Annotated in this window: 107 protein-coding genes, 1 tRNA gene and 2 pseudogenes (2 of these 110 only partly in view); 67 read left to right on the top strand and 43 right to left on the bottom strand. The window is 53.1% G+C overall.

The window, feature by feature from the left end; translation table 11 throughout:
• Positions 1-641, top strand: partial view of a regulatory signaling modulator protein AmpE gene (ampE, locus tag Q8W24_RS01595; protein ID WP_303432356.1) — the 3' portion only. 319 nt of this gene lie to the left of the window's left edge; 641 of the gene's 960 nt are visible here — the last part of the coding sequence; its start codon lies beyond the left edge, outside the window; its stop codon occupies positions 639-641.
• Between the two features lie 78 nt (positions 642-719).
• Here the strand turns inward: ampE and Q8W24_RS16870 are convergent, their stop codons facing one another.
• From Q8W24_RS16870 to Q8W24_RS01580, 4 genes are all read right to left on the bottom strand, one after another.
• On the bottom strand, positions 720-1,079 hold the full coding sequence (locus tag Q8W24_RS16870; RefSeq protein ID WP_303432355.1) for a PilZ domain-containing protein: 360 nt from the start codon (positions 1,077-1,079) through the stop codon (positions 720-722).
• 378 nt (positions 1,080-1,457) lie between these two features.
• Entirely contained in the window at positions 1,458-1,850 is a 393-nt protein-coding gene (locus Q8W24_RS01590; protein ID WP_305414929.1) for a globin, read from the bottom strand.
• 523 nt (positions 1,851-2,373) lie between these two features.
• Positions 2,374-2,847, bottom strand: coding sequence for a Dps family protein (locus Q8W24_RS01585; RefSeq protein WP_303434834.1), 474 nt, complete (start codon positions 2,845-2,847; stop codon positions 2,374-2,376).
• Positions 2,848-3,158: 311 nt separating this feature from the next.
• The gene (locus Q8W24_RS01580) at positions 3,159-4,088 is read right to left on the bottom strand and encodes a tRNA dihydrouridine synthase (protein ID WP_370693295.1); all 930 of its coding nucleotides are present in this window, start codon (positions 4,086-4,088) and stop codon (positions 3,159-3,161) included.
• Between the two features lie 414 nt (positions 4,089-4,502).
• Between Q8W24_RS01580 and Q8W24_RS01575 the strand changes: the two genes are divergently transcribed.
• The 3 genes from Q8W24_RS01575 to Q8W24_RS01565 are packed head-to-tail and all read left to right on the top strand — an operon-like array spanning position 4,503 to position 7,764.
• Positions 4,503-4,751, top strand: a complete 249-nt coding sequence (locus Q8W24_RS01575; protein WP_305414932.1) for an OadG family protein — start codon at positions 4,503-4,505, stop codon at positions 4,749-4,751.
• A gap of 59 nt (positions 4,752-4,810) precedes the next feature.
• Positions 4,811-6,577: a sodium-extruding oxaloacetate decarboxylase subunit alpha gene (gene oadA / locus Q8W24_RS01570; RefSeq protein ID WP_303434831.1), complete on the top strand. Its 1,767-nt coding sequence runs from the start codon at positions 4,811-4,813 to the stop codon at positions 6,575-6,577.
• A gap of 11 nt (positions 6,578-6,588) precedes the next feature.
• Positions 6,589-7,764 (top strand): sodium ion-translocating decarboxylase subunit beta, encoded by a 1,176-nt coding sequence (locus Q8W24_RS01565; RefSeq protein ID WP_303434830.1) that lies wholly within the window; start codon positions 6,589-6,591, stop codon positions 7,762-7,764.
• 74 nt (positions 7,765-7,838) lie between these two features.
• Here Q8W24_RS01565 and Q8W24_RS01560 read toward each other — a convergent pair whose 3' ends face one another.
• The 8 genes and pseudogenes from Q8W24_RS01560 to mqo all read right to left on the bottom strand — a co-directional run bounded on the left by Q8W24_RS01560 (position 7,839) and on the right by mqo (position 15,900).
• Positions 7,839-8,255 (bottom strand): type IV pilin protein, encoded by a 417-nt coding sequence (locus Q8W24_RS01560; RefSeq protein WP_305414934.1) that lies wholly within the window; start codon positions 8,253-8,255, stop codon positions 7,839-7,841.
• Positions 8,248-11,025, bottom strand: a complete 2,778-nt coding sequence (locus Q8W24_RS01555; protein WP_305474157.1) for a hypothetical protein — start codon at positions 11,023-11,025, stop codon at positions 8,248-8,250. The genes Q8W24_RS01560 and Q8W24_RS01555 overlap by 8 nt, the downstream gene beginning before the upstream one ends.
• Before the next feature lie 11 nt (positions 11,026-11,036).
• Complete coding sequence (locus tag Q8W24_RS01550; RefSeq protein ID WP_305414937.1) at positions 11,037-11,702, bottom strand: PilX N-terminal domain-containing pilus assembly protein; 666 nt, start codon at positions 11,700-11,702, stop codon at positions 11,037-11,039.
• 37 nt (positions 11,703-11,739) lie between these two features.
• Entirely contained in the window at positions 11,740-12,645 is a 906-nt protein-coding gene (locus Q8W24_RS01545; protein WP_303434826.1) for a PilW family protein, read from the bottom strand.
• Between the two features lie 54 nt (positions 12,646-12,699).
• Positions 12,700-12,792, bottom strand: a pseudogene (locus tag Q8W24_RS16865) (prepilin-type N-terminal cleavage/methylation domain-containing protein); the annotation flags it as partial.
• A complete protein-coding gene (pilV, locus tag Q8W24_RS01540; protein WP_303434824.1) occupies positions 12,789-13,283 on the bottom strand; it encodes a type IV pilus modification protein PilV in 495 nt (164 codons plus the stop codon). The pseudogene Q8W24_RS16865 and the gene pilV, both read right to left, overlap by 4 nt.
• Before the next feature lie 11 nt (positions 13,284-13,294).
• Entirely contained in the window at positions 13,295-13,864 is a 570-nt protein-coding gene (locus tag Q8W24_RS01535; RefSeq protein ID WP_305474154.1) for a GspH/FimT family pseudopilin, read from the bottom strand.
• A gap of 551 nt (positions 13,865-14,415) precedes the next feature.
• The gene (gene mqo, locus Q8W24_RS01530) at positions 14,416-15,900 is read right to left on the bottom strand and encodes a malate dehydrogenase (quinone) (protein WP_305414941.1); all 1,485 of its coding nucleotides are present in this window, start codon (positions 15,898-15,900) and stop codon (positions 14,416-14,418) included.
• 586 nt (positions 15,901-16,486) lie between these two features.
• On the opposite strand from mqo, the gene Q8W24_RS01525 reads away from it, so the two are divergent.
• From Q8W24_RS01525 to Q8W24_RS01500, 6 genes are all read left to right on the top strand, one after another.
• Positions 16,487-16,843 (top strand): hypothetical protein, encoded by a 357-nt coding sequence (locus Q8W24_RS01525; RefSeq protein WP_305414942.1) that lies wholly within the window; start codon positions 16,487-16,489, stop codon positions 16,841-16,843.
• Positions 16,844-17,193: 350 nt separating this feature from the next.
• Positions 17,194-19,440 (top strand): UDP-forming cellulose synthase catalytic subunit, encoded by a 2,247-nt coding sequence (gene bcsA, locus Q8W24_RS01520; RefSeq protein ID WP_305474152.1) that lies wholly within the window; start codon positions 17,194-17,196, stop codon positions 19,438-19,440.
• 101 nt (positions 19,441-19,541) lie between these two features.
• The gene (locus tag Q8W24_RS01515; RefSeq protein ID WP_305474150.1) at positions 19,542-21,803 is read left to right on the top strand and encodes a cellulose biosynthesis cyclic di-GMP-binding regulatory protein BcsB; all 2,262 of its coding nucleotides are present in this window, start codon (positions 19,542-19,544) and stop codon (positions 21,801-21,803) included.
• Positions 21,803-22,864, top strand: a complete 1,062-nt coding sequence (locus tag Q8W24_RS01510) for a glycosyl hydrolase family 8 (protein ID WP_303434770.1) — start codon at positions 21,803-21,805, stop codon at positions 22,862-22,864. The genes Q8W24_RS01515 and Q8W24_RS01510 overlap by 1 nt, the downstream gene beginning before the upstream one ends.
• Positions 22,861-25,416 (top strand): cellulose synthase subunit BcsC-related outer membrane protein, encoded by a 2,556-nt coding sequence (locus Q8W24_RS01505; protein WP_305414946.1) that lies wholly within the window; start codon positions 22,861-22,863, stop codon positions 25,414-25,416. Before Q8W24_RS01510 ends, Q8W24_RS01505 begins: the two co-directional genes overlap by 4 nt.
• Before the next feature lie 374 nt (positions 25,417-25,790).
• Positions 25,791-27,245: a sigma-54 dependent transcriptional regulator gene (locus tag Q8W24_RS01500; RefSeq protein ID WP_305474148.1), complete on the top strand. Its 1,455-nt coding sequence runs from the start codon at positions 25,791-25,793 to the stop codon at positions 27,243-27,245.
• A gap of 57 nt (positions 27,246-27,302) precedes the next feature.
• Here Q8W24_RS01500 and Q8W24_RS01495 read toward each other — a convergent pair whose 3' ends face one another.
• The 3 genes from Q8W24_RS01495 to Q8W24_RS01485 all read right to left on the bottom strand — a co-directional run bounded on the left by Q8W24_RS01495 (position 27,303) and on the right by Q8W24_RS01485 (position 29,354).
• Complete coding sequence (locus tag Q8W24_RS01495) at positions 27,303-28,115, bottom strand: hypothetical protein (RefSeq protein ID WP_305474147.1); 813 nt, start codon at positions 28,113-28,115, stop codon at positions 27,303-27,305.
• Positions 28,116-28,366: 251 nt separating this feature from the next.
• The gene (locus Q8W24_RS01490; RefSeq protein WP_305474146.1) at positions 28,367-28,936 is read right to left on the bottom strand and encodes an NUDIX hydrolase; all 570 of its coding nucleotides are present in this window, start codon (positions 28,934-28,936) and stop codon (positions 28,367-28,369) included.
• Between the two features lie 82 nt (positions 28,937-29,018).
• Positions 29,019-29,354, bottom strand: a complete 336-nt coding sequence (locus tag Q8W24_RS01485; protein ID WP_303434763.1) for an MGMT family protein — start codon at positions 29,352-29,354, stop codon at positions 29,019-29,021.
• 339 nt (positions 29,355-29,693) lie between these two features.
• Here Q8W24_RS01485 and Q8W24_RS01480 point away from each other — a divergent pair, with 339 nt between their 5' ends.
• From Q8W24_RS01480 to Q8W24_RS01455, 6 genes are all read left to right on the top strand, one after another.
• A complete protein-coding gene (locus tag Q8W24_RS01480; RefSeq protein ID WP_305474144.1) occupies positions 29,694-30,173 on the top strand; it encodes an FxsA family protein in 480 nt (159 codons plus the stop codon).
• Positions 30,174-30,338: 165 nt separating this feature from the next.
• Positions 30,339-30,632 (top strand): co-chaperone GroES, encoded by a 294-nt coding sequence (locus tag Q8W24_RS01475; RefSeq protein ID WP_303434760.1) that lies wholly within the window; start codon positions 30,339-30,341, stop codon positions 30,630-30,632.
• Positions 30,633-30,689: 57 nt separating this feature from the next.
• Entirely contained in the window at positions 30,690-32,330 is a 1,641-nt protein-coding gene (groL, locus tag Q8W24_RS01470) for a chaperonin GroEL (protein WP_303434759.1), read from the top strand.
• 443 nt (positions 32,331-32,773) lie between these two features.
• Positions 32,774-33,142, top strand: a complete 369-nt coding sequence (locus Q8W24_RS01465; protein WP_303434758.1) for a NirD/YgiW/YdeI family stress tolerance protein — start codon at positions 32,774-32,776, stop codon at positions 33,140-33,142.
• Positions 33,143-33,362: 220 nt separating this feature from the next.
• Complete coding sequence (locus tag Q8W24_RS01460) at positions 33,363-33,752, top strand: GFA family protein (RefSeq protein ID WP_305474143.1); 390 nt, start codon at positions 33,363-33,365, stop codon at positions 33,750-33,752.
• Between the two features lie 41 nt (positions 33,753-33,793).
• Positions 33,794-34,582, top strand: a complete 789-nt coding sequence (locus tag Q8W24_RS01455) for a hypothetical protein (RefSeq protein ID WP_305474142.1) — start codon at positions 33,794-33,796, stop codon at positions 34,580-34,582.
• A 52-nt stretch (positions 34,583-34,634) separates the two neighbouring features.
• Here Q8W24_RS01455 and Q8W24_RS01450 read toward each other — a convergent pair whose 3' ends face one another.
• Positions 34,635-35,273, bottom strand: coding sequence for an NAD(P)H-dependent oxidoreductase (locus Q8W24_RS01450; RefSeq protein ID WP_303434869.1), 639 nt, complete (start codon positions 35,271-35,273; stop codon positions 34,635-34,637).
• Positions 35,274-35,436: 163 nt separating this feature from the next.
• The gene (locus Q8W24_RS01445) at positions 35,437-37,158 is read right to left on the bottom strand and encodes a sensor domain-containing diguanylate cyclase (protein WP_305474141.1); all 1,722 of its coding nucleotides are present in this window, start codon (positions 37,156-37,158) and stop codon (positions 35,437-35,439) included.
• Between the two features lie 346 nt (positions 37,159-37,504).
• Here Q8W24_RS01445 and Q8W24_RS01440 point away from each other — a divergent pair, with 346 nt between their 5' ends.
• Together Q8W24_RS01440 and Q8W24_RS01435 are read left to right on the top strand one after the other, a co-directional pair.
• Positions 37,505-38,422 carry a glutaminase gene (locus Q8W24_RS01440; protein WP_305414953.1) on the top strand — a complete coding sequence of 306 codons (918 nt, stop codon included), beginning with the start codon at positions 37,505-37,507 and terminating at the stop codon, positions 38,420-38,422.
• Positions 38,423-38,518: 96 nt separating this feature from the next.
• Positions 38,519-38,908 (top strand): hypothetical protein, encoded by a 390-nt coding sequence (locus Q8W24_RS01435; protein WP_303434866.1) that lies wholly within the window; start codon positions 38,519-38,521, stop codon positions 38,906-38,908.
• A 55-nt stretch (positions 38,909-38,963) separates the two neighbouring features.
• Here Q8W24_RS01435 and Q8W24_RS01430 read toward each other — a convergent pair whose 3' ends face one another.
• Positions 38,964-39,404 carry a group II truncated hemoglobin gene (locus Q8W24_RS01430; protein ID WP_305414954.1) on the bottom strand — a complete coding sequence of 147 codons (441 nt, stop codon included), beginning with the start codon at positions 39,402-39,404 and terminating at the stop codon, positions 38,964-38,966.
• A gap of 206 nt (positions 39,405-39,610) precedes the next feature.
• Here Q8W24_RS01430 and Q8W24_RS01425 point away from each other — a divergent pair, with 206 nt between their 5' ends.
• From Q8W24_RS01425 to Q8W24_RS01360, 14 genes and pseudogenes are all read left to right on the top strand, one after another.
• A complete protein-coding gene (locus Q8W24_RS01425; RefSeq protein WP_305474139.1) occupies positions 39,611-43,213 on the top strand; it encodes an ATP-binding protein in 3,603 nt (1,200 codons plus the stop codon).
• Positions 43,210-44,145 (top strand): response regulator transcription factor, encoded by a 936-nt coding sequence (locus tag Q8W24_RS01420; protein WP_303434863.1) that lies wholly within the window; start codon positions 43,210-43,212, stop codon positions 44,143-44,145. The genes Q8W24_RS01425 and Q8W24_RS01420 overlap by 4 nt, the downstream gene beginning before the upstream one ends.
• Positions 44,146-44,742: 597 nt before the next feature.
• Entirely contained in the window at positions 44,743-46,029 is a 1,287-nt protein-coding gene (gene urtA, locus Q8W24_RS01415) for an urea ABC transporter substrate-binding protein (RefSeq protein ID WP_305414956.1), read from the top strand.
• Positions 46,030-46,164: 135 nt separating this feature from the next.
• Positions 46,165-47,892, top strand: coding sequence for an urea ABC transporter permease subunit UrtB (gene urtB / locus Q8W24_RS01410; protein WP_305414957.1), 1,728 nt, complete (start codon positions 46,165-46,167; stop codon positions 47,890-47,892).
• Positions 47,889-49,115 carry an urea ABC transporter permease subunit UrtC gene (gene urtC / locus Q8W24_RS01405; RefSeq protein ID WP_305414959.1) on the top strand — a complete coding sequence of 409 codons (1,227 nt, stop codon included), beginning with the start codon at positions 47,889-47,891 and terminating at the stop codon, positions 49,113-49,115. The genes urtB and urtC overlap by 4 nt, the downstream gene beginning before the upstream one ends.
• Positions 49,112-49,957: an urea ABC transporter ATP-binding protein UrtD gene (urtD, locus tag Q8W24_RS01400; protein ID WP_305414960.1), complete on the top strand. Its 846-nt coding sequence runs from the start codon at positions 49,112-49,114 to the stop codon at positions 49,955-49,957. Before urtC ends, urtD begins: the two co-directional genes overlap by 4 nt.
• On the top strand, positions 49,954-50,676 hold the full coding sequence (urtE, locus tag Q8W24_RS01395) for an urea ABC transporter ATP-binding subunit UrtE (RefSeq protein WP_303433080.1): 723 nt from the start codon (positions 49,954-49,956) through the stop codon (positions 50,674-50,676). Before urtD ends, urtE begins: the two co-directional genes overlap by 4 nt.
• 49 nt (positions 50,677-50,725) lie before the next feature.
• Positions 50,726-51,652, top strand: coding sequence for an urease accessory protein UreD (locus tag Q8W24_RS01390; RefSeq protein WP_305474137.1), 927 nt, complete (start codon positions 50,726-50,728; stop codon positions 51,650-51,652).
• A 48-nt stretch (positions 51,653-51,700) separates the two neighbouring features.
• Entirely contained in the window at positions 51,701-52,003 is a 303-nt protein-coding gene (locus tag Q8W24_RS01385) for an urease subunit gamma (RefSeq protein WP_303433078.1), read from the top strand.
• A 109-nt stretch (positions 52,004-52,112) separates the two neighbouring features.
• Positions 52,113-54,173, top strand: coding sequence for an urease subunit alpha (gene ureC / locus Q8W24_RS01380; RefSeq protein ID WP_305414963.1), 2,061 nt, complete (start codon positions 52,113-52,115; stop codon positions 54,171-54,173).
• Positions 54,174-54,191: 18 nt separating this feature from the next.
• Positions 54,192-54,641 (top strand): annotated as a pseudogene (ureE, locus tag Q8W24_RS01375) (urease accessory protein UreE); the annotation flags it as partial.
• A 10-nt stretch (positions 54,642-54,651) separates the two neighbouring features.
• Positions 54,652-55,425 carry an urease accessory protein UreF gene (locus tag Q8W24_RS01370; RefSeq protein ID WP_370693292.1) on the top strand — a complete coding sequence of 258 codons (774 nt, stop codon included), beginning with the start codon at positions 54,652-54,654 and terminating at the stop codon, positions 55,423-55,425.
• 37 nt (positions 55,426-55,462) lie between these two features.
• Entirely contained in the window at positions 55,463-56,110 is a 648-nt protein-coding gene (gene ureG / locus Q8W24_RS01365; protein ID WP_303433076.1) for an urease accessory protein UreG, read from the top strand.
• A 105-nt stretch (positions 56,111-56,215) separates the two neighbouring features.
• A complete protein-coding gene (locus Q8W24_RS01360) occupies positions 56,216-56,803 on the top strand; it encodes a HupE/UreJ family protein (protein WP_305474135.1) in 588 nt (195 codons plus the stop codon).
• A gap of 93 nt (positions 56,804-56,896) precedes the next feature.
• Here the strand turns inward: Q8W24_RS01360 and Q8W24_RS01355 are convergent, their stop codons facing one another.
• Complete coding sequence (locus Q8W24_RS01355; RefSeq protein ID WP_305474133.1) at positions 56,897-58,450, bottom strand: tetratricopeptide repeat-containing sulfotransferase family protein; 1,554 nt, start codon at positions 58,448-58,450, stop codon at positions 56,897-56,899.
• A 133-nt stretch (positions 58,451-58,583) separates the two neighbouring features.
• On the opposite strand from Q8W24_RS01355, the gene nudC reads away from it, so the two are divergent.
• From nudC to Q8W24_RS16860, 4 genes are all read left to right on the top strand, one after another.
• Positions 58,584-59,435, top strand: a complete 852-nt coding sequence (nudC, locus tag Q8W24_RS01350; protein ID WP_305474130.1) for an NAD(+) diphosphatase — start codon at positions 58,584-58,586, stop codon at positions 59,433-59,435.
• Positions 59,432-59,977 (top strand): sugar O-acetyltransferase, encoded by a 546-nt coding sequence (locus Q8W24_RS01345; RefSeq protein WP_305474129.1) that lies wholly within the window; start codon positions 59,432-59,434, stop codon positions 59,975-59,977. The genes nudC and Q8W24_RS01345 overlap by 4 nt, the downstream gene beginning before the upstream one ends.
• Before the next feature lie 80 nt (positions 59,978-60,057).
• Positions 60,058-60,408, top strand: a complete 351-nt coding sequence (locus Q8W24_RS01340; protein WP_305474128.1) for a VOC family protein — start codon at positions 60,058-60,060, stop codon at positions 60,406-60,408.
• 21 nt (positions 60,409-60,429) lie between these two features.
• The gene (locus Q8W24_RS16860; protein WP_370693291.1) at positions 60,430-60,714 is read left to right on the top strand and encodes a cysteine-rich CWC family protein; all 285 of its coding nucleotides are present in this window, start codon (positions 60,430-60,432) and stop codon (positions 60,712-60,714) included.
• Positions 60,715-60,770: 56 nt separating this feature from the next.
• On the opposite strand, the gene arsB is transcribed toward Q8W24_RS16860, so the two are convergent.
• Genes arsB through Q8W24_RS16855 form a run of 4 tightly spaced genes read right to left on the bottom strand, consistent with a single transcriptional unit; the run spans position 60,771 to position 63,734 of the window.
• Positions 60,771-61,787 (bottom strand): ACR3 family arsenite efflux transporter, encoded by a 1,017-nt coding sequence (gene arsB, locus Q8W24_RS01335; protein ID WP_305414969.1) that lies wholly within the window; start codon positions 61,785-61,787, stop codon positions 60,771-60,773.
• Positions 61,788-61,799: 12 nt separating this feature from the next.
• On the bottom strand, positions 61,800-62,519 hold the full coding sequence (arsH, locus tag Q8W24_RS01330; RefSeq protein WP_303433067.1) for an arsenical resistance protein ArsH: 720 nt from the start codon (positions 62,517-62,519) through the stop codon (positions 61,800-61,802).
• On the bottom strand, positions 62,519-62,983 hold the full coding sequence (locus tag Q8W24_RS01325) for an arsenate reductase ArsC (RefSeq protein ID WP_303433066.1): 465 nt from the start codon (positions 62,981-62,983) through the stop codon (positions 62,519-62,521). Before Q8W24_RS01325 ends, arsH begins: the two co-directional genes overlap by 1 nt.
• A gap of 1 nt (position 62,984) precedes the next feature.
• Positions 62,985-63,734 carry a metalloregulator ArsR/SmtB family transcription factor gene (locus Q8W24_RS16855; RefSeq protein ID WP_370693290.1) on the bottom strand — a complete coding sequence of 250 codons (750 nt, stop codon included), beginning with the start codon at positions 63,732-63,734 and terminating at the stop codon, positions 62,985-62,987.
• A 338-nt stretch (positions 63,735-64,072) separates the two neighbouring features.
• On the opposite strand from Q8W24_RS16855, the gene Q8W24_RS01310 reads away from it, so the two are divergent.
• Positions 64,073-65,779, top strand: a complete 1,707-nt coding sequence (locus Q8W24_RS01310) for an ATP-binding protein (protein ID WP_305414972.1) — start codon at positions 64,073-64,075, stop codon at positions 65,777-65,779.
• On the opposite strand, the gene Q8W24_RS01305 is transcribed toward Q8W24_RS01310, so the two are convergent.
• Positions 65,764-65,931, bottom strand: coding sequence for a hypothetical protein (locus tag Q8W24_RS01305; RefSeq protein ID WP_305414973.1), 168 nt, complete (start codon positions 65,929-65,931; stop codon positions 65,764-65,766). The genes Q8W24_RS01310 and Q8W24_RS01305 overlap by 16 nt on opposite strands.
• Positions 65,932-66,228: 297 nt before the next feature.
• Between Q8W24_RS01305 and Q8W24_RS01300 the strand changes: the two genes are divergently transcribed.
• The 3 genes from Q8W24_RS01300 to Q8W24_RS01290 are packed head-to-tail and all read left to right on the top strand — an operon-like array spanning position 66,229 to position 68,632.
• Positions 66,229-66,534 carry an STAS domain-containing protein gene (locus tag Q8W24_RS01300; protein ID WP_303433064.1) on the top strand — a complete coding sequence of 102 codons (306 nt, stop codon included), beginning with the start codon at positions 66,229-66,231 and terminating at the stop codon, positions 66,532-66,534.
• Between the two features lie 10 nt (positions 66,535-66,544).
• Positions 66,545-68,269 carry a SpoIIE family protein phosphatase gene (locus tag Q8W24_RS01295; RefSeq protein ID WP_303433063.1) on the top strand — a complete coding sequence of 575 codons (1,725 nt, stop codon included), beginning with the start codon at positions 66,545-66,547 and terminating at the stop codon, positions 68,267-68,269.
• 3 nt (positions 68,270-68,272) lie between these two features.
• A complete protein-coding gene (locus tag Q8W24_RS01290) occupies positions 68,273-68,632 on the top strand; it encodes an Hpt domain-containing protein (RefSeq protein ID WP_303433062.1) in 360 nt (119 codons plus the stop codon).
• 141 nt (positions 68,633-68,773) lie between these two features.
• Here Q8W24_RS01290 and Q8W24_RS01285 read toward each other — a convergent pair whose 3' ends face one another.
• The 3 genes from Q8W24_RS01285 to Q8W24_RS01275 form a co-directional block, all read right to left on the bottom strand.
• On the bottom strand, positions 68,774-69,562 hold the full coding sequence (locus tag Q8W24_RS01285; RefSeq protein ID WP_303433060.1) for a transglutaminase family protein: 789 nt from the start codon (positions 69,560-69,562) through the stop codon (positions 68,774-68,776).
• Positions 69,563-69,672: 110 nt separating this feature from the next.
• Entirely contained in the window at positions 69,673-70,662 is a 990-nt protein-coding gene (locus Q8W24_RS01280; RefSeq protein WP_305474127.1) for a cyclic nucleotide-binding domain-containing protein, read from the bottom strand.
• 151 nt (positions 70,663-70,813) lie between these two features.
• Entirely contained in the window at positions 70,814-71,455 is a 642-nt protein-coding gene (locus Q8W24_RS01275) for a DUF502 domain-containing protein (protein ID WP_303433057.1), read from the bottom strand.
• Positions 71,456-72,284: 829 nt separating this feature from the next.
• On the opposite strand from Q8W24_RS01275, the gene mraZ reads away from it, so the two are divergent.
• The 20 genes from mraZ to mutT all read left to right on the top strand — a co-directional run bounded on the left by mraZ (position 72,285) and on the right by mutT (position 95,518).
• A complete protein-coding gene (mraZ, locus tag Q8W24_RS01270) occupies positions 72,285-72,728 on the top strand; it encodes a division/cell wall cluster transcriptional repressor MraZ (RefSeq protein ID WP_303433055.1) in 444 nt (147 codons plus the stop codon).
• Positions 72,725-73,660, top strand: a complete 936-nt coding sequence (gene rsmH / locus Q8W24_RS01265; protein ID WP_303433053.1) for a 16S rRNA (cytosine(1402)-N(4))-methyltransferase RsmH — start codon at positions 72,725-72,727, stop codon at positions 73,658-73,660. Before mraZ ends, rsmH begins: the two co-directional genes overlap by 4 nt.
• Positions 73,657-73,911: a cell division protein FtsL gene (ftsL, locus tag Q8W24_RS01260; protein ID WP_305474126.1), complete on the top strand. Its 255-nt coding sequence runs from the start codon at positions 73,657-73,659 to the stop codon at positions 73,909-73,911. Before rsmH ends, ftsL begins: the two co-directional genes overlap by 4 nt.
• Positions 73,908-75,629 carry a penicillin-binding protein 2 gene (locus Q8W24_RS01255; RefSeq protein ID WP_303433051.1) on the top strand — a complete coding sequence of 574 codons (1,722 nt, stop codon included), beginning with the start codon at positions 73,908-73,910 and terminating at the stop codon, positions 75,627-75,629. The genes ftsL and Q8W24_RS01255 overlap by 4 nt, the downstream gene beginning before the upstream one ends.
• Positions 75,626-77,170, top strand: coding sequence for a UDP-N-acetylmuramoyl-L-alanyl-D-glutamate--2,6-diaminopimelate ligase (locus Q8W24_RS01250; RefSeq protein WP_305474124.1), 1,545 nt, complete (start codon positions 75,626-75,628; stop codon positions 77,168-77,170). Before Q8W24_RS01255 ends, Q8W24_RS01250 begins: the two co-directional genes overlap by 4 nt.
• Positions 77,160-78,524, top strand: a complete 1,365-nt coding sequence (gene murF / locus Q8W24_RS01245) for a UDP-N-acetylmuramoyl-tripeptide--D-alanyl-D-alanine ligase (RefSeq protein WP_305474122.1) — start codon at positions 77,160-77,162, stop codon at positions 78,522-78,524. The genes Q8W24_RS01250 and murF overlap by 11 nt, the downstream gene beginning before the upstream one ends.
• A 5-nt stretch (positions 78,525-78,529) precedes the next feature.
• Positions 78,530-79,612 carry a phospho-N-acetylmuramoyl-pentapeptide-transferase gene (gene mraY / locus Q8W24_RS01240; protein WP_303433047.1) on the top strand — a complete coding sequence of 361 codons (1,083 nt, stop codon included), beginning with the start codon at positions 78,530-78,532 and terminating at the stop codon, positions 79,610-79,612.
• Between the two features lie 12 nt (positions 79,613-79,624).
• On the top strand, positions 79,625-80,986 hold the full coding sequence (gene murD / locus Q8W24_RS01235) for a UDP-N-acetylmuramoyl-L-alanine--D-glutamate ligase (protein WP_305474121.1): 1,362 nt from the start codon (positions 79,625-79,627) through the stop codon (positions 80,984-80,986).
• A complete protein-coding gene (gene ftsW / locus Q8W24_RS01230; RefSeq protein WP_303433045.1) occupies positions 80,979-82,136 on the top strand; it encodes a putative lipid II flippase FtsW in 1,158 nt (385 codons plus the stop codon). Before murD ends, ftsW begins: the two co-directional genes overlap by 8 nt.
• Positions 82,133-83,215, top strand: a complete 1,083-nt coding sequence (gene murG / locus Q8W24_RS01225; RefSeq protein WP_303433044.1) for an undecaprenyldiphospho-muramoylpentapeptide beta-N-acetylglucosaminyltransferase — start codon at positions 82,133-82,135, stop codon at positions 83,213-83,215. Before ftsW ends, murG begins: the two co-directional genes overlap by 4 nt.
• Before the next feature lie 43 nt (positions 83,216-83,258).
• Entirely contained in the window at positions 83,259-84,704 is a 1,446-nt protein-coding gene (gene murC, locus Q8W24_RS01220) for a UDP-N-acetylmuramate--L-alanine ligase (RefSeq protein ID WP_305474168.1), read from the top strand.
• The gene (locus Q8W24_RS01215; protein ID WP_305474120.1) at positions 84,701-85,621 is read left to right on the top strand and encodes a D-alanine--D-alanine ligase; all 921 of its coding nucleotides are present in this window, start codon (positions 84,701-84,703) and stop codon (positions 85,619-85,621) included. Before murC ends, Q8W24_RS01215 begins: the two co-directional genes overlap by 4 nt.
• Before the next feature lies 1 nt (position 85,622).
• Positions 85,623-86,384, top strand: coding sequence for a cell division protein FtsQ/DivIB (locus tag Q8W24_RS01210; protein ID WP_303433040.1), 762 nt, complete (start codon positions 85,623-85,625; stop codon positions 86,382-86,384).
• The gene (gene ftsA, locus Q8W24_RS01205; RefSeq protein ID WP_303433037.1) at positions 86,384-87,619 is read left to right on the top strand and encodes a cell division protein FtsA; all 1,236 of its coding nucleotides are present in this window, start codon (positions 86,384-86,386) and stop codon (positions 87,617-87,619) included. The genes Q8W24_RS01210 and ftsA overlap by 1 nt, the downstream gene beginning before the upstream one ends.
• Positions 87,620-87,684: 65 nt before the next feature.
• A complete protein-coding gene (gene ftsZ / locus Q8W24_RS01200; RefSeq protein ID WP_303433086.1) occupies positions 87,685-88,872 on the top strand; it encodes a cell division protein FtsZ in 1,188 nt (395 codons plus the stop codon).
• 100 nt (positions 88,873-88,972) lie between these two features.
• Complete coding sequence (gene lpxC, locus Q8W24_RS01195) at positions 88,973-89,881, top strand: UDP-3-O-acyl-N-acetylglucosamine deacetylase (RefSeq protein ID WP_303433035.1); 909 nt, start codon at positions 88,973-88,975, stop codon at positions 89,879-89,881.
• Positions 89,882-90,051: 170 nt separating this feature from the next.
• Positions 90,052-90,981: a M23 family metallopeptidase gene (locus tag Q8W24_RS01190; protein WP_303433033.1), complete on the top strand. Its 930-nt coding sequence runs from the start codon at positions 90,052-90,054 to the stop codon at positions 90,979-90,981.
• A gap of 114 nt (positions 90,982-91,095) precedes the next feature.
• On the top strand, positions 91,096-93,831 hold the full coding sequence (secA, locus tag Q8W24_RS01185; RefSeq protein WP_303433032.1) for a preprotein translocase subunit SecA: 2,736 nt from the start codon (positions 91,096-91,098) through the stop codon (positions 93,829-93,831).
• A gap of 17 nt (positions 93,832-93,848) precedes the next feature.
• Positions 93,849-95,066 (top strand): bifunctional glutamate N-acetyltransferase/amino-acid acetyltransferase ArgJ, encoded by a 1,218-nt coding sequence (argJ, locus tag Q8W24_RS01180; protein ID WP_305414986.1) that lies wholly within the window; start codon positions 93,849-93,851, stop codon positions 95,064-95,066.
• Positions 95,066-95,518, top strand: coding sequence for an 8-oxo-dGTP diphosphatase MutT (gene mutT, locus Q8W24_RS01175; protein ID WP_303433030.1), 453 nt, complete (start codon positions 95,066-95,068; stop codon positions 95,516-95,518). Before argJ ends, mutT begins: the two co-directional genes overlap by 1 nt.
• 11 nt (positions 95,519-95,529) lie before the next feature.
• Here mutT and Q8W24_RS01170 read toward each other — a convergent pair whose 3' ends face one another.
• Genes Q8W24_RS01170 through miaB form a run of 6 tightly spaced genes read right to left on the bottom strand, consistent with a single transcriptional unit; the run spans position 95,530 to position 101,224 of the window.
• Positions 95,530-95,883 carry a DUF6164 family protein gene (locus Q8W24_RS01170; protein ID WP_305474118.1) on the bottom strand — a complete coding sequence of 118 codons (354 nt, stop codon included), beginning with the start codon at positions 95,881-95,883 and terminating at the stop codon, positions 95,530-95,532.
• Entirely contained in the window at positions 95,883-97,406 is a 1,524-nt protein-coding gene (gene lnt / locus Q8W24_RS01165; protein ID WP_305474116.1) for an apolipoprotein N-acyltransferase, read from the bottom strand. Before lnt ends, Q8W24_RS01170 begins: the two co-directional genes overlap by 1 nt.
• A 26-nt stretch (positions 97,407-97,432) precedes the next feature.
• Positions 97,433-98,254 (bottom strand): HlyC/CorC family transporter, encoded by an 822-nt coding sequence (locus tag Q8W24_RS01160; protein WP_303433027.1) that lies wholly within the window; start codon positions 98,252-98,254, stop codon positions 97,433-97,435.
• Positions 98,251-98,733: an rRNA maturation RNase YbeY gene (ybeY, locus tag Q8W24_RS01155; RefSeq protein ID WP_303433025.1), complete on the bottom strand. Its 483-nt coding sequence runs from the start codon at positions 98,731-98,733 to the stop codon at positions 98,251-98,253. Before ybeY ends, Q8W24_RS01160 begins: the two co-directional genes overlap by 4 nt.
• On the bottom strand, positions 98,730-99,827 hold the full coding sequence (locus tag Q8W24_RS01150; protein ID WP_305414993.1) for a PhoH family protein: 1,098 nt from the start codon (positions 99,825-99,827) through the stop codon (positions 98,730-98,732). The genes ybeY and Q8W24_RS01150 overlap by 4 nt, the downstream gene beginning before the upstream one ends.
• Positions 99,828-99,862: 35 nt before the next feature.
• Positions 99,863-101,224, bottom strand: coding sequence for a tRNA (N6-isopentenyl adenosine(37)-C2)-methylthiotransferase MiaB (miaB, locus tag Q8W24_RS01145; RefSeq protein WP_303433023.1), 1,362 nt, complete (start codon positions 101,222-101,224; stop codon positions 99,863-99,865).
• Positions 101,225-101,354: 130 nt separating this feature from the next.
• Here miaB and Q8W24_RS01140 point away from each other — a divergent pair, with 130 nt between their 5' ends.
• Both Q8W24_RS01140 and Q8W24_RS01135 read left to right on the top strand, forming a co-directional pair.
• On the top strand, positions 101,355-101,699 hold the full coding sequence (locus Q8W24_RS01140; RefSeq protein ID WP_303433022.1) for a DUF1820 family protein: 345 nt from the start codon (positions 101,355-101,357) through the stop codon (positions 101,697-101,699).
• A 107-nt stretch (positions 101,700-101,806) separates the two neighbouring features.
• Positions 101,807-102,406: a hypothetical protein gene (locus Q8W24_RS01135; protein WP_303433021.1), complete on the top strand. Its 600-nt coding sequence runs from the start codon at positions 101,807-101,809 to the stop codon at positions 102,404-102,406.
• Between the two features lie 40 nt (positions 102,407-102,446).
• Here Q8W24_RS01135 and Q8W24_RS01130 read toward each other — a convergent pair whose 3' ends face one another.
• The 10 genes from Q8W24_RS01130 to Q8W24_RS01085 all read right to left on the bottom strand — a co-directional run bounded on the left by Q8W24_RS01130 (position 102,447) and on the right by Q8W24_RS01085 (position 110,454).
• Entirely contained in the window at positions 102,447-102,593 is a 147-nt protein-coding gene (locus tag Q8W24_RS01130) for a hypothetical protein (RefSeq protein ID WP_305414995.1), read from the bottom strand.
• 53 nt (positions 102,594-102,646) lie between these two features.
• Complete coding sequence (locus tag Q8W24_RS01125) at positions 102,647-103,216, bottom strand: TetR/AcrR family transcriptional regulator (protein ID WP_303433019.1); 570 nt, start codon at positions 103,214-103,216, stop codon at positions 102,647-102,649.
• Between the two features lie 264 nt (positions 103,217-103,480).
• Entirely contained in the window at positions 103,481-104,572 is a 1,092-nt protein-coding gene (gene ychF / locus Q8W24_RS01120) for a redox-regulated ATPase YchF (RefSeq protein ID WP_303433018.1), read from the bottom strand.
• Between the two features lie 39 nt (positions 104,573-104,611).
• Entirely contained in the window at positions 104,612-105,199 is a 588-nt protein-coding gene (pth, locus tag Q8W24_RS01115; RefSeq protein WP_303433017.1) for an aminoacyl-tRNA hydrolase, read from the bottom strand.
• Positions 105,200-105,325: 126 nt separating this feature from the next.
• Positions 105,326-105,949, bottom strand: a complete 624-nt coding sequence (locus Q8W24_RS01110) for a 50S ribosomal protein L25/general stress protein Ctc (protein ID WP_303433016.1) — start codon at positions 105,947-105,949, stop codon at positions 105,326-105,328.
• A gap of 112 nt (positions 105,950-106,061) precedes the next feature.
• Positions 106,062-107,003 carry a ribose-phosphate pyrophosphokinase gene (locus Q8W24_RS01105; RefSeq protein WP_303433015.1) on the bottom strand — a complete coding sequence of 314 codons (942 nt, stop codon included), beginning with the start codon at positions 107,001-107,003 and terminating at the stop codon, positions 106,062-106,064.
• Positions 107,004-107,051: 48 nt separating this feature from the next.
• A tRNA-Gln gene (locus Q8W24_RS01100) sits at positions 107,052-107,126 on the bottom strand.
• A 2-nt stretch (positions 107,127-107,128) separates the two neighbouring features.
• The gene (gene ispE / locus Q8W24_RS01095) at positions 107,129-108,004 is read right to left on the bottom strand and encodes a 4-(cytidine 5'-diphospho)-2-C-methyl-D-erythritol kinase (RefSeq protein ID WP_305452638.1); all 876 of its coding nucleotides are present in this window, start codon (positions 108,002-108,004) and stop codon (positions 107,129-107,131) included.
• Complete coding sequence (gene lolB / locus Q8W24_RS01090) at positions 107,997-108,623, bottom strand: lipoprotein insertase outer membrane protein LolB (protein WP_303433013.1); 627 nt, start codon at positions 108,621-108,623, stop codon at positions 107,997-107,999. The genes ispE and lolB overlap by 8 nt, the downstream gene beginning before the upstream one ends.
• On the bottom strand, positions 108,613-110,454 hold the full coding sequence (locus Q8W24_RS01085; protein WP_305453313.1) for a tetratricopeptide repeat protein: 1,842 nt from the start codon (positions 110,452-110,454) through the stop codon (positions 108,613-108,615). The genes lolB and Q8W24_RS01085 overlap by 11 nt, the downstream gene beginning before the upstream one ends.
• Before the next feature lie 169 nt (positions 110,455-110,623).
• Between Q8W24_RS01085 and hemA the strand changes: the two genes are divergently transcribed.
• The 5 genes from hemA to Q8W24_RS01060 form a co-directional block, all read left to right on the top strand.
• On the top strand, positions 110,624-111,913 hold the full coding sequence (hemA, locus tag Q8W24_RS01080) for a glutamyl-tRNA reductase (RefSeq protein WP_303433011.1): 1,290 nt from the start codon (positions 110,624-110,626) through the stop codon (positions 111,911-111,913).
• Positions 111,910-112,995, top strand: a complete 1,086-nt coding sequence (gene prfA / locus Q8W24_RS01075) for a peptide chain release factor 1 (RefSeq protein ID WP_303433010.1) — start codon at positions 111,910-111,912, stop codon at positions 112,993-112,995. Before hemA ends, prfA begins: the two co-directional genes overlap by 4 nt.
• A complete protein-coding gene (gene prmC / locus Q8W24_RS01070) occupies positions 112,992-113,861 on the top strand; it encodes a peptide chain release factor N(5)-glutamine methyltransferase (RefSeq protein WP_305474113.1) in 870 nt (289 codons plus the stop codon). Before prfA ends, prmC begins: the two co-directional genes overlap by 4 nt.
• A gap of 51 nt (positions 113,862-113,912) precedes the next feature.
• Positions 113,913-114,671 (top strand): molybdopterin-synthase adenylyltransferase MoeB, encoded by a 759-nt coding sequence (locus Q8W24_RS01065; protein ID WP_305474111.1) that lies wholly within the window; start codon positions 113,913-113,915, stop codon positions 114,669-114,671.
• 99 nt (positions 114,672-114,770) lie between these two features.
• Positions 114,771-115,343: the 5' portion of a DUF2971 domain-containing protein gene (locus tag Q8W24_RS01060; protein WP_305474109.1), read on the top strand. The gene runs 213 nt beyond the window's last position; only the first 573 of its 786 coding nucleotides appear in the window; it begins with the start codon at positions 114,771-114,773; the stop codon falls past the right edge of the window.

Raw genomic sequence — 115,343 nt, 5'->3', positions numbered from 1 at the left:
ATGGTGATGTGCAGGGTGCGTTTCTCTGTGCGGAAGAAACGGTTTCCGTGCCTGGGGTCGGTTTATCAGCGGATGCAGAAAGTCTGAATGCCCAGGTGTTGCATACTGTGCAATACCGTTGGTTCGAGTATTTTTTTCTGATGGTTTTCTGGTACATGTTCGCCGATGTAGGAGGCGTGGTGCTGGCCTGGCTGACACTGCATTTTGTTCGTGCCCAGGAAGCCGCCGCACTCATGGCGGAGGATGACGTACCTCAAACGACGGCAGCGGATTGTCAGCAAGGTGAGGAATCAGAGGGGCAGACTGCTTGTATTGCGCGCTGGTGCTTGCATTGGCTGGAGTGGGCGCCTGCCCGGTTGCTGGGACTAACGTATTGTCTGGCCGGTAATATGACCGTGGCATTACCGGTATGGCGACAACTGTTGTGGAAAACGGCTATCGACAGTCAGCAAGTGCTGGCGGATGTGGCGAGCGCAGCGTTGTCTTTCAGTCATGATGGGAAGCGTTGCTGGCACAGCGCCGCAGCGGATTGTGCTGCGGCAGCTGCAGAAGTGGACGAATGGCAACGGCTGCATTTTCGTAGCATGTCTGTCTGGATGGTGGGGATTGCCGTGGCAACGATCGGAGGCTGGTTACTTTGACGATGTCATCGTATCGTCAGAACAAGTGCCTAAGCTTATTGTCGGTGGCTTGGCAAGTTGCCCTGACGAGTGACGGGTTTATGATCCCATTGGTTTGGAAGTAGTGGTTTGATAGCTTCTGATCATATTGTCCAGGGTGGTACAAGGGGCTTTTATCCGACATCCGGCGCGGTACAGACTGGGTGTGAGAGGCCTGCTCCAGACAACTTCAGCCTGGCAAAAGCCGGTGCGGTGTAGATCGAGGTCTGGCCGGATATCGACAAGCTCCAAGCTCAGTTCGGTACCGGGGGGAATGGGTTCGTAGGTTGAGATCATCAACCCGTTATCAGAGCAGTTCAGCAGTAAGCCAAGATAAGACAGGTCGTTTTGTTGAAAAACGCTGACGCTGGATGATACGTCGACTCTTGGGGTATGACGTTGTTCGGCTGGTCCGTTCATGCAAAACCTCCTTCACAGAGTGATATAACAGCCTAAAGGGGACATCTATTTAATCCTGCACGGCTCTGCGCGAGTGTTGCCGTTGTTCAGAGCAAGGCGACGAATGCAGCGAAATGACGAGTCCTTTTCAAATTCGTCAACACCGCACTGGATGGCGGCAACCCGCGCCCTTCGGGGGCTGCCGGATGATCTCGACTCGGTGTCGCCGACTTTTGACTTGACCCGTCAGGCCTGCAAGTCGGCTTCGTGATTCGAAACCATCCGGTAGCCCAGAGTGAGCACCGGATTAAATAGATGTCCCCTAAAGACTGCTTTTAAACCTGTGAGGAGGTCAAGACTAACAGTTGGATCAATAAGATATATCAGACACGTTTTTGATTAGTACATGCTCTTGATCATATCAATACTGGGTTTGAGAGTACGACGCCAGGTTGCTTCCAGCTCTGGTGAAAACTGAGGGTCATGACGAGCCAGGGTTTCCATCAAGGCATCCAGCCAGAGGCTGTAATACATCGGGTTGATATTCATTTCGGCACGGCTGTGGCTCTTTCCCAGCGCCCGGATTTTGGTGTCTGACATGCCACGGGAATGCATCACCAGCCACAAGATGCCACTACGCAGCAAGGCGCGTTGGGCTTCCATGTTGGTGTTTTTGAAGATCTCCCGAATGTCGTGTGACTTGCCAATGAATATGTCATAAAAGTCTTCAAAGAAGATAATGTTGTTGCAGCTACGGCCGTAGCTTTGAAACACGATGTCCGCATCGCTCATATATAAAACTCCTAGGTGTCTGCGCTACCTGGCTGCCCGCACTCGGATTCGAGTGCAGGTTTTCTGTTGAGATGCTTCTCTATGTGGAAGCTTTTGGGGTCTGTATAGGAACGGCGACACTCGAAACGACTACTTAACGCTTTCTCCTGATAGCATTCCTTTGATCTTATTATCAGTATTGAGGCCACCAGACTCCGCTGGCGCTTGTCAGGCAGTGGCCCGCGCTGCTGACAAATCAATAGTTGCGTCGATAAATCGTCTTACAGACCGCAAGACTAAATCCGAAGCCGGGATCATAAAAGAACTTTTAGAATGGATAAAGTAACAAATAATTTCCACAAACAACTTGTTTTTCAAGTTGAAATAAGCAGGGGGTGTTGTTTGGTAGGTATTACGTGACAATTGTGACTCTGGATTAAAAATGACAATGTTTTGATTGGTATACCGATGTGTTTGTTGTCTGGAAAGTGGCCTGCCGGTACACACCAGCAGGCCGTATCGTTTGAAACACCTGATCAGAGCATCAGTCTTCCAGCAGTGAACGTAACATCCAGGCAGTTTGTTCATGCACGGTCAGACGTTGGGTTAACAGATCAGCTGTTGGCTCATCGTTGGCGGCACCAACCAGTTCATACAGGCTTCTGGCGGTACGGGCAGCAGATTCATGACCCTGAGCCAGAATGGCTACCATCTCCATCGCTTTGGGTGGAACAGCCGGAGCGTCCGGCAGTGAGGCCAGTTCGGCAAACTGGGCATAAGACCCCGGAGCCGCATGCCCGAGAGAGCGGATACGCTCCGCGATAGGATCAACGGCATTCCAGAGTTCGGTGTATTGCGTCATGAACATCACATGCAGGCTGTTGAACATTGGCCCGGTGACATTCCAGTGAAAGTTGTGAGTGGTCAAGTACAGAGTGTACGTGTCAGCCAGTAATCGTCCCAAACCTTCTGAAATGGCCTGACGATCGCTGTCACTGATGCCAATATTGATGCTCATAATGTTCTCCCTGGTGCAAACGGTAAAATAAGTGGGTACAACAAGTTCAGTTACAGTCATTGTTGCCTGACTGACAGCTCAATAATCATGAGTATGACAGAGTGACCCGTTCAAAATATTGATCAAGCTACCAAATTGGTTCAACTATTGAGTACATGACCTGCTTCAGGTGAAAGCTTATCTGGTCTGCAGCAGCTTTTGCCATCAATACCTGAGTGTCTGATCATTTCTGTACCACCATCATAACCATTCTGCCGCCTGGCTGAGCATTTGATTGTTTGTATCGGAGCAATACCTGGGCACTATCAGAATCAGGCCGGCTGCCAGGATGCCATCGCGGCAAAAAAATCACGGCGGCTACGATGACGTCTGACGGCTTGAAAAACAGCGCTCATTTCGGCTGATTGCAGTGAATAATAATGTAGCCACTGTTTCATTCGGTCGGTGAGTTGCTTGTCTTCCAGATGTTCAAGTCGTGCTGCCAGCTGATAGCACAGCGTCAGATAGTCTTGCCACTTCATTGCCTGATAGGGAATTCCCTGTTGTTGTGCCCTGATTTGCAGGCCCAGATCCGGCTTTGCGACCAGACCTCGACCAATCATTAATAGCCGTGACTGGCTCTGTTGTTGGCAGGCTTGTGCCTGGTCGGGTGTCCAGATCTCGCCATTGGCTAATACTGGAATGTCGAGGGCTTGCTTGATCTCCGCAATCCATTGCCACCACGCAGGTGGCTTGTAGCCTTCGGTTTTGGTGCGGGCATGAACGGTGAGCCATTGGATACCGGCTGAGGCCAATGCCTGGGCATTGTCAACGGCCAGGGTCTTGTCGGTATAACCCAGGCGCATCTTGGCACTGACGGGGATATGATCCGGTACTGCGTCGCGTACGGCCCGGGTGATGGCATACAGGCGTTCAGTATACTGCAGCAACACGGCACCTCCCTGACTGCGGTTGACAGTTTTGGCTGGACAGCCAAAGTTAAGGTCAATAGCGGGTGCTCCAAGTGCAGCGACCCGTGCCGCATTGGCGGCCATCAACTCAGGGTCACTACCCAATAGTTGAATATGTACCGGTGTACCTGCCAGTGTTTTTCCACCCTGGGCCAGTTCCGGACAATATTTCAAAAAGACTCGATTGGGTAATACCGTTTGGCTAACGCGAATAAATTCCGTTACGCAGTGATCAATGCCTCCTACGGCCGTTAATATTTCCCGTAAATGGAAATCCATTAATCCCTCCATGGGTGCTAACGCAATATAAAGGGAACTGTCGGGGTCAAATGGCAACATGGCGGAACTCGCTGGAGAGGAAGGGCATTGGCTAGAAATTGGACGCGAATTGATCATTGTCTGGTGTTAGCGTCAAGTTTTTTGCCCTCTACTTTGGCCGTATATCACGGTGGAATGTGTCAATTTGACTATTTGTACAGGCTATAGTCGATATAGATTTCAGAAATACTACTGATATCAGTAGCTTGGAGCCTTAATTTGGAGGTTGTCTGCCGTTTTGCGCAATCTGGCGCAGTTGAAAGCGTTAGTCCTTTTAAAGTAGTCTTATTCGGTTATTCCCACTATAAACACGGGTTATTCTGGTGAGAATTTATGGGAAAACACGTCGCTGTCCGTAAAAATTATTACTAAATAGGAGCCGCTTGCATGTCTGAGCCAGGACTCGTCACGCAAGGTTTGGAATTGATGTTTTTTGGTATGGGTACGGTATTTGTCTTTTTGACAATGCTGGTATTTGTTACCGGATTCATGTCCAAGCTGGTAAATAAATATGCTCCCGAGGAAGTGGTTGTGCCGACACCGGCAAAAAAACGACCCCAGTCTCAGGGAGTGGATCCGCAATTGCTGAAAGTACTGTCAGCAGCGGTCAAGGAACATCGTGCACGCCAAAAGTAGTGCACGAATCATAATAACCAAAACGTTAACAACGTTATCGGAAGAAAAGGCCATCATCCATGACCGATTCTAAAAAACTCGGAATCACCGACGTCGTGTTACGCGACGCGCACCAATCCATTCTGGCGACTCGCATGCGTATCGACGATATGCTGCCGATTGCTGAAAAACTCGATCAGGTCGGTTACTGGTCGCTGGAATCCTGGGGGGGTGCAACATTTGACTCTTGTATTCGTTTTCTGGGAGAAGACCCCTGGGATCGCATTCGCGAATTCAAGAAAGCCATGCCCAAAACGCCGCATCAAATGCTGCTACGGGGGCAAAACCTGCTGGGCTATCGCCACTACGCTGATGATGTGGTCGAAAAATTTGTTGAGCGGGCAGCGACCAACGGAGTGGATGTGTTCCGCGTCTTTGACGCGATGAACGATCCACGTAACCTGGAAACCGCTCTCAAGGCAGTCAAAAAGCAAGGCAAACATGCGCAGGGGACCTTGTCCTATACAACCAGCCCCGTCCACACCATGGAATCATGGGTCAGTCTTGCCAAGCAAATCGAAGACATGGGTGCCGATTCCATTGCGATCAAGGATATGGCCGGGGTACTGACGCCCTATACTGCCTTTGAATTGGTGAGCAAGCTGAAAGCCCAGACGGATCTGGAAGTTCAGCTGCATGCCCATGCAACCTCCGGTTTGTCGGATATGACGATTCTGAAAGCCGTGGAAGCCGGTATTGACCGCGTGGATACCGCCATCTCTTCCATGTCCATGACCTATGGTCATACGGCGACAGAATCCGTTGTAGCGGCATTGGCTGGCACTGAGCGTGATACCGGTATCGACCTGTTGTTGCTGGAAGAAATTGCCGCGTACTTTCGTGCTGTGCGTAAAAAATACGCCAGGTTCGAAGGCGCTCTCAAAGGCACCGACAGCCGGATTCTGGTTGCTCAGGTGCCCGGTGGCATGCTGACCAATATGGAAAACCAGTTGCGCGAACAGGGTGCTGCGGACAAGTTTGACGAGGTATTGGCCGAAATTCCACGAGTGCGTGAGGATTTGGGCTTTATTCCTCTGGTAACACCGACATCCCAGATTGTCGGGACGCAGGCGGTTTTGAATGTACTGACGGGTGAGCGGTACAAGTCCATTTCAAAAGAAACCCAAGGTATTCTGAAAGGGGAATATGGTGCAGCTCCGGCACCGATGAATGCCGAGTTGCAGGCCAAGGTACTGGATGGCAAGGAAGTGATTACCTGTCGCCCTGCAGACCTGATTGAAAACGAGATGGACAAGGTGATCGCCAACGTCGACAAGCTGGCCGCTGACAAGGGTATTACCTTGGCAGCTGACAAGATTGATGACGCGCTGACTTATGCCATGTTCCCTCAGATTGCGCCGAAATTCCTCGAAAATCGTGGCAATCCGGATGCATTTGAACCGGTTCCAAAAGGTGATGCAGAAGATACCTTCACCATTTCCGTTGATGGTAACGATTATGTGGTGAAAGTGGATGATGGTGGCGATGTTACGCATCTGGCCGCTGTTAATGGAGCGCCGCTGAGTATGGGTGGTGCTGCATCAACAGCGGGTGAGGTTGCGGCATCCGGTGACGGTGATCCTGTCTGTGCGCCTTTGTCTGGCAATGTCTGGAAGGTGTTGGTTGATACTGGCGATCAGGTGGAAGAAGGCGATGTTGTCGTGATTCTGGAAGCCATGAAGATGGAAACCGAAGTGCGTGCTCCTCGAGCAGGTACGGTGACCGGTGTTTCAGCCAAAGAAGGTGTGTCAGTGAAAGTGGGCGACACTCTGTACAACCTCGCGTAAGGAGTGCCTGAATGGAAAGCTTGATTAACCTGTGGCATGACAGCGGCTTGTATCAGATGGAGCTTGGCCAGGGTGCCATGATCCTGATTGGTTGCTTGCTGCTGTTTTTGGCCATACATCCAAAGTTTCAGTTTGAGCCATTACTACTGCTACCAATCGCGGTGGGGACCATTTTTGTCAATATTCCCGGGGCTGGTTTTTATGCGCCGCCGGTATTTGATGCGCATGGTCACCTGGATGCTCCGGCAGGTCTGTTGTACTACATCTACCATGCCGGTATTGAAACCGGGCTGTTTCCGCTACTGATCTTTATGGGTGTCGGGGCAATGACGGATTTTGGTCCGTTGCTGGCTAACCCGAAAACCCTGTTGCTTGGTGCTGCGGCCCAGTTTGGTATTTTTGGTACCCTGTTTGGGGCTGCCTTCTTTACGGATATCGGGGTGATGGACTTCACCATGCAGCAGGCCTCTGCGATCGGTATTATTGGTGGTGCGGATGGGCCAACCTCGATCTTTATTGCATCGAAGCTGGCGCCTGAGTTGTTGGGTGCGATTGCCGTGGCAGCGTATTCTTATATGGCTCTGGTTCCGATGATCCAGCCACCGATCATGAAGGCACTGACCTCAGTGGAAGAGCGTAAAATCCAGATGGTGCAATTACGCACGGTCAGCAAGGCCGAGAAGATTATCTTCCCGATTACCTTGTTGGTTCTGGTTGCCTTGTTGCTTCCTTCTGCTGCTCCCTTACTGGGTATGTTCTGCTTCGGTAATCTGATGAAGGAGTCTGGTGTGGTGGATCGTCTCAGTGATACTGCCCAGAATGCCTTGATCAACGTGGTGACTATCTTTTTGGGGTTGGGTGTCGGCTCAAAGATGAGTGCAGACAAGTTCCTGAATCTGGATACCCTGAGCATTCTGGTATTGGGCATGCTGGCATTCTGTGTTGGTACCGCTACCGGTGTTGTGATGGCCAAAATCATGAACAAGGTATCCAAGGATCCAATCAATCCACTGATTGGTTCTGCAGGGGTATCAGCAGTACCGATGGCGGCGCGAGTCTCCAACAAGGTAGGACTGGAAGCTAATCCCCAGAACTTTCTGTTGATGCATGCCATGGGTCCGAACGTTGCTGGTGTGATCGGCTCGGCGGTGGCTGCTGGTGTGATGATCAGCTACTTTGGTGCATAACCGGTCAGTATGATGTTGCTCGGTTGAGTACCCACAAAAAACGGCGCTTCGGCGCCGTTTTTTGTGCATCGCAATTACCAGCAGAGGTCAGTCGTACCGGTTACTCCGTTATGGGCTTCCAGGCCTTTGTTGCCTGCCTGGTTGTAGGTCAGGATGCCACAGGCCCAGTCTTCCTGATTGGCGGTTGGTGTTGCCTTGAGCGTGAAAGCATGGGTTTCAAGACTAGAGCTGATGGTGTAACTGTCGCTGACACCACTGATACAGCTGTTGCTTGGTGTATCACCCGTATAGGCCGTTGCTGCGGCATAACGTTTTTCCAGCGACTGGGATACTTCCAGTAAGCAGGAAGCCGCCGCGTTACGGTTGGTTTTGACGACATAGTTGTTGTAGCTGGGAATACCAACAACAAACAAAATACCAATAATCGTTATGGTGACCATTAGTTCGATCAGAGTAACGCCGCGGCTAGCGGCGTATTGGGCGTTATTCATCAAGCAGCTCCCTCCAGCCAGACCAGCCTTGGTTACCAGTGGTGAATGTAAATGCATTGTCTATCCCCAGATCGGTAGTGGTGTTTTCGCTACTGTGCCCCTGTAATGTGATGGTATCGCCAATCACCACAACAGTCGGTGTGTATGCCTTCCCTGTTCCTATATTGACATTGCTACCATCCACGGTGGCATCGTTATGCAATACATTGCTCGGAAACAGGCCAGTGTCGAGATCATACAAGTAGTAATAAGCATCACAGCTCTCTTCGGTATCCCGTTGCAGAGGGAGGAAAATCACACTGGCTGCAATTTCAACCTGGTCGGTAATGGTAACGTCGTCTTCCAGTAGCTGGATATGCTCATAGTTGTTGCTGTGATCGGTTTCCTTGGTGTAGCTGGCACCGCTGTCATTCCAGTAGCCAGACTCACCTACCATGCTGATCCAGTCGGATTGCCAGCTGTTTTCTGCGGCGGGCAAGCGGAAGACTTTCATACGTTCTGTGGTTTGGGCCACCAGATAATCATCTCCGGCTAACGTGGCAGATTGTAACCAGAGCACACTTTTTGCCACCGTGGATGAGGTGCCCACGTTACCTACCTTGGACCAGGATGGGCTGTTTTTCAGTGAGCCATTATTAACGACCAAAGCGCTGTAGACATTACCTTCGTTATCACCAAACGAGACTTCAATATTTTGTTTGTTGCTGCTGCCATCACTGCTGTAGTACTGGTAAGCCAGAGGCATAGAGGTGATCTGGCTGGTTTTGGATGATACGTCATACACTTTTTGAGAGGCGCCTGAAGTCAGCTCTTGCACGACTATGTCGGTACTGTTGGTGACATAGAGGGCATATTGTTTATCATTATTGGTAAATGTGATGGGGCGGTGAGGGTTGTCGCCGCCGCTTTCTTCAACCCAGAGTACGCTGCTGAGCCCGCCACTGGAGCTCAGCTTGAGGGCATAGTGAAGGGCTCCACCTTTGGCTGACCCAACCACGATATCATCACCAATCGTGGCAATTTGACCTTCCATATAGTGCTGGGTGTAAAAACTGCTGTAATCATCCAGGTAGGAAACCAGAGGTCGAGGCATAAAGCCCCACTGGAGTTCGCCGCTACTACTGTCAATGGCGTAGACAAAACCATCATCGGTATGAAAAATAACCAGATCACCGAGTATCACAGGCTGAGTAGTATAGGGGGCTCCGATCCATGAACTTGAATCCCGGTCGCCCAGATAATCGCCATCTGCATAATTGGGGGTGATGGTGTAATTTATGATTGTTTCTGTGGCCAAATCCGACAGAGTCCCAAAGGCAGCATCGTCCAGGTTGGCAAATTTCACCAGGTTGCCAGAAGCATCCGTTGACCAGAGACGTTCTTCACGCAGGTCGGTGGTCATTTGGTCGTTGGCATCCCAGCTTGCGGTGCTGCTGGTGCCACTGGAAGTAAGTGGAAAGGCCATCAGGTGGCCGGTAATACCGGTACCGTAATAGTCTGATGTTGTGTCCATTGTCAGGCTGTCTGTCGAGGAGACATCGGTTGTATCATCGGTCTGATAAGGAATATACGACAGATCACCAATATTGGAGGACGGGTTGACTGCAGGAGATGCGAGACTGTAGATGCCGTCATTTGGTGTTACCGATTCAGCTGCCGAATCAATATACAGTTCCGTAAACATACCGGTATTTTGGTAGGCATATTCCACGCCCGAATTGTTTCCTACCTGGATATCGGATGCCAAGGCTTCTCCGACAAAATAGGTTCCAGAGTTGGCTTTTATTTCAAGAGTGCCGTCATCAACATAGATACCCGCAGCAACCTGAGCCTGGTCATTAATTGTAAAATCACCGGTGTATACGGATATATATAGGCGCTCTGGGTATTGTATATCATCACGCTCATCTGGATTACCAGGTTCACAACCGGCGACATTGATACAAGCGCCGTTACCTATGATGGATGTGCCATCATACAAGTACAGTTTTACAACGCCGCTGCCATCACCTGCTGCACTGCCATCCTCTTCTGTCATGGCGACCTCGATGGTTACTCGGTCGGCCAAGTACATTTTGTTAATATAGTAGCTACCAGGTTCAAAATAGATAACATCAGTGTTGGATATATTCAGGTAGTTGATACGGTAAGGAGTCTCGGGTGTTGTGACGGCATAGTTAAAATAAATTTCTCCCTGGCTACCAGTACCTCCTTCTATTTCCTGCCATTCACTACCCTGTCGGTTATCAAATACAGCGGTATAGGTACTGCCGCTGTTTTGAATGCTAAGGAGATAACTGGCTACCTCATCGTCTGGGGTGTTATAACCAATATCTGTGGTGCAAGGCGAAGTACCATTGACGCAAAACTGGGTTTTGCTGTTATCAAGACGATACCAGTTGCTCGGGTATTGAAAGGTATCACCACTATTTTTGTATCTGAAAATAGAAGAACTACTGGTGGTTAAAAAAGTGGGCAGGGTCAGATGATCCAGTGTTGTATCGCTGGCAGTCAGGCCACAATCCGTTTTACTCGGATCTGCCTGGTAAAGATCGTCGCTGACAACGTTAACATTGGAACTGCCTGAAAAGGTGACCTGACAGGTTTTAGAATCTCCCTCTGAGCCAATGCTGATGGTGCCATCTTCCAGCACAGAAAAGGCAGCGCCTCCGACGGAGGTTGAGGTCGTCGGATAGCAGGCTCCGGCCAGTGACTGATGAGTAAAAGAAGCAAGTACACACAAATGAGCAAGATATTGGAGTGATTTCATCGGTAAGGCTCCTAGTGCAGGATGCTGTAAACGGCTTGTAACCGCACACGAGTGGATGGTTGAGAACCGTAGCCTGCAACAGTGATGGTAAAACGGTCAGCCTGATAAGCAGCCCCAGTACTGCCTATGCTGTTGGAGTAACCCTCGGCATCGGTGCTGGAGTAGCAAGGGCTGGATGTATCGGTATCGTTGTCGAAGCCGATCATAAAACGTGGTGATTGGGATAAATTCAGGGCAGACAGTGCTGTTTTTGTGCTGCTGTCATATTCATACAGGCTGACCGAATCATCGTCATCCCACTGGGCACTTTGAGTCAGCCAAGGGGTGGAGGTATCACAATCGGCGCTGCCTGCACCGTCATCGGAAATGGTGAGGGTTTGATACAGGCCGTTTTTTACACCAAACGTTGTGTCGATTTCTCCGTTCTCAACCAGTGTGGTGACGTATTGCTTGGCCTGGGTCAGGGTATATTCTGCTGCCTGGAATGCCCGATTGCGGTCTTCGTTATTGGATGCCATACGGATTTCCAATGTGGTGGATTGCACCGCTGAAATACCCGTAATGGTCAGTATTAACAGGAGAACAATACTGATAATAAGCGCGGACCCGGATTGGTGGGGTCGGGGGGATATCGCTGCTGTTTGCTGCCGAAGGGCCACTGCCTTGTGGAATAACATCTTGCTATACCTTTATTGCTCTGTCAGATGAATGACTTTATGTATTACTGACGCGACTGCGAATCGCGACAACAAAATTACTGCTACGGCGAATTTTTCGATCTGTTGGCGTTATGTCTTCCAGGAGATCATCTTTATCGCGCTGGTAAAACTGATACGGTGTTGGCGTTTCGGTGACGTTATCTTCCAGACTTTCTGCTAACAGGCTGACCCGTACACTGATAACCTGATCCCATTGGCTGGTTGAGATATCGGCGGCGGTTTTATAATCGTCCGGATATCCGTCACTATTGGTGTCTACGGCATATTCCAGTTGCATATCAGCAATCCCTTCGACGATTTCATAGGTTTCCGCGCTGCCTTCATCTGTATTGCGTACAAACAGGGCGCTGTTACCGTCTTCGTTGGTGCCGACGTAATAACTGGTGGTACGGACCTTGATGACCGATGAGCCGACCGGATAAGCATAAGGGAAGCTACTGGTTGCATTGCCTGGTGTTGTACTGCCACCGGCATCATGTACGGTTTCGCCGGTACTGTCGGTATAACTGGTGACCTGGAAAATCGATGCGGTTCGGCAGTCGGTAATAACGACAATATCCCCGGTACCAAAAGGAGTTGGGTCCATGACAGTGGTGCTGAGGACTGCAGTGCTACTGTCCATGGCACTTTCCAGTTTGGCACCTGTACCGTAGGAGCCTCGTACTACCAGTACGTCGGTTCCATCTTTGACCTTGCTCGAAAATTCGCTTGGGAGGTTGTCTTCGGTGTTGTCATAACCCCGGACAATAGTGTCGAACTGTTGGTCAAAATCAGTGGCATTGTTCAATACGTTGTTGACCGCATCGATACTGCTGAGACAGGAATAACCTGAACCCGCCATGCGGATTTCCCTGGACAAGTAGTCGTAGGAAATGCGGACATTCTCTTGTAAGCGCGACATGGCATCGTTGGTCCGGTAGACCGCCTGATTACTCTGGAATACTGAAAAAACCCCAGCGATTATGACTGCGTCCAATACCAGGACAATCATCAGCTCAACAAGAGAAAAGCCGTGTGTTTTTCCGACTGTTACCGTTTCAAATCTCATAATACTGCGACCATATTGATGGTGAGTGTGCGGCCATCGTCTTTGTCGTCATCGTCACCGCTGTTATCGCTGATGACCGAAACGTCATCCCAGCTGATACTGACGTTGCAGGTCGTGGTCGCTACCGTGCTGTCAGTGGTGCAAGAAACAACCCCGGCTCCATTGGGCAAGGTACGGCTGATTTCACTTTTCCAGTCCAGCAGGTCTGTAGCCGCCAGGGTGTCATCGGTCGTGCTGGTTGTTGCGGTGTTGTAGTTGTCACTGGCCGCTCCCTGGCTGTTTGAACGCAGGCGCTCGAACATGTCGTAGACCAGAATGCCGGCTTGGGAACGCAGATAGGCAGCGTTGTTTTCTTGTAAGGCCCGGGTTTGTAGTCCGGCCAGTCCGAGCAGGCCAATGGACACAATCACGATAGATACCAGTACTTCAATCAGTCCAAAGCCGGACTGTCGGTAAGGTACGGGTTCGACGGAATGCAGTGTTGAAAACATACCTGTCTCCATCAGCAGTTGGTTTTTTTGGTGGCAGTAATACTGGGGCGGCCACCGGAGGATATTTCGATTTCGCGGGCATTGACTTCGGCAGGTGCTTGCTCGGAACAAATAACAATCTCGCCGGGGGTATTGTTGATATTCCCATCAGCCTTGTAGCGAATGACCTTGCTGAAGCTTGTATCCGGATAAATCTTGACGTTGGAAGCCGCGTCGGCGTATTTGATGATTTCTTCGCTATTGTCTGACGCCAGCGTACCGTCGCCATTGGTATCCTGGAAGGTGATCCAGCCATCGCTCCAGGAGGTGGAGTTACAACTGGTCTGGTCGTTACTGGGGCATAGTGCGACATGGGTATTACGTTTGACCGCTTCAGTGCGGGCAAGAACCAGAGCTCCCATAAACCGATTGGTCTCGGCTGTCAGTTCTGAGCGGCTCATAAAGCTGGTGAGGGATGGCACCGCGGCGAACATAACGATGGCAAATACAGCAAGGGTGATCATCAACTCAATCAGGGTGAAGCCTGATGAATGGTGGCCAGACGTGTATGTAGCCGGGAGGGCATGTGAAGACATAATCATGGTTCATACTCCTTTTCAAACCATTCACTCCAGCCGTAGGTGGCTGATGGCGGCGAATATGCCATGTCTCTGTATGGCTGGCAAACTCACTCCCAAATATAAAGATAGGTATTGTTCGTGGGCTTGATGACACAAGTTGACCCTATATCCAGGGCAGGCATGACGAGCGGTGATTATTCTGGTGACAGTAATTCAAGGATTTGTTTTATCTGGTCCTAAAATGTTGGGTTGGGTGTAGGTTTTGTTAGAACTGTCACTTTGTTTATTTATCTTATGTCGATCCTGGCTGAGGCTTGTTTTTAGGGATAACGTGGAAAATGCTTAAAAAGAAGACAAGCGGCTGTAAATAAAAGATAAGTGGTTGTGAATAAAAGGGCGGTTTACTGGAGTTTTTAGCCTGGTGGTTTGATGCGGTGGTTGTGCAGATTCCATTGCCTGTTATTGCAATATGGTCCATCGGGTATGAAGAGGGAGTAGAAAAGGGGAGAGTCACAAAAAAAGCCCCTTCAGGCGAGGGGCTTTTTTGTGACGTGATGATGCTGATGCTGTATTTATGGCTTCAGTTCAAGCGTACTTAATGTGCGTTGGCGTACACGCTCCAGCAGTTCGCTGTCTTCGATCAGAGACTGGCCATAGGATGGAATCATGGTTTTTAACCTGTCCTGCCAGGCGCCGGTCATTTTGTCGGCAAAACATTTTTCCAGAACTTCCAGCATGGCATAAGCTGCAACCGATGCACCTGGAGATGCTCCCAGCAGGGCCGCCAGAGAGCCATCCGCAGCAGATACCAGCTCGGTACCAAACTCCAGTTTTCCTTTGCCATTGGCGTCTTTCTTGATGACTTGCACACGTTGTCCGGCGTGGGCGAGTGTCCAGTCGCTGGATTGGCACTCAGGGAAGTAGCCGCGTAATGTTTCTACCCGGTTATCGTGGGATTGCATCACTTCACTGATCAGGTACTTGGTCAGATCCATGTTATGGATACCAACCGACATCATTGGAAACAGATTGTTGGTACTAACGGATTTGATCAGGTCGAGCTTGGAGCCAGCTTTCAGGAATTTGGTAGTGAACCCGGCATAAGGACCGAACAACAAGGCGGGTTCACCGTTGATAATTCGGGTATCCAGGTGGGGAACCGACATCGGAGGAGCACCGATGGCTGCTTTGCCATACACTTTGGCATGATGCTGCGAGACAATTTTCTTGTCTTTGCAGACCAGCCATTGACCACTGACCGGGAAGCCGCCATAACCTTCTGCTTCTTCGATACCTGAAGCCTGCAGCAGTGGCAGGGAACCACCACCGGCACCAAGAAAAACAAAACCGGTATTGACGGTTTTGGTTTTGCCAGACTGACGGTCTCGCAGTGCCACCGTCCAGCGTTTTTCTTGCTGGTGACGTTCGAAATCAACCACTTCATGGTTCACTAGCAGATTGAAGTTGTCCTGTTGCTCCAGCTGCTGAACCAGGTTGCGAGTCAGGGAGCCGAAATCAACGTCAGAACCGTAGGCAATACGGGTCGCCGCAACTTTCTCATTGGCATCGCGGCCGTTCATCACCAGTGGTATCCACTGCTTCAGTACTTCTGGGTCTTCGCTGTATTCCATGTCTTTGAACAAGTGGTGAGCGGACAGTTTTTCTGCACGCTGACGCAGGAATGCAACGTTTTTTTCACCCCATACAAAGCTGATGTGGGGCGTGGTGTTGATGAATTGCGTGGGTTGTGGGAGACCTCCCGTTTCGACCAGGTAGCTCCAGAGCTGGAGCGACAGTTCGAAATTGGCATTGATGGTTAATGCCCGATCGATGCTCACATTACCGTTGGCATCTTCTGCGGTGTAGTTGAGTTCACAGTAACCAGCGTGACCGGTACCTGCGTTGTTCCATCCATCGGTACTCTCATGAGCGACATGATCCAAACGTTCTACCATCATGAGTTTGAGCGTTGGATCGAGCTTGCTTAGCAGCGTACCCAGGGTCGCACTCATCACTCCTCCGCCAACCAGGAGTACATCGACCTGTTGTGTAGTCATTACGATTTCGCCTTTTGATCAGAAAGTCGTTTTATCAGGAATCCGGGAATGCCGGTATTCCTGTTGCGATCAACTCCCAGGCTTTTGGCCTGCCGCCCCAAAACCATATAGATATTACAGTTAGACAGGTGGTCGGGTAAGTTGATGCAGAGCCGGGGCTTTATACACAGACTGCGGAATCCGTACAACTGTCCTCTCAAGGACTGCTACTAATGTATATTGTTACCACTCGCTCAAGCCAGTGGGTATAAACACCAGTTGCACCCAGCTATCAAACGTTGTATTAGAGCTGACAGCATGGTGCACGGTTCGTTCTGGGAAACTCCGGCATTGGATGTTAATTGCTGAAATTATACATCTAAACGAGACAAATGTTTCTGTCGTGTTGGCTGTGCACTTGAAATTTTCGTTTGAAGTTGACAGTTGTCAAAGACTGCGCACTGGGAAACCAGGGTTTTCAAACCCGGTAGCGAGCCATGAGGTTGTGATGGCTGCAGGATTATCCGGGCTGGAGGTTGGTCGGAAGTAGCATTTACAGAGGTTGAATAACGTCATCAGGCATCTGCCAATCGTGGCAGCATCAGGTATGATGGGCGTTTTTCAGCAGAGTGGTATCAGCGTGTTGGGCAGCATGATTAACAAGGGACTAACGGCCCTGATCGAGAAAAAACTGGTCGGTGCCGGAGCGGTAGAGCATATCGAACTGGACAAACAGCAGCGCAATATCCAGGTGACGCTGTTACTGGAAGGCGAAACAGAATCCGTACGGATCTGCCTGGAAGGGTATCGACTGGAGACAAAAGATGGCCGTACCCGCATTGCATTTGAACGGATCATCACATCACGTCGCTGGCTCTCAATGCTGTTGCATGAATATGGACAAGGCATGAGCTTTCCTGTGCCGTCCAAATACGCCAGCATGGTGAGTCTGATTTTACCGTAACAGGGCAGCGCTGGTTGTTGTTCCGGGCGGTATTCTGTCAGGCAAAGCGGTGGTTCAGGCACGGTTTGCCTGGTGGGCTGTGATAAAACACAGGGTTACGAATGCAGATAGCCAGGGTGGCGTCATGAATATTTGTGATTACATGCCAATCTGATAAATTGTACTTCGTCAATGCATATATAAAAAAACAGGGGATGTGGCCATTTCGTCTATTGTTGCTTTGCAATTGTCATGTCTCTGATCTATTTTAACTCATATGTGTACAAAAAAATGACAGTGCATGGTCATGATGTAAATATTGTCTCGTTGGCCTGGCAGCAGCTGCCTGTCAACGATTATTCGGGGATTTCATGAAGATTGATTTGTCGGATCGTGCACGAGGCTGGTTGATGGGCGGAGGAGGGGTGCTCGTTATCCTCCTCAGCCTGTACATCTCCCAGCTGCGCGTGGATGTTGCGTCTCAAGCGGTCCTGGCCTACAGCATGGTGGGCGTCGTTATTCTCTTGCGCTTTTTTGAAAGCCGGGTCATAAGAAACAATGGCTCGATTGAAGTGCAACGATTGCTCCGGATTCTTATTCTTATTACTGCTTTTTTTGTTTCCATGCGCTATTTTGCCTGGCGCCAGCAAGAAACAATCACCTATTACGATTTGCTCAGCTTTATTTGTATGCTTATTCTGTTTATGGCTGAGATATACGGCATTATTATTTCCTTCCTGGGAAGTTTTGTAAATATACAAGGCAGGAAACGCGAGCATATTCCTCTGCCGGACGACCCGGATAAAATACCATCCGTCGATATTTTTATTCCCAGCTATAACGAACCCCAGGAAATGCTGGAAATTACCCTGCTGGCTGCCTTGCAAGTCAGATATCCCGCAGACAAGTTGAACGTTTGCTTGCTGGATGATGGTGGTACCGTCGGCCGCCGGAATTCTGAAGACCCTGAGCGTGCTAGCAGCTCCCAGGAACGTTACGACACTCTGAAGGCCATGTGCGAGCGTATCGGCGCGACCTACCTGACCCGGGAAAAGAACAACCATGCCAAGGCCGGTAATATTAACGCGGCCCTGGAAAAAACCAACGGCGAACACATTCTGATTCTGGATGCCGACCACGTACCGACCCGAGATATTCTTGAGCGCATGGTCGGTATTATGATCAATGATCCCAAGATGTTTTTGGTGCAAAGCCCCCACTTTTTTATCAACCCTGACCCGGTGGAAAAAAACCTCCAGACCTACGGTAAAATGCCGGGGGAAAACGAGATGTTTTACGGGGTTATCCAGGAAGGTCTGGATTTTTGGGACTCCTCTTTCTTCTGCGGCTCTGCCGCACTTATTCGTCGAAAATACCTGCTGGAAGTGGGTGGTATTTCCGGGGATTCCATTACCGAGGATGCAGAAACCGCGTTTTTGCTGCATGCCAAAGGTTACCGTAGTGCTTATGTCAACCGCCCTATGATTGCTGGCTTGCAGCCTGAAACCTATTCCGGGTTTGTGGTGCAGCGGATGCGTTGGGCGCAAGGCATGGTGCAGATCTTCATGCTGAAAAACCCTTTGTTTTTTAAAGGATTAAAACCCTGGCAAAGGCTGTGTTACACCAGTAGCTCCGGGTTCTGGTTCTTCCCGTTTGCGCGGGCTACCTTTTTGGTTGCCCCATCGGCGTACCTGTTTTTTGGCCTGAAAATCTACGACGCCAACATGACCGAGTTCTTTTCCTATGCCTTGCCGCACTTGATGGGTGCCCTGATCGTGACCGACTTCCTGTTTGGTCGATACCGTTGGGCCCTGGTGTCGGAATTGTATGAGTTGATGCAGTCCCTGTATTCCCTGCCCGCGATTCTTGAAGTAATCAAAAGCCCTCGTTCACCGGAGTTTGCGGTAACGCCAAAAGGGGAGTTCATGGATGAGAACTTTATTACCTCGCTTGCCGGGCCGTTTTACTGGTTGCTGGCCTTTAACCTGGCCTCGTTAACGGCTGGATTTATCCGTTTGCAGGTGATTCCACAAGACAGCGATGTGATTCTGATCACCATGTTCTGGGAGGCTTTTAACCTGTCACTGATGGTGTGTGCAATCGGAGCCCTGTATGAATTGAAGCAGCGGCGTCAGGAACCCAGGGTTAATGCCGATATTGCTGCTCGCGTGATTGTGAATGGCAAGTCAGTCCCTGCTACTATTGTTGATATGTCTTCCGGTGGCCTGGGTGTTCGCATCAAGGGCAGTGTATTCCAGAAACTGAATATGAATTTGACCGGGCAAGAGCTGGTGGTGCGTGCTTACAGTGCCGCCATGGAAGCGGAAGTGAATTTGCCAGGCTCAGTTATCGCTACGGTCCATAAACCTGATGACAGTGTTGTTATTGGTATCAAGGTGGATCTGCATGAGTTGGATCACAAGCGTCAGTTGGTGGCGCTTGTTTACGGTGACAGTGAATTATGGGTCAAGGAACGGGCAGCGCGGATGCCAACATGTACCGTCAGAGAAACTCTCTGGTTTCTGTTCAGTTCCGGGGCACGCAGTTCCGCGGCACATTTTCGGCAACTATGGATTGATACCATGGCGGCCATGCGGCGCAAGTTGCGTGGCGCTTGATATCTGGCCAGTGCATGGCTAACAGAAAAATCGAACGGAACCACAGGCAGCGCTGTGAATGCTGTGTTTCGTACCATTTAAGTAACGGGAAAAGTGACAACATGATTCAGTCTTTATTTCGCGCTTGGTTAATGACGCTTCTAGGGGCTGGTTTACTGAGCTGGACAACCCTGGCTCTGGGGGCCAGCAATGCGGCATTGCCGCCGAATACCATGACACTGGCCAAGCTGGTTGGGCAAACCAACCCTATTGACTTGCGTGGTACCCAAACAATTTTCCCGGTCTACATTCCTTTGTCTGAACGGATGGTGCCAGACAAGGTGGTACTGCATCTGGAATACGTCAACTCGATCGCCCTGATTGGTGAGCGCTCACAACTGGTTGTCAAACTGAATGAAAGTGTGGTTGCCCAAATACCGCTGAACCCGGCTCGCCCGGAAGGGATCGCTGATATTCGTCTGCCCAGCAAGCGTTTCAAATCGGGGTATAACCTGATCTCTTTTAATATCGTTCAGCATTACGAATCCAACTGTGAAGACCCGGACGCTCCAGAGCTGTGGTCACAGCTGGATACCCAGAATTCTTATGTAAAGTTTGAAGGTGAGCTGGCCAAGGTAAACCCGAAACTGTCAGAGATTGACTCGCTGTTTGATCAACGCTGGCTGGGTGATTACCAACTGACCGTGGCTACACCGGTATTCCCGACGTCTGACTACGCAACCTGGGGGGCCATGGTATCTCAGGCTGCGGCGGTGCATCTGGAATACAAAACGCCACAAATCTTCCATGAAGTATTACAGTATAAAAATACCTCCGACCAAAAGCGTCTGAAAAATTACCAGTTCCCATACCTTGATCAGAAACCGTTACGTGGACGTGATGCCATCATCATCGGAACCCAGGCCGATTTGCAGCAAATATTGGGTAGCCGCTGGTCGAGCACAGTTTCTGGCCCTTACCTCGGCGTGTTCCCCATGGATGAAGACCCCCAGCACTTTATTATGGTGGTTTCCGGCATCCAGGCAGAAGACGTGGCGATTGCCGAACGTATTCTTGGTTATATGAATTTTCCTCTGCCCGACCAGGCAGTAGCCAATTTCAATGGTTTGAAAATGGATCACCTGCCACGTTTTGCGGCCTCCAATATGGTGTCCCAGAATACGACCTACCGGCTCTATGATTTTGGTTACGAAACCACCACCATGAGTGGTGCTGGAGGCGGTAGTGTTGATGTAGGGATCATGCTGCCACCAGACACCTATGTGGCAGAGACCAGCAGTGTGGATCTGAACCTGCATTTTGCTTATGGCGCTGGCATGCGGGGTGATTCGGTATTCAATATCTTTATTAACGGTCGTTTTGAAAACGTGGTTCGCCTCAGCGAAATTGAAGGCGAAGCGGTTCGTCGTCACACGATTACGATTCCGACCCGGTCGCTCAAGCCAGGTATGAATACCCTGACGTTTGCGGCTCGGATGATGACCGACAGCTCGGCCGAGTGCCAACTGCGTAACGATGCCAACTTGCTCTTTACCCTGTACGACGACACCACCATTGAATTCAGTGGGCTGGACAGCTATGTCGAAATGCCGAACATGAAATTGCTGGCCACCACTGGTTACCCTTACAGCTATAACGATGATGGTGAAACGACCGTAGTGGGTTTGAGCAGTAATGATTCTGATGTTTTGGCCGCTTCCTGGACCTTGATGGGCAAGCTGGCAGAAGTCATGCGGCATGTATCGACCGACTTGCAATACCGCCTTGGTGACCTCAGTGGCCTGGATAGCGACAATCTGATTGTTGTGGGTACGGTACAAGGTCTGGATGCCAATCTGTTGAAACTGGCACCCATCAAGCTGGGTGAAGAAAGCCTGCTGCAATACGCCCGTGCCGCCGAAGCCGGTCAGCAGCCGCGTTACGAAGGCTCGCGTTTGTGGATAAACGCGGATGAGTACGGTGCTCGCGAATTTAACTACGTCAATCCATCCCTGCAGGGGAATGGCTTGGGTGATTTCGGTTTACTGATGCAATTCCAGGGGGGCGACTACGCCAATACCGTTACCTTGTTCACCGCTGGCTCCGGCAAGAATTTGTTGGCAACTTCGCGAGAGCTGATTACCCCGGAAATCTGGAGTAACGTGCAAGGGGATGTAACGGCCTGGAAGGCAGGAGAAGAAGAGGTTTACGCCCGCTCTCTGGGAGAGAGCTATCATATCGGTCAACCAAGATTTTCAAACTGGCTGATCTATCACTTGTCCGCTGACCCATGGATGTTTATCGGCGTATTGCTGCTGTTCTTGCTGCTGCTTGCCCTGTTTATCCGTTGGTTGCTGACACGCTTCAGGGAAACCCATCACTAATGCATCGACTGGTACATGCGTTTTGCTACCTGAGCGTAGCAATCGCTGCAGTGTGTGGTGCCAGTCAATCGGTCGCCATGATGGATAATGGCTGGGAACAGTACAAACAGGCGTTTGTACAAACCAGTGGAGCGGTAATGGATAGCGGTAACAAAGGCATCAGTCACTCGGAAGGGCAGGGCTATGCGATGTTGCTGGCTGCTGCCTATGGTGATCGGTCCGGCTTTCGCAAACTGTGGAGCTGGACCCGCACACACTTGCAAGTACGGGACGACCGGCTATTTGCCTGGAACTGGTCTGCTACCCATGGAGTACAAGACAAAAACAATGCCACCGATGGTGATCTACTGATTGCCTGGGCTTTGCTGCGTGGAGCGGAGCGCTGGAATAATCCCGACTATCATGAAGCGGCGCGACGGATTACGGTAGATATTCTCGATAAGCTGATCCTGAAGCTGGGGGCTTACACAATATTGATGCCCGCCGAATACGGTTTTCAGCATGGTAATCGCTGGCAGATTAACCTGTCGTACTGGGTGTACCCGGCCTTACAGGATCTGGCACAACTGGTGCCAGACCGCCGCTGGCAAGCTCTGATTGATGATGGCAAGAAATTAACCGAGATAGCGTCACGAGGCCGCTGGCAACTGCCGCCAGACTGGATTGAAATGACTGCTATTACGCCACCGGTTCCTGCCATGAAACGCCCACCACGTTTTGGTTATGAGGCAATACGCCTGCCGTTGTATCTGGTGTGGTCAGGGGAAAAAGACGCGGACGTGTTACACAACAGCCGTACCTTTTGGCAGCAAACCAGTCAACGCAAATATATGCCGGCCTGGGTTGATATCCTGTCTGGAGAAGAAGCGGAATATCCCGCCCCGGATGGCTTTCGGGCAATCTGGCAGCTGACCGACAGGGCAATTGATAACGGCCAGAGTAAAGGTCAGATTGCTGCTCCGAATACAGCAATTACCAAAGATATTTACGGTCAGGATTATTATTCCGCCAGCCTGCTGTTACTCAGCCGGGTGGCCTATAAGGAGCAATTTCTTAAATGATATTATCGACACCTCGTTTCTGGCTACTGGGTGGCCTGATAGTTTCATCAACTCAGCTAGTGCAGGGGGCAGAAATAGGAGCAGATCCGTTTACTGCCGCCCATGGAGCGCCTCTGTTTCTGGCGATTGGTACTTCCGGACAAGCCAATATCCTGGAAGACGATCTGCCAACACTTGAAGCGGCCAAGCCCCAGGTTGCCCCCCAGGCACCTCGACGCACGACGCCGGTTCAGGCCGCACCCGACCCTGTACTTGAAGCGCAACGGCGGGAAGAAATGCGTTTGTGGCAATGGCTGCAAATGGAAGAATATCAGCGCATGGATAGCAAGATTACCGAGCTGAAAAGAATATCGCCAGAATGGAACCCGCCAGACAAAATGATGGAATTGCTGGAAGCGGGCAAAAATAAAAAAGAACTGGATCAGGCCATGGCGAACGGAGACTGGCGTAGTATTGTCTACCTGTCCCAGCGTGACCCCGGCTTGTTTACCTGCGAGCAATACTACAATCTTTGGACGCTGGCCGACGCCTACTACGAGCTGGATGATCCGGACAGTACCCGCCAGATTTACCTTTCAATGATGAAAGACTGCCGCGAAGATGAAACCCGTGTTAATACATTCCGCCGGGCGCAACAGCAGCTGACAGCGGCAGAAATTGATGCCATGTACGAACAGGAAGACACCCGAACGAGTAATCGCATCAGCCAGAGCAACCTGACCCTGATGAAGCGGGAACTGATGCGTACGCGGGTTCTGAATGCGGCTCGGGATGGCGATGACGGTGTTGTCATTGATGCTATTCCAGACTTTGAAGAAGAAGTCATGTCGCAGCGCGACAGTGGCTTTGCACTGATGTTTGGCTGGGCACTGTACCGGGATGAGCAACTGATTCAGGCAGAAGAATGGTTCCAGCGAGCACACGACTGGACACCTTCCGAACAGACCACCCGTGCCATGGCAACGATCCAGGGGCGTCTCGGGAATCTGGATGAAGCCGAATTACTGGCGCGTAACAACATCAGCGACCCATTGATGAGCGAAATGCTGGGCAGTATCCTGTCACAGCGGGCGAGTGCGGCCTTTAATGAAGAGGATTATGAAAGCACCATTGCCTACCTGAAAGAAGCCGAGCAATACGCCCCTCGCAGTCTGGATGATGAGGCCATGTATGGCTGGGCATCCTACCATATGGGTGACAAGGACAGCGCCGCCCTGGCGTTCGAAAAAGCCTATCGTGAGAACCCGACTGAAGACGTTGCCCAGGGGCTGTATTACAGCCTGTATGATACCGATCGGGTACAACTGGAAAAAACCGCGGAAGACCAGTCCGGCCCTTTGCAGGAGTTGCTGACGGTCAAAAACAGTGAAGAAGCCTATAACACCGGACGCTACCTGACCGCCTATGATGAAGCGCCGGACAAATACCCCGAACTGAAAGGCGTCAGCTCGCCAGGCTTGATGGGGGGCATGCTGTTTTATTTCCGCTCCGGCGATAGTGGGACCAGTCAATTGGATACCCAGCGTTTGCCGTTGCTTAGCGGAGAGTTCAGCTATCGCCGCCATATGTTTGATTTGCAGCTTTCCGGGGTTAATTTGAGCAGTGGTTCTCTGGAAGACTATTCTCTGGTGGGTAACTACCCTGGCCAGGAAGAAGACTACGGCTACACCCCCACAACAGAAATCAGCAATGCGGTTGATGTGAAATTCGATTACCGCTATGAAGGGAAAGTCTCGCCCTATTTCTCCATTGGACTGACGCCGAGCAATGCGCCTATCTCCGCCCGTACAGAAGGTGCATTAGGGGTGGATTTCCAGATGCAGCGCGGCAATATCAATCTCGAACTGTTTTCTCGCTCGGTGAAAGAATCAATTCTTTCCTATGTCGGAATGTATGACCCCTACGATGGCGAGGCCTGGGGAGCGGTCAGCAGCAAGGGCGTCCGGGCAGGGGTTTTTCTGGATCTGAGCAATAATTATGGTGCGGCGCTGGGACTGAAAAGCGCATCACTGACCGGTACACAGGTAGCTTCCAACGATGAAATGGAATTCTCACTCAGGGCCCAGAAACAGTGGACTGGGGATAGCTGGGAACGGATCACACTGGGACCTACCTTTACCTTCCAACGGTTCGATCAAAACCTGAGCAAATACACCATTGGCCATGGTGGCTATTTCAGCCCACAACAGTTGTTCAAATACGGCGGTGAACTCTCTGCCCAGACACGGGAACAACGCAACTTTGTCGCCAGAGGCAAGATCAGCTTCGGCTATCAGCAGCACCAGGAAGACTGCGCCCCTCTGTTACCGTTGGAGAGTAGCCTGTGCTCGGAGTTCTATACCGATAACGAAGCCAGTGGCATGTATATGGGATTTGAACTGGTGGGAATGGTGCAAGCCGACCCGCGTGCGCAGCTGGGTGGCGGGGTCTTTTATGGCCTGTCTCCCGACTTCAACGAATTCGGCTTTATGCTGGCAGTTCGCCTGACACTGGATTCCCGCCGCTTTGTTCTGGCGTCCGACCTGCCAAACTGGTCCAGCAGTATCCGCTAGTACCCAACAATGGGTGTTGCAACAGGCGTTGCATGGTTGCAACGCCTGCTTTTCTGCCAACTTCATCACATCATCAGCCTGCCGCTGCCCTGTCGTTAAAAACAAGACAAAACCAAAGTACCAGCCGTGACATTTCTGCTGAATGGCTGCTCTGATTATTTGATATAGTCAAAATACGCACTTCTTGAAAGGTCATCAGTCTATGAATACCTCAACAGACGTCATGATCGTGCCGTGCTTTGGAATAATATCGCAGCATCCGTCGATCGCTGGCTTTACCGAAGTGATCAAGCGGTAACACAATGCGTTGTTATGCCGTAGCTCTGGAAGCAGCAGTAGAATGAGGCAATGCCTGACATAAAGGAAGATTGCGTATGTGGAGAGATATAAAAATCCTGCTTATCGACGATGATCAACAGCGTCGTCATGACATGCGGGTGATTCTGGACTTTCTTGGAGAAGAAGTCATTGTCAGTGATAGCCAGCATTGGCAACAAGAAGTCACGCAGCGCACCGACGACAGTCATCGTATATCGGCTGTGCTGATCGGGGACGATAGCCAGGGGCTGTTTCGTACCGTCATAACCGCCGTGCATCAGTGGGACAAGGCCGCGCCAATTCTGTGCCTTGGCCGAGATCATGGCCTGGACAGCCTGCCGGATGCCGTGCGCCGTTCCGTGATTGCCACCGTAGAATCGCCACCCAGCTACAACAGCCTGCTCGACAGCCTGCATCGCTGCCAGCTGTACCGTGAACAATATTCCCAGGAAGAAGGCCACCGAGAACGCCGTGATATCCAGCTGTTCCGTAGTCTGGTGGGAACCAGTCGCTCGATTCAGCAGGTCCGTGAGCTGATTATGCAAGTGGCCGATAAAGACGTCAGTGTGTTGATTCTGGGAGAATCCGGTACCGGCAAAGAAGTCGTAGCCCGTAACCTGCACTACCATTCCAGCCGACGTAACAAGCCATTTGTGCCGGTTAACTGTGGTGCCATTCCGGCTGAACTACTGGAAAGCGAATTGTTTGGCCATGAAAAAGGCTCCTTTACCGGGGCCATTGCCAACCGGATCGGGCGCTTTGAAATGGCCGAAGGCGGCACCCTGTTTCTCGATGAAATCGGCGATATGCCGCTGAGCATGCAAGTCAAAATGCTGAGGGTCTTGCAAGAACACACTTACGAGCGGGTTGGCAGCAATAAAACCCTGGAAACCAACGTTCGTATTATTGCCGCCACTCACAAAAACCTCGAACACATGATCGAAGAAGGCGATTTTCGGGAAGACTTGTACTATCGCCTGAATGTCTTCCCCATTGAAATGCCTTCCTTGCGTGAACGTGTTGAAGACTTACCGCTGTTGCTGAATGAGCTGATTGTACGGTTGGAAAATGAAAAGCGAGGATCCATTCGTTTTAATTCCGCCGCCATTATGTCGTTGTGCCGCCATGAATGGCACGGCAACGTCCGGGAGCTGGCCAACCTGGTCGAGCGGCTGGCGATTCTTTTTCCATATGGTGTGATCGGGGTAAACGAACTGCCGAAAAAACTCCGCCATCTGGATGACGAAGAAGTGGCATCCCTGGCCACAACCGCCGACACCGACCCGGCTCAAGCAGAGGCATCGATGGAGAGTACTGCAGTGCTGCCCGAGGATGGACTGGATCTGCGGGAATATCTGTCAGAGCTGGAATCGTCGCTGATCCAACAGGCGCTGGATGATGCCAATGGTGTTGTCGCCAGAGCGGCAGAAAAATTGAATATTCGTCGCACCACACTGGTTGAAAAAATGCGCAAGTACCACCTGCAGCGCAAAGAAAAAGAATGTGTCTGACGCTTGTCCGGTGCCAACGCAAACAGAGCGTTGCACCGGATCATGGTGAGCCAGCTATCAGGCAGGGCGCAGCAGGCGCTGTCGTATTGCCCCATAAACAACCAGATACAGGGTCGCAGCCAGCAAGCTGACGACCGTGCCCCAGTGTAGCCCGAGCAGTGGATAGCTGTAGCTGACACACAAGGCGTAGACCACCAGAGCGCCCAAACCATCCGGGTAAGAACGAATGGTACGCGCCACCACATTTGCCCCCTGGCCCAGATGCAAAATCAGCAGCAACGGGAAAAAACTCACCGGAAATGCCGCCAGCAGCCCGGCGCGCTGCGGGCCAAGCACATCCGCCAACCCGGTAATCAGCAAGATGGTCAATGTCGCCATGGCGGCACGAAATACCAGTTTCACCAGAGGCTGATGGAACCAGGTGGCGTGAATATGAGGATCGTGCCGGGTCGGCGCCGTGTCGTGAATGACGCCAAACAGCGTACGAAACAGCAAAATTGCCAAGACAACCACCAATAGCCCTACACCACGATGTGGCGGCAACTGCTGCAACAACCAGCTGCTGGTAAAAAAGCACAACAAGCCAGCGGCAATAGCCACCGGCACCCAACCCAAGCCGGAACGCCAGTGGATCACCCGCCAATAGCCCCAGGCCAGGCAAACGGCCGAAGTTAGCCCCGACAAGGTAAATACCGCGCTGGTGGCGGCAAAATCAGCCCCTTGTTGCCAGCCAAAAAAATACAGAGCGATACCGGTTCCCAGTGGAAAGCCCGCCAACAAGCCAGCGTGCCGGGGGCTCATTTTTTCGGCTACCCGCACCAGTAATACAACGCTTAAAAAAGTAATCAGGATCTTGGCCAGCACCAACATTGCAAAAACCTCAGCATAATGAGAGTACAGGCTGGCTTGGCGGCGATGGCCTGAACGGTAAACAAGGATATTGATTGTTATTGTTTGGCTGCTTTATCCGCATCCGACATGGCAGCTTATGTGCCGCGGGCAGCAACGCGGCAGACAATATCCGGCTAATAAAAACAGAGCAACAGGCAGCCGCCAGAAATTACCGCATCTCAGCGGCGCGAGGGAGCTTTGGATTGACTGGTTTCTGCCGTCAGATTGGACTATTTCGGCAGACACACTGCACTGGATTCTGGTAACAAGCCATCACGTAACGCTTGTTGTAACGACAAGCGACCCGCAAACCACAACGGATATGATTTATTCGCCACCTGGGCATCGGCAACGTCATCACCACTGCGCAAGGCGCTGACCAGATCTTCCAGATTGACCCAGATCCAGTCCTTGCGTTCGCCGATTGTGCCGCAGGAAGACGCCGCAATCGCCGCGGGGTCGACATATTCAACCTCAGCAACATAGGTATAAAAAGGGCCAACACGTGAGCGTTCACGTCCTTCAAGATCTGCTGGCTGCGGAGTCGCAAACATACAGCTGGTTTCTTCACGGAACTCACGGGCAGCCGTATCCGCGATACTTTCCCCTTTGGCACCATGGCCACCAAAAGCGGCCCAGCCATTACGATCCTTGCCGTTATCATATGCCAGCAGCACCTGGGCCCGGGAATCAACGCAAGCGTAGGCAATCACCCCCGCCGGTGGCTCGGCAACGACCGCGATGGACGCGGTTACCAGTAAGGGCAATAGCACAAAACCAATCAAAACAGACGTCAGCATACAATGGCTCCATAACCAGACGGCGACAACCAACAAGGATTCGACAAGCAGTTACCCGGATGGCCCTGAATGTCGTACCTGATTATGGCATCCAGCGGTACAGCCGCAAACTGATACGTCCCTCCGCCGACACCACCACACCTTCCGCCCGTAAGCGTTCGGCCTGCCTGCGGCCGCCTTCCAGCATCGACAGACTGATGCGCCCCTGGGCATTGATTACCCGATGCCAGGGCAAGCTACTGTCTTGGGGTAATTGCTTCAGGATCTGACCCACCCAGCGTGCACGCCGTGGTGCACCGATCATCTCGGCCAGCTGGCCATAGGTAACGACGCGGCCAGCTGGAACGCTGGCAAGCAGGGTAAACAAACGGATATCGTTGGGCGTGACCGGAGCCACAAACCGGGGCACACGGACCATGAGACGGCCTGTTATGGAAGTTTTTGGGCCGACAGTGTAACCACAATGGCAGGGAGCTGGACACCCCGGCCTAAAACTGCAATCAATGTTAGCCATGCCTCATGCTGCAATAATGCCGGCAGATTCAACGCTGGATCGGCTTTCACCACCACGAGTAGTCACAGTGGTTACACTGGATTGTAATCCGTTGCTTGCCAGCCCTTGCTTTTTGCCCACTACGCCCCGATTAACCATAGAACGAGGCGCTCTGGTTGCCTTCTGCGTATCCGATTGGGTGGAATTTTTGGGCGTGGGAGTATCCAACCCTACAGAATATAAAGTACAGACCAGGAGGCAATTGTGCCGTTTTTAGTATTGTTTATCGTAGTACCACTGTTGGAACTGGCCGTTTTAATCAAGGTGGGTGGTTATATCGGCGTTATCTGGACGCTGGTGATCATCTTTTTGACCGCCATTATTGGTGTCAACATCCTTAAAAAACAGGGCATGGATGTACTGATGCGTGCCAGCCAGAAAATGCAGGAAGGTACCTTGCCAGCGCGTGAGCTGGCAGAAGGATTTTTGCTGGCCCTGGCCGGTGCCTTACTGCTGACCCCCGGTTTCCTGACCGATGCTGTTGGCTGTGCCTTGCTGGTACCGGCCACCCGCCTGGCATTGGTCAGCCATGTGCTCAAACTGATCAAGCCACGGGTCGTCATGGAAAGTGGTGGCTTTGCCAGTCGGCCAATGGGAGAGCGCCCGTCGCCGTTTGCAGACCGACCCGAGCTGCATCGCCACCGTCCGGATGTGATCGAAGGTGAATATCGCCGCGAAGACTGAGTGGTGCAGGGTTCAAATAGCACCAAATGCAATTTTTTTTCACATCGGGTGTTGAAAACCATCGCAGCGTCCCAATTATCGAAACACACAGATTTGGGGCGGGTGTATGACACCATCTGCCCCGCACACCGCAAACATTGCTTTATACATTGGAGATAACCTCAAATGAAAATCCGTCCTTTACACGATCGTGTTGTTGTTCGTCGCAAGGAAGAAGAGCAAACCACCGCTGGCGGTATCTTGCTTCCAGGTTCTGTTGCTGAAAAACCGAATCAAGGAGAAGTGGTTGCTGTTGGTACGGGTCGCGTTTTGACCAATGGTGATGTACAGGCTCTGGCAGTTGCAGTGGGCGACACCGTGGTCTTCGGCAAGTACTCCGGTTCCAACACCATCGACATCGATGGTGAAGAACTGCTGATTCTGAATGAAAGCGACATCTACGGCGTATTGGAAGCCTGATTCACGCTTCCTGTTGATCCCCGTTTGTAACTGAATAAATTTTGAGGAAAAAACATTATGTCCGCTAAAGAAGTTAAATTTGGCAACGATGCTCGTCAAAAAATGCTGGCAGGCGTTAACGTCCTGGCAAACGCCGTCAAAGTGACTCTGGGTCCCAAAGGCCGCAACGTTGTACTGGAAAAATCATTTGGCGCACCCACCATCACCAAAGATGGTGTCTCGGTTGCACGTGAAATCGAACTGGAAGACAAGTTCGAAAACATGGGCGCACAAATGGTCAAGGAAGTTGCTTCCCAGACCAACGACAAAGCCGGTGACGGCACCACCACTGCAACAGTACTGGCACAAGCCATTGTCAACGAAGGCCTGAAAGCCGTCGCTGCAGGCATGAACCCAATGGACCTGAAACGCGGTATCGACAAGGCAACCTCTGCCGTTGTTGAACAGCTGAAAGCCCAGGCCAAACCATGTGAAGACAGCAAAGCCATTGCCCAGGTCGGCACCATCTCTGCCAACTCAGATTCCACGGTTGGTACTCTGATTGCTGAAGCCATGGCAAAAGTAGGCAAAGAAGGCGTTATCACCGTTGAAGAAGGCAAAGGCTTCGAAGACGAGCTGGAAGTTGTGGAAGGCATGCAGTTTGACCGTGGCTACCTGTCACCTTACTTCGTCAACAACCAGGAAAAAATGACCGCCGAACTGGAAAACCCACTGATCCTGCTGGTTGACAAAAAAGTCGACAACCTGCAAGAGCTGATTCCAGTACTGGAAAACGTTGCCAAGTCCGGCCGTCCACTGCTGATTGTGGCAGAAGACGTAGAAGGACAAGCGCTGGCAACACTGGTTGTCAACAACCTGCGTGGCACATTCAAAGTGGCTGCGGTTAAAGCTCCAGGCTTCGGCGATCGTCGTAAAGCCATGCTGCAAGACATCGCCATCCTGACCGGTGGTCAAGTGATCAGCGAAGAAGTGGGCATGTCACTGGAAACCGTCGGCATTGAAATGCTGGGTACCGCTAAGAAAGTGGTTATCAGCAAAGAAAACACCGTGGTGGTTGATGGCGCTGGTTCTGGCACCGAAGTCTCTGCCCGTGTTGAACAGATCCGTGCCGAAATGGCCGCATCGACTTCTGACTACGACAAAGAAAAACTGCAGGAACGTGTTGCCAAACTGGCCGGCGGCGTCGCCGTGATCAAAGTGGGTGCCGGTTCTGAAGTTGAAATGAAAGAGAAAAAAGACCGCGTTGACGACGCCCTGAACGCTACCCGTGCTGCGGTAGAAGAAGGCGTGGTTGCTGGTGGTGGTGTTGCCCTGGTACGTGCCCTGAGCAACGTAACCGTCGTGGGTGACAACGAAGACCAAAACGTCGGTATTGCCCTGGCCCTGCGTGCGATGGAAGCACCTATCCGTCAAATCGCTGCCAACGCCGGTGCCGAAGGTTCCGTAGTGGTCGACAAAGTCAAAGCTGGCGAAGGCGCATTTGGCTTTAACGCCGCCTCTGGCGAATACGGCGACATGATCGACCTGGGTATCCTTGACCCTGCCAAAGTGACTCGTTCATCCCTGCAAGCAGCAGCCTCTGTTGCTGGCCTGATGATCACCACTGAAGCCATGGTTGCCGAGATCCCTAAAGAAACTCCAGCAATGCCTGATATGGGCGGCATGGGCGGAATGGGAGGCATGGGCGGCATGATGTGAGGTAAATAACCTCCATTAGCCTCCGGCTACCACGTTTGATAAAAAACCCGCGCTGAGTAATCAGCGCGGGTTTTTTATTGGCCAGGTTGTATGGGGGCTGCCACCTGTCGAGCCTTGCTGTACGCTAATAACACAGGATTTCTGGCGGTGTCTTCAACGACACTTTGCATCACCCAAGCTTCTATCGGTAGATTTTCTTCGTTGCTTTTGTCTTGAAAATGTAAAGATCATGGTCACTACGTTGTCGTGACCATGGCAGCGGTAGAAAATAGCTTCCCTACCTGCGGGTTGGCGTTTATTACCTTGGGGTATAAACGGTTACAGGACAAGGACTGCGCAATAAAAGGCACCATGGCTGTCAGCTTGTTTATCCAGGGTCGTTGAATCCGGGCAGGTACATGGATTCATATTTGGTACATGATGTGATTTTAAAGGAGATTATTATGCCAGGATTGAAATTGAAAACGCTTGCATTGGCCAGTGTAACTTTATTGGGGACGAGCCAATGGGTGCACGCTCAATATGTTGGCCCTTCGGCTCAGCAGTCTGTTTCATCGGTCGCAGACATATTTAAACATGCATCGGATGATCAACGCGTTATATTACGTGGTTATTTGATCAAACAAGTCAGCTCAGAGAAATATCTGTTTTCTGACGGTAGCGGCGATATTCGGGTAGAAATTGATGCTGAAGATTTTCGTGGCCAAACGGTGAATGAAAAAACTCAGGTTGAGCTTATTGGTGAGGTGGAAAAAGATTTTCTTGAGTCACCGGAAGTGGATGTGGATATCATTAATGTTGTGCCAGGCTGACCTGAAGCCGGTATAAAAGACTGATGAAGGGCGTCGACAGGGCGAGCCGTTGGTTGTAGCTAACGATGGTTGGTCAATGATGACTAACCTCGTTTTTGGCTTTGACGGGTCTTTTTACGCTCACATCACAAGGCTGGCGCCTGCCTTATCTTGTCCCCATCTCCGGCATGTTGCCGGGGTGTTGTGGGGCGTCTCTGATCAATCAACAGAAGGAATCGTAATGATCACAGGGAGCTGCCTTTGTGGCGCAGTAACGTACACCATTACTGGCAAGGTCGGGGAGATCGTTCATTGTCATTGTGTTACATGCCGCAAGGCACATGCGGCGGCTTTTTCCAGTGTGGCGGCGGTTGCCGATGCGGATTTTGTGGTGTCGGGGCGTGAATCGTTGACGGCGTATGAATCATCACCTGGCAAGCAGCGCTATTTTTGTTCACGCTGTGGTTGTCAGATTTATGCCAAGCGAGACAACACCAAGCACCTGGTGTTACGTCTTGGTTCTTTGGACGATCACCCGGGCGTGGATGAAAAGTGTCATATCTGGGTATCAGAAAAAGCCGAATGGTATGATATTAACAGCACCTTGCCGGCATATCCTCAATCGGAATAATGGCGGTTTTTTGGGTCAACCTGGGTAGATGAGTCGGTGTTATGGTAGATAATGAATTTTTATATGGCTATAGCAGCGTATTAATCGCCGTTGTGTTGTTTCTGGTGATTATTGTTTTTAACGAAGTCGGTTTTGTTTCTGGTCGTTATGTACAGTCCCGTACTGATGATGAAGTCAAAACCCTGACCGGTTCTATCCAGGCCAGTATTCTGGGTTTATTGGCTTTGCTGCTGGGTTTTACCTTCAGCATGGCGATGCAGCGCTACGATAACCGCACCATGGCGTTGATTGATGAAGCCAATACCATGGGAACCGCGATGTTGCGGGCGCAGTTGTTACCCGGCGAGTACCAAACCAAAGCCGATAATACATTACGAGACTATATTCGTTTGCGGGTAGAGATGGGGCAGGTTGATCTTACTCGTGTCGATGTGCGTAGCGATTACCAGCGCCAAATCGTGGCGTTACAGAATCAGCTATGGGGGATTACCCTGGCAGCAACGGAGACAGACCCCAGACCGGTGACAACCGGCTCATTCTTGCAATCCCTGAATGCGATGATCGATGCCCAGGGCAAACGGAACGCACTGCTGCAATTGCATGTGCCGGAGAGCATTTTACTGCTGTTGTTCGTGGTCTTTATCGCCAGCGGCAGCATTATGGGGTATTCAGCCGGTTTGAGTGGCAAGCGCATGGTGGTGCCTATTGTGCTGGTATCTTTGTTGATTACGCTGATTGTGTTCACCATTATTGATCTTGACCGGCCCAAGCGAGGGTTGATTCAGGTAGATCAGAATGTGATGAGTGCGTTATTGAAACAAGCAAGATAACGGTGTGTAACCGTTATCTCTGTACCCAAAAGCCTGAACATTCGTTATCGGGCTATTTAACTTCGGTAATAAACTGTTCTTTTGGGCGGCGTACTTTTTTCAAATCGACCAGCCAGTCGCCTTCTTCGGCCCGATAACCCAGCGGCAGCAGTAACACACTGCGCAGGCCGCGTTCCCGCAGGTTGAGGATAGTGTCGAGGTCGTCCGGGGTAAAACCTTCCATCGGTGTGCAATCCACTTCTTCTGCCGCTGCGGCAATCAAGGCACTGCCGAGGCCGATGTAGGCCTGACGGGCGGCATGCTGGAAATTGTCTTCTGCATCACGGGCAGGGTACATCTGTAACAGCATTTGCCGATAACGTTCCCAGCCTTCATTGGTGATGGCACGCTCTTCGTTGGTGAGGTCGAACATCATGTTGATGCGTTCCGGGGTGTAGTTGTCCCAGGCGGCAAAAACCAGCAGGTGTGAGCAGTCGGTAATTTGTGCCTGATTCCAGGCGATGGCCTGGATTTGCTGGCGAATGTCGGGGTTGGTGACGACCAGCACCTCATAAGGCTGCAAGCCACTGGAGGTAGCGGTCAGGCGAATGGCTTCCAGTATGCGTTCGACCTTGTCTTCCGGGACGGCTTGGGTTGGGTTCATTTTTTTGGTGGCATAGCGCCAGTTTAATAAGTCGATGACGTCAGTCATGATGGATCTCCAGAATAGTCAACCGGAACGGTGTGTGTCTCAGTGGCTATAGTGACAGATTCCTGATGCCCGATAGATGGGCCTTTGGCGAACAATTTATTCAGTGTAGCCGGGTAATAACGATGTTGGGGTGGAGCGTCATGATGACGCTCGCCGGGCCAGGTCAGTCGTGTGTTGATGAGGGGATCAGCCCGGGGCAATAGCGGTGGCGGCCGCTGGATTTGGCTTCGTATAGAGCCTGGTCGGCAGTGGCCAATATATCGGTGAGTGTTCGTCCTGGGGTTGCCAGGCTGCTGCCAGCGCTGATGGTGAGGGGCAGCACTTCTTTCAGCTCACTGAGCAGTTCGTATTGCTGGATTGCTGTACAGAGACGCAGACCGAGCTGATCAAGCAAGAGTTGTTGGTCGGTGTTGATCAACAGCAAAAATTCATCGCCACCCCAGCGACAGGCAAAGTCTCCCTGGCGGATATGATCCTGAATGATCTGGGCGGTGGTTTTCAGCGCCAGGTCACCTGTGGCGTGACCGTATTGGTCATTGATGTTCTTGAAACGGTCGAGATCGAGCCAGAGTACGCCAAAGGTTTCTTGATCTTGCTGTAGCCGCCTCATATGTTGCTGCAGCTCTTCCATCATGCCGCGGCGGTTGAGCAAGCCGGTGACCGGGTCGGTATAGGTCAGTCTTTCCAGTTCTTCGGTACGCTGCCGAACCCGGATCTCCAGCCGTTCTTGTGATTTCAGTACCTCGTCGGCCATACGCTTGAAGTGGCTCATGAGACGGCCAATTTCACCATGCCGGTAGTGGGGAGCGTCGTCTTCTATCTGTATCTGCCTGCCATCGCGCAGGTGCTCAATATTGTTTTCCAGCTGGCGCAGTGGTTTTGAAACGTAGCAATTGAGGGCCAGATTAAACAGCAGCAGGGCGATAAAAATGCTGGCTCCCGCCAGTAAAAACAGATTGTTGAAGGTGCTGAGCGGCAGCAAGGTATCGAGATCCAGCAGGGTCATGACAAACCAGTCCACCTCTGGCAAATAGATAACCCCGGCCTGATGTTCTCGGCCGTGGCTGCTAACGTGGGTGCTGACCACAAGCCCGGGGCTGGCTCGGGCGGTATCCAGTATGTTCACCAGCCTGGCCCGCTGACTGTCGTTGTCGAGCTGCTTCCAGATGGTTTTACGCTCGCTGGCTTCTTTGGTGATGCTGGCAAAGTCGATCTGGGAAATATCTTCAGATACCTGGATGGCCCCTTCGTGATCAAAAAACAGATTACTGACGCCGGGTTGTGGCGTCGTGGTGAACTGGCGAATAAACGTGGTGAGGTCAAGACCGGTACCGACGACACCAATAATCTTGTCGCCGTCGCGCATCAGCACATCGATCCAGAGTTTGGTCACCTTGAGGGGGATGTCCGGGTTAACGTTCAGATGAATATCACGATTTTGTTCGATGATGCTGTAAAACCAGCGATCGTCCGGGTTATCGGCAGACAGGGTGTAACGGTATTGGTCGTTGGCGAATTCGTTGCTGGCGTTGTTGTGGTAATAGTTACCGGATTCCGGCAAAGCAACAAAGTAGCTGTGGTCGGAAAAATTGTTGCGATAGGATTCCAGCTCCGCCATGGCTTGCTGCTTTTTTTCTGCATTATGTTCGTCCTTGGCCCAGCGCCGTAATATTTGTGAATCAGACAGTTGGCGGGCCAGAGCGACTTCCCGGATGATGGGTTGCAGCGAGCGCTCTTTTTCCAGCTTGACCTGGGTTTCGAAGTGACTGAGTGCAGAGGTTTTGAGCACATTGAGTGCAATTTGCTGGCTGAAAAACCAGATGGCCAAGCCAGATAACAGCATCAGTAATGCAGTAAGAAGCAGAAAACGTGGCTTGAGGTTCATTTCAGCTTCCCGAGTCGATTGGCCAGTTTCGATTGACGTTGTACCGGTTCTGTACGACAAATTGCCACAGTAATCTGCGCTCATGTGCTGATTGAACACGCGTACCCGGGAACAACCTGGTTAATTGTCAGGCGACTGGTAAGCCTATCACGCTTTGGCACAACAGGCATATTATTCAGTCCACTTTGATGGTAGAGCCATCGTGTGTCAGAGACAACCGGCTTTACATTTACGCCATGTATGGTGCGTACGGCAGGATGCATCGAGTATCACTGCCGGAAGAAAATCACCATCCCGCCTGCCAACTGGCTACAATCCCTCCTGAGACCGTCTGTGGAGCTTATTTGTGCAAGAAATACTGGATGACATCGTTGCCACCATTGGGGCCAGTGACGATCGTGGCAAGGTGGCGGATTATATTCCGCAACTGGCTTGTATCGACCCGAACCAGTTTGCCATTTCGGTGGTGCTGGCGGATGGACGGGTGTTCAGTTCGGGAGACTATCAACAGCTGTTTTCGATTCAGAGCATTTCCAAGGTATTTACCCTGACCATTGCCCTGGGCAAATTGGGTGATGGAGTTTGGGCCAAGGTCGGACGTGAGCCATCCGGTGATCCGTTTAACTCCATCGTGCAGCTGGAGCATGAGAACGGCAAGCCAAGAAACCCGTTTATCAACGCCGGTGCCATCGCTATTGCGGATGCCATTATGGTAGGGCACCAGCCGAAAGAGACGCTGGCAGAAATCCTGCAATTTGTACGTTTTATTGCCGACGACGAAAGCATTTGTATAGACCACAAAGTGGCAGAATCCGAGCTGAAAACCGCCGATCGCAATGCATCACTGGCGCACTTTATGGCTTCGTTTGGGCGCATGAAAAACCCGGTTGATTATGTGTTGGGCACCTATTTTCACCAGTGCTCGATTGCCATGACGTGTGAGCAGCTGGCCAGATCCGGCTTGTTTCTGGCCGGTGATGGCGAAAACCCGGTGACCGGAACACGCGTGGTATCGGCGCGCCGGGCGCGGCGGATCAACTCCCTGATGATGATGTGCGGCCACTACGATGGTTCGGGAGAATTTGCCTACCGGGTCGGATTACCCGGTAAAAGCGGCGTTGGCGGCGGCATTCTGGCCGTTGCCCCTGGGCATGCATCGATTGCTGTCTGGTCGCCGGGGCTGGATGACGTTGGCAATAGCAAGCTGGGCACCGAGGCCCTGGAAAGACTGGTACAGCATACAGGCTGGTCAGTATTTGCCTGATCGGGGGAGTTTCTGTATTGGATAATCGAGGCTGGAAGTCGCCGCGGGATACTGGCAGGATGGCGCAATTTTTCAATCTGCACTGCGGAGATCACCATGACAAGTGAGTTTAAAGCCAAAGCCTGGTTAAAAAGTTCCTGCCCCTACTGCTTTCGTTTTTTACTGTTTATCACGGAAGCAGGCTTGCTGGACGAGATCGAAGTGATTCGGGTGGATGCCGATGATGAAGACCAGCTGAATACCAAACGGGCAGAATTGCAGCGCCTGACCGGCGAAGTGGCGTCTTTTCCGACGGTTGAATTGTCACCGGGTCAGTTCATGCGCGATACCGATGCCCTGATCCAGCATTTTGCCGATATTCACGGTATTAACCCGGCCGACTTGCCGACCCTGACGTTTTACGAAACCGGCATGCTGCCCACCGCGCAGGCACGCTTCAAGGAAATACGTGCCCTGAAAGAACAACTGTCGATGTTATCTGCCTGATCAGCGCAGGGCCGGCCGACTCTGTCCGGCCCAGTCCGGCTCCGTTGGGACGTCTCTATGAACCTGTCGTATGTTTGTCAGCGTGGAATTGGCACATCAAGCGAATGCTTTCGGCCGGTCGGGCCAGTTGCTGCATCAGATAATGGCGAAAATCATCCGGGTAGCCGAGGTCTTGTAACGCCAGATCCATACAGGTCAACCAGGCCTGGACGCTGCTGGCGTCGGCGGGCAGGTGGGCGTGTGCCATGGGGATGTTGATGGCACCAACGTGTTCGGCATATAGCTTGGGGCCACCAGTCCAGCCCGACAGGAACCAGGTCAGTCGTTGCCGCGAGGTGGTCAGGTCGGCGGGATGCATATCACGGAGGATTCTGGCGGCTGGCAGGGTATCCATCCGTTGATAAAAGCGGTCAACCAGAGCGGTGATGCCTTCCAGGCCGCCAGCTGCCTGGTAAGTGGCGTCGGCTTGTCCATAAATCGGGAGGTTTGAAGTCATAGTCATTGCCTGCATGTCGGTCGGGAAGCGATAAAAAGATCATAGTAGCAGCCCGAACAGCCGATCGACTGATCTGTAACAGTATGGCGGTTGCTGACCTTTGGCCAGTGCGTCGGTTGTATCCTGTTGTGGTGTGGCGCAATTGCAGTCTTCTGGCGGCGGTTTGGGTATGCTGCGCGCTGACCGTTTGTGTATTTGACTAGCCTATGCCTGCCTCTCAAAAGATTTTCAAGGTTCGACGCCACTACAACCGCTGGGTAGCGGATCAGACGCTGGAAGATTTTGCCCTGCGTTTTACCGCTCGCAGCGGCCGCCGCATGTCGATCGAACGGGTTGCACAAACCGCGTTGGGGGCCACGGCGTTTCTGGCGCTGGAAGGATTGGCCGCGGCGGTGACGTTGAATTACGGCTTTACCAACACTGTGTACGCCATGCTGGTGGTGTGTCTGCTGTTTTTTATTACCGGTGTGCCAATTACCTACTACGCCGCCAAGCACGGGCTGGATATCGATCTGTTGACCCGCGGGGCCGGATTTGGGTATCTGGGGTCAACGGTGACGTCGCTGATTTATGCGATGTTTACCTTTATCTTTTTTGCCATCGAGGCGGTGATTCTGGCGGGTGCCTTACAGGCGTTACTCGGTGTGCCGCTGGCGGTGGGATATTTTCTGTGTGCGGCGGCGGTCATTCCGATTGTGATCCACGGTATTTCTGCCATCAGCCGGTTCCAGGCTGCCACGCAACTGGTCTGGGTGGTGTTGCAGTGTCTGGCACTGGCGGTGGTGGTGGTGAATGAATCCGGCCAGCTGGACGCCTGGACGCACTTCCATGGCCTGGCGATTGATCAATTGCCCGGCGCAACCGTACCGGGGCCGGGGAACGATACCCTGATTCCCGGGGTAGGGTCTGGCAGCTTTAATATCCTGTTATTTGGCGCGGCCGCGTCGGTGTTTTTTGCTCTGGTACCACAGATCGGCGAGCAGGTGGATTACCTGCGGTTTATGCCCCCAAAAACCCCACACAATGCGCGCCGCTGGTGGTTCTGGTTGATGCTGGCGGGGCCAGGCTGGGTATCGATCGGTATTGTCAAAATGCTGCTGGGATCGTTTCTGGCGTATCTGGCCATTACCCAGGGGGTTGCGTATGAGCTGGCCACCGACCCGACCCATATGTATCAGCGCGTGTTTTTCTATCTGACCCATTCCGAAGGGCTGGCGCTGTTGCTGGCGGCGACCATGGTGATTGTGTCGCAGATGAAAATCAACGTCACCAATGCCTATGCCGGATCGATTGCCTGGTCGAATTTCTTCTCGCGGCTGACGCATTCTCACCCCGGTCGGGTGGTGTGGCTGGTGTTTAATGTCACCATCGCTCTGCTGCTGATGGAATTGGGTATCTATCAGGCATTGGAGGCGGTGCTCGGGGTGTTTGCGATTGTGGCGGTAAGCTGGCTGGGATCGCTGGCCGCCGACCTGTTGATCAACAAGCCGCTGGGGCTAAGCCCGGATATTGTGGAATTCAAACGGGCGCATTTATACGACATCAACCCGGTCGGGACGGGTTCAATGCTGCTGGCCACCACTGCCGGTATGCTCAGCTATCTGGGGTTGTTTGGCGAAGTCACGGCGACCTTGAGCCACTTTGTCAGTCTCGGCATCTGTTTTGTTACCGTTCCTCTGATTGCCTGGTGGACTGGCGGCCGTTACTACATTGCCCGTACCTCTCCGGAGCTGGATCTGCTGGTCACGGATATAGCCCCGACCGATTTGTCGCGCTTGCCGGAGGATGTGCGGCATCAGCATGTGCCGACAATCCAGTGCGGCGTGTGTGAAAATCATTTTGAGCAGGAAGACATGAGTTTCTGCCCGGCCTATGGCCTGCCGATCTGTTCACTCTGCTGCACGCTGGATGTGCGCTGTATGGATATCTGCAAGCCGCACGCGCATGTAACCCGTCAGCTGGCTTATTTTTTGTCCAAGTTTGTACCGCCCCGGGTGGTGCGGGTGGTGAATTCCCGCCTGGGTCATTTTGTCAGCCTGCTGTTTATTGTGAACTTGCTGATTGCCGTGCTGCTGGCCGTGGTCTACCGGCAAATGGCACCGGTGACGGCGACAGAAGTCGAGCTGTTGCAACAAACCATGTGGACGCTGTTTTTTGCCCTGATGATTGCTTCCGGGGTACTGGCCTGGCTGTTTTTGCTGGCCCATGAAAGCCGTTTGGTGGCACAGAAAGAGTCCAACCGCCAGACGCGCAAACTGATCACCGAGATTGAGGCGCACCAGGAAACCGACCTGGCATTACAGCAAGCCAAGGAACTGGCAGAGTCGGCCAACGCAGCCAAAAGCCGTTACCTGACCGGTATCAGCCACGAATTACGCACGCCGTTGCAAGCGGTGATTGGTTACGCCCAGTTATTAACCAACAAGGACGATACGCCACCGGGGCACAAGAACGGCCTGGCGATTATCCAGCGCAGCGGCCAGTACCTGACCGACCTGATTGACGGCTTGCTGGATATTTCCCGGATTGAAGCTGGCAAGCTGGATCTGTACCGCTCCCGTGTGGAATTACCCGTATTGCTGGAACAGCTGAACGCCATGTTTGCCATGCAGGCAGAACAGAAAGGCGTGCAGTTCCATGTCAGCGTAAAAGGAACCCTGCCGCAATGGACCATGACGGATGAAAAGCGCCTGCGCCAGATTCTGATCAACCTGCTTTCCAATGCCGTCAAATACACCGTCTGTGGCCGCGTCGATTTTGATATTCGATACCGCAACCAGGTGGCCGAGTTCCGCATCCGGGATACCGGCCCCGGAATCGACGACGAGTCGCTAGAGCGGATTTTTGACCCCTTTGAACGGGTACGCAATCGTGCCACCGCCAACTTGCCGGGTACCGGGTTGGGGCTGACGATCGTCAAGCTGCTGACCGAGATCATGGGCGGCGACCTCAAGGTCGACAGCACCCCCGGCCAGGGGAGCTGCTTTACCGTGGCACTGATGCTGCCCTGGGTGAACCTGCACTCCGACCAGCAACGGCAACAGGCCGAATTGCTGGAGCACAAACGCATCATTGGTTATGAAGGTTTCCAACGCACCATACTGCTGGTGGATGATGACCCGGTCGTACGGGGATTGTTGGCCGACGTACTGGTACCGCTCGGCTTTTTGACACTCGAAGCCCACGATGGAGAGCACTGCCTGGCCATGCTGGACGAACTGGAACAGGCCGGAGAACGGGGGCCGGACTTGTTCCTGATGGACGTTTCCATGCCGGGCATCACCGGCCTTGAAGTTGCTCATCGGTTGCGTACACGTGGCATCTCGGTACCGATTGTGATGCTCTCTGCCGATGCCCAGGAAGGAGACCGCAGCGAATACGACCGCGCGATTTATAACGATTATCTGGTGAAACCGGTGAGCAACAGCCGCTTGTTAAACACCATTGGCACAGTGCTGGATTTATCCTGGACCTGGCAGCATGGCCCCGGTCCGGCGGCAGCAACCGTCAGCCTGCCCACGACCGGCTTGCTGCAGGAACCCCAGGCACCGCCGGTCGGGATTCATGACGCCGCCTCGTTTGGGGTGCTGCAACCCCATCCGCAACTGCGGGAGCTGCAAGCCTATGCCGAAATGGGCTATCGCAAAGGGGTGGTGCAAGAGTTGCAAAGCCTGAAAACATCACCGGCATTAACGGCTCGTCAATTGGCCTGTTTGCAACAACTGGCCGACGGATTTCAGCTGCAGGAACTGGCAGAATTACTGAAAATTGCGCTGGCCGAAACCGACGGAGGAAGCACAGACTCATGAAGCCAACCAGCAGCACAACAGCAGGCGTGGATATGCCGTCGGACATGGTTCTGGTGGTGGATGACTCTCCCGATTCCCTGAGTCTGATCAACGATGCCCTCGAAGGAGCCGGTATCGATGTACTGGTGGCGCTGGAAGGCCGCCAGGCGTTGAGCATTGCCCGCAAAATGAAGCCAGACATGATCCTGATGGATGCCATCATGCCGAATATGGACGGTTTTGAAGCCTGTCGACTGCTCAAAACCGACCCGGCGCTGGCGTCGATTCCGGTGATCTTCATGACCGGCCTGACCGATACCAGCGACATTGTACGAGGGCTGGAAGCCGGTGGTGTCGACTATCTCACCAAACCCATCAACCCCGATGAATTACTGGCGCGGATGCGGGTACATCTGTCTAACGCTCGTTTGACCAGTAGCGCCCAGTCGGCTCTCGACAGCACCGGCCAACACCTGATGACAGTATCGACCCAGGGGGAATTACGCTGGGCCACACCACAAACCTACGCCTTGCTGGCACGCGCCCGAGTTGACGACCTCAGCCAGAAATCCCTGCTGGCACCACAGATTGCCCGCTGGCTGGAACATCACCCTGAACCCGGCAACAGCCTGCGTCTGGACGGCCTTGGTTATCCGCTGGCTGCCAAACTGGTCAACGAACAAGGCAACGGCGAAATGCTGCTGAAGCTGGTCGACGGACAACGCCCGACCGGTGCCGCCATGTTGCGGGAACACCTGAACCTTACCGAACGGGAATCCGAAGTGCTGTACTGGATTGCCAACGGCAAAGCCAACCGCGAAGCCGCTGAAATCCTCAATATGAGCCCACGTACTGTCAACAAACACCTGGAACAGATCTTTACCAAGCTGGGTGTAGAAAACCGCACCGCCGCCGCCGGCGTCGCATTGCGATTACTGGCGGTGGAAGCCTGACAACAGTCATGGCGGTAGTCGTCTTGCACTGTGGTCAATTGCTGGACGTTAACAACGGACTTGAAGATAGAGGCGCCTTGCCTGAACGGCGGGCGGGCCGCCCGCGCTCCCGCGAATGGCGGGTCTCGATGTCGTGGTAGGACTGGTATAGCCGGGGCCGCCCGCGCTTCCGTGAATGGCGGGTCTCGATGCCGTGGTAGGACTGGTATAGCCGGGGCCGCCCGCGCTCCCGCGAATGGCGGGTCTCGATGTCGTGGTAGGGCTGGTATAGCCGGGGCCGCCCGGGCTCCCGTGAATGGCGGGTCTCGATGTCGTGGTAGGACTGGTATAGCCGGGGCCGCCCGCGCTCCCGCGTATGGTGTCAACGTCTGGCTGTCTGCGCTTCCGTGAATGGCGTTAATGTCTGCGCTCTCGCTTGTGGGCCCGGATGGCGCCGGTCTCTGCGGCTATACGTCAAATGACGTATACCTGTGCGTTAATTACCCCATACCTGAATGCAGGGCTTTTCCGAATAATTGACTGGCAGATTACAGAAGAGGGGAGGCCCGTCAGCGGGCGTCACCAGGCCAATAAAAGTAGATTAAAGGAAGCTTCGGTATGACATTCAAAAAGCTGGTTACCGGCGTCGCTCTGGCGGTTGGTGCTACTATGGCAAGCTACAGTGCACTTGCAGCCGACACCATCAAGGTGGGTGTGTTGCATTCGTTGTCTGGCACCATGGCGATTTCAGAAACAACGCTGAAAGACACGGTTCTGATGATGGTGGAAGAGCAAAACAAGAAGGGTGGTTTGTTGGGTAAGCAGCTGGAAGCCGTGGTGGTTGATCCTGCCTCTAACTGGCCTTTGTTTGCTGAAAAAACCCGCGAATTGCTGACCAAAGACGAGGTGGATGTCATCTTCGGTTGCTGGACGTCGGTTTCCCGTAAATCCGTTTTGCCGGTGATTGAAGAGCTGAACGGTCTGATGTTCTACCCGGTGCAGTACGAAGGGGAAGAATCTTCCAAAAACGTATTCTACACTGGCGCTGCGCCAAACCAGCAGGCCATTCCTGCGGTTGATTATCTGATGAATGATCTGGGCGTCAAACGCTGGGTTCTGGCCGGTACCGATTACGTTTATCCCCGTACTACCAACAAGATTCTGGAAGCATATCTGAAGTCCAAGGGTGTCAAGGAATCAGATATCATGATCAATTACACGCCGTTTGGTCATTCTGACTGGCAGTCCATTGTGTCGGATATCAAGAAGTTCGGCAGCAAGGGTAAAAAAGCCGCAGTGGTTTCTACCATTAACGGTGATGCCAACGTGCCTTTCTACAAGGAACTGGGTAACCAGGGCGTTTCGGCTGAAGACATTCCCGTTGTTGCTTTCTCGGTTGGTGAAGAAGAACTGTCCGGTATCGATACCAAGCCTCTGGTGGGTCACCTGGCCGCCTGGAACTACTTCCAGAGCGTGGATAGCGATGAAAACGAAGCCTTTATCGAAAGCTGGCAGAAATTTACCGGTAACGACGAGCGCGTAACCAACGATCCTATGGAAGCGACTTATATCGGTTTCCAAATGTGGACCCAGGCCGTTGCCAAAGCCGGTACCACCGATGTCGACAAGGTTGAACAAGCTTTGATCGGCCAGAAAGCGCCGAACCTGACTGGCGGCATGGCGGTGATGAACAAAAACCACCATCTGAGCAAGCCAGTACTGATCGGTGAGATTCAGGACGATGGCCAGTTCGAAGTTGTCTGGGAAACCGATGGCCTGGTCGCTGGTGATGCCTGGTCCGACTTCCTGCCGGGTTCCAAGGATCTGATTGCCGATTGGACGGCACCTACCAAGTGCGGTAACTACAATACCAAAACCAAAACCTGCTCTGGCCAGAACTACTAGGCCGACGCCGGACCCCCAAGCCCTGCCACTTCTGGCAGGGTATCTGACTACCTGATTCCGCCCGCCGACATTCTGGTTCTTATCTGGACCGGGGTGTCTGTTGGTTTTCCTGATCATCAGACGCGGAGCCTCATTGTGAAAAAACTGTTTATTACCTGCTGCTGCCTGCTCGGCATGCTGGCCGGGCCGGTGTTTGCCGAGTTGGACGACGCGGTACGAGCGCCCGACGCTGAGACAACGCCAGTCGCTGTTGAGCCATCTGAATTAACGACGGTTACGCTGGAAGCTGGCCTGGATGCTGAGGCGCTGGCTCCGGTTGTGACGATCGAGTCATTGCTGCTTGAGTTGACCGAAACCTCGCTGAACAAAACGATCCCGGTGCTGGAGCAACTGCATGACCTGGGCGGCAAGGAGATACTGCCGCTGTTCAAAACCCTGCTCGCCGGGGATCTCTACTACGTGAAAGCAACACGCCAGGTGGTCGGCAAGATCGAGACCAAGGGCGAAACCGAATATAAAGACCCGCTGACCAGTGTTCTGGTCTCAGACCTGGGCAAGCGTGATGTGAAAAAGATTCGGGTAAATAACCGCTTGCGCAACTATTTGAATGGCGTGATAGCCCGGATTCGTTTGTCGTCCGAACGGGCTGAAGTACGCGAGACGGCGGTGAAAAACCTGCTGTCGGAGCTGGATGCCGATACCATCGTGACGATTCAGGCAGCGCGTCAGCATGAAACCGTAGCATCGGTTCAAGAAATCATGGATCTGGCGCTGGCCATGTATCAGCTGGAAAGTTCGACACAACAAGCCGATCAACTGGCGGCCATTGAAGCCATTGGTGGCAGTCTGGAAGGTGATGCCCGCAACGTTCTGCGTTACTTCGCGGATATGGCAACGGATCACAGTGACTACAACCCGGTGGTCAGTAAGGCAGCGGCGAAGGCGCTGGACCGTATTCAGGAACGGGTGGAACTGTACGGTTTTGTTGACCAGTTGTTTTTTGGCCTGAGCCTTGGCTCGGTCTTGCTGCTGGCGGCGATTGGTCTGGCCATTACCTTCGGGGTTATGGGGGTGATCAATATGGCCCATGGTGAAATGATCATGCTGGGGGCTTATACGACGTATGTGATTCAGCTGATCATGCCCAACCTGATCGATTATTCACTGTGGGTGGCGATCCCGGCTGCCTTTATTGTATCGGGTCTGATGGGCGTCCTGATTGAGCGGCTGGTCATTCGCCATTTGCACGGTCGCCCATTGGAAACCCTGCTGGCGACTTTCGGGATCAGCCTGATCCTGCAGCAGCTGGTGCGTACGATTTTCTCGCCGCTGAACCGGCAGGTGGCATCTCCTGAGTGGATGAGTGGCTCGGTCGAGATCAACCCAGTGTTGTCGCTGACCCTGAATCGTTTGTACATTCTGGCGTTTGCGTTGTTGGTGTTTTTTGCCCTGCAACTGATCTTGAAGAAAACCAATCTGGGCCTGAATGTTCGGGCGGTCTCGCAGAATCGTTCCATGGCCCGGGCCATGGGGGTGCGCTCCGACCGGGTCGATGCCATGACCTTTGGTCTGGGTTCCGGCATTGCCGGTATTGCCGGGGTGGCGTTGAGCCAGCTGACCAACGTGGGGCCGAACCTGGGCCAGGCGTATATTATTGATTCGTTTATGGTGGTGGTCTTTGGCGGTGTCGGCAATCTGCTCGGCACGCTGGTGGCAGCCTTCTCGCTGGGTATTGCCAACAAGTTTCTGGAACCGGTTACGGGAGCGGTGCTGGCCAGTATCCTGGTGTTGGTCTTTATCATTCTGTTTATCCAGAAACGTCCGAAAGGATTGTTTCCTCAAAAAGGGAGGGCGGCAGAATGAACGCACTTGCTGCTGTATTTCAGACCTTGCTGAAAAACAAGGGTCAGCCTGGTGGCCGGGTCGCCCCCTTTGTGATTCTGCTGCTGGTGGTGACCGTGTTGGCATCGGCGGCCAATTTGCTGGTGCCGGAAACGTCGGCATTTCATGTCAGCACCTACACCATTACCTTGTTGGGCAAATACCTCAGCTACGCCATGTTGGCGTTGGCGGTGGATGTGATTTGGGGCTATTGCGGCATTCTCAGTCTTGGCCACGGGGCATTTTTTGCGCTGGGTGGTTACGGCATGGGCATGTACCTGATGCGCCAGATTGGTGATCGCGGGGTTTATGGCAACCCGGAATTACCCGACTTTATGGTGTTCCTCGACTGGAGTGAGTTGCCTTGGTTCTGGCAGGGGATGGATCAGTTCTGGTTTGCCATGCTGATGGCGGTGCTGGTGCCCGGTATTCTGGCGTATGTGTTTGGCTGGTTGGCGTTTCGCTCGCGGGTGACCGGGGTGTATCTGTCGATCATGACCCAGGCACTGACCTATGCCTTGCTGCTGTCGTTTTTCCGCAACGAAATGGGGTTTGGTGGCAACAATGGCCTGACCGACTTCAAGGATATTCTCGGCTTTGATTTGCAGTCGGACAGCACCCGGGTGGCGCTGTTTCTGATCACGGCATTAATGCTGTCGCTGACACTGATTACCAGTCACTGGATTATGAAGTCGCGGCTTGGCAAGGTGATTGTAGCCATTCGGGATGGCGAATCCCGCGCCCGCTTTATCGGTTATCGCACCGAGCAGTACAAGGTTTGGCTGTTTGTCTATTCCGCAGTGATTGCGGCAATTGCCGGGGCCTTGTATGTGCCTCAGGTGGGTATTATCAACCCCGGAGAGTTTTCCCCCATCAACTCGATTGAGGTGGTGATCTGGGTGGCGGTTGGTGGCCGTGGCACGCTGATTGGTGCGGTTATTGGGGCGTTGCTGGTGAACTACGCCAAGACACGGTTTACGGCCATTATGCCGGATGGCTGGCTGTTTGCGCTGGGTGCACTGTTTGTATTGGTAACGCTGTATTTGCCAAAAGGCTTGATGGGTATTTACGGTCAGCTGCAGCAGCGTTTTGCGACTCGACCCGCCGCGCCTGAAGCATCTGCATCCACCGCGGCAACATCAACACCTGCAACGTCAGCAGCGCCAACAACATCAACGTCGGATTCCAGCGGGGTGTCCTCATGAGTGTGATTGAAACAGTTTCCGATCAGGCCCGGGATGCCTTGCGGCCGGATCAGGTCTGGCCATTTCTGATGCCGAAGCAGCCAGAGGTCAATGTCTCGCAGCAGATGATTCTGTATGTCGAAGGGGTGAACCTCAGCTTTGACGGTTTCAAGGCCTTGAATAACCTCAATTTGTACGTCAACGATGGTGAGTTGCGTTGCTTGATTGGTGCCAACGGGGCCGGTAAAACCACCATGATGGACGTGATTACCGGCAAGACCCAACCGGACTCCGGTACGGTGTATTTTGGCAGCAATCATAATTTGCTGAACCGCTCGGAAGCGGAAATTGCCGAACTGGGCATTGGTCGCAAGTTCCAGAAACCGACGGTGTTTGAAGCACACAGCGTATTCGACAACCTGGAGCTGTCGCTGAAGTCCAACAAGGGGGTGTTGCCCACGCTGTTTGCCCGTCTCAGTCCGACGGAAATCGGTCGTATCGAAGAAGTGCTGGAAATCATCGGCCTGACGGAACAGCGCTCGATGCTGGCCGGTGCCTTGTCCCACGGTCAGAAGCAATGGCTGGAGATCGGCATGTTGCTGATGGCACAACCCCGGCTGCTGCTGGTGGATGAGCCGGTGGCTGGCATGACCCCGCAGGAAACCGAACGCACCGCTGAGTTGCTGACCTCGCTGGCCGGGAAACACACGGTGATTGTGGTGGAACACGATATGGAATTTGTCCGCAGTATTGCCCGAACCGTGACCGTCTTGCACCAGGGAGCCGTTCTGGCCGAAGGCACCATGGACCAGATTCAGAGCAACCGCGACGTGATTGAAGTGTATCTGGGGGAAGAAGCATGATTGCCATTAACAAGGTCAACCAACTGTATGGCGGCACCCAGATTTTGTGGGATCTCGATCTGGCGATTGAGCAAGGCTCCTGTACCTGCATTATGGGGCGTAATGGAGTCGGCAAAACCACACTGCTGAAATGCCTGATGGGACTATTGCCGATTTCGAATGGTGAAATCCTGCTCGACGGTGAGCCGCTGCACAAGAAAAATGCCGAAGCCCGGGCCGTGGCCGGTATTGGTTACGTGCCGCAAGGACGGGATATTTTCCCGATGCTGTCGGTGGAAGAAAACCTGCGGATTGGTCTGCCCATTCGCAAGCAGCGGTTAAAAATGCTGGGGCGTGAGGATGATTCGGCCGAGATTCCGGAAAAAATCTTTACCCTGTTTCCAGTCTTGAAAGAAATGCTGCACCGCCGTGGCGGTGACCTTTCCGGTGGTCAGCAGCAGCAGCTGGCTATCGGGCGGGCACTGGTGATCGAACCCAATGTCCTGATTCTGGATGAACCCAACGAAGGTATTCAGCCCAATATCGTCCGTCAGATTGGCGATGTCATCCTCAAGCTGAACGAAGAGGAAGGGCTGACGGTGATTCTGGTTGAGCAGAAACTCGGTTTTGCGCGCCGGGTCGGTAAAGAGTTCCGGCTGATGGAAAAGGGCCGGGTTGTTGCAAGTGACAAGATGGCCAATTTGAACGATGCCCTGATTCGACAATATCTGGCAGTATGATGGCAAGCAACCCTCGCTTATTGGCATAACAGATCAAGGAGTACGCGGCATGAATATGCCGGTTAAAGAGCCAGCGTCAGTCCCTCCAGCGGAGCCATCCCGCTGGAACGCATCACTGGCGTTAGGCATCAGCCGAACCGCGCGCGGCTCGGTGTTAAAAAGCAACGTCCATCACGGGCCGTTGTATGTGCAAAAGCCGTTTTACCCGGAAGGGCGCGAGCTGGCGCATGTGTATTTGCTGCATCCTCCCGGTGGTATGGTCTCAGGGGATACGCTGGCCATCAGCGCCAGTCTTGGCCCAGCGGCATCAGCGTTGATCACCACTCCCGGTGCCGGTCGGGCCTACAAGGCCCGTGCTGATAAAACCTTGCAACGACAAACCCTTCGCTTTGAACTGGCCGAACAGGCAACACTGGAATGGCTGCCGCTGGAGAGCATCATTTATCCGGGGGCCAATACGCGTCTGGATACCGATGTTTACCTGTCAGCCGGGGCAAGCTATATCGGTTGGGATGTCACCAGTCTGGGATTACCGGCTTCAAGCCAACCGTTCAGCGCCGACAGTTCATTCACCCAGAATCTCAATCTGTTCCGTGATGGTCGGCTGGTGCTGCGAGAACGCCTGGTGGTGGATGGCCAGCAAGGCCTCTACGCCGCCATGACCGGACTGCAATCCATGCCCATCAGCGGCATGATGGTGGCCGGGCCGTTTTTGTCGGACGGCAGCCCAGACCAACCCGATGGCCAGGCCTTGCTGACCGAAGAGCATATCCAGCAGTTGCGCGAATTACTGCAACCGGACGGGTCTGGAAAAGCATATCTAACAGGTGTTACTCTTAATCATGATTTTCTGATTATCCGTTATCTTGGTCATTGCTCGGAACAAGGGCGCTCACTGTTTACCCGCTGCTGGCAAGAAATCCGCCCGTTGCTGACAGGGCGCAATGCCTGCGCCCCACGAATCTGGGCCACCTGACCGGCGGCTCCAACCTGAATAATACGACCAACATCAAAGAGGTCCGGCATGGAACTACTGCCAAGAGAAAAAGACAAGCTGTTGATATTTACTGCCGCCTTGCTGGCTGAACGACGCCTGAATCGTGGCTTGAAACTGAACTACCCGGAAGCCATGGCCTATATCACCATGGAAATTGTTGAAGGGGCGCGTGACGGTAAAACCGTGGCTGAACTGATGAGTTATGGCAAAACCCTGCTCAGCAGTGATCAGGTGATGGACGGGGTACCTGAGCTGATCCATGAAGTGCAGGTAGAAGCCACCTTTCCGGATGGCACCAAGTTGGTCACTGTGCACGAGCCTATTTGCTAGATTGTCCGGCGGGTGATCCGTCGTGGCCGTCGTCAGTCACCGGGCATACCGGGCTGGCGCAAAGCATCCAGCAAGAACACGTTTAAACCCCATTACAGGGAGACACTCCATGTTTATACCAGGTGAAGTACAAGCTGCCAGCGGCGAAATCGAACTGAACGCTGGCCGTAAAACCCTGACCGTCCGGGTGGAAAACACCGGGGACCGCCCGATTCAGGTTGGCTCCCATTATCATTTTGCCGAAACCAATCCGGCACTCAGCTTTGATCGTGAGGCCGCACTGGGATTCCATCTCAATATTGCTTCTGGAACGGCGGTCCGGTTTGAGCCGGGTCAAGGGCGTGAAGTGGAACTGGTGGAGTTTGCGGGCAAGCGTGAAATCTATGGCTTCCGTGGTGATGTCATGGGCACGTTGCCCGCTGCTGCTGCCGCTGACGAGAGCACCGTCTCGGTAAAAATGGATCGCACCGCTTACGCCCAGATGTTTGGTCCTACCGTGGGCGACAAGGTACGCCTGGGTGATACCGACCTGTGGATCGAAGTGGAGCAGGATTTCACGGTTTATGGTGACGAAGTCAAATTTGGCGGTGGCAAGGTTATCCGTGACGGCATGGGCCAGAGCCAGGCGCTGAATAATCCGCCCGAAGGTGAGCCCGCCATGGATCTGGTGATTACCAACGCACTGGTGCTGGATCATTGGGGGATTGTCAAAGGTGACGTCGGCATCAAGAACGGTCGTATTGTCAAAGTCGGCAAGGCCGGTAATCCGGATATTCAGGACAGTGTCGATATTATCGTTGGCCCCGGTACGGAAGTGATCGCCGGAGAAGGCTCGATCCTGACCGCAGGGGGCATTGATGCCCATATTCACTTTATTTGTCCGCAACAGATTGAAGAAGCATTGATGAGCGGCGTTACCACCATGATCGGTGGTGGTACTGGCCCGGCCACCGGCACCAATGCCACAACCTGTACGCCGGGGCCATGGTATCTGGCCAAAATGATCCAGAGCACTGACGATATGCCGATGAACCTCGGCTTTCTGGGCAAGGGTAACGCCAGCCTGCCAGACGCCCTGGAAGAACAGCTGCAAGCCGGTGCCTGTGGCCTGAAGCTGCACGAAGACTGGGGCACCACCCCTGCGGCCATCGACTGCTGCCTGGGCGTGGCGGAGCAATACGATGTACAGGTGGCGATTCACACCGACACCCTGAATGAATCCGGTTTTGTCGACGACACCATCGGAGCGTTCAAGGATCGGGTGATTCATACCTATCACACCGAAGGTGCCGGGGGCGGTCACGCACCGGATATTATCCGTGCCTGTTCCTACCCGAATGTATTGCCGTCCTCCACCAACCCGACCCGGCCCTATACCGTAAACACGGTGGATGAGCATCTGGACATGCTGATGGTTTGTCACCATCTGGATACCTCTATTCCGGAAGACGTTGCCTTTGCTGATTCACGTATCCGCAAGGAAACCATCGCAGCGGAAGATATCTTTCACGATCGCGGTGCCTTTTCGATGATCTCGTCCGACTCCCAGGCCATGGGACGAGTCGGCGAAGTGGTCACACGCACCTGGCAAACCGCCCATAAAATGAAGCAGCAGTTTGGTTTTCTGGAAGAAGACCAGGCGCAAGGGAATGACAACTTCCGTGCCCGTCGCTATATCGCCAAGTACACCATCAATCCGGCGATTACCCACGGCATCTCCCACGAAGTGGGTTCGATTGAGCCGGGTAAACTGGCGGATCTGGTGTTGTGGAAACCGGCTTTTTTTGGCGTCAAACCTTCCATGATCATCAAGGGCGGCATGATTGCGGCGGCACAAATGGGTGATCCGAACGCGTCGATACCGACTCCACAACCAGTGCATTACCGGCCGATGTTTGGTGCCCATGGTTCGGCGGCGGCCAAAACCTCGTTCACCATGGTGTCCCAGGCGGCGCTGGATAATGGCCTGAAAGAGCAACTGGGCATCAAGCGCGAGCTGGTGGCCTGTAAAAATACCCGCAACATTCGCAAAAGCGATATGGTGCACAACAGCTGGCAGCCGAATATCACCGTCGACCCGCAAACCTATGAAGTCCGTGCCGACGGCGAGCTGCTAACCTGTGAACCGGCAACCGAACTGCCTTTGGCGCAGTTGTATTGCCTGTTCTGAGTGAATTGGGAGAACACAATGCTGGAAGTTTACGAACGCCTTGGCCTTGAGGCCGCCGGCCCGATTTACGCCACGGTTTGCCTGACGCATGAGCAGCGCGACCGTGGGCGTTTACGCCTGGTCAGCACAGACGGTGAAGAAGTGCGGGTGTTTCTGGAACGTGGCAAGCCGCTGCTGGTTGGCGAGTTTCTGAAAACCCAATGCGGCAAAATAGTACAGATTGATGGTGCAGTCGAAGCCGTTGCAGAAGCAACGTGTGATGACTGGCGCACTTTTTCCCGGGCCTGTTATCACCTGGGTAATCGCCATGTGAAATTGCAAGTCGGGGAGCGCTGGCTGCGTATTACACCGGATCATGTGTTGGAAGAAATGCTGGTATTACTCGGCCTGACGGTCAGTGCGACCGAGGCTGTTTTTGTGCCGGAATCGGGGGCTTATGCCAACGGCGGTCATGGCGGTCATTCACACGGTCACGACCATGATCACAGCCACAGCCATGATGACGATCACGACCATTCACAAGGTCACGGCCACTCCCACGGGCATGCCGATGGCCATCATCACTGAAGCGGCCGCCGGGGCCACCTTGAGTGACGCCGGTCTGATCCGCTTGATGCAGCTGTGCTCGGTCAGTTTGCCGGTGGGCGGGTATGCGTTTTCCCACGGCATGGAATACGCCATTGAGGCGGGCTGGATTCGCAACGCCGATCAGGTCAGTCAATGGGTGAGCGAGCAGCTGGTATACAGCCTGGCGACCACGGATGTGCCGGTCTTGCGGCGGTGTATGGCCGCCATTGACGCGAATGACCCGGCAGAATTACAGCGCCTGAATGACTTGCTGCTGGCCTGTCGGGAAACCCGTGAATTGCGGCTGACCGATACCGCCATGGGAGAAGCCTTGCACCGTCTGCTGACCAGCCTGAATATGGATCTGCCTTTTGCCAAAGGAGAGCCGGTCAGTTTTGTCTGCCTGTTTGCGCTGGCGGCTGGTGGATGGGGAATTCCTTATCGGTCGGCAGCGCTGGGATTGTTATGGTCCTGGCTGGAAAACCAGATTGCCGCAGCAACCAAGCTGGTGCCTTTGGGGCAAACCCAGGCCCAGCAACTGCTGGGTGCCTTACAGCCGGCGTTACAACAGGCATTGGATCGAGCCGACACCATCGACGACGATGGGATCGGAGCAGGCTTGCCCGCTCTGGCGATTGTCAGTTCTCAACATGAACATATGTACTCACGCCTGTTTCGCTCCTGAACGAGTCGAACGGCGTTAAAAAGACAAGGGGATTTGTATGTCGAAACCAAAACAGACATTACGCGTAGGCGTAGGCGGCCCGGTTGGCTCAGGCAAGACAGCGCTGCTGCGTTCGTTGTGTACCGCGATGCGTGACCATTACGATATTGCCGTGGTGACCAACGATATTTACACCAAGGAAGACGCAAAATTCCTTACCGAAAACGAGGCGCTCAGCTCGGATCGTATTCTTGGGGTTGAAACCGGCGGCTGCCCGCACACCGCCATTCGTGAAGATGCTTCCATGAACCTGGCAGCCATTGACCAGCTGCTGGAGCGCCACGGTGCGCTGGATGTGGTGTTTGTCGAAAGTGGTGGCGATAACCTCAGTGCGACCTTCAGCCCGGAGCTGTCGGACTTGACGATCTACGTGATTGACGTGTCGGCGGGGGACAAGATTCCTCGCAAAGGTGGCCCGGGCATTACCAAATCGGACTTGTTGATCATCAACAAAACCGATCTGGCACCTCTGGTTGGTGCTTCTCTGGAAGTCATGGATCGTGATGCCAGGAAAATGCGTGGCACCCGGCCATTTGTATTCTCCAACCTGAAACAGGCCCAGGGTCTGGATGACATCATTCACTTTATTGTGACCGAAGGCATGCTGGAGCCAAAAGAGATTCCACCTGCCAAAGCAGTGGTGTAAGCGACAACATTGTTTGCACGACGCTGGCGCGACTGAAACATTACACGACGAAAGATTAAGAGATTAAACAACTCTTGTTGAACGAACGACATCAAGGAAATCGCTATGAAACCTATTTTTAAAACTGCCCTCACGGCGTCCATGACTGTTGCGGCGCTGGTGCCAACGGTAGCCATGGCGCATACCGGTCACGAAACCTCGGGTCTGATGGCGGGTCTGAGCCATCCGTTTACCGGGCTGGATCACCTGTTGGCCATGGTGGCAGTCGGCCTGTGGGCAGCCCAAATGGGCGGGAAAGCCATCTGGCAACTGCCACTGGCGTTTATCGCGACCATGGCGTTGGGCGCTGGCCTGTCGATGGCAGGCATGACCGTCCCCTTTGTGGAAAGCGGTATTCTGGCGTCGGTGATCGCCGCCGGTTTGTTGGTGGCTTTTGCAGCCCGCTTTAACCTGCTGCTGTGCACTGCCCTGACGGCGGCCATGGCGATGTTTCACGGTGTTGCTCACGGTGCCGAAATGCCGCTTGCGGCCAGCGGTCTGGGCTATATGAGCGGCTTTATGCTGGCTACGCTGGTCTTGCATCTGGCTGGTATCGCCCTGATCAAGGCCGGTAAACCTGCACTTGCTACCCTGGTGGCTCGTGTTGCGGGTGGTTCTATCGCTGCCGGTGGTCTGGTGCTGGCGGTGATGTAATCACGCCGCTTGTGCTGTTTTCAGGTTCCCATGCCGATCTTTGGTATGGGAGCCTGGCGCCTGAGCGAAACGGTTTTATGCTGCAGGCAGGGTTCAGGGCTGGTTAAGCCGTTGCAACATCGGTTGCAGTTGCTCTTCGTAACGCCGCCACTGAGCTACCCGGCTGTTTGATAGCGGCTGGCGTACCTGGGTCGCCGACAGGGTACGGACACTGCGCTTGTTGTTATGAAAATTCAGGCAGGCGTCATCCCACGGCAGGCCAACAAAATCCAGCAGTGCCCGGATGGTCGGCTCTGGCTCGGCAATCAGGGCTTCATACTCCATAACAAAAATATCGGCTCCGGTGTTCTGCCAGTGCTGAATCAGCTTGTCGCTGGCGTTCCAGATATCGGCCAACTCTTCCTGCTGGTAGGTGAAGTACATGCCTTCGGAGAAAAACTGGCGGTAACAGCCCCACAAATTGTCCATCGGGTGACGTCGGCAGACCACGATCCTGGCCTCTGGCAAGGCCTGACGAATCACGCCGATCGCCTTGTAGTTTTGTAGGTTTTTGTCGGTAAACCAGCCGCTGCCTTGCAGTGCTCTGGTGCTTTTGCGGTAGGCGCTGCCAATGGCTTGCCAGCCTTCCTGTGGCATATCGGCGACCCAGTCCGGAAAGCTTTTCCGAATGCCTCGACGGGTCAGGTATTGACCACAGGCCAATGGCAGGTCGTTAAGTTCGTCGCCAGCAGTCACACTGGGGTGGCTGGACAAAATGTGTTCGGTCAGTGTGGTGCCACTACGGGGCAAGCCACAGATAAAGACCGGTATCACATCGCTTGCCGGGTCTGCGGAAGGAGAAGGACGCGCAGGGTGCGAGGCAGGAAAGGCGCTGATGGTTTTTTCGATCTGGTTGAGTTCGGCCTGATGCTGGTATGGCACTAACGAGCGATAGAGATCGGCACCCGCTTTGATATTGTCGAACTGGCGGGCATATTCCTGGGCTGCCTCATCACTGCGACTGAGGGCGTAATACACCATCACCCGTTGTCTCGGGGGGAGATTGTCGCCGCTCGCCAGCGCCGCATAACCCTGATATTCCTGCTCTGGCAAGACACCGATCATGTCGGAACGGTTCCAGATGGCATTGGCATTACCGGGCTGCAGCGCCAGACAGCGGTTAAAGCTGGCAAGTGCATCATCACTGCGGCCTGTTTCTTTCAGAATAACACCACGGTGGTTGTGCAATTCTGCCAGTGCCGGTTCCAGCTTGATGGCCTTGTCGATCAGCTGTAAGGCACTCTGGTGTTGCTGGGTCAGCCTCATAGCCTGGGACAGGTTGGTCAGGGCCGGAATAAAACGGGGTTTGCTGCTCAGGCAGCGCTGCGCTTCATGAATCAGGCCTTGCTGGTCTCCGGTTTTATTGAGGGTGGCAAACAGCAGCATCCAGGCATCGGCAAAACCGGGCAGTTGTTGCGTGACCTGTTTGAGCAGATCCAGAGCGGGCAAGGGCTGGCCACTGCCTGACCAGCGTTGTGCCAGTCCCATGGCTTCCTGTGCTGGCAGGGTGCGTTGGCCTTGTCCGGGCAACTGGATGCTGACCGGTTTCAGAGCGGCCTTGTTTGCCTTGCCGGTTTTGCTGTTTTTTGTTGCTGTTTTTTTAACCACGCCAGTATTCGCCTTTCGTAAACACCATCAATCGGTCGGTGGATTATGCCTGAATGAATCACACGGAGCATTTGCCGCCTTTGGCAGCCGGGGTTATCGTTACACTTTCAAGCCAAGGTTACAGGCGCTCACCATGAGCCATATTTTTACTTTTGAACTGTGCGATTACCTGCCAGAGCAACATGATCAAGCACCTCGTTATCTGCTGGTGAGTGAGGGACAGTTATTATCGGGTATCGAGGCACAACTGACGCTGTATGCTGATGAGGAGGCGCAGCGCTTGTCTGGAATGGTCGATCTGCCCATCCAGGATCAGGCCATTTATGTCGGCATCGCCAACGGCAAGACACCGTGTTTTGTGGTTGAGCTGGCACAGCCGACCGCCTCTTCGCAACATCAGTGGCTGTCTCCCCGGGTGCTGATGGCCATTGCCTCTGCGGCGGAATATCTGGCTCTGGCGCGGGCGTTGCAGTTGTGCGTCTGGGTTCGCGAGCATCGCTTTTGTGGGCTGTGCGGACAACCCACCCAGCGGCACCGGGTTGAGCGGGCAATGACGTGTGAGCCGTGCAACAAAATGTATTATCCGCGTATTTCACCTTGCATGATTACCATTGTGATCAAGGGGGAATATTGCCTGCTGGCGCATCACACCCGTTACAAAACCAATTTTTACAGCACATTGGCAGGGTTTATCGAAGCCGGTGAATCGATCGAAGATGCGGTACACCGTGAGGTTAAGGAAGAAGTTGGGGTGCGGGTGCAGGATCTTGAATACTTTGGCAGCCAGAGCTGGCCTTTTCCGGGCCAGCTGATGGTCGGGTTTATCAGCCGTTACGCCAGTGGCGAGATTGTGATCGATGATGATGAAATCTCGGATGCCCAATGGTTTCACTACACCAACTTGCCAGAAATCCCGCCACCGATGTCTATTTCCGGTCAACTGATCCAGACCTTTGTTGACCGCTGTCGGCAAGGGACGGTATGACCGAACGTGAAAAAATGCTGGCTGGTTTGCCTTATAACGCCTGGGATAACGAGCTGCTGCAAGCACGCCTGTTGGCCAAATCGGTTTGTCATGCCTTTAACCAGGCCGATCCTCGCCAGCCTGCGGCTCGTATGGCATTACTGGATGGCTTGCTGACCTTGCATGGCAGTGCCTATATCGAGCCTAATTTCTTTTGTGATTATGGGGTGAATATCGAGATCGGTGATCATTTTTACGCCAATCATAATCTCACGATTCTGGATGTTTGCCCGGTCACAATCGCTGAACACGTGATGATGGGGCCGGGCTGTATGATCGCAACGGCGAAACACCCGTTAGACCCTATTGAACGAGAGACGATCGAATCCGGCGCGCCGGTTGTGATTGGGCACCATGTCTGGCTTGGTGGCAATGTGTCGGTATTGCCCGGAGTAACGATTGGTGACCGTTGTGTCATTGGGGCTGGCAGTGTGGTGAACCGGGATATTCCCGCCGGTGCTGTGGCAGCCGGTAACCCGGCACGGGTAATTCGTATGTTATAAGCCAATGTGTTCGGTCAGTATCAGCAACCGGCGCGATCAACAGACGTTACCAACAGACGTTATTCATAAAGGGCAAAGCCATGAATCAGCACGGCAAACTGAACTACGTAGAAATGGCAGCCAGTAATCTGGAAGCCACCAAGGCATTTTTTAACGCTGCCTTTGGCTGGCAGTTTATTGACTACGGCCCGGATTACACTGCGTTTGCCGACGCAGGACTCGACGGCGGATTTTATCGGGCGGAGCTGGCCTCCCGAGTGGAGCAAGGCGGTGCGCTATTAGTATTTTTCAGCAACCATCTGGAAGAGACTCTGGCGGCGGTTGAGCAAGCTGGTGGGGTGATTATTCAGCCGATATTTACTTTCCCGGGGGGCCGCCGTTTTCATTTTACCGAACCCAGTGGTAATGAATTGGCCGTGTGGTCTGAATAGCAGTCAGGCTAGTGCCTGTTAATGGAATTGGAAATCAAGATGACTGACCCGGTGACGACTGTCATACCATCAGAGCGGACGGTGCAAGGGACAGACCTCGGAGAACCCTCGCCGCGGCTGTGTCCCTTGTGTGCCAGGGATAATGAATGCGCCGTGGCCAACCAGCGGGATGCGGCGCAGTGCTGGTGTATGACAGCGACCTTCCCGCCGCAATTGCTGGAACAAAATCGTGATTCTGCCGGACAACGGTGTATTTGCGTGCAGTGCCTGAACGCGTTTGATATTACAACGGTGCCACGGCCGTAGGGCCGGAATCACGATGCCGGGGCGCCCTCCATGGCAGCCCTGCGTGGTCTCAAATATCAATCAAACCAGTGACGGGTACGGTTGGCGAACCAGACCAGCGACAGCATCACCGGCACTTCCACCAATACACCGACCACGGTGGCCAGGGCGGCTCCGGAGTGCAGGCCAAACAGTGAAATCGCGACGGCAACGGCCAGCTCAAAGAAGTTGGACGAGCCAATCATACTGGCGGGTGCAGCTACGTTGTGTGCCAGTTTCATCCGTTTGGCGGCGAAGTAGCTCAAGGCAAAGATGCCGTAGGTCTGAATCAACAGCGGAATGGCAATCAGGCCGATAACCAGGGGTTTTTCCAGCAGGGTTTCGGCCTGAAAACCAAACAGCAAAATCACTGTGGTCAGCAAGCCAACGATCGACCAGGGTTTCAGAGCGGCAACAAAACTGTTCAGGCGCTGGTGATCGTTTCCCCGGTCAAGTTTCTTGCGGGTCAGGGCACCGGCAATCAATGGCAAAACAACGTATAACAGGACGGAAATCAGCAGGGTTTCCCATGGCACCTGAATATCACTGATCCCCAGCAAAAAAGCGGTAATCGGTGCAAAGGCAAAAATCATGATGATGTCGTTGATCGAGACCTGAACCAATGTGTAATTGGCGTCGCCCCGTGTCAGTTGGCTCCAGACAAACACCATCGCGGTGCAGGGAGCAACCCCGAGCAGGATCATCCCGGCAATATACTCTTCTGCGGATTGTGGATCGACCCAGCCGGCAAACAAGACCTTGAAGAACAACCAGCCCAGCATTGCCATGGTGAAAGGCTTGATCAGCCAGTTGACGACCAGTGTCAGGGCCAGGCCTTTGGGTTTTTTGCCCACGTCTTTCAGTGAGCTGAAATCGATCTGGATCATCATGGGATAGATCATCAGCCAGATCAGCACGGCCACAACCAGATTTACATGGGCGTATTCCCATGTGGCGATCAGGGTAAACACTGTCGGCAGCAGATTGCCAAGCAGTACGCCTGCCGCAATACACAAGGCAACCCACACCGATAGATAACGTTCAAACAGTCCCATGCTGGTTTGCTCCTAGATAGATCGTTGATTGACGCGTTGCATCAGTGCCTCGGCACTTTCTACCCGCTCGGAATACCGGTCGACCAGATAGGCGCTGTTATGGCGGGTGAGCAGGGTAAATTTCATCAGCTCTTCCATCACATCGACGATGCGGTTGTAGTAGCCAGATGGTTTCATGCGATTGTTGTCGTCGAACTCCATAAAGGCCTTGGCCACTGAAGACTGGTTCGGGATGGTGATCATGCGCATCCAGCGGCCGAGCACGCGCAGCTGGTTGACGGCATTAAACGACTGCGAGCCACCTTCGACCTGCATCACGGCCAGGGTTTTGCCCTGGGTCGGCCGCACTGCGCCCATCGACAGGGGTACCCAGTCAATCTGGGTTTTCATGATGCCGGTGATCGAACCATGGCGTTCCGGTGAACACCAGACTTGTCCTTCCGACCAGACAACCAGCTCGCGTAATTCCTTGACCTTGGGATGCTGATCATCGGCATCGTCCGGTAGTGGTAATCCGGATGGATTAAAAATACGGACTTCGCCGCCCATATGGACCAGCAGCCGGGCGCATTCTTCAATAACCAGACGGCTGAAAGAGCGGTCGCGCAAGGAACCGTACAGCAGCAAGAAACGCGGCTTATGCTCCGGCCCCGCAAGGCTGAATGACGCTGGCTTCGGGATTTGGAAGTGATTTTCGTCGAGGTTGGGCAGTGACATATCGTGCAGATCCATTATTTGGCCCCCTGTTGTGCCAGTGCGGCTGGCCACAGGCTTTTATCCAGCCGGGCGATGTCCTGCAGGGCGTCGACGCGTGTTTCGATTTGCTGGATGGTGTGGCGAAACGCCGCTGCAATCTCATCATCGCTGCCTTGTAATTTGGACGGATCTTCCAATCCCCAGTGCACCTTGAGGGATTGTCCGAACCAGACCGGGCATGCTTCTCCGGCGGCAGAATCACATACGGTTACTACCAGGTCTGGCGCAAAATCTTCGAGATCATCCCAGGACTGGCTTTGCAGGCCGGTGGTATCCATACCGGCTTCGGCGAGATATTTCAGTGACAGTGGGTGTACTTCTCCGGACGGTTGGCTCCCGGCACTTCTGGCCACCAGCGAGCCGTCAGACTTATGGTTGGTGACGGCTTCCGAAAGAATGCTGCGGCAGCGGTTGTGGGTGCAGATATACAGGATTTTCATGTCAAGCGTCTCCGGTCGTGGTGGCATCGGCAGACAGGCGTTGCAGCGCCTCTGCCAGGTAGTCGGTGTTGTTGGCGAAGGTGATGTGCAAAACATCCCTGGCCCAGGAGGGCATCAGGGGGTGCAGTTGGTAGTACACCCATTGCCCTTGGCGGCGGTCTTTCAAAATGTTGTTCTTGCGCAGTTGCGCCAGATGGCGTGAGATTTTGGGTTGTGATTCGTTCAGGGCGGTCATCAGCTCACAAACGCATAATTCTCCCCGGTCGGCGATCAGCAGCAAGGATTGCAGGCGAGTGTCATCGGCCATGGCTTTGAAAAATTCGACCGGCGTAAACGACGGATCTGGTTTGCTGGCCTTGCTGTTGACCAGCACAAACAGACGGATGCGCTCGCTGATTTCCTGCAAGGTCCGGGTGAACGCCAGGGGGGCGTCGCTGGCTTTGGGGTCAGGAAAGTCCCAGGCCATCGTCACTCCGGCGGTTGGCCATTGGCGGCACTCCTGATGTGCCTTGTCGCAGAGCGTAATCACATAATCAAATGACTGCGCGGCAAATTCGGTCAGGCTCTTGGAGCGCAGGCCCACGGTTGGCAAGCTGGCTTTATCCAGTGTCTGGAGTGTTCTGCTATCGATGCCTTCCGGCTGCGTTCCGGCACTGAAGACTTCAAAGTGGTCGCCGGCCATATTGCGCAGTACCACTTCCGCCAGTTGCGAGCGGGCAGAGTTGCCGGTGCAGATAAATAACACTTTCATGATGTGCTGTGTCCTGTGTGAATACGCGCATGCTAACAACCATATATACGAAATTCCATATATATTTATCGGTCAACGGATTCTTTGATTTTGAACGTCTGTCTGGGGTGTTTGTTTGGGGTGTCTGTTTTGCAGGCAGGTTTCAGCGCTATTAACAAGACCGCCATTAACAAGACAATCTTTCGGGCTGTCGCTTTCGCTTCAGTGCCACTGATTGGTACATTCAGGCTGTATGATTTGCGACAGCTGAGGCTGCTATTCCACACAAAATCAACAAGTTAGTGACTGGTCTGGCGCTTGCAACAAGGCCTGTAACTGACGTTTTTCAAGTGTTGATTATGAAACTGAACATTCATCGTATTTATGTAGAAGCTCTGGTTGAGCGTTTTCCGACCTTGTCGTATCTGGCTGACCAGCTGCGATTTGGCCATCGGGCCGAGGTGCCATTTGTCCAGCTGACTGTCGAGCAACTGGGCTTTCTGGAAACCCTGTATCTGGAAGCCGGGCCGTCGATGGCGGGTCAGGCTGCGCAGCTTGCCACTCTGAAGCAGGCCATGGGAACAGCCGGGGAACGTTTTGAGGCGGGTAATCTGGAATTATTGGTGGCGGCGATCACCGAGTATTTATTACAGGATGCCATTCGTGGCTGGCTGTTCCGGGTGATGACATCGGGGAAACCCATTGCTTATCTGGTCACGCGTATCGACTTTACTCCCCCAGGGGAGGAAGAAACGGGCCGGATTCTGCTGGAATTAAAAGCCAATGCCATGGCCCGCATCGCAACGGAAAATCTGGTGATTCGTGAACGTGATATTGAAGGCCATACGCTGGCCGAAATCTTCGCCAGCAAGGGTTTTCTGAAAGAAACCCCGGCCCTGATGGCGGCCTACGAGGCGTCGTCGAACCGCTATTTTGACTGGCGTTCTGATTACGGCATGCAGTTTTCAGGGGCTGGTACCGGCATTTTTGCGGAAGATCCCGGTGCCAGCCACCGTACCACCGACTGGTCACGCAAAAACCGGGTGGTGCTGTCGTCGGGGGGAGGAACTGCCCGGCTGGTTAATGATGAAGAAGTCCTGAAAGAACGAGAGCTGACGCTGGATGCACCTGGCCAGATTCTGGGCAAGTATTTGCGCAAGGCCGGACGCAGCATGAACTACAACGAGAAGGTCGAGCAGCGGGTCGAAGCCTTGATGGCCAATGTGCCAGAGGATGTCTTCACCCAGCTGCCGGTTCACGGCTATATGCTGATGTTTCACCTGGAGTTGCATCATCATGTCTGGGTGCATGTGGACGATATGTCGCCTTATGTGTATCAACCCGAGTTGAAAGACAAGCTGATTCTGCCCCCTGAACAAACCGATCTGATTGATATTCTGACCGCAGAAATGGATGTGTTGATGGACGATATCGTGGAGGGCAAGTCCGGCGGTACCACGGTGCTGTGTGCCGGGCCGCCTGGGGTGGGTAAAACCCTGACGGCAGAGGTATATTCGGAGATTATCAAACGGCCGTTATATCGGGTACATTCTGGCCAGCTGGGCCTGAATGTAAAGGAAATGGAGCTGGCACTGAAGGACACTCTGACCCGGGCGCAGCGCTGGGGCGCGGTGATGCTGATCGACGAAGCGGATGTCTATATCAAACGCCGGGATGACAATATTGCCGCCAATGCGGTGGTGGGGGTCTTTTTGCGGGTGCTGGAATATTTTAATGGCTTGCTGTTCCTGACCACCAATCGGGTGGAAGATATCGATGAAGCCATCGTCTCGCGCTGTATTGCCCTGATCAAGTACCATCCACCAGAACGGGACGACCGACAAAAAATCTGGGACGTTATGACGCGCCAGTTTGGTCTGGATATCAGCCCGGCATTGCTGGCTACTCTGACGGATGTATTTCCGGCTGCGACCGGGCGGGATATCAAAGGGCTGTCGCGGCTGGTTTCCAAGTATTGTTTGTATAAATCGGTGGCGCCAACGCTGGAAGCGTTTGAGCGCTGCAGTATTTTCCGGGGTATGGATATTGATCACAGCCAGCGCTGATTGCTTGCCAATCTAACGTCAATACCCACCGGGCCGGTGCGATAGGAGTCATCATGTGTGTCTCTGGTGATCGTGGCGGCCTGCGTCCCGTCCATCTGCTTCTCTTTCTTTTCTTTCCCCTGTACGTCATCACTGCGGCTGAAGCGAGTCATCGGCGCCGACCGGCTGTTATGATGTCTCTGTGCGGCATATTTCAGTTGCTGGTGGCGATTGGCAGACACTTCATTTTGCGTCGATAGCCGCTGCTGATGGCATAACGGCAGGGGTATTACTTGATGTAAACGCATATAATGGCTGTTATATAGGAAAAACCGCGCTGAGCTGTGCAAATTTAACAGCGTGTGCTAAACGTTTATTAAGAATAATTGTAGCCTGATCGGTTTGAGCAGGATCGGGTGTAAAAAACTGTTTGGGAGCGGCAGCTCTCGAGTATATGAGGTAATAGATCAATGACTGTAGAAACCCTGGTGTCCGCCGATGGTAAAGAATTAACGATCAAGGTATTTGGCCGTTTTGATTTCAGTGTGCACCAAGCATTTCGGGATGCTTATGATGCGCACCAGCCAGCGGCACTGCGTTATGTACTGGACCTGGCAGGAACCTCTTACCTCGACAGTTCGGCGTTGGGCATGTTGCTGCTGCTGCGTGATCATGCGGGCGGTGATGCAGCAGATATCAGCATTGTGAATTGTAATCAGGATGTGAAAAAGATTTTGACAATCTCCAACTTCGAGCAACTTTTTACTATTCGCTGAGGCGACTGACATGCTGCCAATCCGGATCTTAATTGCCGACGACAACCTGGTCGACCGCAAGATTCTGGGGCGTATCCTCCAGAAGCAGGGGCATGAAGTACTGGATGCCGAAAATGGTGCAGATGCTGTGGCACTGTTCAAGCAAGAATCGCCGGATATCGTGCTGCTGGATGTGATGATGCCGGTGATGGATGGCAAGGAGGCTGCGCGCCAGATCAAGCAGCTGGCTGGCGAAGATATGGTGCCGGTGATCTTTCTGACCTCCATGACCGATGCCTATGGTCTGGCGGACTGTCTGGAAAGTGGTGGCGATGATTTTCTGAACAAGCCTTACAATCCGGTGGTCTTGCAGGCCAAGGTACGCTCTTTCTACCGCATGCGGGAAATGCATCAGACCTTGCAGCAACAGCGCGATACCATTGTTTGCCATAACGAACATCTGATCCAGGAACAGGAAGCAGCCAAGGCGGTATTTGACAATGTGGCCCACCTTGGCTGCCTGTCCGCCCCGAATATCCGTTACCTGATCTCGCCGCTGGCGGTCTTTAATGGTGATGTCCTGCTGGCTGCACGTCAGCCTAACGGCAGTATGAATCTGCTGCTGGGTGATTTTACCGGTCATGGCCTACCGGCAGCCATTGGTGCCTTGCCGTTGGCGGAAATCTTTTATGGTATGACCGCCAAGGGTTTTGGCATTCGCGATATTATTCGTGAAGTGAATCGTAAGATGAATTCGATTTTGCCGGTAGGTTTTTTCTGCTGCGCAGTGATGGTCGAAATGAATTTTGAACGCAAATCCACCAGTATCTGGATGGGCGGCATTCCGGATTGTTATCTGTATCGGGTCGCTGATGCGTCACTGCATACCTTGCGCTCCCAGCACTTGCCTTTGGGGGTGTTCGGTGACAGCCGCTTTGTTGATTCCTTGCAAGAGTACACCATGGAACCGGGCGATCGTTTGTTGCTGTGGTCTGATGGCATTCTTGAAGCGCGTAATCCGGCTGGCGATATGTTCGGGCAGCAACGGCTTGAGGATGCGATCAACTCTGCCGCGGCAGCCGAGATGATTTTTCCAACGATCAAGTCAACATTGGCCGAGTTCCAGAACAACAGCGAACGTGATGATGATATCACCTTGCTGGAGATTCAGATGGTGTTGCCGGACGATGTTGAAGTCGACCCTAAAGCGGTTGCGACGACGTCGGATGTTGGGCCAATGGACTGGTCTTTCAGTTACGAACTGGGCCCGGTCAGTCTGCGTAATTTCAACCCCTTGCCTTTGGTGATGCATCTGATGATGGAAGTACCGGGCCTGCGTATGATGAGTGGCCAGCTGTATACCGTTATGGGTGAGCTGTTTGCCAATGCGTTGGAGCATGGGGTGTTGAAGCTGGATTCCACCATGAAACGTTCGCCCGAAGGTTTTATGAAATATTACCAGCAGCGCCAGGAACATCTGGAACAGCTGGAAGATGAGTGGATTCGGATTGATATGGAACATCAGGGCGATGGCGTGACCGGGCAGCTACGGGTCCGCTTTGTTGATAGTGGCGATGGGTTTGATTATCAGTCACTACAACGAGAAGAGGACTCTGATTTGCTGGAAGTTACCAAGCATCAGTATTCCGGTAGAGGTATCTCTCTGGTGAGTCAGATATGCAAATCGATTACTTATTATGGGAAGGGGAATGAAGTGGAAGCGATTATTCATTGGCCTCACCAGGAGGAGGAGTAGTTCATGACACTACAGGATCATTTTGATGATGAGTCGCTGGACATGTTGCGCGAAGTGATGGAAGAGGAGTTTGATGAGCTGATCACTTTGTTTCTGGATGATTGCGAGAGCCGCTTACCTAAAATGAATGAAGCGCTGGCGCAACAGGATGTGACCGGGCTGGGAGGCCAGGCCCACAGCTTCAAGGGAGCCAGCGGCAATGTGTGTGCCATTCCTCTGTCGGATTGCAATAAAAAGCTGGAAGATATGCTGCGCGACAGAAAAACCGAAGAGGTTGACTGGGAAGAAGCCAGTCGCTTGCTGTCTGCCATCCAACAGGAGTTTATTGCCGTCAAGGCCTGTATCCAGAATAATTTTTGCTGATTATTATCGACCTTGTCGATAAGGCCAGGGTTGATACTCCACGCTCGGCAGGGCACCAGCCGTGTACGGGCTGACAAGCATAACAAACCGGGGCATGCCTGATGGGTTGCCCCTGTTTTCCTCCATGCCGTAGCGGCAGCTTCAGCGCTTGATCTCTTCAACAGAAATAATCTGCTCAATCGGAAACACCGGTGGCCCATACTGGTTGTAAATGGCCACGTCGGTCGCGTCACGTCCGTAACCGGTAGCCACGTAGGCTCCCTTGCGGCCATATTGAGTGGCATCAAAGGTGTACCAGCGGCCGCCGACATAGGCTTCGAACCAGGCGTGTAAATCCATCGGCTGCAGCTCGTACAAGTAACCGACAACCTGACGGGCAGGAATACTCAGTGCCCGGCATAAAGCGATACAGAGGTGGGATAAATCCCGGCAGACACCGGACTGGCGCAGGTTGATTTCGATAGCCGATACCGGTAACGGGCTGGTGCCTGGTTCATAACGAATGGTACGGCGCACCCAGTCTTCAATCGCCGCCACCTGATCATAACCCGGCAGACAGCCTTGGGTGATTTCGGTAGCCAGTTGGTGAAAACGGTCGGATTCACAATAGCGGCTGGGCAGCAGATAGTTGAGGACATCCGCTGGCAGATGCTGGATTTCCACAAAAAAGCTGCCCGGTGCTTCCTCGACATGCTCAAGGGTCATGACTTCTGCTGAGCAATACAGGGAAAACGGGCCGGGAGGCGCGATCAGTCGCTGGCAGTCGTTGCCATAGGAGTCTTTGAATTCGGTAACCGGCACGCTGGGAAGCACTTCGTATTCTTCCCGTGCGACCCATTGCTGAGAGCCCCGACGAGGGCGCAACATCAGAATAAACGGTGTGGGCACGGAAATTTCAAAGGAAAATTCACAACTGGTGCTGATCCACATTCATGCTTTTCCTGGTTGGTAGCTGAAGCGGTAACTATATGGGCAGAAGCCCTATACGCCTAGTGATATCAGGCTGTTTTCTGGACGGAGTGGGTAATTACAGCGGCCTGTTATCTGAGAACTTTTACTTCAAATCCGGCTTCGCTGAGAATATAGGCGGCGGCTTCGGCCCGGTTGTCTCCCTGTACCACGTAGATAAAATCGCGATTCAATGTGTCCAAATGGCTACGCAGGTGGGTCAGGGGGACGTTGCGAGCGCGGGAAGTGGTTTCTTTTATCAGCTCTTGGGTGGGGCGCACATCAAGCTGGATAATGCCGGTATCACTGTCTTCGATCAGTTCATTGAGTTGTTCGTTGTCGACATATTCCAGCACCGGTATTTTCAGTAAGGTATCAAAGTCAGTTTTACTGAGAACCATCACCGTGCCATTGCTGCTCATGGTAATGGTGGCACTGCGCGGCAGGTTGCTGATCAGTGCATCTTCGCCGAAAAGTGTACCCGGGCCGAGTGCCGCCAGTGTTTCTTCTTGCTTGCCATTGCTTCTGGTGACAACGGCCTTGCCGTGTTTGATAACGTAACATTCATGGCCTTCATCTCCTTCCTGGATAAGTATATCCCCCAGTGTTACCGGACGTTCGTCGAAACGGGCTAATAATGTCTGGATATTGCCGGGTGGAATACGGCTGAACAGGTCGGACGTCAGCAAGGCCTCGAGCCAGTCGGTTTCTTCATCGGATGCTGCAGCCAGCGCGACGTCAATCCAGGTGTTGATTAATTGCAGGGAGCGTCTGGGCAAGCGGGCAATCAGGCAATCGTCAACAACGACCGCTGAGTATTTATGGATGGAATGGTCGGCGTCGATTGCGAGGACGTTACCTTCATCCTCGCTGTGCTGGCGGGTGACATCAAAATGATCGTCGATCAGGTCGATGGAGCCCTGTAGCAAATAATGACAGTAGTCGGCTTGCTGACCGCGTTTGAACAACAAGCTGCGTGACGTCAGCCGGATCAGCTCGAAATGGGGCAGCAACTCTTCCAATGCATGTTCGGAGAGATCACCAAAAGGGATAAACCGCTGTAATTGCTCTGCACTGATCATAACCTTCCGTCCTGGGTGGGAGAGTGCCGGGTGAGCGGAGTACAGAATGTCATGAATACAGGTGTGCCCGTCAAGATAAAAAACCGCCAGTAATAAAATACAAAGGTGTTCGAGGATACCTCAAGTACGTCAGCCCCTGATTTGCGCTGTATCACAGCTCCGGTGAAGTTTTGTCGTTCACTGGTTGTTTGGGGTGTGACTGGCTTTGGGATACTCCGGCAGTGATCGCAAAGCGCATGGCATCTTCAAAGGACCAGTCAACCTGGGTCAACTCTGACTTGGGCAGAAACAGGGTGTAGCCACCAACCATATAACTCATTGGCAGATAAACCGCGACGAGGGGCTGGTCAGGGCGTGTTTGTTGTACCACCGGGGGTACCTTTTGGTTGGTGATAAAACCGACGGCAATACCTGGCCCAGGCATATCAACCAGTACGACCGGCTGTGACTGTTTTTTCTGGCCGTCAAACATACCGGCAAAGTCCTTTACTGCACCGTACAGGGTCTTGACGACAGGGAAGCGTAACAGGGTGTCTTCGAGGTATGAGTGTAACCAGCTGATCGGGTTGAACTGGATCAGTAAACCCACCACAAACAGGCTGACCAGCATCACGATCAGGCCAAAGCCGGGAATGTCTGAGTTGGCATCGCTCAATACCAGGCCGGTCAGGGATAACAGTTCAAGACCGATATTGTCGAGCCATAGCAGCGTTGACCACAGCAACCAGGCAGTGATCACCAGTGGTAATACGACGACAGATCCCTTTAATAGCACTCGAGCCAGGTATGGCATGGACGTTCCTTGATAATGGAGCCGGCTCAGAGGTCCGGTTTCCGGTGATTGAGTTTGTGTCGTAGCGCTTGGCGATTGCGCCGGATTTTACGCTGTGTTGCCTGGGTATTGTTACTGCTCGGTACATTGACCACGAGACCAGCCACCACGTTCAACAATACGCAGCTGGCCAGAAAGATAAAGCGGGAGTCCAGGATTCACAACCGTGGACAGCCCGTAATGCGTGTACTCGTGATATGGCGTCAATCCTGCCGGTTATTTCCCCGCTGATGGGCCCCGGGAGTCCGGCGAACAGTGATCCCCCGTGCTTGCGTGAACAAAAGTCATGCTTTGGAGCAATGACTGGTTTGTGACTTCGAGAGTGGATATCAACGGGTGACAGGAGTGCCGGATGATTGCGCTTCTGGCTCTGCTTGGACGGTGATTATTCCTGCTGGCAAGCGTGCTGGATTGTATCTGAATGTAACAGAACGTGAGGAATCGCCTTGAGTCATGACGCCAGGCTTCAAGGCCGCTGGAATATTTTGTTTGTGAGTTTTTTTTGCATCGCCAGAAAGCTTGCTAACTGGTTGTTCTTTAAAAGAAATTTCAAATTTCAGGTGGATTCATCAGCTTGCAATGAGAGTAGCCTATTCCTATAGTGTCACAAAGTGTCGAATTGTGGCGTATTTGAGACAAAAGTGGGAGATAGTGGGGAGTAACCGGATGGAATAAAGGCTAATATCCACTGCCCTGAATTGAGCTTTGACCAAGACATACACGAGGGTCTGTAATGACCAAAACGCCTGAAACCTGCACCGTGATGATCTGATTTTTTATGTTTCGCGGCATGCACCATATAAATCTGGATGCCAAAGGTCGTCTGGCAATCCCGGCAAAAGTACGGGAAGCCCTGGAGGAGCAGGAAGTGTCTGTTTTGGTGGTAACGGTGGACAGTCAGGATTCCTGTCTGCTGGTTTACCCGCTCGCGGAATGGGTCAAGATTGAAGCCAAGCTGGATCAACTGCCCACGTTAAACCCCGCGACCAAAAAGCTGAAACGCTTGCTGCAAGGCCACGCGACAGAATGCAGCGCCGACGGCAGCGGTCGGATCCTGATCAGCCCAGCCTGTCGTCAATACGCCGGGCTGATCAAGGAATGTGTATTGATGGGGCAAGGCAACAAGCTGGAACTCTGGGACAAGGCCCGTTGGGAGACTCAGCTGAACGATTATCTGGAACAACCCATGTCGCTGGACACCCTTCCCGACGAACTCAAGAGTCTGTCTATATGAATTTGCAAGAGCTGGCCCACGCTACCGTGTTGCTGGAACCAACCGTTGACGGTTGTTTGAACGATCCGTCCGGGGTTTATATCGATGGTACCTTTGGTCGTGGTGGGCACAGCCGGCTGTTGTTATCGAAACTGGCAGCCGATGGCCGACTGTTCGGGTTTGATAAAGACCCGCGGGCCATCGAAACCGGTGAGCAACTGCATCAGGAAGACGAGCGTTTCAATATCGTACAAGCCTCGTTTGCGGATATGAAACAGGAGATGGCGGCTCGGGGAATCGAGCGTATCAACGGCATTTTGCTGGATTTGGGTGTTTCTTCCCCCCAGCTGGATGATCCGGAACGTGGCTTCAGCTTTATGCGTGATGGCCCGCTGGATATGCGTATGAATCCGGATGCGGGCATGTCTGCCGCGGAATGGGTGGCCACCACGGACGAAAATGAAATTATCCGGGTCTTGAGAGAATACGGTGAAGAGCGTTTTGCCCGGCGTATGGCACGCGCCATTCTGGCTGCCCGGGCGACGGCACCAATTACCCGTACCCTGCAACTGGCGGAACTGATCAAGGAAGCCAACCCGGCCTGGGAACGTCACAAGCATCCAGCCACCCGTGCCTTTCAGGCGATCCGTATTGCCGTGAATAATGAACTGGGAGATCTGGAGCGGGTACTGGACGAAAGCGTCGACTTCTTGTTACCCGGTGGCCGCCTGGCGGTAATCAGCTTTCATTCGCTGGAAGATCGCATGGTGAAACGCTTTATCCGGGCACAGGAAAAAGGACGCGATGTACCTCCCGGCTTCCCGATACTGGAAGCAGACCTGGGTAAAACCATGAAACGTATTGGGAAAGCCATCATGCCCGATGATGACGAAGTGCGCAGTAATGCCCGTGCCCGCAGTGCGGTATTACGCATTGCCGAACGGTTGTCATGAACCTGGCAGTGATCCTGGTCTGGTTGGTGGTTGTGGCTTCTGCGCTGGTACAGATCGGCGTCAGCCATGGTCATCGCCAGCTGGTACAGCAATGGCAGACTCTGGATAGTCGCAGCGACGCCTTGCAGCAGGAACAGACCCGGTTGGTTCTGGAGCTGGCGGCATTGACCAGTTATGCCCGTATCGATCAGCGCGCACGACGTGAACTCAATATGATTGAACCGCAACAGGTCAGGATTCTTCCTCAATGACAGGCTTGGCGAATGATCATACTGCTCCGGGCATTATCCGCTGGCGCTTTGTATTAGTGCTGCTGGTGATGGCTGCGCTGCTGGTGATGATTCTGGTGCGGCTGATCTCGTTACATACGGTAGATCAGCCGTTTCTGTTTGAAGAAGGCGAAAAACGGATTGTCCGTGCCCAACTGCAACCTGCCCGGCGCGGCATGATTACCGACCGTTTTGGCAAGCCATTGGCGGTCAGTACTGCGGTGGTGGATATCAGCCTGAATCCTCAGGTTTTTGATGTAAAACAGGCCGGTGCACTGGCTGACGTGCTGGATATGCCCGCCGCGACACTGGCAAAGGAAATTACCGAAGCCCGCCAGCGTGGGCGTGGCTTTTATTACGTCGACCGTCAGGTACAACCGGCCCAGGCCGATCGGGTTGCCGCTTTGGGGCTGGACGGGCTGCAATTTGACAGTCGGTTCCGGCGTTATTATCCCGCCGCAGAGGTGACATCGCATCTGGTGGGGATTGTTGATATCGATGGTAACGGCCAGGAAGGAATGGAGCTGGCTTATAACGATTACCTGACCGGTACTGGCGGGCGGCGTACCGTTATTCGTGACCGATACGGTCGGGTGGTAAAACAACTCGTGGTGGAGTCCGTGGCACAGCCGGGCCACGACCTGCGCTTGACCATCGACCTGCGGCTGCAATATCTGGCCTATCGTGAACTGATGGCTGCGGTGCGTCAGCACCAGGCGACGTCGGGCAGTGCGGTGTTACTGGATGCTCATAATGGCGAGGTACTGGCGCTGGTGAATCAGCCATCGTACAACCCCAATAACCGGGCCGGGCTAAAACCGGAGTTTATGCGTAACCGGGCACTGGCGGATGTGCTGGAGCCAGGTTCAACCATGAAGCCGTTTACGGTCGCGGCGGCGCTGGATTCCGGCCGCTATGCTCCGGATACCCCGATTGATACCAGTCCGGGTTATTTACGTATCAAAAACAAGACCATTCGGGATCATCGTAACTATGGCGTACTGGATGTCACCGGTGTGATTACCAAGTCCAGTAACGTTGGCGTGAGCCTGATTTCAGCCGATCTTGGGGCTGACGTGCTGTTCAATATCATGCGAGCGGCCGGTCTGGGTCAGGCCAGTGGTTTGGGCTTTCCGGGTGAAAGTGTGGGCATCTTGCCTTATCCCGAACAGATGGACGACTTGCGTCTGGCCACGGTGTCGTACGGTTACGGCATGGCGGTTTCGCCGTTACAGCTGGCGCAATCCTATACCAGTTTTACCCAGCATGGCTGTCGTTTTAACGCGACCTTGCTACTGGACAATGAAGCGCGGCCTGGTTGCAAGCAGGTGATGTCGGCGGATACCGCTCGCAAGGTACTGGATATTCTCGAAACCGTGACTTCCGATATCGGCACCGGTCGACGTGCTCGTGTTGCTGGCTATCGGGTCGGCGGCAAAACAGGCACAGCCCACAAGGTTGGTGATAGTGGTTACGAGGATTCGACCTATAACGCCGTGTTTGCCGGTATTGCACCGCTGACCGACCCTGACCTGGTGCTGGTTGTTGCGATTGATGAACCCCAGGGGCGTGAATATTACGGCGGCGAAGTGGCTGCTCCGGTTTTTTCTCGCATCATGGAACAAGCGTTACGTTTGCGCCAGATTGCACCGGACGATTCGAGTGCCGCCGCCCTGATTGTTGCCGGAGACCCGAGATGAAGCTTTCCCAATTGTTGCAGGACGATCTGTTTATTCCACCGGAATGGGATCGTGAATTTGCCGATATGGTTACCGATAGCCGAGATGTTCAGGCCGGTGACTTGTTTGTTGCCCGCTCCGGAGCGGTGAGCCACGGGGCTGATTATATCAATGCTGCGATTCAGCAGGGTGCGGTTGCGGTTCTACAAGAGGCGGACGTCGGTTTTCGCTGTGAGTTTGGCCAGACCGCGGTGCCGGTTTTTTCGACACCAGAAGTGTCTGCGCAACTGGCAAGCTGGTTGTATCGGCGGTATCCGGATGCGGGCCAGTTACCGGTTCTGGCGGTCACCGGCACCAACGGCAAAAGCTCATGCGTGGCGTATATGGCCCAGCTTTCCCGGGCGCTGGGCAAGCCTTGCGGGGTGCTGGGCACCCTGGGGAATGGTATCTGGCCGGCCTTGGCTCCGACTCGTAATACCACGCCGGATTTGTCGGTGGTCTTACGGACCCTGGCCCAGACCGCGGACCAAGGCGCTGGCCGTGCGGCAATGGAAGTGTCGTCCCACGGTCTCGACCAGGGCCGTGTGGCCGGCATGCATTTTCAGGGCGCACTACTGACCAATCTGACCCAGGATCACCTGGATTATCACGGTGATATGGAGAGTTACTTCCAGTCCAAGCGCCGCTTGTTACTGGATTACAACGCCCGGTTTGTTGTGATTAATCGGGATTGCCCGTATGGACAACGCTTGCTGGCGGACCCGGGGATTCCGGGGCAGCGTTTCAGTTATGGCGAGATGACGGATCAGGCGAGTACAGCACCAAGCGATGCTGGCTCTGCAGCGATTCAGTCTGTCAGTTATCGTCTGCTGACCCTGAACCGCAACGGGATGTGTGCTGAGCTAACCACCCCTTGGGGGTGCCGCCAGCTGGAGTTGCCGTTATTGGGGGTGTTTAACCTCGCCAATGCAGTGGCTGCCATCACCATGTTGGCGGCGGCCGGTGACGATCTGGATGCGCTGACAGAGGCGGCCGCCGGACTGCAGCCTGTGGCTGGTCGTATGGATGTGTACGAGCCGGTCAGTGGTACTGGCCCGACGGTTATTATTGATTTTGCCCATACGCCAGATGCATTGAACAGCGTGCTGTCCTCCTTGCAGCCCTGGCAGCAACCGCTGACGCTGGTATTTGGCTGTGGTGGTGATCGAGACCGGAGCAAACGGCCCAAAATGATGGCGGTCGCCATGCAGTTTGCCGATGCCATCTGGCTGACCGATGACAACCCGCGTTTTGAAGATCCGCAGCGTATTTTTGCTGATGCACTGGCAGCTCCCGGCGCCAGTGAAGCCGGTTTGCACCTGGAGCATGACCGCACGCAGGCCATTACCCAGGCCCTGGCTGATGCGCCGGAACAGGGGCTGGTGGTGATCGCAGGGAAAGGTCACGAAACCTGGCAGGAAATTGCTGGTGTCAAACATCCTTTTTGCGACGCCGATGTACTGGCGGCATTGGGGTATGTGCCGCGTAGCCCGTCTCCCAGGGGAGGGCAGCATGCGGTTTGATTTTAACCTCAGTCAGGTGGCGGCTTTATTGGACCTGGCAGCACCAGCCGTGGATGTGCGTTGTACTGGTGTCTGTACGGATACACGTCAGATCCAGTCGGGCGACTTGTATGTCGCGCTGCGGGGCGAGCATTTTGATGGTAATCGGTTTGCATCCCAGGCGTTGGCCGCTGGCGCGGTGGCCGTCTTGCTGGATGAAGTGCCGCCGGAGGCCCTGGATGGCCCGTGTCTGATCTGTGCTGACGGGCTGTTGGCGTATGGTCAGATTGCAGGCTGGCAACGGGGCGCCTTTTATGGCCCGATTGTGGCGATTACCGGCAGTGCAGGTAAAACCACGACCAAGCAGCTGATGGCGAAGGTGCTTGAGCAACAATTTATTACCTGGATGACACCGGGGAATCTGAATAACCACATTGGGGTACCCAAAACCCTGCTGGCTTTGCAACCGGAGCATGAAGCGGCGGTGGTGGAGCTGGGTGCCAGTGGCCCAGGGGAGATTGATTACACGGCCTGTCTGGTCAAACCAACCATCGGCATCATCACTAACGCGGGTGCTGCTCATCTGGAAGGGTTTGGCTCTCTGGCCGGGGTGGTGCAAACCAAAGGCGAGTTGATTGATAGCGTCGATGCTAACGGCATCGTGGTGTTGAACGCCGATGATCCGGCATTTGCACCGTGGCAAACACGGGCGGGCAATAAACAGGTTGTCTCGTTTGGTTTATCAGCCAGCGCTGATTTGTTTGCCAGCGAGGTGGCGTGCCGTGTGGATGGCAGTGATTTTGTTGTGCATAGCCGTCATGAGGGTTGGTTGCAACATGTGTGTCTGGCTTTCCCGGGGCAGCACAATGTAAGCAATGCGCTGGCTGTTTTTGCGGCAGCCCGGGGATTGGGCATGACTCCGGCTATGATTGCCGCCGGATTGCAGGCTGCCGTGCCTGTGGCTGGTCGAATGAAGGCCGTGGTCGGGCAGAATCAATGGCAAATTATTGATGACAGTTATAACGCTAACCCGGCTTCCATTCGTGCAGCGATTGATGTAATAAGCCTCGCCTCCGGTGCCTGGTTGGTGCTGGGTGATATGGCAGAGCTGGGTGAAGAAGCGGAACAGGCGCACAGCGATATTGGTCGTTATGCACGCCAACAGGGAGTCTCGGCACTGGTTGCAACCGGGCCATTGAGCCGCTTCACTGTGGCCGCATTTGGTGATCAGGGATATTGGTTACCTGATCGGGATGGGGTGGTGGCGCTGATAAAACAAAAAATGCCCGACCAGACGACTGTTCTGGTCAAGGGTTCGCGCAGCGCTGGTATGGACTCTGTGGTCCGGGCGCTGCAACTGCATTCAGAGGAATAAGGTTTATGTTGTTGTGGCTGGGGGAATGGCTGACGCAGTGGCACTCGGGTTTTGGTGTCGTGGGTTATTTATCGTTAAGAAGTATCTTCTCCGTCATTACGGCACTGGTGGTGTCGATGGTGCTGGGGCCGGTTGTGATTCGCAAACTGCACCAATATCAGATTGGTCAGGCGATTCGTGAAGTCGGGCCAAAATCGCATTTGAGCAAGGCTGGCACGCCGACGATGGGAGGCGTGCTGATTCTGCTATCGATCGCGGTCAGTACCCTGTTGTGGGGGAATCTGGAAAACCGGTTTGTCTGGGTGGTGCTGGTGTTGACGCTGATGTTTGGTGCCATTGGCTGGGTTGATGACTACCGCAAGGTGGTGGAGAAAAATTCACGAGGCTTGCCGGGGCGCTGGAAATATTTCTGGCAATCGGTGTTTGGTGTGATGGCTGCGGCGTATCTGTACTACAGCGCCCAGAGCCCGCAGGAAACCTTGTTTGTGATGCCGTTTTTCAAGGACATCATGCCGCAACTGGGACTGATGTTTGTGCTGCTGAGTTACTTCGTCATTGTTGGCTCCAGTAATGCTGTCAATCTGACCGATGGTCTGGATGGTCTGGCGATTATGCCAACGGTGATGGTCAGCGCGGCATTGGGCGTATGTGCTTACTTGGCGGGTCATGTGAACTACGCCAATTATCTGCATATCCCCTACATTGCCGGCGCTGGGGAACTGGTGGTTTTCTGTGGTGCCATGGTAGGGGCAGGGATTGGGTTCCTCTGGTTTAACACCTATCCAGCCCAGGTATTTATGGGAGACGTGGGCTCGCTGGCGCTGGGAGCTGCGTTGGGTATTGTGGCGGTGATCATTCGCATGGAAGTGGTGCTGTTTATCATGGGCGGTATTTTTGTTGCCGAAACCCTGTCGGTCATCCTGCAAGTGGGATCATTCAAAATGACGGGGAAACGCATCTTCCGTATGGCACCCCTGCATCATCACTTTGAGTTAAAGGGGTGGCCAGAACCGCGGGTGATTGTTCGCTTCTGGATTGTCACTATTATTTTGGTGCTAGCCGGACTGGCTACCTTGAAAATTCGATAACAGGTTGTATCTATGACGCTGGCAGAAGCAGATATCAAACGCTTGATCGTCGGACTGGGAATTTCAGGCCAGGCGACGGCGCGCTATTGCCAGCGAATGGGCTGGTCGTTTGATCTGTGTGACAGCCGTACCGATTGCCCGGCAGCGAGCAGTCTGAGCACTCTTTTCCCAGCCGCGAACCTGTATCTGGGGGCGCTGGATGGTCATCGCCTGTCTGCTTATCAGCAGATTATTGTCAGCCCGGGGATGGCTTTGTCTGACCCTGCATTACAGCAGGCCTTGGCTGCGGGGGTGGACGTGATTGGGGATGTTGAGCTGTTTGCTCGCCAGAACCGGGTGCCGGTGATTGCGATCACTGGTTCCAACGGCAAGAGTACGGTCACTACCCTGGTCCGGGATATCTTGCGGGATGCCGGGGTTGCCGCGGAAATGGGCGGCAATATCGGGGTGCCGGTACTGGATTTATTGGCTGGGCCGCAACCGGATGTGTATGTGCTGGAACTATCGAGTTTCCAGCTGGAAACGACATCGAGCCTGAAGGCACGAGTGGCGACCATTCTGAACCTGAGCGAAGACCATATGGATCGTTATCAGGGGATGGCGGCTTACCAACTGGCCAAGCAACGTATTTTTACTGGTTGTGAGTTAGCCGTTGTGAATCGTGATGATGCGGCCAGTAATCCGTGTGGCGAGATTATTGAAGCCGCCGGTTTCACCATCAAGGCCCCGACAGAGGATGATTTTGGCCTGCAAGCGGGCGACTGTGATGGTGTTGCTGGCGATTGGATTGTGCGTGCCGGTATGCAGCTGGTACACAGTTCGGAATTGAAAATACATGGCCGTCACAATCTGGCGAATGTGATGGCAGCGTTGGCGTTGGTCGAAACCGTTGGTGTCAGTCCGGCCCAGGCCCGTATGACGCTGAGCCGTTTTACCGGCTTGGCGCATCGCTGTGAGTGGGTTGGCGAGCATAACGGGGTGGTGTTTATCAATGACTCCAAGGGCACCAATGTTGGCTCTACACTGGCCGCGATCCAGGGCCTGACCGGTCAGGCTGGTGCGTTGTGGTTGCTGGCAGGGGGGGATGGCAAGCAACAGGACTTTCAGCCGCTGGCTCCGGCGTGTGCCACGGGGGTCGCCGGTGTGTGTTGTTTTGGTCAGGATGGTGAAGCATTGGCGGCGACGCTGTCCGACAGTTGTCCGACGTATAGCTGTCAATATCTGGCTGAGGCGTTTGCGCTGGCTGTTGCAAAGGCGCAGCCGGGCGACCGGGTACTGTTGTCGCCCGCCTGTGCCAGCCTGGATCAGTTTGCCAATTACGTGGAACGGGGCCGGCATTTTGGCGCCTTGGTCGGGAGCCTGATGGATGATTGACAGTCTGCGCTGGCAAGCCCGTGATCAACATTTTGTTCCCTGGTTGCTGCTGATGGTGCTGGGCTGGGTCATGGTGGCTTCGGCGTCTACCGGTATTGGCGAAAAACTGACCGGTAATGCGGCGTATTTTGCAATTCGTCATGGTGTGTATCTGATTCTGGGTGTGGTTGCCTTGTACGGCGCCAGCCAGATCAGTCTGGCACGCTGGCGCCAGTTTGAGTTGCCAATGCTGGCGGTGGGCTTTGCGGGCTTGTGTCTGGTGTTGGTGCCGGGGGTTGGTCATGAAGTTAACGGCAGTCGTCGTTGGCTGAATTTTGTCCTGTTCAAGTTGCAGGCGTCCGAGCTGGCCAAGCTGGCGGCCGTTTTTTATGTGGCTGGCTATCTGGTGCGGCGCTTGCCAGAAGTGCGTGAGCGTTTCTGGGGGTTTATCAAACCCTTGATTGTGCTGGTTATCATGGTGCTGTTGTTACTGATGGAACCGGATTTTGGTGCAGCGGTCGTGTTGCTGGGAGCCACCATGATCCAGCTGTTTCTCGGTGGTGTGAAAGCCGGGCAATATTTTTTATTGATGATTGGCACCGGTGCTCTGTCGGTTGTGGCATTAACGTCGGAAGAGTGGCGGGTTGCGCGCTTGATGGCGTATCTGGATCCCTGGGCACCTGAGCATGTATATGGCACCGGGTATCAGCTGACGCAGTCATTGATCGCTTTTGGTCGTGGTGAATGGTTTGGGGTCGGGTTGGGAGAAAGCGTGCAGAAACTGTTTTATTTGCCGGAAGCACACACCGACTTTGTGTTTGCCATCTGGGCTGAAGAGACAGGCTTGTTTGGTGGCCTGATGGCTATTGGCTTGCTGACTTTTCTGGTCGTACGGATTTGGCAAACCGTCTGGATTGCCCAACAGCGTGGACTGTTGTACGGCGCGTATATTGCCGCCGGTATTGGCTCGATGCTGGCACTACAGATTGTTATTAACCTGGGTGTGAATATCGGCTTGTTACCGACCAAGGGTCTGACCTTGCCATTTTTCAGTTATGGCGGCAGTAGCCTGATTCTGGCCTGTGCCATGGTTGGTATTGTTATGCGAATCAAGCACGAGGCCATGCTGATGCCTGAGCCGGAACCAAGAGATAACGGAGGTAGGGCATGAAGCCTTCAGGATCCAGTCGTAGCAAAGTGGCCCTGATTATGGCTGCTGGTACCGGGGGACATGTGTTCCCGGCATTGGCGGTTGCCCGTGCTCTGGTAGCACAAGGCTATGTGATTCACTGGCTTGGAACACCTTATGGCATGGAACAAAATCTGGTTCCTGCTGCAGGGTACCCGCTGCATGCAGTGAATATTCGAGGTTTGCGTGGCAAAGGCATCAAGGGTCTGATGATGGCCCCCTGGCGTATTGCCCTGGCAACCTGGCAGTCACGGGCGGTTATTCGTGCCATCAAGGCCGATATCGTGGTGGGGTTTGGTGGTTATATTGCCGGCCCCGGAGGGGTGGCAGCACGGCTTGCCGGAGTGCCTCTGGTGATCCATGAACAGAATGCAATTGCTGGAATGACCAACCGCTGGCTTAACCGTATCGCGCACTTGAGTTTGCAGGCCTTTCCCGGTGCTCTGGCCGGCGCGATGACAGTGGGCAATCCGGTACGTCGTGAACTGGTCGAGTTACCAGCCCGTGCCGTGCCCTTGTCTGGCCCTTTGAATATTCTGGTGGTGGGCGGCAGTCTTGGTGCGTCGGCCCTGAACGATGCCGTCCTGGCTTGTTGGCAAGCGATGCCAGCGGCTGGGCGGCCGAACTTGCGCCACCAGGTTGGCAAGCGGGATGCTGAGCGTATGCTGGCGGCGTATGCTGCCAGTGATGTGGTCGCAGACGTCTCTGCATTTATTGACGATATGGCGGCGGCTTATGGTTGGGCCGATCTGATGATTTGTCGTTCTGGTGCCTTGACGGTATCGGAAGTTGCGGCGGTCGGTAAAGCGGCGATTTTTGTGCCGTTCCCTTATGCGGTCGATGATCATCAAACCATCAATGCCGGTTATTTGGCAAACAATCAGGCCGCACTGATCTGTCAACAGAAGGATCTGACGCCAGAGTGGCTACAACAAACAATAGGCTTGCTGGATAAGGATCGTGCCCGTTTACAAGGCATGGCCGATCAAAGTCATGCACAGGCCCGGCCGGATGCAACCGCACTGGCTGTTGAACAGATTATGAGGAAAACCCGTGATTAATGCGTCTGCAGAAGCGACGCTGGCGAATGGTCCGCTGGCACATATGATTCCCGAAATGCGGCGTATTCGTTGCATTCACTTTGTGGGTATTGGTGGCACCGGGATGTGTGGTATTGCAGAAGTGCTGTTGAACCAGGGCTATACCATCACTGGTTCCGATATCCGGGCTTCCGCGGTGACCCGTCGCCTGCAAAATCTGGGGGTGACATTGTTTATTGGCCACGCCGCAGACAATGTGGCGCGCGCCGATGTGGTGGTGGTGTCGTCGGCGATTGATGTCAGCAACCCGGAAGTATCGACGGCCCTGGAACAACGCAAGCCGGTCGTGCGACGGGCAGAAATGCTGGCGGAACTGATGCGTTTTCGTCATGGGGTGGCGGTTGCCGGCACTCACGGTAAAACCACCACGACCAGCTTGTTGACCAGTATTTTTGCGGAGGCCGGGCTGGACCCGACCTTTGTTATTGGTGGCAAGTTGAACAGTGCTGGTGCCAATGCCCGCTTGGGGGCCAGTCGTTACCTGATTGCCGAGGCAGATGAAAGTGATGCCAGTTTCCTGCATCTGCAGCCGATGGTGTCGATCGTTACCAATATTGATGCGGACCATATGTCGACTTATGGCGGTGACTTTGAGCGATTAAAGCAGACCTTCGTTGATTTCCTGCAAAACCTGCCATTTTATGGGTTGGCAGTGATCTGTATTGACGACGAGACAGTACGCTCCATTCTGCCTGCCATTTCCCGTCAGACCGTGACCTACGGTTTTTCCGGAGATGCCGACTATCGGGCGATCAATGTGGTTCAGCAGGGGCTGTTTACCGAGTTCACTCTGGTGCGGCCAGGGGATCGTCAGCCACTGAATATTCGTATGCGGATGCCAGGTCGGCATAACGTTCTTAATGCGCTGGCAACGGTTGCGGTTGCCGATGAAGAAGGTGTGCCTGATGAAGCAATCCGTTCGGCACTGGAAAAATTTGCCGGTGTCGGGCGGCGTTTCCAGGTCTGTGGAGAATATCCACTGGCAGGTGGCAATGTGATGATGGTGGATGACTATGGTCATCACCCCCGTGAGCTGGAAGTGACGATTGAAGCCATTCGCAAGGGTTTTCCCGACCGCCGCCTGGTGATGCTGTTTCAACCGCATCGATTTAGCCGTACGCGTGACCTGTATGAAGATTTTGTCAAAGTATTATCGACCGTGGATATCCTGTTGTTGATGGATGTTTATCCCGCTGGAGAAAAAGCAATTGCCGGTGCGGATGGCCGCTCACTCTGTGGCAGTTTGCGTCAGCGCGGAGAGGTGGATCCAGTATTTATCGAACGTGGCGAATCCCTCGAAGGGTTGTTGATGGGAGTGCTCAGAGCCGGTGACTTGTTACTGACCCAGGGGGCTGGCGACATCGGTTCCTTGTCTGCCCGGCTGGCCGAGCAATTACCTGGCTGGTTGGAGTCCATTGATCGTGCCAAAGCAAAGGGAGCGAATGAATGACAGATCGTAGCGGATTTGGTCGTGTAGCCGTTTTGATGGGCGGTGTTTCTGCTGAACGTGCCGTATCGCTACGCAGCGGTGAGGCTGTGTTGAGCGCCCTGGTCGCTGCCGGGGTGGATGCTGTTGGCGTGGATGTACAAGATGACATTGCGGCTTGCCTGGCGCGTGAGCATTTTGATATGGCATTTATCGCATTGCATGGGCGGGGTGGCGAAGATGGTACCATTCAGGGGTTACTGGAGTGGCTCCGGATTCCCTATACCGGTAGTGGTGTTATGGCATCGGCACTGGGAATGGACAAGTGGCGCACCAAACTGATCTGGCAGGCTGCTGGCTTGCCAACACCCGCGGCAGTGCTGCTGGGGCAGCAATCTGACTGGCAACACGTCATTCAGGAATTGGGGCATGACGTCATCGTCAAGCCTGCCCATGAGGGTTCCAGCATTGGCATGCGTAAAGTACATGATGCGCAAGCCCTGCAAGACAGTTATCAATTTGCCAGTCAATACGATGCGCTGGTGCTGGCAGAACGCTGGATTACCGGGAACGAGTACACCATTGCTCTGGTGGGGGGACAGGCGCTGCCTGTGATTCAGTTGAAAACGTCACATGAGTTTTATGATTATGAGGCAAAATACGAATCATTAGACACAGAATATTTATTACCATCGGACCTGAGTGCTGAGAAAGAAGCCGAGTTGCAGCAACTGGCCATGACGGCCTTCGATCTGATTGGTTGTCAGGGCTGGGGGCGAGTGGATGTGATGGCCGATGCCGATGGCCAATTCTGGCTACTGGAAGTGAATACCAGTCCGGGTATGACAGACCATAGCCTGGTGCCAATGGCGGCCCGGGCAGTGGGGATGTCATTTACGCAATTGGTTATCCGCTTGCTGGAAGAAGTGAAGAAGCACTGATATGTCGGACAAGCAACCAGCACGCGGTGCCACTCTGACACCAGTCAGACGTGAGCCAATTACCCGGCGACTGCATATTCCCGTTCAGGTCTGGATCGGACTGGTTATTGCGCTGCTCTTTGTCGGTGCCGGAGTGGTTGTACGTCAGGCCTATCACACCTGGCCGGTTCAAGCGGTGGTGGTGGTTGGCCGGCTGAATGTTTTGAATGCAGAAGATATTGCGCGCCAGTTATTGTGGGTGAGAGACAAGAGTTTCTTTACTCTGGATGTGAACCAGGTTCAGCAGCAGGTGGCGGCTATTCCACTGGTGAGCCGTGTTGCGGTCAGAAAGCACTGGCCGGACAGTGTGGAATTACTGTTGTATGAGGAGTTGCCGGTGGCGCTATGGAATGATGAACAGCTACTGACTGCCACGGGTCGTCTGTCGGCAATACCGCCTGGATTCGCCACAACCGGGCTGATGCGACTATACGGGGCTGATCCGGTGAAGAATGAATCAGTGAAATATTTTCGACGCCTGCAGCAGGCTTTGACTGGTCAGGGTTTGACCGTGAACAGCATGAGTGTTAATGCGGTGCAGGCAGTCGATGCAACATTGTCAAATGGCTGGATTGTTCGTTTTGGACGCCAGTATTTTGAAGAACGATTACAGCGTCTGATTGCTCTATTGGGAGCGCTGGATGCTAAAGAGGTACGCCAGGTGGATTTGAGATATGGCAAGGGTGCGGCTATTCGCTGGCAAACAACAGGGGTAACCGGGTAATGGCAAATGCACAGGCAGGTCAAATGCTGGTGGGACTGGATATAGGAACGTCCAAGATTGTTGCTATTGTCGGGGAAGTGACATCAGATGGCGGTATTGAAATTGTTGGTCTCGGCAGTCACCCCAGTCGGGGGATGAAAAAAGGCGTAGTGGTTAATATCGAGTCCACTGTGCAGTCAATTCGCCGTGCAGTTGAAGAAGCCGAACTGATGGCGGGCTGTACCATTCATTCGGTGTATGCCGGTATTGCTGGCAGCCATGTACAGTCACAAAACTCCAATGGCGTAGTCGCCGTCAGAGGAGCCGAGATCACGGAAGCCGACGTGGAGAGGGTCATCGACGCTGCTCAAGCTGTCGCTATTCCACAGGATCGACGTACGATCCATGTTCTGCCCCAGGAATATTCAGTCGACCATCAGGAAGGTATTCGTGAACCGGTAGGAATGGCCGGTGTCAGGCTGGAGGCCAAGGTACATCTGGTAACTGCAGCGGTGAATGCAGCGCAAAATATTGAACGTTGTGTACAACGTTGTGAACTGAGTACTGATGATATTATTCTGGAACAATTGGCATCCAGTTATGCCGTGTTAAGTGATGATGAGCGGGAATTGGGAGTCTGTATGGTAGATATCGGTGGTGGTACCACTGATATAGCTATTTTTACCGATGGCGCTATACGGCACACCGCTGTTATTCCAATTGCAGGGGATCAGGTGACCAATGATATCGCAATGGCATTATTAACACCGACCCAGCATGCCGAAGCGATAAAAATCAAGTACGCCTGCGCCTTGCGCCAGTTGGCGCACGAAGATGAGATGATCAATGTTCCGAGTGTTGGTGAACGCCCGCCACGTCAGCTGTCACGGCAATCTTTGGCAGAAGTGGTCGAGCCTCGATATGATGAATTATTTTCTCTTATTCAGGCAGAATTGCGTCGTAGCGGCTATGATGAATTAATCCCTGCTGGTGTTGTACTGACCGGCGGCACATCAAAAATGGAAGGTGTGGTTGAATTGGCAGAAGAGATATTTCATATGCCAGTCCGATTGGCCCGGCCTCATGGGGTTTCCGGGTTAACTGACGTAATTAATAACCCTATTTATAGTACCGCTGTAGGGTTACTTCTTTACGCTGTGAAACAGGCTAAAAATAAGCCAGTAGCTATAATTGAAGGTAAATCACATTCCGGGATCTTTACACAGTTATCGGAATGGATAAAAGGCAACTTTTAGTATTTAATGTAATGATGGGTAGTAGAGAGGGGGGGGGCATCATGTCATTTGGAAAAGAAGGCGATATGTTTGAGTTAGCAGATGATGTGCCGGAAGAGGCGATAATCAAGGTTATCGGCGTGGGTGGCGGTGGCGGTAATGCCGTCCAGCACATGGTAGAAAGCAACATTGATAGCGTTGATTTTATCTGTGCCAATACCGACGCTCAGGCGTTGCGTAATGTTGGTGCTCGTTCTGTAATTCAACTGGGTGTTGGCCTGACCAAAGGACTGGGTGCTGGCGCGAATCCCGATGTTGGTCGCCAGGCGGCGATGGAAGATCGTGATCGTATCGCAGAGGCCCTGAAAGGTGCTGACATGGTCTTTATTACAGCTGGCATGGGGGGAGGCACTGGTACAGGTGGCGCTCCTGTTGTTGCTGAAATTGCCCGTGAACTGGGCATCCTGACTGTTGCTGTTGTTACCCGGCCGTTTTCGTTTGAAGGTAAAAAACGTATGGCCATGGCAGAAGTTGGCCTGAAACAGTTAAGCGAGCATGTTGACTCACTGATTACTATCCCTAATGAAAAACTCCTGTCGGTCCTGGGTAAAGGCACCACATTGATGGATGCTTTCCGCACTGCCAATGACGTGCTGTATGGCGCGGTCAAAGGCATTGCCGATCTGATTACCCAGCAAGGCATGATCAACGTTGACTTTGCCGATGTGCGAACAGTTATGTCCGAAATGGGCCAGGCCATGATGGGTAGCGGTTCCGCCAGTGGCGAAGACCGTGCACGCCAGGCCGCAGAAGCAGCTGTTGGCAGTCCTCTGTTGGAAGACGTCAACCTGAAAGGAGCACGTGGCATCCTGGTGAATGTGACCGCAGGCTATGATTTGTCATTGGGCGAATTCTCGGAAGTGGGTGACATTATTGGTGAATACGCTGCTGAAGATGCAACGGTTGTTGTCGGTACTGTTATTGATCCGGAAATGACCGATGAGCTGCGGGTTACTGTTGTTGCCACTGGCCTGAATTTCCATGCCAGCAGTTCTTCAGCTCCTGCAACGGAACCCCGTCCAAAAAAAGTAGTCGATAATACACCGGCGCCAAAGCGTGCAGATGGTACTCCAGACTACAACAAGCTTGATCGTCCAGCCGTGACTCGTCAGGCTGGAGCGGGAGCTCAGGCTGCGACAAAAGCGGAACCACAAACACGGCAAGACATGGAGTATCTGGATATACCTGCTTTCTTGCGTCGTCAGGCAGATTGAGTAAAAAGAGCATGCCGCTAGCGTGTTCTTGCATTCCTGCTATAATTGCAGGATCTATCTATTTGTATAAGAAACGACCAGAAATGGCAGGATTGTCAGAATGATCCCTCAACGCACCTTAAAGAACACTATCCGCGCTTCAGGTGTAGGCCTTCACTCCGGTGAAAAGGTCTACCTGACTCTGAAGCCCGCCCCGGTTAATACAGGGATCGTATTCCGTCGTACCGATCTTGACCCTGTCGTTGATATTCCTGCGCATGCGTTGAATGTCGGCGAAACCACCTTGTCCACCACCCTTGTACGTGATCACGCCAAAGTCGATACGGTAGAACACCTGTTGTCGGCCATGGCCGGGCTGGGTATCGACAACGCGATTGTAGAAGTCAGTGCCCGCGAAGTGCCTATTATGGACGGCAGCTCTGGCCCATTTGTATTTTTGCTGCAATCGGCAGGTTTGATGGAGCAGGATGCTCCAAAGCGTTTTATCCGTATCAAACGTCGTATCGAAGTCAAAGAGCGTGACAAAACCGCTTCTTTTGCTCCTTATGATGGCTTCAAGGTATCGTTTGAAATTGATTTCGATCATCCAGTACTCAAACAGAGTGTTCAGAAGGCCAGCCTGGATTTTTCCTCGACGTCATACGTCAAGGAAGTAAGCCGTGCGCGTACCTTCGGCTTTACCAAGGATCTTGAGTATATGCGCTCCAAGAACCTGGCGCTGGGCGGTAGCGTTAAAAATGCGATCGTAGTGGATGATTATCGGGTTCTGAATGAAGACGGCTTGCGTTATGAAGATGAGTTCGTCAAACACAAGATACTGGACGCAGTCGGTGATCTGTATTTGCTTGGGCATAGCCTGATCGGTGAGTACATTGGCTACAAGTCTGGTCATGGACTGAATAACTGTCTGTTACGAGAGTTGCTGGCGCATGAAGATGCATGGGAATTCGTTGAATTTACCGAAGAAACTGCACCGATTACTTATATGCGCCCAGCTGCTGCTGGCTGATTGCATCTGAAAAACTATAGCAATACCCGAAGGCCATACTATATGGCCTTGTTTTTGTCTGTTTGTTGGTGGATTCTGATGAGTTTTGCGGTTTGTAAGGCTTCGTTTGTGATGCGGTTGGTGTCAATAAGTAGCAAGCAAGTTGGTAATCGTCACTTACCTGGTTATTTATGAACATTATTGTTGTTGGTCAGCGTCACGGAGAGTCCCGTACTTACCGATTGACCACACCTGCCAAGACATTGTTATTTGGGTGCCTTGTGGCCCTGCCTTTTGCAATGGGGATGGCCGGGTTCTGGTTGGTTGACTGGTTGGCAGATGAAGGTTTTTCCCTGGAGCCACAGGCAGCAGAAGCCTGGGAAAATGATCTCAGCCTGCAGCGTCAGGAGCTGGAGCAGATTCGTGTCCAGACCAATCAGGAATTACAGGCACTAACGGTCAAACTGGCCGAGCTGCAGTCCCGTCTGATGCGTTTGGATGCTCTGGGTGAACGCCTGGTCAGTGTTGCCAATCTGGAAGCCGATGAATTCGATTTTTCCATGGCACCTGCTTTGGGCGGGCCAAAGACACTGGGTGAAGCCTACGAAGCGCCGGAAATCAGCGATGTGCTGAATGACCTGGCTAATCGTATTGGTCATCGTGAGCAGCAGCTGGAAGTGCTGGATGACCTGATGTCTGCCCAACGGCTGGATGCGGATACATTTGTAACTGGCCGACCGATCAAAAAAGGCTGGATGTCTTCCCGCTATGGTCGTCGTACCGATCCTTTTACCGGCCAGCTGGCCTGGCATGGCGGTGTTGATTTTGCCGGTAAGCAGGGGTCGGATATTATTGCGGTTGCGTCTGGGGTTGTTACCTGGGCTGGTGATCGTTATGGCTATGGCAAACTGGTTGAGATCAATCACGGCAATGGCTATAAAACGCGTTATGCCCACTGCTTTGAGCTGAACGTCAAGGTTGGCGATATCGTTCGTAAAGACGATGTTATTGCCTTGATGGGAAGTAGTGGCCGTTCAACCGGCCCTCATGTGCATTTTGAAGTGTACAAGAACGGCCGGACAGTTGACCCATCTGCATATCTTCATCGTACCCTCCGATAGGCATTGATCAAATTACTTGTCACCATCTCGGACTTGTCATCTGAAGCGCGTATAATCGAGCGTTTCAGTCCGTCCGGGCCTCACTGTATTTGCAAATTGGATAGTTAGAATCTCATGATGGGTAATATTTTTCGCAAGCTTTTCGGCAGTAAAAATAGCCGGGAACTGAAGCGTATGGGTAAGCTGGTTACACAGATAAACAGCCATGAAGAAGCCCTGAAAGCGCTTGTTGATGCCGAGTTGCAGGCCAAAACTGCTGAATTCAAGCAGCGCCTGGAAGGTGGTGAAAAACTGGATGCCCTGCTGCCAGAAGCTTTCGCCGTCTGCCGGGAAGCCAGCCGGCGAGTGATGGGGATGCGTCACTTTGACGTCCAGCTGATTGGTGGTGTTACCCTGCATGAAGGCCGTATTGCCGAGATGCGTACCGGCGAAGGTAAAACCCTGGTGGGTACCTTGCCAACCTATCTGAATGCTTTGACAGGCAAATGCGTCAGTGTCGTTACCGTGAACGATTATCTCGCGCGTCGTGATGCCGAGTGGATGCGTCCCCTGTATGAATACCTGGGGTTGAGTGTTGGTGTTGTTGTCCCCGGCCAGCAAACCGCAGAAAAGCGCGAGCAATATCAAGCGGACATCGTGTACGGCACCAATAACGAATTCGGTTTCGATTACCTGCGCGACAATATGGCGTTTTCTCTGGACGATAAGGTGCAGCGCGAATTGTATTTCGCCATCGTCGATGAAGTGGATTCCATTCTGATCGATGAAGCCCGAACTCCTTTGATTATTTCTGGCCCTGCTCAGGATAATTCCGAGCTGTACCGCAAGATCAATTTGCTGGCACCCAAGCTGGTCCAAGGTGAACTGGACGAAGACGATACCCCGGTTTCCGGGCACTTTATTATCGATGAAAAAACCCGTTCAGTTGAAATGACTGAGGAAGGGCACGAATTTGTTGAAGGCATGTTGGTTGACGAGGGAATTCTGGAAGCCGGTGAAAGCCTGTATGCCACCCAGAATCTCAACTTGCTGCACCATGTCCATTCCGCTTTGCGGGCCCATGCGATTTACCATAAAAACGTCGACTATATTGTCCAGAATAACCAGATTGTTATTGTCGACGAGCATACCGGACGTACCATGCCAGGGCGTCGCTGGAGCGAAGGCCTGCATCAGGCTATTGAAGCCAAAGAGGGTGTCCGTATCCAGGCCGAAAGTCAGACTCTGGCTTCCACGACCTTCCAGAACTACTTCCGGCTGTATGAAAAACTGGCTGGTATGACTGGTACTGCCGATACCGAAGCATTTGAATTTAACCAGATCTATGGCCTTGATGTGGTGGTGATTCCGACCAATAAACCCGTCCAGCGAATCGATTACAATGATGTGATTTACGCTACCCAGCCAGAAAAATACGCAGCAGTTGTCGAAGAAGTACGTGCGGTAATTGAGCTGAAACGTCCGGTACTGGTGGGTACCGCGTCGATTGAATCTTCCGAATATGTGGCTGGATTACTGACAAAAGCCAAGATTCCGCACAATGTGCTGAACGCCAAGGAAAATGCGCGCGAAGCAGAAATTATCGCTGATGCCGGTCGTCCGGGAGCCGTGACCATCGCGACCAACATGGCAGGTCGTGGTACCGATATCATGCTGGGTGGTAACTGGGAGTCTGAAGTTGCCCGCCTGGATAATCCTACCGAGGAAGAAATTGCCGCAGTCAAGAAGGACTGGCAAGAACGGCATGATGCGGTATTGGAAGCCGGGGGTCTGCATATCGTCGGTACCGAACGTCATGAATCACGCCGTATCGATAATCAGCTGCGTGGTCGTGCGGGTCGTCAGGGGGATGCCGGTTCAACCCGGTTTTTCCTGTCGCTGGATGACAGTCTGATGCGTATGTTCATGTCCGACCGTATGCGTAACATGATGCAAGCGCTGGGCATGAAAGACGGCGAATCCATCGAGCACAAAATGGTCACCAATGCCGTTGAGAAAGCACAACGCAAGGTGGAAGGCCGTAACTTTGATATTCGTAAACAGCTGCTTGAATACGATGATGTTGCCAACGATCAACGTCGGGTGGTTTATGAGCAGCGTAATGACCTGATGGCGATGGAAGATATTGGTGACATTATCTCCACGATCCGGAAAGACGTGGTTGATGATGCGATTAATGACTATATCGCCCCACAAAGTCTGGAAGAGCAGTGGGATATCGCTGGGCTGGAAGCGCATCTGAAATCAGAATTTGATGTCGATTTACCAATTCAGCAATGGCTGGACTCGGAAGACAAACTGTACGAAGAGACGCTGCGTGAACGTATTCTGACGGCCATTGAGCAAGCCTACCAAGAGAAGGAAGCATCTGCCGGTCGGGAAACACTGCGTGGTTTTGAAAAGCAAGTCATGCTGCAAATCGTCGACAACCTCTGGAAAGAGCACTTGGCGACCATGGATCATCTGCGTCAGGGAATCCACTTGCGCGGTTATGGCCAGAAGAACCCGAAACAGGAATACAAGCGTGAATCATTTATCCTGTTCCAGGAATTGCTGAGCAACATCAAGCGCGAAACCATCCGTGTACTCTCTCATGTCAAAGTGCGTGAAGAGTCAGAAGTGCAAGCAATGGAAGAAAAACGCCGGGCGGAAGCTGAAGCCCAGGCCCAGTTGGCCAAGTACGAACACGAAGCAACGACCAGCATGGTGGCGGATGAGCCAATCGAGCAGGCCGAAGGTGATGATCAGGCGCAGCCATTTGTACGTGACGATCGCAAGGTAGGTCGTAATGAGCTCTGTCCGTGTGGTTCGGGTAAAAAATACAAGCATTGCCATGGCAAGCTGTCATAAGGCACAAGAGAAACAAGATGGCCGTTAATTTTTCTGTATTTGAAGATTTTGCAACTGTTGCCGGTGTGCGGCTGGGGGTTGCCCAGTCTGCCGTGCGTTATCCAAACCGGGACGACATGGTAATTTTTGAGCTGGCGGAAGGCACAGAAGTCGCCGGAGTATTTACCCGAAATGCCTTTTGTGCCGCCCCGGTCGTGGTTGCTCGTGAACATCTGGCGCTGCAGGCGCCACGTTACCTGCTGATCAATACCGGCAATGCCAACGCCGGGACAGGCAAGCAGGGATTTGCCAATGCTCGACGTAGTTGTGAGCTACTGGCGCAGGCAACCGGTGTGGCCAGCAGTCAGGTCTTGCCATTCTCGACCGGCGTGATTGGTGAGCCGCTGAATATGGATGCCTTTGAACGGGGTATTCCACTGGCACTGGCTCACCTGGGCGACGATCAGTGGGCCCGTGCAGCCCGTGGCATCATGACAACCGACACCTTGCCCAAAGGTTACTCTCACTGTTTTGAGCTGGATGGCCACGAAGTAACGATCACAGGCATCTCCAAGGGTGCTGGTATGATCAAGCCGGATATGGCGACCATGCTGGGTTTTATCGCCACGGATGTTCGCATTGACAAAACCGTGCTGGAACAGTGGTGTGGACGCCTGGCGAATGCCTCGTTCAACCGTATTACCATTGACGGTGATACCTCCACTAACGACAGTTGCCTGTTAATTGCAACGGGTCAGTCGACCCTGACCATTGATGATGCCGATTCGCCAGTGGCTGAAGCCCTGTTTGCCGAACTGAAAATCGCATTCCAGTTGTTGGCTCAGGCCATTGTGCGTGACGGGGAAGGGGCAACCAAGTTTGTCACCGTCGAAGTGGTCGAGGCACAAGCCGCGCAAGAAGCGCTGGATGTGGCCTATACCGTGGCCCATTCACCTCTGGTCAAGACAGCGATGTTTGCCTCCGATGCCAACTGGGGTCGTATTCTGGCCGCTGTTGGTCGTGCCGGTGTAGCAGACATGGAACTGGAAAAAATCCAGATCTGGCTGGATGACGTACAAATCGTGGAAGATGGCGGTCGTTGTGATGGTTATAACGAAGATGCTGGCGCTGCGATTTTCAAACAGCCTGAGTTTACCGTACGTATTGCCCTTGGGCGTGGTGATGTAACCGAGACTATCTGGACGACCGATCTGTCGCATGAATATGTCAGCATCAATGCTGATTACCGTTCCTGATGGTAATTGGCGCTGATACCCAGCCACTTCAACTGGCTGTTGCCGTTGCGGTGATCTGTAATCCGCAACAGCAAATCCTGATCGCAAAACGTCCGGATAACAAACATCAGGGCGGCTATTGGGAATTTCCAGGTGGCAAAATTGAAGCTGGGGAAACAACGACGGCCGCGCTGATACGAGAGTTGGACGAAGAGCTGGGATTGCAGCTGGAGCCTGCCTGCCTGTCGGCACTGATTGAAGTCTGCTTCGATTATCCTGACAAGTCGGTGAGACTGGATGTGTATTGGGTTGCTGTTACGGCGGCTGAAGCGTTACAGGCTCATGGTGCCGAAGGCCAGCCGATTACCTGGGTAACCGCCAGGGAATTGCTTGATTACAATTTTCCGGCGGCGAATCAGCCGATTCTGGAAGCAACACTGCATCGTTTGGCCCAATCAAACCTGGCTGAATAACCGCAAGCCGGTTATTCAAACGCGGTTAAAAATGGCCATACGGTCAGCATGATAATAATAGCTATCGCCACTACTACCAGAAAAAAATCGACGGGACGTTCCTGAAAGCGCTGGCGTAGAGACGCTGGTAGCTGATCCGGATCGTCAGTCTGTTTTTGGGTTAACAGATTGTGCTGTACCTGGTCGATCAGGGACCTGGCTTCGGTATAATCGTCAGCACTCACTAACCAGATAGCTGCTACCGCTATCCCCCAACGCCCGGCATGGGTTTCATAATACGGAATATCATGCTGTTCCAGTAAAGCCCGCACGGCATTGGCTTCTTCATCCGGTACGTTATTCAGCTTGAATAATAATCTGGCCATCAGGGTTTGCTCGTTGCAGATGTTGGTCGGACCGTGATGATCAGACCGGCAGCATATATCAGGGATATCAGGCAGAAAGCATATAGAGGAATCAGTCCCCAGTGGGTGTAGGGGGTTTCTCCTGTGCGTAATTCCGCCTTGGCGGTCAGACTGCCCAGGGTACTGGTCTGTAGCTGTTTTACGATACGGCCGTGATGGTTGACCAGCGCGGTGATACCGGTGTTGGTCGAGCGGAGCAAATAGCGTCCGGTTTCCAGTGCGCGCATTTGCGCCAGTCCCATATGTTGTTTCGGTCCGAGAGAGTCACCAAACCAGGCGTCATTACTCACTGTAACCAGCAGGTTGGCATTCTTGGCCATCTCGCCCACCAGTTGGGGGTAGGCGATTTCGTAGCAGATATAAGGGGCTATCAGATACAGCTGGTCATGCGCTTCAAAACGGATCAGCGGCTGCTCGGCAGCACCATGCAGAAAACTCGACATTTCCAGATCCAGAAAGGGAATTAATCCGCGTAGCTGACTTTCAAAAGGGATAAATTCGCCAAAAGGCACCAGTTGTTGCTTGTGATACAGGCCGTCAGCCATACCCGCCGCAACCACGCTATTGTGGTACTCCCCAGCCAGCGGATGATTGGGGGGATAACGGTAGGCAATGCCGGTAATCAAGCCGGAATTATGCAGTTGGGCGTTGTGACTGAGTTCGTCAAGATAGGGTAGAAACTGGTCATAAACCAGTGTCACAGCTGTTTCGGGCCAGACAATCAGGTCGCTGTCCCAGAGTTTTCTGGTTTCCTTGATATACAGGTTGATGGTCGGACTGACCATCTCCGGTTTCCATTTCAGGTTCTGGTTGATATTGCCCTGTACGCTGCTGACCGTTAGTGTGTCGATCGCCGTGGTCCACTGCTGCTGCTGTAACCAGTACCCCGTGGGCCAAAGCAGCAGTACTAACAAGTAACGTAGCCGGGTAGTGCGTAATGTCTGGATCAGGCTGCTGACGGTCAGTACCAGAATAACGGAAATACCATAGCTGCCGATCACTGGTGCCCAGCCCGCCAGCCAGGTGAACAAGTGAGCATCACCGGCAAATAACCAGGGAAAGCCGGTAAACAGCCAGCTTCGTACCCACTCACTGATAAACCAGAATGTTGGTAATAGCAGCCAGGGTATTACCTGCCGTCCATTACGACGGAACAGGGCATACAGTGCGAAACAGCCAGCCGGTACCAGAGCCAATACCGCAGCAAAGGCGGCAGCCAGCAAGATGGCCAGTGGCGCAGAGGTGCCTCCAAAGTCATGCATGCTGACATAGACCCAGGAAACACCGCTACCAAATTGGCCAAAGGCATACCACCAACTACGCCCAAAGGCCTGTCGGCAAGAATCCGGTTGCCACAGCATATGGGTAAACAACGCCAGGCTGACCAGGCCCAGCGGCCACCAGTACAGTGGCGCCAGTGCGAGAGGGAAAATGGCACCAGCGGCCAATAACAACAGCCTTGAAATCCAGCGGTGGGAGATCATAGAGACCCTGGTGGAAGTGGTTGGCATCACACAGGGGTGACCTCAAGCAAGTTGATTTGACGGCTGGTGCCGTTAATGACCTTGAAGTGCCAGTTTTCGATATTGATGCTTTCGTTACACTCAGGTACCCGGCCAAAATGATGGATCACGATGCCGCCAATGGTATCGAAGTCATCATCACTGAAGCTGGCTTCAAAATGGTCGTTAAAGTCATCAACCGGAGTCAGTGCCTTGACCATAAAGATCTGGCTTTCGACTTCCTTGATCAGGCTCTCTTCTTCATCGAAGTCGTGTTCATCTTCAATATCACCAACAATCTGTTCCAGCACATCTTCGATGGTGACCAGGCCGGCGACGCTGCCAAATTCATCAACCACGATGGCCATATGGTTACGGGTTGCACGGAATTCCCGCAGCAAAACATTCAGCCGCTTGCTCTCTGGCACAAAGGTGGTTGGACGCAGTATATCCCGCAGGCGAAAATGATCGTGATGATCCGCCAACAGCAGTGGCAACAAATCCTTGGCCAGCATAATGCCGAGGATTTCGTTTTGACCTTCACCGAGTACCGGGAAGCGCGAGTGAGCTGATTCAATAATGCGCGGAATGCAGCCCTTGAGTGACTCGTTGATTTGAATCGAGACCATTTGGGCGCGGGGAATCATGATATCCCTGACCTGCATTTCGGAAACCTGCAGGGCACCTTCAAGAATGTTCAGTGTATCGTTATCGACAATGCTGCGCTCGGCAGCCTCGCGTACAATCACTTTGATGTCCTGACGGCTTTGTGGATCGTCAGAGAACAGGTCAGTCAGCTTTTCCAACCAACTTCGGGGGTCTTCGCTCATGGGGCCTCGTCTTGATAAGGGTCTGGGAAGTTGAGCTGTGCCAGCAGGCAACGCTCCAGTGCTTCCATCTCTTCCGCTTCGTCGTCATTTATATGGTCGTATCCGAGTAAATGCAAGCAGCCATGAATGACCATATGCGCCCAATGGGCCTCGTCGGATTTACCCTGTTCATGAGCTTCTCTGGTGACAATCTGCACACAGATGACCAAATCTCCCAATAACGGGATCGGCACCTGGGGCGGAGCCTCAAAAGGAAAGGACAGGACATTGGTGGGCGAGTCCTTTCCGCGATACTCATGATTCAATTGTTGACTTTCTTCCGCTCCACAAAGACGAATGGTTAACTCTGGCTCGTCATAAGGTGAGCGGTCGGTGAGCGCGGCGGTTACCCATTGCAAAAACTGCGCTTCCGTTGGCAGTTCTGTTGCGCCCGGATCGATCTCATCGGCTAGCTGTAAGTCCAGCAGAGGTGTGGTCATTGTGTGTTGGCCTGCTGTCGTTCCTGGCGGCGGGCTACTCTGGCCTGCTCCTCTTGTTCGTCGTGACGGTCGTAGGCATCCACAATTCGTTGTACCAGTGGGTGACGGACGACATCACGATTGTCGAAGCGGGTAATGCCAATGCCTTCAACGCCGTCGAGAACTTCCAGACCATGGCGCAAGCCGGACTGCACGCCACGGGGCAGGTCGGTTTGGGTAAGGTCGCCAGTAATCACCGCTTTGGAGCCAAAGCCGACCCGGGTCAGGAACATTTTCATCTGTTCTCTGGTGGTATTCTGGCTTTCATCCAGAATCACAAAAGAGTGACTGAGGGTACGCCCCCGCATATAGGCCAGTGGCGCTACCTCGATGATATTACGCTCCATCAGTTTGCCGACATGTTCAAAGCCCAGCATCTCGTAGAGAGCGTCGTACAGTGGCCGCAGATACGGGTCAATTTTTTGGGCCAGGTCACCGGGAAGAAAACCCAGTTTTTCACCAGCTTCCACGGCCGGGCGTACCAGCAGGATGCGTTTTACTTCATCTTGTTGCAGGGCTTCTACTGCGGCGGCAACGGCGAGAAAGGTTTTACCGGTACCTGCGGGGCCAATGCCGAAGCTGATGTCGTAGCGGCGTATCTGGTGAATATATTCGCGTTGATGCTTGCCGCGGACTTTGACATAGGTCTGGGGGGTCTTGATAACCAGCGGGCCGTGGAGATCAGGCTGTTCTGGTGACTCTGCAATATCGCTGTCACTGTTACTGTTGTCGCTGGCTTCATCATGCTGACTGATTTTATCTTCCGAGAGCAGTAAATGAATCAGGTCGGGTGTGATCGGCGTGCTATTGGCGGTCTCACGGTAAAGCCGTTCAATCAGCCGCGCTGCCCGCTGCCCGGCAATCTGGTCGCCTTCAAAGCGGAACTGACCGCCGCGATTATAGATCACCAGTTGGTAGTGGTCGGCAATCTGGCGAATATGGCTGTCCAGATGGCCACTGAGATTGGCGAGTCGGGAGGCATCTTCCGGCTGCAGCTCCAGAGTCTGGACGGCAGGATCCGCAGTAAGTGCTGGAGCGCTGGGCGTATCGGTCAAAAAAATCTCCTGAAAATAAGCAAAAGCGTACTGGTCTAGTACGCCTGATCAGCATCGATGATGACACCACGCAGACTGTTCGGGTAGGCATCTTCAATCTGCACCCGGACGAATTTACCAATCAGGCTATGGTCTTCATAGCGGAAGTTGACGACACGGTTGTTTTCAGTACGTCCCTGCAGTTCACCGGGGTCTTTGCGGGAGACGCCGGTGACCAGAATGGTCTCTTCCCGGCCAACCATACGACGACTGATCAGCTGGGCATTTTGCAAAATACGGTCCTGCAGAATATGCAGACGTTCTTTCTTGATGCTCTCTGGTGTCTCGTCCGGTAACTCAGCCGCCGGTGTACCGGGGCGGGCGCTGTAAATAAAACTGAACGAAGTATCAAAACCAATGGTTTCGATCAGCTTCATGGTGTCTTCAAAGTCTGCCAGTGTTTCACCCGGGAAGCCGATAATAAAGTCGGAGGAAATGGAGATATCCGGACGCAGCTTGCGCAGTCGCTCAATCTTGTCGATGTAGAGGTCAATTTCATGGCCGCGTTTCATCGCCGCAAGAATCCGGTTGGAACCACTTTGTACGGGTAAATGCAGATGGCTGACCAGTTCGGGGACTTCGGCATACACCTGGATCAGGCTATCGCTGAATTCCAGTGGGTGGGACGTGGTGAAACGGATACGGTCAATACCCTCGATATCGGCAACCTGAGTGATCAGTTCGGCAAGGTCGGCTTCGTCGTTGTCGGTGGTTTGGCCACGGTAGGCGTTAACATTCTGACCGAGCAAGTTGACTTCACGTACCCCCTGCGCTGCCAACGATTCGACTTCCTTGAGGACGTCGGCCAGTGGTCGGCTGACTTCTTCGCCGCGGGTGTAGGGCACAACACAGAAAGTACAGTACTTGGAGCAGCCTTCCATCACCGAGACAAACGCGCTGCAACCCTCCACCTTGGGAGCCGGCAAGTGATCAAATTTTTCGATCTCAGGGAAGGTAACATCCACAACCTGGATGGCATTGGCCGCCTTGTTGACCATGGATGGCAGGCGGTGCAACGTCTGGGGGCCAAACACCATATCGACAAAGGGAGCACGCTTGATAATGGCATCCCCTTCCTGGCTGGCAACACAACCGCCAACGCCGATTTTCAGGTCGGGATTTTTGGCTTTCAATTTTTTCCAGCGACCCAGCTCGTGGAAGACTTTCTCCTGGGCCTTTTCCCGGATGGAACAGGTATTCAGCAGAATAACATCGGCTTCTTCCGGGTTCTGGGTGATTTCCATTTTATGGCTGGACTCCAGCATGTCTGCCATTCGGGATGAATCGTATTCGTTCATTTGGCAACCGTGCGTTTTGATGTAAAGCTTTTTCGGTTGGTCCTGAGTGGCAGATGTCATGGGCAAAACAGCCTTCGGTATCGCGTAAAAAAAGGGGCGGTATTATACTTCGCTCCCTTCTGTTGATGCCAGTATGTATCAGCAGTCCTGATCGAGATTTTCTGTGTATTTGAGGTTGTCTGACGCCTGTATGAATTCGAAAGAAATAGCTGAACCCGTTTACCGTGTTGTTTTTTTACAGCAAGCGGAGGTATTTGAAATTTATGCGCGCTATATCTATCCCAGTGATTTATATGGTTTTGTTGAGATCGAACAATTGCTGTTTGGCGAGCGTTCCCAAGTGGTGGTTGATCCTGGCGAAGAGAGGCTGAAAAACACGTTTGCTGATGTCAAACGCACCTTTATTCCTATGCATGCTGTTATCCGTATTGATGAAGTCAGCAAAGAGGGTACGCCGACCGTGACCAAAACCGATGGTACGACCAATATCAGTGTCTTCCCCGGGCCAGGAGGAGGCCCGGCAGGACGGCGATAACGTCATTGATGACGGTTGGTGGTGATGATTCCGGCACGGCTTGTCAGCTTCGGCAGGCCCTGCTATGTTCAGATGAGATGTTCCTGATGAGTAGGGGAGTGAGTCTCATGAATACAGAAGTGATGCCGTTGTTCTGGCGGATTGCCGAACACGAAAAAAACGGACTGGAAGCCGTTAGTCTGTTAATGCCTGCTCCGGTTAGCGGAGAAGAGCCTGCAGAATTCCCCACTGATGTTTTTTTCTGCTCTTCCAGAGAGCAAAAACCACCGGTTGACTTGCGCTGGTCTGATGAAGATTCTGACCTGTTTATGAGTCTGTTGGATCGCGTGGTGGATGTTGAGGAAAACAACGAAGTCACACTGGATATCAATGACGGTATCGTTCAGGGCATCGTGCAACTGGTAGCCTTGGCACGATTCAAGAAACCAGCCAGTACGGATGATCTGGTCGGTGAGGATTTTAATACCGAGCGGGAAGAAACCGAAATTGGCGATCTTGTGGCGCTGAATACCCGTTACGGTTATATCCTGGCGATTGTGGTCGGATTGGATTCCATCGATACCACCTGCGTCTTGCTGGAGTCTGTGGAGGATGAATCCGGACTGACTCTGGCGGCAGAAAACACCCTGGTTGTGGCTAACCGGCTGTCAATCTTATCGAGCCGCTTTGCCGACTCGGATATTGGCCAAGGTGAGGTGCGGCACTGACGTTGATTGGCAGCGACATGTCGCCATCTCATATGATTGCTTATTTCGCCAGCGCCAGTCGCTGGCGTTTTTGTTTCAGTATCAAGTGAGTCAGGGTGGAATAAAAACCAGTCCCGGCTTGAGAGTGGTAGCGGAGTTGAGCGGTAACTTCACTGGCCACAGTATTTGCAGTGGATTGCTTGTTCATGTGTGATCCTGTCCGAGTAGGTGAAAGAATATTCATTCCGTGTTCGTGTCGTATTAGCAGCGTATGGCATCCCAGCACAGGCAGAGAATCTCGTTTTCATCACAGTTGACACAACTGAACTTCTCAGGTGCCTGCTGTTGTTTTTTGGCCATCATGGAAAGGCTTCCGTACGTCACGGTATTCAGCAGTTCGTTAGGAAGTTCTTTGAATACTCCCTGATGTTTGCCGTCATTCAGTAACTGCCCAATCACCTGCTGGAGCGTTGCCAGGGATTTTTCCCGTTGTTCCGGGCAAATCGTCGGTGACGCCAGCAGTTGATCCATCAGTGCCCGCTGGCAAGGGTTGGCCAGCACGTAGCGATAATAATTTCCCCACAAGGTGAAAAAGCGTTCGCGTAGTGACAGCGAGGGATCGTAACCCTCGGTACAGGCGGCGGTCAGCTTTTCAATCAGGTCATCAAACAAGGCACAAACCAGATCCTGCTTGGTCTCGAAATATCGATAGATAGTTCCAGCCCCACACCCGGCAAGGGCGGATATTTTGGACATTGGGCATGCTTGAAGGCCATGTTCAACAATCATTTTTGCCGTTGCTTTAAGGATATCTTCGCGCCTGTCTATCATGATGCTCTATTGCTTGTGACTGAATGTTCATTCTGTTCTTTGAAGAGCCTGTTTGCAATCCAATATTAGGGGAATATTAGGTATTGTTTTGGTTCAATCTGTTGATTATTTGCAACAGTTGTCAGGAAAGGGCAGTACAGCGGTGAGCAAGGAGGGAGAATCGGTCAAAAGTGATACGAATAGCAGGCAGTCAGGACTACCTGTGCCTGCTATATTATTGATATATCGGTTGATATTTCGAAGCTGGCTTCGAAAATGGCGTGCTTATACGTTGAAACGGAAATGGATAATATCACCGTCCTTGACGATATATTCTTTACCTTCCAGACGCCACTTACCGGCTTCTTTGGCACCGGATTCACCCCGATACTGGATAAAGTCGTTGTAACCAATCACTTCCGCCCGAATGAAGCCTCGTTCAAAATCGGTATGGATGGCAGCAGCAGCCCGTGGGGCGGTATCACCGACCTTGATGGTCCAGGCGCGAACTTCTTTTACACCTGCGGTGAAGTAGGTTTGTAATCCGAGTAATTCATAGCCGGCGCGAATAACACGGTCCAGGCCTGGTTCTTCCATACCGATTTCGGAAAGGAATTCCATCTTGTCTTCATCATCCAGTTCAGCGATTTCAGACTCGATTTTGTTACATACCACGACCACCTGGGCACCTTCAGCAGCGGCGATATCGCGGACCACATCGAGGTGAGGGTTGTTGTCAAAACCATCTTCCGCCACGTTGGCAATGTACATGGTGGGTTTGGTGGTCAGCAGGTGGAATGCGCGGGCGACCTTTTTCTCGTCATCACTCATATCCAGCATGCGGGCGGTATGGCCTTCTTCAAAATGAGGCAGCAAGCGCTCGAGCAAGGCTTTTTGTGCGATGGCGTCCTTGTCACCCCCTTTGGCGGTACGGGTGACTCGTTGATACTGTTTCTCGCAGGAATCCATATCAGCCAGTACCAGCTCGGTATTGATAATATCGATGTCATCAGCCGGATTAACCTGGTTGGCAACGTGAATCACGTTGTCATCTTCAAAACAGCGGACAACGTGGGCAATGGCATCCGTTTCACGGATGTTGGCAAGAAACTGGTTGCCCAGGCCTTCACCCTTGGATGCACCGGCGACCAGCCCGGCAATATCAACAAATTCCATCGAAGTGGGAACAACGCGTTCCGGTTTGACGATTTCAGATAATTCATCCAGGCGTTTGTCGGGCATGGAAACCACTCCCGAGTTAGGCTCAATGGTGCAGAACGGAAAGTTCTCTGCGTCGATGCCGGCCTTGGTGAGTGCATTGAACAGCGTGGATTTTCCGACGTTGGGCAAGCCAACGATACCGCATTTAAAGCCCATAGATGGTTTCCTGTATCTGATAAAAACGGGGCGGGTATTTTACCCTTTAAACGAGTGAAGTCGATTCATGGCTTTGGCCATTTCGCCATTCAGGGCATCGGGTAGCACTTGAATGGCTTCATCGATTGCAGCCCGAATACTTTTTTCTTCGGCAATGGGGGCGCGACCCAACACATGACCGGTAACACGAGATTTATCGCCGGGGTGGCCAATACCAATGCGCAAACGGTGAAAGTCCTTGTTATTGCCAAGCTGACTGATAATGTCGCGCAAGCCATTCTGGCCACCATGGCCACCACCGGTTTTGAAGCGTGCAACACCGGGAGGAAGGTCCAGCTCATCGTGAATAACAAGGATGTTATCTGCTTTGAGTTTGTAAAAATTAGCCAGTGCCGCAGTGGCAAGTCCGCTGCGATTCATAAAAGTGGTGGGCTTGAGTAACCAGCATTCATGGCCATTGATTCGGCCCTTGCCTGCGAGCCCATGAAATTTTTTGTCTGCTGACAGGGTGATACCGTGGCTACGTGCAATAGCGTCCAGGCACCAGAAGCCAGCGTTGTGGCGGGTATGTTCGTATTCGCTGCCCGGATTGCCCAGACCGACGATCAATGAAATTGGTGCAGTCACTTACTTGCCTCATCAACATAATGACTCGAGAACCGCTTGTCAGCTTGCGGCATCATAAATGCTGGTCAATCTGAAAACAAAAAAAGCGAGGATAAACCTCGCTTTTTTTGTTACGACCAGACGAAATTATTCAGCAGCGTCTGCTGCTTCGTCTTCGTCGCTTTCTGTGGTGCCTTTAGGTACCAGAACAGACAGTACTGCAGCGTCGTAATCTGCGCCATGGCTCAGAGCCAGAGATTCAACACCTTCTGGCATTACCAGATCGCTCAAGTGAACAACAGTACCGACTTCAACGTCAGCCAGATCTACCTGAATAAATTCTGGCAGGTTTTCAGCTGTTGTGATGATGTCGATGCTGGTGACCTGGTGAGTCACTTTACCACCGCCCATTTTAACGCCAACGCAGGTATCTTCGTTGATGAAGTGCAGAGGGACGTGGGCCTTGATCTTGCTGTCTTTGTTAACGCGCAGGAAATCAGCGTGCCACAGGATGTCTTTGGCAGGATGGCGTTGCAGGTCTTTCAGGACAACCTGTTCAGACTTGCCAGCAATCTCCAGAGTAATGATGCTGTTGTAAAACGCTTCATTCTCCAGTCGTTTGTTGAATTCATTCGACTTGATGGTAATGGTTACAGGCTCTTCTGAACCACCATAAACAATAGCAGGAACGCCATTTTCACGACGCAGGCGGCGGCTCGCACCTTTCCCTGAATCTTCGCGAACAACAGCAGACAATGTGAAGTCTGACATAATAAATACCTCGTTAGCAGATAGAAAAACCGCCAGAACTTGCGACCAGTGCTGGCGGTTTTATTTAACCGGTAACACTGAGTGCTACCGGGTTCAGTGCGTGTTCGTATGGTTAACGGAACATCGCGCTGATGGATTCTTCATTATTAACCCGGCGTACCGCTTCAGCCAGTAGACCAGCAATGGTCAGTTGGCGAATGGAACCGGTGGCGCGAGCGGCTTCAGACAGAGGGATGGTATCGGTAACCACCAACTCATCCAGTTCTGCATTGGCAAGCCGTTCAAGAGCGGGGCCGGATAGTACAGGATGTGTACAGTAGGCGACAACTTTTTCAGCACCAAATTCTTTTAATGCCTTGGCGGCATGGCAAAGAGTGCCGGCGGTATCGACCATGTCATCAACCAGTACACAGGTACGGCCTTTGACATCACCGATGATATTCATGACTTCGGCAACGTTGGCTTTCGGGCGACGTTTGTCGATGATGGCGAGGTCGACATCCATCTGTTTGGCGATGGCACGAGCACGGACAACACCACCAATATCCGGAGAGACAACAATCAGGTTATCGTAATTCTGGCGTTCCAGGTCATCCAGCAATACCGGAGAGGCGTAAACGTTATCGACGGGAACATCAAAGAAACCCTGAATCTGGTCAGCGTGCAGATCAACCGTCAGCATACGGTCAATCCCAGAACCTGCCATCATATCGGCAACGGCACGGGCACTGATTGGTACACGGGCACTGCGTGGGCGGCGATCCTGACGGGCGTAACCAAAATAAGGTACAACGGCGGTGATACGTCCGGCAGAAGCACGACGCAAGCCATCGGCCAGCAGCAGGATTTCCATCAGATTATCGTTTGTGGGAGCGCAGGTAGGCTGGATTATAAAAACGTCTTTACCGCGTACGTTTTCATCGATCTCAATGGTGATTTCACCATCACTGAATTTTCCAACGCTGGCTTCACCGAGGGGAATGTCGAGACGTTCGACAACGAGTCGGGCCAGTTCCGGATTGGCATTACCGGTAAATACCATCAACTTAGACACAATAGTCCCCTTTGATGTCACTTTAATCTGAATTGGGAGAAAAAGAGTTGGCTGGGGTGGCAGGACTCGAACCTGCGGATGACGGGATCAAAACCCGTTGCCTTACCACTTGGCGACACCCCAATCTAGGACGGTCTGAATAATATCTTATGTGCTGGTGAGTAGTTAATACCCCGCGCAATAAAGCGTTCATATTCAGCCGGTAACTGCTCAGAAACCTTTGCGGCTTCTGCTTCCGAGTCGAAGCTTGAGAATATGCAAGCTCCGGTTCCCGTCATCTTAGCAAAGGAAAATTTATTTAGCAAATTCAATGCTTTACCAACTTCAGGATAAATCATTGAGACAACTTGCTGGCAATCGTTATTGCCCCCTTGCTCAAGTGCGAGGCGCATATTAATTACAGGAGTGTGTCTTGTCAAACACTTATGTGAAAAAACTTTTCCCGTGTTTACATGGACATCGGGCCGAACCACCAGAAACCACTTTTCTTCCAGCTCGGGTACCGGCGTTAGTTGTTCACCAACACCCTCAGCAAAGGCCGCCTGACCCTGTACAAAAACCGGCACATCGGCTCCAAGGGTAAGACCCTGGGCAGCGAGCTGGTCGAGCGATTGATGGCACTGCCATAATTGATTCAGAGTGAGCAGTGTCGTGGCGGCATCGGAACTGCCACCACCAAGGCCACCTCCCATTGGCAAGCGCTTGGTCAAACGAATATCAGCCCCGGGCACAGTCCGGCCTTGTGTTTTGGCAAGATTCTGTAACAACCGCGCAGCACGAATAATCAGGTTGGATTCATGCTCAACACCATCAATGGCTGGTGTGAGTGTCAGCTGGTCATCCTCTCGGCACCGAAACTCCAGCCAGTCGCTGTAATCGAGAAACTGAAACAGGGTTTGCAGGTTATGGTAACCGTCGGGTCGCCGACCGGTAATATGCAGCATCAGATTGAGCTTGGCGGGTGCCGGTACTCTGACCCAGGGGTTGGCAGTATCAGTCATACAATGTCCATTCGTTAATCGCCAGAGTCAGAGAGTAATGGTAACCCTGGATCTTGATCAGTCCGGGCAGCCAGATGCCCTGTTGCTGTTGGTAGCGGCTAAAGCGCAAGGTCCAGCCGTTTTGCTGTAGATGACTGAGCAAACCATAATCATCAAACTGACTGGTGGCATCGCCATCCGGTGCCGGTTGCCCCTTGACCCAGTAACGAATACCACTCACCGGCAAGTACCAGCCAAGGTGATCCGCCATCAAGCTTTCTGCGTTGGCTGCGGTCAGGGGCTGGTCATGGTTTGGCAAGGTCAAGGTCGCGTTATGCTGATTACCCTCCAGGCGGGATGACCCCTGACCCATGGGGCCGGTAATAAACAGATCGTACTGCTGCTGGTCTTGTTGCCAGGTGAGGTAGCCGGTCACGCTGTCATTCTGTGTTGTGACCGATAATTTACCGCGCAGCTGCCAGTGTTGCAGTTGATCCAGCTGACGTTGTTGTAACTGCTGGTCACCGGGCAAGAGCGAACAGGAAGAGAGGGCGCTGACGAACAGCAGGAGCAGCGGCACTACCCATCGGGAGCGGACGTGTGGCGCAGCGTGCGCCATCGAGATCGGATTACTGATCATTCAGATCGACCTTCAGACGCTGCAGCGTGTTCTCGATAATGGTGCTGTCAGGCTGATCTTGCAGTCCGGACTGCCAGACGGCCTTGGCCTGTTGTTGCGCCCCGGTGATCCAGAGCAGTTCGCCGTAATGAGCGGCGATTTCATGATCGGCAATGATAGTAAAGGCTTGCTGTAGCAAGGGTTCGGCTTTCTGGTAGTCACCCAGTTTAAAGTAGGCCCAGCCCAGGCTGTCGATAATGGCTGGACTGTTGGGACGTAATGCCAGCGCCCGTTGCAGCAGCGGCAAGCCGTCCTCAATACGATGCAAGCGGTCGACCAGAGTATAGCCGAGGGCATTGAGGGCATCGGCGTTGTCGGGTTGCAGCTCAATAACCCGCCTCAGGTCCTGTTCCATGAGTGGCAGGTTATTCATGCGTTCGGCGACCAATGCCCGGTAGTAGATAACCTTGGCATCATTGGGGTTGTCATTAATAAGCCGGGTATAACGATCCATTGACTCCTGATACTGGCCATAGTCGGTCAGCAGGCTGGCTTCCAGTATGGTCAGTTCTGTGTGTCTTTTGGGGAAGCTCTGGCGCAAGGTTGTCAGGTAAGCAACGGCGCTCTGGATACCTTGTTGCTCGGCGATCAGTGCCGCGGCATTAAGGTGGGCGGGCATAAACTCTCGGCTGTCTTTAACCTGGATATAATACTCAAGCGCCTGATCCGGTTGATTAAGCCGCTCTGACAGTTGTCCGAGATAAAACAGTGCCTGATTCTGATGAGCGCCACTCTCCAGCAGACTGACCAGATGCTGGTAAGAGGACTGATCTTCTCCCATATCAAATTCAATCAGCCCCAGTGACAGCAACACGGTATGGTCGCCAGGGTATTGCTGGTGCAAGTCACTGAAAGCCTGTCGGGCGAGCAGGATCTGGTCGGTATTCAGCAAGAGCCGGGCACGCAGCACTTGCATACCTTTATGGTCAGGGTGTTGTTGCAGGACTTGCTCGACCCAGGCCAGAGCAGCAAGTTTGTCACTTCTTGCTGCCAGCATTCGCGCCTTGAAGACCGATGCCGGCAGATTTGCGCTATCCAGTACCAATGCCTGGTTGAAATGCTCAAGGGCGCTGGTATCGTTGCCGGTACCTTGTTCCAGAATTCCCACCGCAGTCCAGAGCGACGGATTATCAAGATCTTCCTGCAGTGCTTGTGACAGAGCATCAAGCAATGGCCTGCGATCACTTTCTGCACCGAGAGACGCAGTAGAAGCCAGTAATTCGTAATGACTGTCACCGGTGAGCGCCTGCAATTTTTGTAAATGTCCCAGCGCATCAACAAACTGCCGTTGTGCCATATACAACTGCGCCAGTTGCCAATGGACCTCGGCGTTGTCAGGATCGGCAGCAAGCCAGATATTGGCGGCCTGGATCGCTTGCGGATACGCTCCCATATATTGGGAGACCTGGGTAGCTCGGGCAGCAATTTGTGGATTGCCGGTGCGCTTGGCGGAAGCAAGATAACCGTCACGAGCACGTTCGAACTGCTGACGCTGTCCGGCAAACTCGGCGGTGAGCAGTTCGACCAGTTCTGTCTGGCTGAAATTGGCCACTCTTTCGTCTTCGACTTCGTCAGCAGCAACAGCGGTTTCTTCGGGCTCGATCGATTGTGTGATTGCCGGAGTACTGGCAAGAGGCTCATCAGGCTGCATTTGTTGGCTGGCACAGCCCGGCAACAAGATGCCGAATGCCAGGGTTGTGAGGAGCCAATGAGAGAGAGAGGCACCTTTACTACCGGCTGAATGCAGTAAAGATGTCGCGTTCGGAGCGGCTGTCAACGATGTTGTGAACACTCTGTTTCTTCCGGAACGAGGGCCTTCAGGAGTCGATAACACCTGAATTGCCAGAAAATTTTGTGTCTATTTAGGGTTAGATGACACACTAAGTCAAAGATTTAAGCGGTAAAGCCAAGCGCTGGCGTTTATAATCCGCGCTTTTCGATCAGGGGTAGCACACAGCGTAATGGGTATCTGGGTTCTGGGAATTAACCATAAGACCGCACCGGTGTCCGTGCGTGAACGCGTTGCATTTAATCCCGCTACCATGCCCGCCGCTCTGGTCGACATTTGCCAGGACAAGGCGGCTGCCGAGGTTGTCATTCTTTCAACCTGCAACCGTACTGAGATCTACGGATCGTCTGCAGAGTTCCGTTGGACACACGTTAGAGACTGGCTTGCCGGGCATCATGGGCTGGATGCACGAGAATTGGATAACGCACTTTACTGTCTCGAAGGCGAAGAAGCGGTACAACACACCATGCGAGTCGCCAGTGGGCTGGACTCATTGGTACTGGGTGAGCCACAAATCCTCGGGCAAATGAAGTCCGCTTTCGCCGTAGCGCAGGAAGCGAGCAGCGTCGGGTCCGAATTGGGACGGCTGTTTCGCCAGACATTCTCGATTGCCAAACGCGTCCGCACCGATACCGCCATTGGAGAGAACCCGGTCTCGGTGGCCTTTGCTGCCGTACGGATGGCACAGCATATTTTTGCCGACCTGGGTCGCAGCACCGCGCTGTTGATTGGTGCCGGGGAAACCATCGAACTGGTGGCCCGGCATTTACGCCAGGCGGGTATTGAAAAAATCATTGTCGCCAACCGTACCCTGGCACGGGCGCAACATCTGGCCGAAGAATTTCACGCCGAAGCGGTGCTGCTGGAAGATATTCCGGAAGTACTGACCGAAGCCGATATCGTGATCACCTCTACCGCCAGCCCGCTCCCGGTATTGGGTAAAGGCGCGGTTGAAAAAGCCCTTAAAAAACGCCGCCACAAGCCCATGTTCATGGTTGATATTGCCGTTCCCCGTGATATTGAGGCCGAAGTCGCCGATCTGAGCGATGTCTATTTGTACACCGTCGATGATCTGCGCAATATCATTGAAGAAAATGTCCGCTCGCGTGAAGACGCCGCGCAACAAGCCGAAGAGCTGATTCTGGCGGGCGTTGAACACTTTATGCGCGAGCTGAAAGTGCTCGATGCCGTTCATACCGTGACGGACCTGCGCTCTCATGTCGACACACTGCGTGAAGAACAGCTGATCAAAGCGATCAAACAACTGCAGAACGGTGCCGAACCCGAAAAAGTCCTGCGCCAGTTTGCCCATACTTTTAGCAATAAACTGCTTCATGCACCGACGATTGCCCTGCGCAAAGCAGCCGCCGACGGTCGCATGGATGTCTTCGACAGTACCCGTGAGCTGTTCCAGCTCAGTGATGCCGCCGATGCCGCCAGCAACAGCGATGATAGAACATGAAAGCCTCCCTTTTGCACAAACTGGAATCGCTCTCCGAGCGTTACGAAGAAATCGGACACTTGCTCTCCGACCCGGAAGTGATTAACGATCAGAACAAGTTCCGCCAACTATCACGAGAATACAGCGAGCTGGAAAGCCTGGCCCAGACCTTTGGCCGCTACCAGCAAGCACAAGCTGACCTGGATGAAGCTGATCTGCTGGCCAATGACAGCGACCCCGACATGCGCGCCATGGGCGAAGAAGAACAGCACGCCGCCAAGGCACAGCTGGAAGCCTTGAGCGGCGAGCTGGAAATCCTGCTATTACCAAAAGACCCGGACGATGGCCGCAACGTGATTGTCGAAATCCGGGCCGGCACAGGTGGCGACGAAGCGGCAATTTTTGCCGGTGACCTGTATCGCATGTACACCCGTTTTGCCGAAACCCAGGGCTGGCGCACCGAACTGATGAGCGCCAGCGAAGGTGAACACGGCGGCTTCAAGGAAGTGATCACGCGCATTGCCGGGACGGATGTTTACTCGCGGCTGAAATTTGAATCCGGTGCCCACCGGGTGCAGCGCGTACCAGAAACCGAAAGCCAGGGGCGTATTCATACCTCGGCCTGTACCGTTGCAGTGATGCCAGAAGTCGACAGTGAAGAAGAAATCGATATCAACAAAAATGATCTCCGTATCGATACCTTTCGTGCCTCCGGTGCCGGTGGTCAGCACATCAACAAAACCGACTCCGCTATTCGCGTAACGCATTTGCCGACAGGTCTGGTTGTCGAATGCCAGGACGAACGCTCGCAGCATAAAAACCGCGCCAAGGCACTGGCCGTTCTGGCGACTCGCTTGCGTGATGCCCAGCGGCAGGCAGCTCATGCCGAACTGGCTGCCACCCGCAAAAGCCTGGTGGGATCGGGGGACCGTTCTGAGCGAATCCGCACCTATAACTATCCGCAAGGGCGAGTCACCGACCACCGCATAAACCTCACCCTGTACAAGCTCGACGAGATTGTACAGGGAGACCTCAACCCGATTCTCGGGCCGTTGGCGCAGGAACATCAGGCTAACCTGCTGGCGGATATGTCCGGCCAATGAGTCAGACCATCGACGCCTGGCTGACAGCTGCACGACAGCGGCTGGAAGCAAGCTGTCATGCCCATGACCCGCAAGACAGCAGCGCCCGGCTGGATGCCGAATTACTGGTTGGCCATGTACTGCAAAAGCCTCGTACCTGGCTTTATACCTGGGGTGACAAAACCCTGGCGGCCGCCGCGCGCGAGCAACTCGAACCGCTGTTAGTACGTCGCTGTGAAGGAGAGCCGATAGCCCATATTCTGGGTCAGCGCGCGTTCTGGTCACTCGATCTGGAAGTGAATGCCAGCACTCTGATTCCCCGTCCCGATACCGAAACCCTGGTGGAATGGGCATTGGAATTACCCTTGCTGGCTACCGCGCGGGTGTTGGACCTTGGTACCGGCACCGGTGCTATTGCCCTGGCGCTAGCCAGCGAACAGCCGAGCTGGCAGGTATCCGGGGTCGATGTGTGTTTGCCCGCCGTTGAACTGGCACAGCGTAATGCCCGGCGTAACCAGATCAAGGCCACCTTCTTGCACAGCCACTGGTTTGACGCCCTGAGCGGGCTATTTGACCTTATCGTCTCCAATCCGCCTTATATCGACTCCGATGATCCACACCTGGTGCAAGGAGATGTGGCCTTCGAGCCGCGCAGTGCCCTGGTTGCGGAACAACAAGGCATGGCAGACCTGAAATATATCATCAGCCAGGCACCGGCTTTTCTTAACGCCGACGGCTGGCTGTTGCTGGAACATGGCTATCAACAGGCAGAAGCAGTTGCCGCCTGTTTGGCGCAACAGGGCTTTGTCGATATCGATACCCGGCATGATCTGGGCGGCCAGCCACGCATTACTGGCGGACGCTGGCCTCAAATCCGGTTGGCCTGAGGTGTTGGCCTGATGCGTATGACCCAAGCCATCCTGTCGAAGGAATAGAAAATGGACACTCTCTCAGATCAACAACTACTGCGTTACAGCCGTCATCTTTTACTGCCAGAGCTGGACCTCGATGGCCAACTGGCACTGTTACGCGCCCGGGTAATGATCATCGGATTGGGTGGATTGGGCTCTCCGGTTGCACTGTATCTGGCCGCCAGCGGTGTGGGCGAGTTGATCCTGGTCGATGACGATCAGGTGGAACTGTCCAACCTACAGCGCCAGATTATCCACGGCAATGCCGACCTCGGGCGCGCCAAAGTCGATTCCGCCGCGACCAACCTACGAGCACTCAACCCGGACTGCCAGGTAACAGCCATTCAGCGTCGAGCCGATCAAACCTGGTTGCAACAGCAACTGGATAGCATCGATGTGGTGCTGGATTGCACCGATAATGCCGATATTCGTTACCAGCTGAATCAGGCCTGCCTGACAACCTTGACGCCATGGTTATCGGCTGCCGCTACGGGCACACAAGGCCAATGGATCTGGTTTGACCCAAGAGACAGCAACAGCCCGTGTTACCGCTGCCTCTACCCGGACCTGAACAGTGATGGACTCAGTTGCGCCGACAGTGGCGTGCTGGCCCCTCTGGTTGGGGTTATCGGTTCATTACAGGCATTGGAAGCGCTGAAATTTATTGCCCGGATCGGCGACACCCGCCCAGGTCGACTGAAGACATTCGATGCCCTGACAGGGGAGCAGCGTTGTTGGGAATTACCCGGCAACCCGCATTGCCCGGATTGTGGTCAGCCGGAGTAGTTGTTTACTATTTGTGACCAGAGCAGCAAAGTGTGGCAGAAGACCGATTCGTTTCCACGTTAGCTCTCAAAAGGCGCTTCCATAATATTATATAAATACATGTCCTTTGAAACTGCATGTAAGGTCATTGATACTCTATCATTAGGATTTTCATGCCTCGAAGATTTGAATGATCCATTTGAATGTACCGCTTTTAGTTTTAAGAATAATGGGACGGAGATAAATTCTTATTTAACTACAGTGGCAGCGGCGTGCAGGAACAGATTTTCCAGAAAATACGGAATCTTGTCTTTAACCAGGCAGCCGCTAAATAGTTTGATGTGGTCACACTATGGAGATGAACATCAAGGTGTTGTCATAGGAATTGATGTTGATATTGCTGGATTTTCTTGTGTCGAAAAATGCGTTATTCCTAGTCAATATGGCGAAGTGATTTACTCTGCAACCAAACCACATAAAGACTTGCCAGTTATTAGTGCAGATATTCTCATGGAAATTGGGCAAGAATTGAGATTTGATCCAGATGCATTTAATCTTGTGAAAAGGACATTCTTATACAAGTCAATCGAATGGGGTTACGAAGAGGAAGTAAGAGTGGTTAAAAAAATATCAGGAATTCCTTTGGGTTATCATATCGGACAAGGTCGTCACGATGAGTGGAATAAAATAACT

This window comes from Oceanobacter sp. 4_MG-2023, assembly GCF_030689165.1.
Classification (GTDB): Bacteria; Pseudomonadota; Gammaproteobacteria; order Pseudomonadales; family Oceanobacteraceae; genus Oceanobacter.
This window is presented reverse-complemented; position numbering and strand designations above follow the sequence as displayed.

Coding starts and splice junctions, on each gene's coding strand:
- urtE (WP_303433080.1), top strand. CDS start 49,954: ATGATTGCCATTAACAAGGTCAACCAACTGTATGGCGGCACCCAGATT.
- Q8W24_RS01475 (WP_303434760.1), top strand. CDS start 30,339: ATGAAAATCCGTCCTTTACACGATCGTGTTGTTGTTCGTCGCAAGGAA.
- Q8W24_RS01450 (WP_303434869.1), bottom strand. CDS start 35,273: ATGACTGACGTCATCGACTTATTAAACTGGCGCTATGCCACCAAAAAA.
- Q8W24_RS01340 (WP_305474128.1), top strand. CDS start 60,058: ATGAATCAGCACGGCAAACTGAACTACGTAGAAATGGCAGCCAGTAAT.
- bcsA (WP_305474152.1), top strand. CDS start 17,194: ATGAAGATTGATTTGTCGGATCGTGCACGAGGCTGGTTGATGGGCGGA.
- Q8W24_RS01545 (WP_303434826.1), bottom strand. CDS start 12,645: ATGTCGCGCTTACAAGAGAATGTCCGCATTTCCTACGACTACTTGTCC.
- Q8W24_RS01305 (WP_305414973.1), bottom strand. CDS start 65,931: ATGACTCGCTTCAGCCGCAGTGATGACGTACAGGGGAAAGAAAAGAAA.
- Q8W24_RS01360 (WP_305474135.1), top strand. CDS start 56,216: ATGAAACCTATTTTTAAAACTGCCCTCACGGCGTCCATGACTGTTGCG.
- Q8W24_RS01385 (WP_303433078.1), top strand. CDS start 51,701: ATGGAACTACTGCCAAGAGAAAAAGACAAGCTGTTGATATTTACTGCC.
- Q8W24_RS01295 (WP_303433063.1), top strand. CDS start 66,545: ATGCTGCCAATCCGGATCTTAATTGCCGACGACAACCTGGTCGACCGC.
- ispE (WP_305452638.1), bottom strand. CDS start 108,004: ATGACTGATACTGCCAACCCCTGGGTCAGAGTACCGGCACCCGCCAAG.
- Q8W24_RS01535 (WP_305474154.1), bottom strand. CDS start 13,864: ATGATTATGTCTTCACATGCCCTCCCGGCTACATACACGTCTGGCCAC.
- Q8W24_RS01505 (WP_305414946.1), top strand. CDS start 22,861: ATGATATTATCGACACCTCGTTTCTGGCTACTGGGTGGCCTGATAGTT.
- Q8W24_RS01325 (WP_303433066.1), bottom strand. CDS start 62,983: ATGAAAATCCTGTATATCTGCACCCACAACCGCTGCCGCAGCATTCTT.
- Q8W24_RS01310 (WP_305414972.1), top strand. CDS start 64,073: ATGAAACTGAACATTCATCGTATTTATGTAGAAGCTCTGGTTGAGCGT.
- murD (WP_305474121.1), top strand. CDS start 79,625: ATGACGCTGGCAGAAGCAGATATCAAACGCTTGATCGTCGGACTGGGA.
- prmC (WP_305474113.1), top strand. CDS start 112,992: ATGAGTCAGACCATCGACGCCTGGCTGACAGCTGCACGACAGCGGCTG.
- Q8W24_RS01300 (WP_303433064.1), top strand. CDS start 66,229: ATGACTGTAGAAACCCTGGTGTCCGCCGATGGTAAAGAATTAACGATC.
- Q8W24_RS01510 (WP_303434770.1), top strand. CDS start 21,803: ATGCATCGACTGGTACATGCGTTTTGCTACCTGAGCGTAGCAATCGCT.
- mraZ (WP_303433055.1), top strand. CDS start 72,285: ATGCACCATATAAATCTGGATGCCAAAGGTCGTCTGGCAATCCCGGCA.
- Q8W24_RS01425 (WP_305474139.1), top strand. CDS start 39,611: ATGCCTGCCTCTCAAAAGATTTTCAAGGTTCGACGCCACTACAACCGC.
- secA (WP_303433032.1), top strand. CDS start 91,096: ATGATGGGTAATATTTTTCGCAAGCTTTTCGGCAGTAAAAATAGCCGG.
- ftsL (WP_305474126.1), top strand. CDS start 73,657: ATGAACCTGGCAGTGATCCTGGTCTGGTTGGTGGTTGTGGCTTCTGCG.
- nudC (WP_305474130.1), top strand. CDS start 58,584: ATGAGCCATATTTTTACTTTTGAACTGTGCGATTACCTGCCAGAGCAA.
- mqo (WP_305414941.1), bottom strand. CDS start 15,900: ATGACTACACAACAGGTCGATGTACTCCTGGTTGGCGGAGGAGTGATG.
- Q8W24_RS01590 (WP_305414929.1), bottom strand. CDS start 1,850: ATGAGCGATGCGGACATCGTGTTTCAAAGCTACGGCCGTAGCTGCAAC.
- pilV (WP_303434824.1), bottom strand. CDS start 13,283: ATGTTTTCAACACTGCATTCCGTCGAACCCGTACCTTACCGACAGTCC.
- Q8W24_RS01560 (WP_305414934.1), bottom strand. CDS start 8,255: ATGAATAACGCCCAATACGCCGCTAGCCGCGGCGTTACTCTGATCGAA.
- Q8W24_RS01435 (WP_303434866.1), top strand. CDS start 38,519: ATGACAAGTGAGTTTAAAGCCAAAGCCTGGTTAAAAAGTTCCTGCCCC.
- ftsZ (WP_303433086.1), top strand. CDS start 87,685: ATGTTTGAGTTAGCAGATGATGTGCCGGAAGAGGCGATAATCAAGGTT.
- ureC (WP_305414963.1), top strand. CDS start 52,113: ATGTTTATACCAGGTGAAGTACAAGCTGCCAGCGGCGAAATCGAACTG.
- Q8W24_RS01515 (WP_305474150.1), top strand. CDS start 19,542: ATGATTCAGTCTTTATTTCGCGCTTGGTTAATGACGCTTCTAGGGGCT.
- prfA (WP_303433010.1), top strand. CDS start 111,910: ATGAAAGCCTCCCTTTTGCACAAACTGGAATCGCTCTCCGAGCGTTAC.
- Q8W24_RS16870 (WP_303432355.1), bottom strand. CDS start 1,079: ATGAACGGACCAGCCGAACAACGTCATACCCCAAGAGTCGACGTATCA.
- Q8W24_RS01575 (WP_305414932.1), top strand. CDS start 4,503: ATGTCTGAGCCAGGACTCGTCACGCAAGGTTTGGAATTGATGTTTTTT.
- lnt (WP_305474116.1), bottom strand. CDS start 97,406: ATGATCTCCCACCGCTGGATTTCAAGGCTGTTGTTATTGGCCGCTGGT.
- ftsA (WP_303433037.1), top strand. CDS start 86,384: ATGGCAAATGCACAGGCAGGTCAAATGCTGGTGGGACTGGATATAGGA.
- Q8W24_RS01550 (WP_305414937.1), bottom strand. CDS start 11,702: ATGTTATTCCACAAGGCAGTGGCCCTTCGGCAGCAAACAGCAGCGATA.
- Q8W24_RS01430 (WP_305414954.1), bottom strand. CDS start 39,404: ATGACTTCAAACCTCCCGATTTATGGACAAGCCGACGCCACTTACCAG.
- Q8W24_RS01490 (WP_305474146.1), bottom strand. CDS start 28,936: ATGCTGACGTCTGTTTTGATTGGTTTTGTGCTATTGCCCTTACTGGTA.
- Q8W24_RS01250 (WP_305474124.1), top strand. CDS start 75,626: ATGAAGCTTTCCCAATTGTTGCAGGACGATCTGTTTATTCCACCGGAA.
- lpxC (WP_303433035.1), top strand. CDS start 88,973: ATGATCCCTCAACGCACCTTAAAGAACACTATCCGCGCTTCAGGTGTA.
- Q8W24_RS01140 (WP_303433022.1), top strand. CDS start 101,355: ATGAATTCGAAAGAAATAGCTGAACCCGTTTACCGTGTTGTTTTTTTA.
- miaB (WP_303433023.1), bottom strand. CDS start 101,224: ATGACATCTGCCACTCAGGACCAACCGAAAAAGCTTTACATCAAAACG.
- Q8W24_RS01210 (WP_303433040.1), top strand. CDS start 85,623: ATGTCGGACAAGCAACCAGCACGCGGTGCCACTCTGACACCAGTCAGA.
- Q8W24_RS01485 (WP_303434763.1), bottom strand. CDS start 29,354: ATGGTCCGTGTGCCCCGGTTTGTGGCTCCGGTCACGCCCAACGATATC.
- lolB (WP_303433013.1), bottom strand. CDS start 108,623: ATGATCAGTAATCCGATCTCGATGGCGCACGCTGCGCCACACGTCCGC.
- Q8W24_RS01170 (WP_305474118.1), bottom strand. CDS start 95,883: ATGGCCAGATTATTATTCAAGCTGAATAACGTACCGGATGAAGAAGCC.
- groL (WP_303434759.1), top strand. CDS start 30,690: ATGTCCGCTAAAGAAGTTAAATTTGGCAACGATGCTCGTCAAAAAATG.
- Q8W24_RS01125 (WP_303433019.1), bottom strand. CDS start 103,216: ATGATAGACAGGCGCGAAGATATCCTTAAAGCAACGGCAAAAATGATT.
- Q8W24_RS01275 (WP_303433057.1), bottom strand. CDS start 71,455: ATGCCATACCTGGCTCGAGTGCTATTAAAGGGATCTGTCGTCGTATTA.
- Q8W24_RS16860 (WP_370693291.1), top strand. CDS start 60,430: ATGGAATTGGAAATCAAGATGACTGACCCGGTGACGACTGTCATACCA.
- rsmH (WP_303433053.1), top strand. CDS start 72,725: ATGAATTTGCAAGAGCTGGCCCACGCTACCGTGTTGCTGGAACCAACC.
- Q8W24_RS01135 (WP_303433021.1), top strand. CDS start 101,807: ATGAATACAGAAGTGATGCCGTTGTTCTGGCGGATTGCCGAACACGAA.
- Q8W24_RS01160 (WP_303433027.1), bottom strand. CDS start 98,254: ATGAGCGAAGACCCCCGAAGTTGGTTGGAAAAGCTGACTGACCTGTTC.
- Q8W24_RS01110 (WP_303433016.1), bottom strand. CDS start 105,949: ATGTCAGACTTCACATTGTCTGCTGTTGTTCGCGAAGATTCAGGGAAA.
- urtA (WP_305414956.1), top strand. CDS start 44,743: ATGACATTCAAAAAGCTGGTTACCGGCGTCGCTCTGGCGGTTGGTGCT.
- Q8W24_RS01065 (WP_305474111.1), top strand. CDS start 113,913: ATGGACACTCTCTCAGATCAACAACTACTGCGTTACAGCCGTCATCTT.
- Q8W24_RS01345 (WP_305474129.1), top strand. CDS start 59,432: ATGACCGAACGTGAAAAAATGCTGGCTGGTTTGCCTTATAACGCCTGG.
- Q8W24_RS01495 (WP_305474147.1), bottom strand. CDS start 28,115: ATGTTGGTGCTGGCCAAGATCCTGATTACTTTTTTAAGCGTTGTATTA.
- Q8W24_RS01255 (WP_303433051.1), top strand. CDS start 73,908: ATGACAGGCTTGGCGAATGATCATACTGCTCCGGGCATTATCCGCTGG.
- argJ (WP_305414986.1), top strand. CDS start 93,849: ATGGCCGTTAATTTTTCTGTATTTGAAGATTTTGCAACTGTTGCCGGT.
- Q8W24_RS16855 (WP_370693290.1), bottom strand. CDS start 63,734: ATGAAAGTGTTATTTATCTGCACCGGCAACTCTGCCCGCTCGCAACTG.
- Q8W24_RS01290 (WP_303433062.1), top strand. CDS start 68,273: ATGACACTACAGGATCATTTTGATGATGAGTCGCTGGACATGTTGCGC.
- murF (WP_305474122.1), top strand. CDS start 77,160: ATGCGGTTTGATTTTAACCTCAGTCAGGTGGCGGCTTTATTGGACCTG.
- Q8W24_RS01445 (WP_305474141.1), bottom strand. CDS start 37,158: ATGAACCTCAAGCCACGTTTTCTGCTTCTTACTGCATTACTGATGCTG.
- Q8W24_RS01580 (WP_370693295.1), bottom strand. CDS start 4,088: ATGGAGGGATTAATGGATTTCCATTTACGGGAAATATTAACGGCCGTA.
- Q8W24_RS01455 (WP_305474142.1), top strand. CDS start 33,794: ATGGTAGATAATGAATTTTTATATGGCTATAGCAGCGTATTAATCGCC.
- Q8W24_RS01370 (WP_370693292.1), top strand. CDS start 54,652: ATGATCACAGCCACAGCCATGATGACGATCACGACCATTCACAAGGTC.
- Q8W24_RS01500 (WP_305474148.1), top strand. CDS start 25,791: ATGTGGAGAGATATAAAAATCCTGCTTATCGACGATGATCAACAGCGT.
- mraY (WP_303433047.1), top strand. CDS start 78,530: ATGTTGTTGTGGCTGGGGGAATGGCTGACGCAGTGGCACTCGGGTTTT.
- oadA (WP_303434831.1), top strand. CDS start 4,811: ATGACCGATTCTAAAAAACTCGGAATCACCGACGTCGTGTTACGCGAC.
- murC (WP_305474168.1), top strand. CDS start 83,259: ATGATTCCCGAAATGCGGCGTATTCGTTGCATTCACTTTGTGGGTATT.
- Q8W24_RS01525 (WP_305414942.1), top strand. CDS start 16,487: ATGATGGGCGTTTTTCAGCAGAGTGGTATCAGCGTGTTGGGCAGCATG.
- Q8W24_RS01565 (WP_303434830.1), top strand. CDS start 6,589: ATGGAAAGCTTGATTAACCTGTGGCATGACAGCGGCTTGTATCAGATG.
- Q8W24_RS01555 (WP_305474157.1), bottom strand. CDS start 11,025: ATGAAATCACTCCAATATCTTGCTCATTTGTGTGTACTTGCTTCTTTT.
- Q8W24_RS01130 (WP_305414995.1), bottom strand. CDS start 102,593: ATGAACAAGCAATCCACTGCAAATACTGTGGCCAGTGAAGTTACCGCT.
- mutT (WP_303433030.1), top strand. CDS start 95,066: ATGGTAATTGGCGCTGATACCCAGCCACTTCAACTGGCTGTTGCCGTT.
- Q8W24_RS01585 (WP_303434834.1), bottom strand. CDS start 2,847: ATGAGCATCAATATTGGCATCAGTGACAGCGATCGTCAGGCCATTTCA.
- ychF (WP_303433018.1), bottom strand. CDS start 104,572: ATGGGCTTTAAATGCGGTATCGTTGGCTTGCCCAACGTCGGAAAATCC.
- Q8W24_RS01420 (WP_303434863.1), top strand. CDS start 43,210: ATGAAGCCAACCAGCAGCACAACAGCAGGCGTGGATATGCCGTCGGAC.
- Q8W24_RS01390 (WP_305474137.1), top strand. CDS start 50,726: ATGAATATGCCGGTTAAAGAGCCAGCGTCAGTCCCTCCAGCGGAGCCA.
- murG (WP_303433044.1), top strand. CDS start 82,133: ATGAAGCCTTCAGGATCCAGTCGTAGCAAAGTGGCCCTGATTATGGCT.
- arsH (WP_303433067.1), bottom strand. CDS start 62,519: ATGGATCTGCACGATATGTCACTGCCCAACCTCGACGAAAATCACTTC.
- Q8W24_RS01285 (WP_303433060.1), bottom strand. CDS start 69,562: ATGTGGATCAGCACCAGTTGTGAATTTTCCTTTGAAATTTCCGTGCCC.
- Q8W24_RS01280 (WP_305474127.1), bottom strand. CDS start 70,662: ATGATCAGTGCAGAGCAATTACAGCGGTTTATCCCTTTTGGTGATCTC.
- ureG (WP_303433076.1), top strand. CDS start 55,463: ATGTCGAAACCAAAACAGACATTACGCGTAGGCGTAGGCGGCCCGGTT.
- arsB (WP_305414969.1), bottom strand. CDS start 61,787: ATGGGACTGTTTGAACGTTATCTATCGGTGTGGGTTGCCTTGTGTATT.
- Q8W24_RS01465 (WP_303434758.1), top strand. CDS start 32,774: ATGCCAGGATTGAAATTGAAAACGCTTGCATTGGCCAGTGTAACTTTA.
- urtD (WP_305414960.1), top strand. CDS start 49,112: ATGAGTGTGATTGAAACAGTTTCCGATCAGGCCCGGGATGCCTTGCGG.
- urtC (WP_305414959.1), top strand. CDS start 47,889: ATGAACGCACTTGCTGCTGTATTTCAGACCTTGCTGAAAAACAAGGGT.
- Q8W24_RS01190 (WP_303433033.1), top strand. CDS start 90,052: ATGAACATTATTGTTGTTGGTCAGCGTCACGGAGAGTCCCGTACTTAC.
- Q8W24_RS01215 (WP_305474120.1), top strand. CDS start 84,701: ATGACAGATCGTAGCGGATTTGGTCGTGTAGCCGTTTTGATGGGCGGT.
- ybeY (WP_303433025.1), bottom strand. CDS start 98,733: ATGACCACACCTCTGCTGGACTTACAGCTAGCCGATGAGATCGATCCG.
- hemA (WP_303433011.1), top strand. CDS start 110,624: ATGGGTATCTGGGTTCTGGGAATTAACCATAAGACCGCACCGGTGTCC.
- Q8W24_RS01460 (WP_305474143.1), top strand. CDS start 33,363: ATGATCACAGGGAGCTGCCTTTGTGGCGCAGTAACGTACACCATTACT.
- ftsW (WP_303433045.1), top strand. CDS start 80,979: ATGATTGACAGTCTGCGCTGGCAAGCCCGTGATCAACATTTTGTTCCC.